This is a genomic window from Streptomyces sp. SCUT-3 (genome assembly GCF_014083985.1).
GTDB lineage: Bacteria > Actinomycetota > Actinomycetes > Streptomycetales > Streptomycetaceae > Streptomyces_H > Streptomyces_H thermolineatus.
Map to the genome: position 1 here is coordinate 1,357,533 of NZ_CP046907.1, position 115,343 is coordinate 1,472,875.

At 74.0% G+C, this 115,343-nt stretch carries 95 protein-coding genes and 2 pseudogenes (2 of these 97 cut by a window edge); 23 read left to right on the plus strand and 74 right to left on the minus strand.

Features of this window, described 5'->3' with window-relative positions; genetic code table 11:
* From dxs to GQS52_RS06015, 22 genes are all read right to left on the minus strand, one after another.
* Positions 1-310: the beginning of a 1-deoxy-D-xylulose-5-phosphate synthase gene (gene dxs / locus GQS52_RS05905; RefSeq protein ID WP_182312021.1), read on the minus strand. 1,643 nt of this gene lie to the left of the window's left edge; the window shows 310 of its 1,953 coding nt (coding positions 1-310); the start codon lies at positions 308-310; its stop codon lies beyond the left edge, outside the window.
* A 190-nt stretch (positions 311-500) separates the two neighbouring features.
* Complete coding sequence (locus GQS52_RS05910; RefSeq protein ID WP_259371049.1) at positions 501-1,760, minus strand: sugar ABC transporter permease; 1,260 nt, start codon at positions 1,758-1,760, stop codon at positions 501-503.
* A gap of 53 nt (positions 1,761-1,813) precedes the next feature.
* The gene (locus GQS52_RS05915) at positions 1,814-2,605 is read right to left on the minus strand and encodes an ATP-binding cassette domain-containing protein (RefSeq protein WP_182312023.1); all 792 of its coding nucleotides are present in this window, start codon (positions 2,603-2,605) and stop codon (positions 1,814-1,816) included.
* 248 nt (positions 2,606-2,853) lie between these two features.
* The gene (locus GQS52_RS05920; RefSeq protein WP_259370620.1) at positions 2,854-3,966 is read right to left on the minus strand and encodes a substrate-binding domain-containing protein; all 1,113 of its coding nucleotides are present in this window, start codon (positions 3,964-3,966) and stop codon (positions 2,854-2,856) included.
* Between the two features lie 123 nt (positions 3,967-4,089).
* A complete protein-coding gene (locus GQS52_RS05925) occupies positions 4,090-5,289 on the minus strand; it encodes an ROK family transcriptional regulator (protein ID WP_182316242.1) in 1,200 nt (399 codons plus the stop codon).
* Between the two features lie 298 nt (positions 5,290-5,587).
* Complete coding sequence (locus GQS52_RS05930; protein WP_182312025.1) at positions 5,588-6,550, minus strand: carbohydrate ABC transporter permease; 963 nt, start codon at positions 6,548-6,550, stop codon at positions 5,588-5,590.
* A 115-nt stretch (positions 6,551-6,665) separates the two neighbouring features.
* On the minus strand, positions 6,666-7,706 hold the full coding sequence (locus GQS52_RS05935) for a sugar ABC transporter permease (RefSeq protein ID WP_182312027.1): 1,041 nt from the start codon (positions 7,704-7,706) through the stop codon (positions 6,666-6,668).
* Between the two features lie 148 nt (positions 7,707-7,854).
* On the minus strand, positions 7,855-9,291 hold the full coding sequence (ngcE, locus tag GQS52_RS05940; protein ID WP_182312029.1) for an N-acetylglucosamine/diacetylchitobiose ABC transporter substrate-binding protein: 1,437 nt from the start codon (positions 9,289-9,291) through the stop codon (positions 7,855-7,857).
* Positions 9,292-9,690: 399 nt separating this feature from the next.
* Positions 9,691-12,483: an aconitate hydratase gene (locus GQS52_RS05945; RefSeq protein ID WP_275946454.1), complete on the minus strand. Its 2,793-nt coding sequence runs from the start codon at positions 12,481-12,483 to the stop codon at positions 9,691-9,693.
* 267 nt (positions 12,484-12,750) lie between these two features.
* On the minus strand, positions 12,751-14,187 hold the full coding sequence (locus tag GQS52_RS05950; RefSeq protein ID WP_182316243.1) for an amino acid permease: 1,437 nt from the start codon (positions 14,185-14,187) through the stop codon (positions 12,751-12,753).
* Between the two features lie 230 nt (positions 14,188-14,417).
* Complete coding sequence (gene argF, locus GQS52_RS05955) at positions 14,418-15,428, minus strand: ornithine carbamoyltransferase (protein ID WP_182312033.1); 1,011 nt, start codon at positions 15,426-15,428, stop codon at positions 14,418-14,420.
* A gap of 170 nt (positions 15,429-15,598) precedes the next feature.
* Entirely contained in the window at positions 15,599-16,828 is a 1,230-nt protein-coding gene (locus tag GQS52_RS05960; protein WP_182312036.1) for an arginine deiminase, read from the minus strand.
* Between the two features lie 87 nt (positions 16,829-16,915).
* The gene (locus GQS52_RS05965; protein ID WP_182312039.1) at positions 16,916-19,465 is read right to left on the minus strand and encodes a polynucleotide kinase-phosphatase; all 2,550 of its coding nucleotides are present in this window, start codon (positions 19,463-19,465) and stop codon (positions 16,916-16,918) included.
* Complete coding sequence (locus tag GQS52_RS05970) at positions 19,462-21,093, minus strand: 3' terminal RNA ribose 2'-O-methyltransferase Hen1 (RefSeq protein ID WP_182312042.1); 1,632 nt, start codon at positions 21,091-21,093, stop codon at positions 19,462-19,464. Before GQS52_RS05970 ends, GQS52_RS05965 begins: the two co-directional genes overlap by 4 nt.
* Positions 21,094-21,262: 169 nt before the next feature.
* Positions 21,263-22,186, minus strand: a complete 924-nt coding sequence (locus tag GQS52_RS05975) for an LLM class F420-dependent oxidoreductase (protein ID WP_182312045.1) — start codon at positions 22,184-22,186, stop codon at positions 21,263-21,265.
* Positions 22,187-22,217: 31 nt separating this feature from the next.
* A complete protein-coding gene (gene egtD / locus GQS52_RS05980; RefSeq protein WP_182312046.1) occupies positions 22,218-23,189 on the minus strand; it encodes an L-histidine N(alpha)-methyltransferase in 972 nt (323 codons plus the stop codon).
* Positions 23,186-23,938 carry an ergothioneine biosynthesis protein EgtC gene (gene egtC, locus GQS52_RS05985; protein ID WP_182312048.1) on the minus strand — a complete coding sequence of 251 codons (753 nt, stop codon included), beginning with the start codon at positions 23,936-23,938 and terminating at the stop codon, positions 23,186-23,188. Before egtC ends, egtD begins: the two co-directional genes overlap by 4 nt.
* Positions 23,938-25,236, minus strand: a complete 1,299-nt coding sequence (egtB, locus tag GQS52_RS05990; protein ID WP_182316244.1) for an ergothioneine biosynthesis protein EgtB — start codon at positions 25,234-25,236, stop codon at positions 23,938-23,940. Before egtB ends, egtC begins: the two co-directional genes overlap by 1 nt.
* Before the next feature lie 143 nt (positions 25,237-25,379).
* Positions 25,380-26,789: an ergothioneine biosynthesis glutamate--cysteine ligase EgtA gene (gene egtA, locus GQS52_RS06000; protein ID WP_182312050.1), complete on the minus strand. Its 1,410-nt coding sequence runs from the start codon at positions 26,787-26,789 to the stop codon at positions 25,380-25,382.
* A gap of 194 nt (positions 26,790-26,983) precedes the next feature.
* The gene (locus GQS52_RS06005) at positions 26,984-27,538 is read right to left on the minus strand and encodes a DUF4383 domain-containing protein (RefSeq protein WP_182312052.1); all 555 of its coding nucleotides are present in this window, start codon (positions 27,536-27,538) and stop codon (positions 26,984-26,986) included.
* 95 nt (positions 27,539-27,633) lie between these two features.
* Positions 27,634-28,098, minus strand: a complete 465-nt coding sequence (locus GQS52_RS06010) for a DUF6099 family protein (RefSeq protein WP_182312054.1) — start codon at positions 28,096-28,098, stop codon at positions 27,634-27,636.
* Between the two features lie 126 nt (positions 28,099-28,224).
* Positions 28,225-28,557, minus strand: coding sequence for a nucleotide pyrophosphohydrolase (locus GQS52_RS06015; protein WP_182312056.1), 333 nt, complete (start codon positions 28,555-28,557; stop codon positions 28,225-28,227).
* A gap of 227 nt (positions 28,558-28,784) precedes the next feature.
* Between GQS52_RS06015 and gltX the strand changes: the two genes are divergently transcribed.
* Positions 28,785-30,149 carry a glutamate--tRNA ligase gene (gene gltX / locus GQS52_RS06020; protein ID WP_259371050.1) on the plus strand — a complete coding sequence of 455 codons (1,365 nt, stop codon included), beginning with the start codon at positions 28,785-28,787 and terminating at the stop codon, positions 30,147-30,149.
* A gap of 78 nt (positions 30,150-30,227) precedes the next feature.
* Here gltX and GQS52_RS06025 read toward each other — a convergent pair whose 3' ends face one another.
* The 4 genes from GQS52_RS06025 to GQS52_RS06040 all read right to left on the minus strand — a co-directional run bounded on the left by GQS52_RS06025 (position 30,228) and on the right by GQS52_RS06040 (position 33,052).
* The gene (locus tag GQS52_RS06025) at positions 30,228-31,415 is read right to left on the minus strand and encodes an ATP-binding protein (RefSeq protein ID WP_182312060.1); all 1,188 of its coding nucleotides are present in this window, start codon (positions 31,413-31,415) and stop codon (positions 30,228-30,230) included.
* A gap of 231 nt (positions 31,416-31,646) precedes the next feature.
* On the minus strand, positions 31,647-32,183 hold the full coding sequence (locus GQS52_RS06030) for a winged helix-turn-helix domain-containing protein (RefSeq protein WP_259370621.1): 537 nt from the start codon (positions 32,181-32,183) through the stop codon (positions 31,647-31,649).
* A gap of 285 nt (positions 32,184-32,468) precedes the next feature.
* Positions 32,469-32,861, minus strand: a complete 393-nt coding sequence (locus GQS52_RS06035) for a type II toxin-antitoxin system death-on-curing family toxin (protein ID WP_182312062.1) — start codon at positions 32,859-32,861, stop codon at positions 32,469-32,471.
* Positions 32,858-33,052, minus strand: a complete 195-nt coding sequence (locus tag GQS52_RS06040) for a ribbon-helix-helix protein, CopG family (protein WP_182312065.1) — start codon at positions 33,050-33,052, stop codon at positions 32,858-32,860. The genes GQS52_RS06035 and GQS52_RS06040 overlap by 4 nt, the downstream gene beginning before the upstream one ends.
* Before the next feature lie 464 nt (positions 33,053-33,516).
* Here GQS52_RS06040 and GQS52_RS06045 point away from each other — a divergent pair, with 464 nt between their 5' ends.
* Positions 33,517-34,239 carry a GNAT family N-acetyltransferase gene (locus tag GQS52_RS06045; protein ID WP_182316246.1) on the plus strand — a complete coding sequence of 241 codons (723 nt, stop codon included), beginning with the start codon at positions 33,517-33,519 and terminating at the stop codon, positions 34,237-34,239.
* A 61-nt stretch (positions 34,240-34,300) separates the two neighbouring features.
* Here GQS52_RS06045 and GQS52_RS06050 read toward each other — a convergent pair whose 3' ends face one another.
* The 3 genes from GQS52_RS06050 to GQS52_RS06060 all read right to left on the minus strand — a co-directional run bounded on the left by GQS52_RS06050 (position 34,301) and on the right by GQS52_RS06060 (position 35,417).
* Positions 34,301-34,618, minus strand: a complete 318-nt coding sequence (locus tag GQS52_RS06050; protein ID WP_182312068.1) for a sulfurtransferase TusA family protein — start codon at positions 34,616-34,618, stop codon at positions 34,301-34,303.
* Positions 34,615-34,983, minus strand: coding sequence for a hypothetical protein (locus tag GQS52_RS28370; protein WP_182312071.1), 369 nt, complete (start codon positions 34,981-34,983; stop codon positions 34,615-34,617). The genes GQS52_RS06050 and GQS52_RS28370 overlap by 4 nt, the downstream gene beginning before the upstream one ends.
* A gap of 272 nt (positions 34,984-35,255) precedes the next feature.
* Entirely contained in the window at positions 35,256-35,417 is a 162-nt protein-coding gene (locus tag GQS52_RS06060; protein WP_182312074.1) for a hypothetical protein, read from the minus strand.
* A gap of 188 nt (positions 35,418-35,605) precedes the next feature.
* Between GQS52_RS06060 and GQS52_RS06065 the strand changes: the two genes are divergently transcribed.
* Positions 35,606-36,139 carry a DinB family protein gene (locus GQS52_RS06065; protein ID WP_182312077.1) on the plus strand — a complete coding sequence of 178 codons (534 nt, stop codon included), beginning with the start codon at positions 35,606-35,608 and terminating at the stop codon, positions 36,137-36,139.
* Positions 36,140-36,311: 172 nt separating this feature from the next.
* Here the strand turns inward: GQS52_RS06065 and GQS52_RS06070 are convergent, their stop codons facing one another.
* The 3 genes from GQS52_RS06070 to GQS52_RS06080 form a co-directional block, all read right to left on the minus strand.
* On the minus strand, positions 36,312-37,394 hold the full coding sequence (locus tag GQS52_RS06070) for an FAD-dependent oxidoreductase (protein WP_182312079.1): 1,083 nt from the start codon (positions 37,392-37,394) through the stop codon (positions 36,312-36,314).
* Between the two features lie 95 nt (positions 37,395-37,489).
* Positions 37,490-37,702: a hypothetical protein gene (locus GQS52_RS06075; protein ID WP_220472745.1), complete on the minus strand. Its 213-nt coding sequence runs from the start codon at positions 37,700-37,702 to the stop codon at positions 37,490-37,492.
* Between the two features lie 292 nt (positions 37,703-37,994).
* On the minus strand, positions 37,995-39,320 hold the full coding sequence (locus GQS52_RS06080; RefSeq protein ID WP_182312082.1) for a class I SAM-dependent RNA methyltransferase: 1,326 nt from the start codon (positions 39,318-39,320) through the stop codon (positions 37,995-37,997).
* A 232-nt stretch (positions 39,321-39,552) separates the two neighbouring features.
* Here GQS52_RS06080 and GQS52_RS06085 point away from each other — a divergent pair, with 232 nt between their 5' ends.
* Complete coding sequence (locus GQS52_RS06085) at positions 39,553-40,431, plus strand: hypothetical protein (protein ID WP_182312085.1); 879 nt, start codon at positions 39,553-39,555, stop codon at positions 40,429-40,431.
* Positions 40,432-40,549: 118 nt separating this feature from the next.
* Here GQS52_RS06085 and GQS52_RS06090 read toward each other — a convergent pair whose 3' ends face one another.
* Positions 40,550-42,586, minus strand: coding sequence for an APC family permease (locus GQS52_RS06090; protein WP_182312088.1), 2,037 nt, complete (start codon positions 42,584-42,586; stop codon positions 40,550-40,552).
* A gap of 487 nt (positions 42,587-43,073) precedes the next feature.
* Between GQS52_RS06090 and GQS52_RS06095 the strand changes: the two genes are divergently transcribed.
* Together GQS52_RS06095 and GQS52_RS06100 are read left to right on the plus strand one after the other, a co-directional pair.
* Positions 43,074-43,742 carry a TrkA family potassium uptake protein gene (locus tag GQS52_RS06095; RefSeq protein ID WP_182312090.1) on the plus strand — a complete coding sequence of 223 codons (669 nt, stop codon included), beginning with the start codon at positions 43,074-43,076 and terminating at the stop codon, positions 43,740-43,742.
* Positions 43,739-44,470 (plus strand): TrkA family potassium uptake protein, encoded by a 732-nt coding sequence (locus GQS52_RS06100; protein ID WP_182312092.1) that lies wholly within the window; start codon positions 43,739-43,741, stop codon positions 44,468-44,470. Before GQS52_RS06095 ends, GQS52_RS06100 begins: the two co-directional genes overlap by 4 nt.
* A gap of 86 nt (positions 44,471-44,556) precedes the next feature.
* Here the strand turns inward: GQS52_RS06100 and GQS52_RS06105 are convergent, their stop codons facing one another.
* The 7 genes from GQS52_RS06105 to GQS52_RS06135 all read right to left on the minus strand — a co-directional run bounded on the left by GQS52_RS06105 (position 44,557) and on the right by GQS52_RS06135 (position 51,163).
* Complete coding sequence (locus tag GQS52_RS06105; RefSeq protein ID WP_182312095.1) at positions 44,557-45,345, minus strand: DUF3159 domain-containing protein; 789 nt, start codon at positions 45,343-45,345, stop codon at positions 44,557-44,559.
* 4 nt (positions 45,346-45,349) lie between these two features.
* Positions 45,350-45,751 carry an OB-fold nucleic acid binding domain-containing protein gene (locus GQS52_RS06110; RefSeq protein ID WP_182312098.1) on the minus strand — a complete coding sequence of 134 codons (402 nt, stop codon included), beginning with the start codon at positions 45,749-45,751 and terminating at the stop codon, positions 45,350-45,352.
* 65 nt (positions 45,752-45,816) lie between these two features.
* Positions 45,817-46,503, minus strand: coding sequence for a response regulator (locus tag GQS52_RS06115; RefSeq protein WP_182312100.1), 687 nt, complete (start codon positions 46,501-46,503; stop codon positions 45,817-45,819).
* A 118-nt stretch (positions 46,504-46,621) separates the two neighbouring features.
* Positions 46,622-49,159 carry an ATP-binding protein gene (locus GQS52_RS06120; RefSeq protein ID WP_182312102.1) on the minus strand — a complete coding sequence of 846 codons (2,538 nt, stop codon included), beginning with the start codon at positions 49,157-49,159 and terminating at the stop codon, positions 46,622-46,624.
* A gap of 93 nt (positions 49,160-49,252) precedes the next feature.
* Positions 49,253-50,023 carry a DUF3710 domain-containing protein gene (locus tag GQS52_RS06125; RefSeq protein ID WP_182312105.1) on the minus strand — a complete coding sequence of 257 codons (771 nt, stop codon included), beginning with the start codon at positions 50,021-50,023 and terminating at the stop codon, positions 49,253-49,255.
* 1 nt (position 50,024) lies between these two features.
* On the minus strand, positions 50,025-50,561 hold the full coding sequence (dut, locus tag GQS52_RS06130; RefSeq protein WP_182312108.1) for a dUTP diphosphatase: 537 nt from the start codon (positions 50,559-50,561) through the stop codon (positions 50,025-50,027).
* Positions 50,558-51,163: a PaaI family thioesterase gene (locus GQS52_RS06135; protein ID WP_259370622.1), complete on the minus strand. Its 606-nt coding sequence runs from the start codon at positions 51,161-51,163 to the stop codon at positions 50,558-50,560. The genes dut and GQS52_RS06135 overlap by 4 nt, the downstream gene beginning before the upstream one ends.
* 130 nt (positions 51,164-51,293) lie before the next feature.
* On the opposite strand from GQS52_RS06135, the gene GQS52_RS06140 reads away from it, so the two are divergent.
* Positions 51,294-52,175, plus strand: coding sequence for an SDR family oxidoreductase (locus tag GQS52_RS06140; RefSeq protein ID WP_182312111.1), 882 nt, complete (start codon positions 51,294-51,296; stop codon positions 52,173-52,175).
* An 86-nt stretch (positions 52,176-52,261) separates the two neighbouring features.
* Positions 52,262-52,708, plus strand: a complete 447-nt coding sequence (locus GQS52_RS06145; RefSeq protein ID WP_182312114.1) for a DUF3093 domain-containing protein — start codon at positions 52,262-52,264, stop codon at positions 52,706-52,708.
* 366 nt (positions 52,709-53,074) lie between these two features.
* On the opposite strand, the gene GQS52_RS06150 is transcribed toward GQS52_RS06145, so the two are convergent.
* The 3 genes from GQS52_RS06150 to GQS52_RS06160 form a co-directional block, all read right to left on the minus strand.
* Positions 53,075-53,374 carry a DUF4193 domain-containing protein gene (locus GQS52_RS06150; protein WP_182312116.1) on the minus strand — a complete coding sequence of 100 codons (300 nt, stop codon included), beginning with the start codon at positions 53,372-53,374 and terminating at the stop codon, positions 53,075-53,077.
* A 347-nt stretch (positions 53,375-53,721) separates the two neighbouring features.
* Complete coding sequence (locus GQS52_RS06155) at positions 53,722-54,975, minus strand: HAMP domain-containing sensor histidine kinase (protein WP_182316248.1); 1,254 nt, start codon at positions 54,973-54,975, stop codon at positions 53,722-53,724.
* Complete coding sequence (locus GQS52_RS06160; RefSeq protein ID WP_182312119.1) at positions 54,975-55,631, minus strand: response regulator transcription factor; 657 nt, start codon at positions 55,629-55,631, stop codon at positions 54,975-54,977. Before GQS52_RS06160 ends, GQS52_RS06155 begins: the two co-directional genes overlap by 1 nt.
* A 316-nt stretch (positions 55,632-55,947) precedes the next feature.
* On the opposite strand from GQS52_RS06160, the gene GQS52_RS06165 reads away from it, so the two are divergent.
* On the plus strand, positions 55,948-56,121 hold the full coding sequence (locus tag GQS52_RS06165) for a hypothetical protein (RefSeq protein ID WP_182312122.1): 174 nt from the start codon (positions 55,948-55,950) through the stop codon (positions 56,119-56,121).
* A gap of 148 nt (positions 56,122-56,269) precedes the next feature.
* Here GQS52_RS06165 and GQS52_RS06170 read toward each other — a convergent pair whose 3' ends face one another.
* Entirely contained in the window at positions 56,270-57,073 is an 804-nt protein-coding gene (locus GQS52_RS06170; RefSeq protein ID WP_182312124.1) for an inositol monophosphatase family protein, read from the minus strand.
* 3 nt (positions 57,074-57,076) lie between these two features.
* A complete protein-coding gene (locus GQS52_RS06175) occupies positions 57,077-58,186 on the minus strand; it encodes a ferrochelatase (protein WP_182312127.1) in 1,110 nt (369 codons plus the stop codon).
* A 134-nt stretch (positions 58,187-58,320) separates the two neighbouring features.
* Between GQS52_RS06175 and GQS52_RS06180 the strand changes: the two genes are divergently transcribed.
* From GQS52_RS06180 to sepH, 3 genes and pseudogenes are all read left to right on the plus strand, one after another.
* Positions 58,321-59,607 carry an MFS transporter gene (locus GQS52_RS06180; RefSeq protein WP_182312130.1) on the plus strand — a complete coding sequence of 429 codons (1,287 nt, stop codon included), beginning with the start codon at positions 58,321-58,323 and terminating at the stop codon, positions 59,605-59,607.
* 25 nt (positions 59,608-59,632) lie between these two features.
* On the plus strand, positions 59,633-60,874 hold the full coding sequence (locus tag GQS52_RS06185; RefSeq protein WP_259371052.1) for a D-arabinono-1,4-lactone oxidase: 1,242 nt from the start codon (positions 59,633-59,635) through the stop codon (positions 60,872-60,874).
* A 392-nt stretch (positions 60,875-61,266) separates the two neighbouring features.
* Positions 61,267-62,261 (plus strand): annotated as a pseudogene (sepH, locus tag GQS52_RS06190) (septation protein SepH).
* Positions 62,262-62,351: 90 nt separating this feature from the next.
* Here the strand turns inward: sepH and GQS52_RS06195 are convergent.
* The gene (locus tag GQS52_RS06195) at positions 62,352-63,191 is read right to left on the minus strand and encodes a sulfurtransferase (RefSeq protein WP_182312136.1); all 840 of its coding nucleotides are present in this window, start codon (positions 63,189-63,191) and stop codon (positions 62,352-62,354) included.
* 199 nt (positions 63,192-63,390) lie between these two features.
* Between GQS52_RS06195 and GQS52_RS06200 the strand changes: the two genes are divergently transcribed.
* Positions 63,391-64,167 (plus strand): VOC family protein, encoded by a 777-nt coding sequence (locus GQS52_RS06200; RefSeq protein WP_182312137.1) that lies wholly within the window; start codon positions 63,391-63,393, stop codon positions 64,165-64,167.
* Positions 64,168-64,343: 176 nt separating this feature from the next.
* Here GQS52_RS06200 and GQS52_RS06205 read toward each other — a convergent pair whose 3' ends face one another.
* The 4 genes and pseudogenes from GQS52_RS06205 to GQS52_RS06220 all read right to left on the minus strand — a co-directional run bounded on the left by GQS52_RS06205 (position 64,344) and on the right by GQS52_RS06220 (position 69,805).
* Complete coding sequence (locus tag GQS52_RS06205) at positions 64,344-65,015, minus strand: thymidine kinase (RefSeq protein WP_182312140.1); 672 nt, start codon at positions 65,013-65,015, stop codon at positions 64,344-64,346.
* 67 nt (positions 65,016-65,082) lie between these two features.
* Entirely contained in the window at positions 65,083-66,279 is a 1,197-nt protein-coding gene (locus tag GQS52_RS06210) for a nucleotide pyrophosphatase/phosphodiesterase family protein (RefSeq protein WP_182312143.1), read from the minus strand.
* Complete coding sequence (locus GQS52_RS06215; protein WP_182312147.1) at positions 66,279-66,866, minus strand: DUF5998 family protein; 588 nt, start codon at positions 66,864-66,866, stop codon at positions 66,279-66,281. Before GQS52_RS06215 ends, GQS52_RS06210 begins: the two co-directional genes overlap by 1 nt.
* A 117-nt stretch (positions 66,867-66,983) precedes the next feature.
* Positions 66,984-69,805 (minus strand): annotated as a pseudogene (locus tag GQS52_RS06220) (GNAT family N-acetyltransferase).
* Positions 69,806-69,952: 147 nt separating this feature from the next.
* Here GQS52_RS06220 and GQS52_RS06225 point away from each other — a divergent pair.
* A complete protein-coding gene (locus GQS52_RS06225) occupies positions 69,953-70,246 on the plus strand; it encodes an HPr family phosphocarrier protein (RefSeq protein ID WP_182312150.1) in 294 nt (97 codons plus the stop codon).
* Between the two features lie 201 nt (positions 70,247-70,447).
* On the opposite strand, the gene GQS52_RS06230 is transcribed toward GQS52_RS06225, so the two are convergent.
* The 3 genes from GQS52_RS06230 to GQS52_RS06240 all read right to left on the minus strand — a co-directional run bounded on the left by GQS52_RS06230 (position 70,448) and on the right by GQS52_RS06240 (position 74,184).
* Entirely contained in the window at positions 70,448-71,113 is a 666-nt protein-coding gene (locus tag GQS52_RS06230; protein WP_182316249.1) for a GntR family transcriptional regulator, read from the minus strand.
* Between the two features lie 294 nt (positions 71,114-71,407).
* Positions 71,408-72,799: a pitrilysin family protein gene (locus GQS52_RS06235; protein ID WP_182312153.1), complete on the minus strand. Its 1,392-nt coding sequence runs from the start codon at positions 72,797-72,799 to the stop codon at positions 71,408-71,410.
* Positions 72,799-74,184, minus strand: coding sequence for a pitrilysin family protein (locus GQS52_RS06240; protein ID WP_182312155.1), 1,386 nt, complete (start codon positions 74,182-74,184; stop codon positions 72,799-72,801). The genes GQS52_RS06235 and GQS52_RS06240 overlap by 1 nt, the downstream gene beginning before the upstream one ends.
* A 214-nt stretch (positions 74,185-74,398) precedes the next feature.
* Here GQS52_RS06240 and GQS52_RS06245 point away from each other — a divergent pair, with 214 nt between their 5' ends.
* The gene (locus GQS52_RS06245) at positions 74,399-76,855 is read left to right on the plus strand and encodes a DNA topoisomerase IV subunit A (RefSeq protein WP_182312158.1); all 2,457 of its coding nucleotides are present in this window, start codon (positions 74,399-74,401) and stop codon (positions 76,853-76,855) included.
* Positions 76,856-76,968: 113 nt separating this feature from the next.
* Positions 76,969-77,880, plus strand: a complete 912-nt coding sequence (locus GQS52_RS06250; protein WP_182312161.1) for a sucrase/ferredoxin-like family protein — start codon at positions 76,969-76,971, stop codon at positions 77,878-77,880.
* Positions 77,881-77,917: 37 nt separating this feature from the next.
* On the opposite strand, the gene GQS52_RS06255 is transcribed toward GQS52_RS06250, so the two are convergent.
* Entirely contained in the window at positions 77,918-78,430 is a 513-nt protein-coding gene (locus GQS52_RS06255; RefSeq protein WP_182312164.1) for a DUF485 domain-containing protein, read from the minus strand.
* Between the two features lie 93 nt (positions 78,431-78,523).
* A complete protein-coding gene (locus GQS52_RS06260; RefSeq protein ID WP_182312168.1) occupies positions 78,524-80,647 on the minus strand; it encodes a DNA topoisomerase IV subunit B in 2,124 nt (707 codons plus the stop codon).
* 407 nt (positions 80,648-81,054) lie between these two features.
* On the opposite strand from GQS52_RS06260, the gene GQS52_RS06265 reads away from it, so the two are divergent.
* Positions 81,055-81,279: a hypothetical protein gene (locus GQS52_RS06265; RefSeq protein WP_182312171.1), complete on the plus strand. Its 225-nt coding sequence runs from the start codon at positions 81,055-81,057 to the stop codon at positions 81,277-81,279.
* A gap of 110 nt (positions 81,280-81,389) precedes the next feature.
* On the opposite strand, the gene GQS52_RS06270 is transcribed toward GQS52_RS06265, so the two are convergent.
* The 4 genes from GQS52_RS06270 to GQS52_RS06285 all read right to left on the minus strand — a co-directional run bounded on the left by GQS52_RS06270 (position 81,390) and on the right by GQS52_RS06285 (position 86,254).
* Positions 81,390-82,163 carry a serine protease gene (locus GQS52_RS06270; protein ID WP_259371053.1) on the minus strand — a complete coding sequence of 258 codons (774 nt, stop codon included), beginning with the start codon at positions 82,161-82,163 and terminating at the stop codon, positions 81,390-81,392.
* A gap of 217 nt (positions 82,164-82,380) precedes the next feature.
* Positions 82,381-83,973 carry an RNA polymerase sigma factor gene (locus tag GQS52_RS06275; protein ID WP_259370623.1) on the minus strand — a complete coding sequence of 531 codons (1,593 nt, stop codon included), beginning with the start codon at positions 83,971-83,973 and terminating at the stop codon, positions 82,381-82,383.
* A gap of 429 nt (positions 83,974-84,402) precedes the next feature.
* Complete coding sequence (locus GQS52_RS06280; RefSeq protein WP_275946455.1) at positions 84,403-85,347, minus strand: FCD domain-containing protein; 945 nt, start codon at positions 85,345-85,347, stop codon at positions 84,403-84,405.
* 157 nt (positions 85,348-85,504) lie between these two features.
* On the minus strand, positions 85,505-86,254 hold the full coding sequence (locus tag GQS52_RS06285; RefSeq protein ID WP_182312183.1) for an NUDIX domain-containing protein: 750 nt from the start codon (positions 86,252-86,254) through the stop codon (positions 85,505-85,507).
* A gap of 176 nt (positions 86,255-86,430) precedes the next feature.
* Here GQS52_RS06285 and GQS52_RS06290 point away from each other — a divergent pair, with 176 nt between their 5' ends.
* Positions 86,431-87,744, plus strand: a complete 1,314-nt coding sequence (locus GQS52_RS06290) for an alpha/beta fold hydrolase (RefSeq protein ID WP_182312185.1) — start codon at positions 86,431-86,433, stop codon at positions 87,742-87,744.
* Between the two features lie 92 nt (positions 87,745-87,836).
* Here the strand turns inward: GQS52_RS06290 and GQS52_RS06295 are convergent, their stop codons facing one another.
* Positions 87,837-88,937, minus strand: a complete 1,101-nt coding sequence (locus GQS52_RS06295; protein ID WP_182312188.1) for a DUF4192 domain-containing protein — start codon at positions 88,935-88,937, stop codon at positions 87,837-87,839.
* A gap of 263 nt (positions 88,938-89,200) precedes the next feature.
* Between GQS52_RS06295 and GQS52_RS06300 the strand changes: the two genes are divergently transcribed.
* Both GQS52_RS06300 and GQS52_RS06305 read left to right on the plus strand, forming a co-directional pair.
* Positions 89,201-91,372 (plus strand): DEAD/DEAH box helicase, encoded by a 2,172-nt coding sequence (locus GQS52_RS06300; RefSeq protein WP_182312191.1) that lies wholly within the window; start codon positions 89,201-89,203, stop codon positions 91,370-91,372.
* 237 nt (positions 91,373-91,609) lie between these two features.
* Positions 91,610-92,200, plus strand: coding sequence for a hypothetical protein (locus GQS52_RS06305; RefSeq protein ID WP_182312193.1), 591 nt, complete (start codon positions 91,610-91,612; stop codon positions 92,198-92,200).
* Positions 92,201-92,470: 270 nt separating this feature from the next.
* Here GQS52_RS06305 and GQS52_RS28375 read toward each other — a convergent pair whose 3' ends face one another.
* The 8 genes from GQS52_RS28375 to GQS52_RS06345 all read right to left on the minus strand — a co-directional run bounded on the left by GQS52_RS28375 (position 92,471) and on the right by GQS52_RS06345 (position 99,666).
* Positions 92,471-92,848: a hypothetical protein gene (locus GQS52_RS28375; RefSeq protein WP_346268226.1), complete on the minus strand. Its 378-nt coding sequence runs from the start codon at positions 92,846-92,848 to the stop codon at positions 92,471-92,473.
* Between the two features lie 317 nt (positions 92,849-93,165).
* Positions 93,166-93,864, minus strand: coding sequence for a ribonuclease HII (locus GQS52_RS06315; RefSeq protein WP_182312197.1), 699 nt, complete (start codon positions 93,862-93,864; stop codon positions 93,166-93,168).
* A 109-nt stretch (positions 93,865-93,973) separates the two neighbouring features.
* Complete coding sequence (locus GQS52_RS06320) at positions 93,974-95,755, minus strand: DUF4173 domain-containing protein (RefSeq protein WP_182312199.1); 1,782 nt, start codon at positions 95,753-95,755, stop codon at positions 93,974-93,976.
* Positions 95,756-95,979: 224 nt separating this feature from the next.
* Positions 95,980-96,888, minus strand: coding sequence for an ADP-ribosylglycohydrolase family protein (locus GQS52_RS06325; protein ID WP_182312201.1), 909 nt, complete (start codon positions 96,886-96,888; stop codon positions 95,980-95,982).
* Between the two features lie 115 nt (positions 96,889-97,003).
* A complete protein-coding gene (locus GQS52_RS06330; RefSeq protein WP_182312203.1) occupies positions 97,004-97,609 on the minus strand; it encodes a YdbC family protein in 606 nt (201 codons plus the stop codon).
* Positions 97,610-97,650: 41 nt separating this feature from the next.
* A complete protein-coding gene (locus GQS52_RS06335; protein WP_182312205.1) occupies positions 97,651-98,475 on the minus strand; it encodes an arylamine N-acetyltransferase in 825 nt (274 codons plus the stop codon).
* A 167-nt stretch (positions 98,476-98,642) separates the two neighbouring features.
* The gene (locus GQS52_RS28380; RefSeq protein ID WP_346268227.1) at positions 98,643-98,876 is read right to left on the minus strand and encodes a transposase; all 234 of its coding nucleotides are present in this window, start codon (positions 98,874-98,876) and stop codon (positions 98,643-98,645) included.
* A gap of 250 nt (positions 98,877-99,126) precedes the next feature.
* Positions 99,127-99,666, minus strand: coding sequence for a winged helix-turn-helix domain-containing protein (locus tag GQS52_RS06345; protein WP_182312207.1), 540 nt, complete (start codon positions 99,664-99,666; stop codon positions 99,127-99,129).
* A gap of 214 nt (positions 99,667-99,880) precedes the next feature.
* Here GQS52_RS06345 and GQS52_RS06350 point away from each other — a divergent pair, with 214 nt between their 5' ends.
* On the plus strand, positions 99,881-100,966 hold the full coding sequence (locus GQS52_RS06350) for a hypothetical protein (protein WP_182312209.1): 1,086 nt from the start codon (positions 99,881-99,883) through the stop codon (positions 100,964-100,966).
* A 228-nt stretch (positions 100,967-101,194) separates the two neighbouring features.
* Here GQS52_RS06350 and GQS52_RS06355 read toward each other — a convergent pair whose 3' ends face one another.
* Positions 101,195-104,080 carry a vitamin B12-dependent ribonucleotide reductase gene (locus GQS52_RS06355; protein ID WP_182312211.1) on the minus strand — a complete coding sequence of 962 codons (2,886 nt, stop codon included), beginning with the start codon at positions 104,078-104,080 and terminating at the stop codon, positions 101,195-101,197.
* Between the two features lie 122 nt (positions 104,081-104,202).
* Positions 104,203-104,712 carry a transcriptional regulator NrdR gene (nrdR, locus tag GQS52_RS06360; RefSeq protein WP_182312213.1) on the minus strand — a complete coding sequence of 170 codons (510 nt, stop codon included), beginning with the start codon at positions 104,710-104,712 and terminating at the stop codon, positions 104,203-104,205.
* Positions 104,713-105,200: 488 nt separating this feature from the next.
* Between nrdR and lexA the strand changes: the two genes are divergently transcribed.
* Complete coding sequence (gene lexA / locus GQS52_RS06365; protein WP_182316250.1) at positions 105,201-106,010, plus strand: transcriptional repressor LexA; 810 nt, start codon at positions 105,201-105,203, stop codon at positions 106,008-106,010.
* A gap of 129 nt (positions 106,011-106,139) precedes the next feature.
* Here lexA and GQS52_RS06370 read toward each other — a convergent pair whose 3' ends face one another.
* Together GQS52_RS06370 and GQS52_RS06375 are read right to left on the minus strand one after the other, a co-directional pair.
* A complete protein-coding gene (locus GQS52_RS06370) occupies positions 106,140-108,191 on the minus strand; it encodes an ATP-dependent DNA helicase (protein ID WP_182312215.1) in 2,052 nt (683 codons plus the stop codon).
* 46 nt (positions 108,192-108,237) lie between these two features.
* Positions 108,238-109,995, minus strand: coding sequence for an IucA/IucC family siderophore biosynthesis protein (locus GQS52_RS06375; RefSeq protein WP_259370624.1), 1,758 nt, complete (start codon positions 109,993-109,995; stop codon positions 108,238-108,240).
* Positions 109,996-110,269: 274 nt separating this feature from the next.
* Between GQS52_RS06375 and GQS52_RS06380 the strand changes: the two genes are divergently transcribed.
* A complete protein-coding gene (locus tag GQS52_RS06380) occupies positions 110,270-111,442 on the plus strand; it encodes a hypothetical protein (RefSeq protein WP_182312217.1) in 1,173 nt (390 codons plus the stop codon).
* A 120-nt stretch (positions 111,443-111,562) separates the two neighbouring features.
* Here GQS52_RS06380 and hflX read toward each other — a convergent pair whose 3' ends face one another.
* Together hflX and GQS52_RS06390 are read right to left on the minus strand one after the other, a co-directional pair.
* On the minus strand, positions 111,563-113,044 hold the full coding sequence (hflX, locus tag GQS52_RS06385; protein WP_182312219.1) for a GTPase HflX: 1,482 nt from the start codon (positions 113,042-113,044) through the stop codon (positions 111,563-111,565).
* Between the two features lie 193 nt (positions 113,045-113,237).
* Positions 113,238-115,343, minus strand: the 3' portion of a protein-coding gene (locus tag GQS52_RS06390) for an HD domain-containing protein (protein WP_182312221.1). Its footprint extends 18 nt past the window's final position; the window shows 2,106 of its 2,124 coding nt (coding positions 19-2,124); the start codon falls outside the window, past its right edge; the stop codon is at positions 113,238-113,240.

The window sequence follows — 115,343 nt, forward strand, 5'->3', positions numbered from 1 at the left end:
CGGCGCGCGAGGGGTAGCCGGACAGGCCGCCCTTGGCCCTGAGCCGGGAGAAGTCCTGGCGCCCCGTCAGGAGCTTGTGCACGTAGGACTGGTGTCCGGTGTCGAACAGGATGCGGTCGCGGGGCGACTCGAACACCCGGTGCAGCGCGAGGGTCAGCTCCACCACTCCGAGGTTGGGGCCGAGGTGCCCGCCGGTCTTGGACACGGCCTCGACCAGGAAGGCCCGGATCTCGCCCGCCAGCTCGACGAGCTGGTCGGGGCTGAGCCGGTCGAGATCGCGCGGTCCCTTGATGCGGGTCAGCAGGGCCACCCGTTCCTCCTTATTCGAGCTTCCGGTCCGATGAGTCTAATGTTCCACCGCGCCGGGGCACGAAGAGACCGGGGGATCCCGGCCGCGGAAGCGGTGGGGCCCCGCCGCCCGCCGGCGCGGGGGCCGGGCGGGCGGCGGGGCCCAGGGGGCTGCCGCGTCCTGGTGCGGGCACGGCCCGCCGGGCGGGCCCTCAGGCCCGGCCGGAGGCCTTCTGGGTCTTCCGGGAGACCGAGTCGATCACGACCGCGGCCAGCAGGACGCCGCCGGTGATCATGTACTGCACCGCGGCGGCGATGCCCATCAGGGCCAGGCCGGAGACGATGGACTGGATGACCAGCATGCCCAGCAGGGCCGACCAGGTCCGGCCGCGTCCGCCGAAGAGGCTGGTGCCGCCGATGACGGCCGCCGCGATGGCGTTCATCAGCAGGTTCCCGGCGCCGGCACCCTGGTTGGCGGAGGCGATCCGGGAGGCCAGGAACAGGCCGCCGACCGCGGCCATGGTGCCGGCGATCGCGAAGACCGAGATCCGGATCCGGGCCACGTTGATGCCGGCCCGGCTCGCCGCCTCGACGCTGCCGCCGAGCGCGAAGACCTTGCGCCCGTAGGCGGTCCGGCGCAGCAGGAAGTCCAGCGCGACGATCACGGCGAGGAAGACCACCAGGGCCAGCGGCAGGCCCTTGTACTGGTTGAGCACCCAGGCCGCGGCGAAGGCCAGGACCGCGAGCGCGCCGGCGCGCAGGGCGATCTCGGCGGTGGGCCGGAACGGCACCCCCGCGGCCCTGCGGCGGCGGGCGTCCAGCAGCGAGGCCGCGGTGAAGGCGGCGACCGCGACCGCGGCCAGGCCGTAGGCGGCCGCGATGTCGGTGAAGTAGTAGCTGGTCAGGGTGGCGACGAAGCCCTCGTCGTCGAGGTTGATCGTGCCGTTGGAGCCGAGCACCTGCAGCATCAGGCCGTTCCACGCCAGCAGGCCGGCCAGGGTGACGACGAACGCGGGCACGCCGATGCGGGCGAAGAAGAAGCCGTGCAGGGCGCCGATGGCCGTGCCGCACAGGACCGCCAGCGCGAAGGCGGGCACCTCGGGGACGCCGTGGCCGATGTTGAGGACGGCGAAGACCGCCCCGGCCAGGCCGCTGACCGAGCCGACCGACAGGTCGATCTCCCCCAGCAGCAGCACGAAGACGATGCCGACGGCGATCAGGCCGGTGCCGACGACGTCGACGGAGAGGTTGGAGAGGTTCTCCGGGGAGAGGAAGGCCGAGTCCATCGTCTGGAAGATCGTCCAGATGAGGAGCAGGCCGATCACGACCGGCAGCGAACCGAGCTCGCCGCTGCGCATCCTGCGCCCGAACTCGCCCAGGTAGCCCTTGAACCCCTCCTCGCGCACCAGCAGGCGCGGGTCGACGGCAGGGACGGCCCCGGGGGCCACCACGGGGCCGGTCTCCTTGCTCACCCCGGCCGCCCCGGCCGCCCCGGGCACCTTGCTCACCTTGTTCTCCTCGGTGCTCACTTGGCGACCTCCACGCCGCTGCGGGCCCTGCGGCGGGTCACGGCGTTGTCCGTGGCGCCGGTGATGGCCGCGATGATCTCCTCCTGCGAGGTGCTGCGCACCGCGAAAGTGCCGTTGTTGGCGCCCAGGCGCAGTACCGCGACCGTGTCGGCCACGGCCTTGACGTCGGCCATGTTGTGGCTGATCAGGATGACGCCCAGGCCGCGCTCGCGCAGCCGCTCGACGAGGTCGAGGACCTGCGCGGTCTGCTCGACGCCGAGGGCGGCGGTGGGCTCGTCCAGGATCACGATCCTCGGCTCGCCGAGCAGGGAGCGCGCGATGGCCACCGTCTGGCGCTGGCCGCCGGAGAGGGAGGCGACGGGGATCCGCACGCTGGGGATCCGGATCGACAGGGTCTGGAGCAGTTCGCGGGAGCGGCGCTCCATCTCGACCTCGTCCAGGACGCCGGCCCGGCGGATCTCGCGGCCCAGGAAGAGGTTGTTGACCACGTCGAGGTTGTCGCACAGCGCGAGGTCCTGGTAGACCGTCGCGATGCCCAGCTCCTGGGCGTCGTGGGGGCGCTCGACCCGGACCGGGCGGCCCTCCCACTCGACGACGCCCTCGTCGGCCGGTCCGACGCCGGCGATGACCTTGACCAGGGTGGACTTTCCGGCACCGTTGTCGCCCACCAGGGCGACGACCTCGCCGGCGTGGACCTCCAGCTCGACGTCGGTGAGCGCCTGCACGGCGCCGAACCGCTTGGAGATCCCGCGCAACGCCAGGACCGGCGTAGCGGACACGTGAACCATCTCCTTCACCGCCGTGTGCCGGCGGGGGGTGCCGCGCCGGCGGGATGGCGCGGGCGCGGAGAGGAAAGGGGGGCGCGGGGGTCGGTGCGCCCCGCGCGAGGACACAGGGCCGTCCGGCGCCCCGCCCTCAGCGGGGTGGAATGGGCGGGCGGGACGCCGGACAGGTCGGGGGCCGACCCCGCCGTGCGGCGGGGCCGTGCCGGAGGGCCCTGCCGGCCCGTGCGGGCCGTTGCGGGCCCTTGCGGGCCCTACTTCAGGCCGGCCTTCTCGCAGGCCTTGGCGTACTTGGCGGTGCAGATCTCGTCGACCGTGTAGAGGCCGTCCTTGACGACGGTGTCCTCGATGTTGTCGACGGTCAGGGCGACCGGGGTGATCAGCACGGACGGGACGCCCTCGGTGGTCGGGCTGTCGACCGAGTCCTTCGCGATCGCGTCGAGCTTCTCGCCGCGGGCCAGCGCGACGGCCATCTCGGCGGCGGCGTCGGCCTCGGGCCGGTACGCCTTGTAGACGCTCATGAACTGCTCACCGCTGACGATGCGCTGCACGCCCGCCAGTTCGGCGTCCTGGCCGGTGACCGGCGGGAGCTCGTCGAACCCGGCCGCCTTCAGGGCGGTGATGATGCCCGAGGCCATGCCGTCGTTGGCGGAGTAGACGCCGACGATCTCCTTCTTGCCGAGGGAGGAGATCGCGCCCTTCATGTTCTCGTTGGCGTTCTCGGGCTTCCACTTCTCGGTGTCGTACTCCTTGCCGATCTTCACCTTGCCGTCGAGGACGGAGTGGGCGCCCTTCTTGAACATGGCGGCGTTCGGGTCGGTCGGGGAGCCGTTCATCATGACGATCTTGCCCTTGCCGGCCTTGTCGCCCAGCTTCTCCAGCAGCGCCTCGCCCTGGACCTTGCCGACCTGCTCGTTGTCGAACGAGGTGTAGGCGCTGATGGGGCCCTCGGCCAGGCGGTCGTAGGCGACGACCGGGATGCCGGCCTGGTCGGCCTTCTTCACCGAGGACGCGATGGACTTGGAGTCCACCGCGTCCAGGATCAGCACGTCGACCTTCTTGGTGATCATCGAGTCGACCTGCTGCTGCTGGGTGGCCGCGTCCTGCTGGGCGTTGGCGTAGGTCACCGTGCAGGTGTCGCACAGCTCCTCGACCTTGGCCTCTATCAGGGGCTTGTCGAACTTCTCGTAGCGGGCGTTCTGGTTCTCCGGCAGGAGGAGGCCGATGGTCAGCTTCTCCTTGCCCTTGCCCTCCGCGGCCTTGCCGGCGTTGTCGCCGGCCTGGCCGGCGCTGCCGCAGGCGGCCAGGCCGGCTGCCATGGACACGGCCGCCGCGATCATGGCGGTACGACGCAGGTACGTGTTCACGAGTCCCATTCCTCCCCTGACATGGCCGCGTCGTTGCGACCGAGGTGAGGCGAGTCAACTCGCAGACTGCCATGCCGTCAAGAAGTAAATCCTTAACGACATGGCAACGGTGGCGCGCGTTATCTAAGTGAAGGATGGAGTCGCGGAGGGAGAGGATCCGTCCAGAAGCGTGGAATCGCCCATCTCGCTCAACACCAGCGCCAGCGCGCCCAGTACCTCGGCACGCGCCCCCAAGGCCCCGTGCACCACGGAGAGTTGACGGGCCGCGCTGGGAATCGCGTAGCGGGCCACGGACTCCCTGATGGGGGCCAGCACCAGCTCCCCGGCCTCCGCCAGGTCGCCGCCGAGGATCACCCGCTGCGGGTTGAGCACGTTGCACAGGTTGGCCACGCCCATGCCGACGTGCCGGCCCACGTCGGAGACGACCCGGCGGCAGCCGGGGTCCCCCTCCCGGGCCAGCCGCACCATCCCCGGCACCGTCAGGCCGGGGCCGTGGCTGCCGCCCAGCAGCCCCAGGACGTACCGGGCCGCGGTGAAGGTCTCCAGGCAGCCGCGGTTGCCGCAGCGGCACACCGGGCCCGACTCGTCCAGGGTGATGTGCCCGATCTCGCCCGCGGTGCCGCCCGGACCCCGGTAGATCCGGCCGTTGATCACCAGGCCGGCGCCCACGCCGCTGGCCACCTTGATGTAGGCCAGGTCCCTCAGGCCGCGACCCGCGCCCCAGACCACCTCGCCGAGCGCGCCCAGGTTGGCGTCGTTGTCCACGTACACCGGCATGCCCAGGCGCCCGGAGAGCTCCTCGCGGGGGTTGATGCCGCTCCACCCCGGCAGTATGGACGTCGACCCCAGCACCCCGGTCCCGACGTCGATGGGGCCGGGGACGCCCAGCCCGACGCCGATGACCTTCTCCCTGCCGATCCCGGTGGACTCCACCAGGCGGCCGACCAGCTCCTCCGCCCGGTCCAGGCCCTCGGCCGCGGAGACGTCCACGTCGATCGGCTCGGACTCCTCGGCCAGCACCTGGTGGGCCAGGTTGCCCACCGCCACCCTGAGGTGGCTGTGGCCGAAGTCCACCCCCACCACGATGCCCGCGTCCCCCGACAGCGAGACGCTGCGGGCCCGGCGCCCGCCCGAGGAGGTGGGCGTGACCTCCACCGCCCCGCCGTCGCGCAGCTCGCGGACGATGTTGGAGACCGTGGCGGCCGACAGCCCGGTGGTGCGGGCGATCTCCGCCTGCGTCAGCGAACCGGCCAGCCGGACGGCGCGCACCACCCGCTCGAGGTTGGCCCGGTGCAGCGACGACTGCGACCCCGGAGTCTCCACGCCCATCCACTCCCGCCTTCCGAACCGGACGGCGCGACCCGCCGCCCGTCCACGGCGGGAACCGCTGCGAGCGGCCCGCCGTTTCTCCAACACATGAACCCTAGGATGGGCCGCAGGGGTGATGTCCCGTCAAGGGGTTGAGTCTTGCACCACCGAAAAATGGCCATATGGTTCGCATATGTCCCATACGCTCCATCACCCGGATGGAGAGGTTCCGAGGGCGGACGCGCGGGCGGACGGACACGCGGGAGCGGGCGGGCGTGCGGGGGTGTGCGGGGGCGGGACGGCGGCCGGGCCGCTACTTCAGGGCGCCGGCGGTCAGGCCCGCCTGGACCTGCCGCTGGAAGACCACGTACACCACCAGGACCGGCAGCATCGCCAGGGTGAGGCCGGCGAACAGCCCGGCCCAGTCCCCGTCGTAGCCCTGGCTGACCGCGAGGGCGGCCAGGCCCTGGGTGAGCAGCTGCTCGTCCTCGTTCTCCACGTTGAGCGCCAGCGGCAGCAGGTACTGGTTCCACTGGCCCAGGAAGTTGAAGATCCCCACGCTGACCAGTCCCGGCTTGGCCATCGGCAGCATGACCTGGAAGAACGTCCTGGTGTGCGAGGCCCCGTCGATCATGGCCGCCTCGGCGACGGACTGCGGCAGGGTCCGGAAGAAGGAGGTCATGAAGAAGACGGTGAAGGGCAGCGAGTAGGCGATGTAGACCAGGACCAGGCCGTGCGCGGTGTTCAGCAGCGACAGGTTCTTCATCACGAAGAACAGCGGCACGATCGCCATGATCACCGGGAAGGACATGCCGCCGACGAACAGGAAGTACAGCAGGCGGTTGCCGGGGAAGGTGAAGCGGGCGAGGACGTAGGCCGCCATCGAGCCCAGCAGCATCGTGCCGGCCAGCGAACCGGCCACCACCACGGCCGAGTTCAGGAAGTACTGGCCCATGTCGGCCGTCTGCCACGCCCTGGACCAGTTCTCGAAGTGCAGGGCGTCCGGGAGCGACCAGGGGCTCTCCAGGATCTGCTCGGAGGTCTTGAACGAGGTCATGACGGCCCACAGCAGCGGCCCCGCGGCGAGGACCGCCCACAGGACCAGGAAGCCGTGCGAGAGGAGGTCCAGGGCCCCCTCGCCCGGCCCGCCGCCCCTCGGGCCCCGCCGCGCGGGCGCGGGGCCGCCCGGGGCCGCGGCCCGGCCCGGGGCGGCGCCGTCCCGCCGTGCGGCCTTCTCGGTGGCGGCCGGGAGGCCGGCCGGTTCGGCTGTGGTCATCGTGTGGTCGTCTCCCCGTTCCTGGCCGGCGTGCGCCGGTGCCCGGTTCCCGTCGGTGCAGTCGATGGCGTCGGTGCCGTCGGTGGCGTCGGTGGCGTCGGTGGCGTCGGTGGCGTCAGAACTCGATCCGGTCGCGGCGGCGGCCCAGCGCCATGGCGGCCACGGCGAAGACCATCGTGACGGCCAGCAGGGCCACGCCGACCGCGGTGGCGTAACCCGCCTGGCCGTCGCGGAAGGCCCTCTTGTACAGGTACACCGGCAGCACCAGCGTCGAGTTGTCCGGCCCGCCCTGGTTGGTCGTCATGATGTACACGTAGGCGAAGGCGTCCAGCGCCATGATCCCCATGTACACCCAGCCCGTCTGCACGGTGTCGCGGATCAGCGGGAGGGTGACGCGGAAGAAGGTGGTCGCCCGGCCCGCGCCGTCCAGCAGGGCCGCCTCGTAGATCTCCCTGGGCACGGAGGCCATGGCCGCGGAGAACAGCACCACGTAGAAGCCCACGTTGGCCCACACCATGACCGCCATGACGCAGGCCATCGCCAGGTCCGGGTCGCCGAGCCAGTTCTGCTCCAGCGACTCCAGGCCGACTCCGGAGAGCACGCCGTTGAGCAGCCCGTCGGTGGGGCTGTAGACGTACTGCCACAGCACCGCGACGATCGCCACCGACAGCACCTGCGGGAAGAAGTAGACGACCTTGTAGAACCGCGAGCCCCCCACTCCCCCGACCACCGCGCCGCCGCGCCGCCGGCCGCCGACGTTGAGCATGAAGGAGAAGAACAGGCCCAGGCCCAGGGTGACCAGCGGCAGCACCAGCAGCAGCACCACGTTGTGCCACAGCGCCGTCAGGAACAGCTCGTCCTCGAGCAGCCGGGCGTAGTTGGCCAGCCCCACCATCGAGAAGTCCGCGGTGTAGCCGGTCCAGTCGGTCAGCGAGTAGTAGAAGGTCTGGAGGAAGGGCGAGACCACCAGGACCGCGTACAGGGCCACCGGCGCCGCCAGGAACCCGGCGACGAACCGGTACTCGGCCAGTCTGCGGCGGCGCGCGGGGTTCCCCGCGCGCCGGCCCCCGCCTCCCTTCCCCACCGCGCCCGCCACCGGGACCGGCCCCTTCGCCGTGGCCGCGGGGCTCCCCGCCGTCGCGCTCTCGCCCGCCATGTCCGCCCGCCTCCGTGGTGCGCCGGTGCCGCCGTCCGGGTGCCCGCCGGGCTCCGTGTGCCGGGAACCCGCCGGGCACCGTGTGCCGTGTGCCTGCCGTGTGCCGTGTGCCTGCCGTGTGCCGTGTGCCGTGCGCCGTGCGTCCGCCTCAGACGGTGAACTCGTACTTCTTCACCGAGTCGTCCTTCGCCAGGGCGTCGGCGTCCTTCTGGATGCGGGCGATCGCCTCGGCGGGCCGGATCCGGCCCGCCATCAGCTCGGCGAGGGCGCCGCCGACCTGCTCGCGGTGGAACTCCTTGTACCACTCGTCGATGCGCGGGACGAGGACGTTGTCGCCGGCGGCGTTGAGGACGGCGTTGGCCGAGGCCAGGCCGCTGGGCAGGTCCATGCCGTCGACCGCCCCCTTGACCGAGGTCAGGGAGGAGACCAGCTTCGCGAAGTTCTGCGCGGACTTCCTGCTCAGCATGATCCGCAGCAGTTCCATGCCGCCCGCGGCGTTCCTCGCCTGCTCCGGCACGGTGAACGGCTCCCCGGGGGAGGCCCAGACGGTCTCGAACGGCATCGCGTCGGAGGAGCCGAGGGAGGGGGGCGGGGCCACCGTCATGGCGAAGTCGGCCGGGGTGGTCTTCTTCGCCTCGTTCTCCACCCAGGAGCCGTTGGGGATGAACAGCGCCTTGCCCTTGGTCCACTCGGTCTGCGACTGGATGTGGTCCAGGCCCGGGGTGCCCTTGAGGACGTAGCCCTTGGCGGCCAGCTCGTAATAAGCCTCGAAGGCGTCCTTGACCGCGTCGTGCTTCCAGGCGTTCGGCTCCAGGTTGGCGATGTCCGCGAACACCTGCATGCCGCCGGCCTTGGCGATGAAGGGGTAGAAGGCGAAGGGGATGTAGTACGGGTGCTTGCCGGCGTAGGTCCAGCCCGCGATGCCCTTCTTCTTCGCCTTCGCGCACAGGGACATCATGGCGTCCCAGGTCCTGGGGTACTCCCAGTCGTTGTCCTCCAGCAGCTTCTTCGAGTGCCACAGGCCGTAGACGGTGAAGGCGTAGTTGAGGGTGTAGACCTCCTCGCCGCCGAACTTCCCGACCTCGATCGTGCTGGGGACCAGGGTGTCGCGGACCTTCACCGACGGGTCGTCGTAGGAGGGCGCGTCCAGCAGGGTGTTGAGGTCGGCGAGCTGGCCCTTGGCGGCCAGGGAGGCCACGTCCATCAGCTTGGCGCCGGAGTTGTCGATCAGGTCCGGCGGATTGCCGGCGACGAACCGCGGCTGCAGCAGGGGCTGGATCTCCTGGGTGGCCTTGTGCTTGATCTCGGCGCCGGGGAAGGCGGCGGCGTAGATCTTCTCGGCGTCCTTGGCGTACTGGTCGCCGAACCCGCCGTCGAAGATCACCACGTCCAGGGGCGCCTTCTCGTTGACCGCCAGGGGGTTCTTCGCGCTCCTGGTGCCCTTCTCGGCCTTCTCCCCGTCGCTGCCCCCGGACGCGCAGGCGGACAGCAGTCCGGAGGCCGGCACGGCGGCGAGGCCGATCGCCGCCGCACGCCTGATCAGGTCCCGTCGGCCGAAACCGTTCGTCGCGCTGGTGGATCCCATGCTCAAGTCCTCGCCTTCTCCAGGACCCGTGCGGCTCGCCGGAGCCGACGGCCGCTGCGGACAGCTGTGCAGAGACAGTGCGTGGTGCCGGTTGTCCCCCGGCAGGCGGGGACGTGCCCTGCGGCCGCAGTCGCGACCGCCCCTCCCCGTTCCCGCCGGTCCGCTTCCCGCGGCCTTCGGACGCGACAGGTATAGTCCACTCCTCGCCCGAGGGCAAGATCGGGGCCGGATTCGCGGCGTGCCGTTCCGGTCCGGGACCCGGGGACGGCGCCCCTTCGCACCCGGTGCGGAAACGGCCGGGGGCCGCGCCCCGTTCACCGGGACGCGGCCCCTGCCGCTCTTCGTGTTCACTTCTTGACGGCCCGGCAGGTTCTTCCCGCCCGCCGGGCCGCCCGGGTGCTACTTGCGGATCAGGCTGCGCAGCACGTACTGCATGATGCCGCCGTTGCGGTAGTAGTCCGCCTCGCCGGGGGTGTCGATGCGCACCACGGCGTCGAACTCGACGTCGCCCGCCTTCACCTTGACGGTGGCGGGGATGCCGCCCTCGTTGAGCGCGGTGATGCCGGTGATGGAGAAGGTCTCCTCGCCGGTCAGGCCGAGGGACTCGGCCGACGCGCCCTCGGGGAACTGCAGCGGCAGGACGCCCATGCCGATCAGGTTCGAGCGGTGGATGCGCTCGTAGGACTCGGCGACGACCGCCTTGACGCCGAGCAGCGCGGTGCCCTTGGCCGCCCAGTCGCGGGAGGAGCCGGAGCCGTACTCCTTGCCCGCCAGGATGACCAGCGGGATGCCGGCCGCCTGGTAGTTCTGCGAGGCGTCGTAGATGAACGACACCGGCGCGCCCTCGACGGTGAAGTCGCGGGTGTAGCCGCCCTCGGTGCCCGGCGCGATCTGGTTGCGCAGGCGGATGTTGGCGAAGGTGCCGCGGATCATGACCTCGTGGTTGCCGCGGCGCGAGCCGTAGCTGTTGAAGTCGCGGCGCTCGACGCCGTGCTCGGTGAGGTACTTGCCGGCCGGGGTGTCGGCCTTGATCGCACCGGCCGGGGAGATGTGGTCGGTGGTGACCGAGTCGCCCAGCTTGGCCAGGACCCGCGCGCCGGTGATGTCCTCGACCGGGGTCGTCTCCATCGTCATGCCCTCGAAGTACGGGGGCTTGCGCACGTAGGTGGACTGCGGGTCCCACTCGAAGGTGTCGCCGGTCGGGATCGGCAGCGCCTGCCACTGGGCGTCGCCCGCGAAGACGTCCCGGTAGGAGGTGGCGAACATGTCCTCGCCGATGGCGGAGGCGACGACCTCGTTGACCTCCTGCTCGGAGGGCCAGATGTCCTTCAGGAAGACCGGGTTGCCGTCCTTGTCGGTGCCCAGCGCCTCCTTGGTGATGTCCACCTTCATGGAGCCCGCGATGGCGTACGCGACGACCAGCGGCGGGGAGGCCAGGTAGTTCATCTTGACGTCGGGGTTGATCCGGCCCTCGAAGTTGCGGTTGCCGGAGAGCACCGAGGTGACGGCCAGGTCGTTGTCGTTGACGGCCTTGGAGACCTCCTCCGGCAGCGGGCCGGAGTTTCCGATGCAGGTGGTGCAGCCGTAGCCGACGAGGTTGAAGCCCATCTTGTCGAGGTACGGCGTCAGGCCCGCGCGGTCGTAGTAGTCCATGACGACCTTGGAGCCCGGGGCGAGGGTGGTCTTGACCCACGGCTTGCTGGTCAGGCCCTTCTCGACCGCCTTCTTGGCCACCAGGGCGGCGGCGACCATGACGTACGGGTTCGAGGTGTTGGTGCAGGAGGTGATGGCCGCGACGGTCACCGCACCGTGGTCGATCTCGTAGGTGGAGCCGTCGGGGGCGGTCACGGTCACCGGGTTGGACGGGGCACCGGAGGCGGAGCCGCCCGCGTGCTGCGGGGCGCCCGCGCCGTTCTCCTGGTGGCCGTAGGCCGGGGCGTCCGAGGCCGGGAAGGACTCGTCGCTCGCCTCGTCGACCGGGGAGGCCGCGGTCTGCTCCTGGGCCGGGGCGTCGGCCACGTAGTTGCGCACGTCCCGCGCGAACTGCTCGGCGGCCTCGGCCAGGACGATGCGGTCCTGCGGGCGCTTCGGGCCGGCGATGGAGGGGACGACGGTGGAGAGGTCGAGCTCCAGCTTCTCGGAGAAGTCGGGCTCGGCGGCCGGGTCGAGCCAGAGGCCCTGCTCCTTGGCGTACGCCTCGACGAGCGCGACCTGCTGCTCGGAGCGGCCGGTCAGGCGCAGGTAGTTCAGGGTCTCGCCGTCGATCGGGAAGATCGCGGCGGTGGAGCCGAACTCCGGCGACATGTTGCCGATGGTGGCGCGGTTGGCCAGCGAGGTGGCGGCGACGCCCTCGCCGTAGAACTCGACGAACTTGCCGACCACGCCGTGCTTGCGCAGCATCTCGGTGATGGTCAGCACCAGGTCGGTGGCGGTGGTGCCGGTGGGCAGCTCGCCGGTCAGCTTGAAGCCGACGACGCGCGGGATGAGCATGGAGACCGGCTGGCCGAGCATCGCGGCCTCGGCCTCGATGCCGCCGACGCCCCAGCCCAGGACGCCCAGGCCGTTGACCATGGTGGTGTGCGAGTCGGTGCCCACCAGGGTGTCGGGGTACGCCTGGCCGTTGCGGACCATGACGGTGCGGGCCAGGTGCTCGATGTTGACCTGGTGCACGATGCCGGTGCCCGGCGGGACGACCTTGAACTCGTCGAAGGCGGTCTGGCCCCAGCGCAGGAACTGGTAGCGCTCCTTGTTGCGGCCGTACTCCAGCTCGACGTTCTGCGCGAACGCCTCCGGGGTGCCGAAGCGGTCGGCGATGACCGAGTGGTCGATGACCAGCTCGGCCGGTGCCAGCGGGTTGATGCGCGACGGGTCGCCGCCGAGCTCCTTGACGGCCTCGCGCATGGTGGCGAGGTCGACCACGCACGGCACGCCCGTGAAGTCCTGCATGATCACGCGGGCGGGCGTGAACTGGATCTCCTGGCTGGGCCGGGCGCTCGCGTCCCAGTTGCCCAGCGCGCGGATGTGGTCGGCGGTGATGTTCGCGCCGTCCTCGGTGCGCAGGAGGTTCTCCAGCAGCACCTTGAGGCTGTAGGGGAGGCGCGCGGAGCCCTCCACCTTGTCCAGCCGGAAGATCTCGTACGACTCGTCGCCCACGCGCAGCGTGCTGCGGGCGTCGAAGCTGTTCGCGGACACGACAGTCTCCTTCATCAAGTGCGCGTACCGGCCACAATCCTGCCGACACTTCCCGGAGGCCGTCGGGCAGGGTCGCCCCGGGTGGGGATGCCCCGCCCCGCTCCCGGGCCGTGGGGTACGCCTCGGCAGATATCTCGATGTCGAGATAACCCTAGTGCATCATCCCGCCACTGGCGACGCCGGGCCCGGGGGACGTCCGCCCCCGGGCTGCTACCCCCGGGGCGGGCGGTCTCACCGCCTCCCGCGAAACACACCGTCCCGGCCGCGTCAGCCGGCGCCCGGGGCGGGGGCGTCCCCGGCGCCCCCGGCGTCCAGGCGGGAGCGGCTGCGGCTGTAGGCGAAGTACACGGCCGCGCCCGCCGCCAGGTAGGCGGCGAACTGGAGCCAGGTCGCCGCGCCCAGGCCGTGCACCAGGTACAGGCAGAAGCCGAAGCCCAGGAGGGGGCTGAGGGGGTACAGCGGGACGGTGAACCCGCGCCGCAGGTCCGGGCGGGTACGGCGCAGCAGCGGCACGCACAGGTTGACCACGGCCATCAGGGCCAGGGTCCCGATGGTGGTGAGGTTGACCACCACGTCCAGGGGGAGGAACGCGGCGGGCAGGGCGAAGACCGCGGCCACGATCCAGGTGTTGGCGACCGGCGCGGCGGTGCGCGGCGAGACGCGCTCGAAGACGCGCGGCACCAGGCCGTCGCGGGACATCGACATCAGGATGCGGGTCTGCCCGTACATGACGGCGAGCACCACCGAGGCGATGGCCACCACCGCGCCGAAGGAGACGACGGCCGCGCCGGCGCCCGAGCCGGTGACCCGGTCGACGATGACGGCGAGCGCTGCGGGGGTGCCCGCGATCTCGTCGGCCGGCATGGCGCCCAGGGCGGCCACCGCGACCAGGCAGTACAGCGCGGTGACCACGCCGATGCAGATCAGGATGGCCAGGGGGATGTTGCGGCGCGGGTTGCGCACCTCCTCGCCGGCGGTGGAGATCGCGTCGAAGCCGATGTAGGAGAAGAAGGCCAGTGACGCCCCGGCCCCGATCCCGGCGAGGCCGTGCGGGGAGAACGGGACGAGGTTGCCGGCGTCGAAAGCGGTCAGGGCGACGGCGCAGAAGACGACGAGGACACCGATCTTGATCACGGCCATGACCGCGGTGGCCCGGGCGCTCTCGCGGACACCGCGCACCAGCAGGACCGCGGCCATGGCGATCACGGCGACGGCGGGCAGGTTGACCGCGCCGCCGTCCCCGGGGGCGCCCGAGAGGGAGGCGGGCAGCTGCACGCCGGTGACCGCGCCGAGGAGCTCGTTGAGGTACTGGCTCCAGCCGACCGCGACCGCGGAGACGGACACGCCGTACTCCAGCAGCAGGCACCAGCCGACGAGGAAGGCGACCAGCTCCCCCATGGTCGCGTAGGCGTAGGCGTAGGAGCTTCCGGAGACGGGGATCGCCGACCCCAGCTCGGCGAAGGAGAAGGCGGTGAACACGCAGGTGACCGCCGCCAGCACGAAGGAGACGATCACCGCGGGCCCCGCCTCGGGGACGGTGTCGGCGAGGACGACGAAGATGCCGGTGCCCACGATGGCGCCGATGCCGAAGCACAGGAGCTGGAAGAGCCCCATGGTGCGCTGGAGGCCGTGGCCCTCCAGGTCGGCGCCGGACTCGGCGACGAGCCGCTCCGGGGACTTGGTGCGGAAGGGCGAGTGCCGCATGGGGTGGTTCACTTCCTGGTGGTGCCGGTGGTGCCGGTGGTGCCAATGGTGCCGCGCGGGTACGGGTGGGCCGCGCGGGCGGAGGGGGCCGGGCCGGTCGGGCCCGGACCCCCGCGGTTGCCGTTTCGTGCCGACGGCTGCGGGTGGATCTGCAGGGCCGGCGGGGTGCACGAGGGGCCGCCGGCCGACGGGGCCGGCCGGCGGAGGGCCGGCCGGGGTGGCGGGACCGGTCAGGCGGCCGGGCCGGCCAGGGTGGCGACGAGGACGGCCTTGATGGTGTGCATGCGGTTCTCGGCCTCGTCGAAGACGACGGAGTGCCCGGACTCGAAGACCTCGTCGCTGACCTCGAGGTGGGTCAGGCCGTGCCGGGCGTGGATCTCGCGGCCGACGGCGGTGCCCAGGTCGTGGAAGGCCGGCAGGCAGTGCATGAACTTCACCTCCGCGTTGCCGGTGGCGCGCAGGACGTCCGTGGTGACGGCGTAGGGGCGCAGCGCCTCGATCCGCTCGTCCCAGACCTCCTTGGGCTCGCCCATGGAGACCCACACGTCGGTGGCGACGAAGTCGGCCCCGGCGACGCCGGCGGCGACGTCCTCGGTGAGGGTGATGCGCGCGCCGGTGGAGGCGGCGATCCTCTCGGCCTCGGCGACGACGGACGCCTCCGGCCGGTACGCGGCCGGGGCGACGATGCGCACGTCCCAGCCGAGGAGGGCGCCGGTGACCAGGTAGGAGTTGCCCATGTTGTAGCGGGCGTCGCCCAGGTAGGCGAAGGAGACCTCGTCGAGCGGCTTGGCGGTGTGCTCGGTGACGGTGAGGACGTCGGCGAGCATCTGGGTGGGGTGCCACTCGTCGGTCAGGCCGTTCCAGACGGGGACGCCGGCGTGGGCCGCCAGCTCCTCCACGATCTCCTGGCCGTGGCCGCGGTACTCGATGCCGTCGAACATCCGGCCGAGGACGCGCGCGGTGTCCCTGATGGACTCCTTGTGGCCGATCTGGGATCCGGCCGGGTCGAGGTAGGTGGTGGAGGCGCCCTGGTCGTGGGCGGCGACCTCGAAGGCGCAGCGGGTACGGGTGGAGGTCTTCTCGAAGACCAGGGCGATGTTGCGGCCCTCCAGGCGCCGGACCTCGGTGCCGGCGCGCTTGGCGGCCTTGAGGTCCGCGGCGAGCCGCACGAGACCGCGGAACTCCTCCGGGGTGAAGTCCAGCTCCTTGAGGAAGTGTCGGCCGGTGAGGTCGATCGCCATCGTCGGGGCTCCCTGGGTCGCGTCGCGGAAGGGTCGGGGAAGAAGAATTCCGGAAGTCTATACGATGGCCGGTATTCCTATGCATGGGTGGTCCGCCGCATCCGCACAGGCGGCCCGCCGCGCGCACCGCACGCCCCGGGCCCGCGCGGGATCCCCGCCCGGGCGGCGTGTCACCCGGGCACGGGGTCCCGTTCGACCGGGCAGCTCATGCACCGCGGGCCGCCGCGCCCCCGGCCCAGCTCGCTGCCCGGGATCGTGATCACCTCGATGCCCCGCTTGCGCAGGTACGTGTTGGTGGTGACGTTGCGCTCGTAGGCCACCACCACCCCCGGCTCCACCGCCAGCACGTTGCACCCGTCGTCCCACTGCTCGCGCTCGGCGGCGTGCACGTCCTGGGTGGCGGTGAGCACCCGGATGCCGTCCAGCCCCAGCGCCGCGGCGATCGCCCGGTGCATGTGCTCGGGCGGGTGGTCGGTGACCTTCAGGTCGTCCTCCTCCGCGCCCGGCTCGATCGTGTAGGAGCGCAGCATGCCCAGGCCCGCGTACTGGGTGAAGGTGTCCCCGTCGATCATCGTCATCACCGTGTCCAGGTGCATGAACGCCCTGGTCTTGGGCATGTCCAGCGCCACGATGGTGCGCGCCGACCCGGCCCGGAACAGGCCCCGCGCCAGCATCTCCACCGCCTGCGGGGTGGTGCGCTCGCTCATCCCCACCAGGACCGCGCCGTTGCCGATCACCAGCACGTCCCCGCCCTCTATGGTCGACGGGTACGCGGCCTGCCCCTCGGACCACACGTGGAAGCCGCCGCCCGCGAACAGCGGGTGGTACCGGTAGACCGCCTCGTAGTGCACGGTCTCGTGCCAACGGGCCGGCCAGCGCATCGCGTTGATGCTCACCCCGTCGTACACCCAGGCCGAGGCGTCCCGGGTGAACAGGTGGTTGGGCAGCGGGGCGAGCAGGAAGTCGTCCGGCTCCATGGCGTGGAAGCGCACCGAGGCCGGCTCGGAGTGGCCGGCGAGGAACTCCCGCTTGGTCATCCCTCCGATCAGGTGCTCCACCAGCTCCTCGGCCGGCAGCCCCTCGAACGCCTCGCGCAGGGGCCCGGTGGCCATCGGGCCGTACTCCTTCTCGTCGAGGACCCGGTCCAGGACCGACGCCCGCGCCTGGGGCACCTGCAGGGTCTCGCGCAGCAGGTCGCCGAGCAGGTGCACCTCCACCCCGCGGTCGCGCAGCACGTCCGCGAAGGCGTCGTGCTCGGCGCGGGCACGGCGCACCCACAGCACGTCGTCGAACAGCAGCGCGTCCTTGTTGGTGGGGGTGAGGCGCTTCAGCTCCAGGTCCGGGCGGTGCAGGACGACCCTGCGCAACCGCCCGGCCTCGGAATCGACGTGGAAGGTCATGGTTTCATCCTGGCCCGCGGCGCCGCCCCTCAACCAGCCGGACGGCCACCGGGCCGGAAGGGAACGGCGGAACGGCCGCGGCGGCGGTCACAGCCGGGGGTCCACCGGCTCGGACTCCAGGGCCAGCACCGCGAACACCGCCTCGTGCACCCGCCACAGCGGCTCGCCGGCCGCGAACCGCTCCAGCGCCTCCAGCCCGAGCGCGTACTCGCGCAGCGCCAGGGACCGCTTGTGCCCCAGGGAGCGGGAGCGCAGCCGGGCCAGGTTCTCCGGGCGCGTGTACTCCGGCCCGTAGACGATCCGCAGGTACTCGCGGCCCCGGCACTTGATCCCCGGCTGCACCCGCCCGCCCGGGACCGGGCGGAGCGGCTTGACGACCATGCCCTCGCCGCCCGCCTCCGTCAGCTCCGTCCACCACCGCACGCCCTCGGCCACCGACGCCTCGTCGCCGGTGTCGACCACCAGGCGCCGGGTCGGGGCCAGCAGGCCGGTGCGGTCGTGCTCGACCATGCGGTCGACCACGGCCAGCTGCTCGTCGTGGGGCAGCCCGGCCAGGCTGCGCCCCCGGGCGGCCAGGACCTGGAACGGCGCCAGCCGGGCCCCCTCCGTCCCGTCGGTCTCCCAGCAGTAGCGCCGGTAGGCGTCGGTGAACGCGCGGGCGTCCGCCGCCCGCCGGCGCTGCGCCTCCAGCAGGCCGCCGACGTCCGCCCCGCGGGCCTTCGCGGCCTCCAGCGCGGCCAGCGCGCCGGGGAAGGCCGCGCCGGAGGCGGCGCCGACCGCCGCGTACTGGGTGCGCAGCAGGCCGGACGCCTTGAGCGACCACGGCATCAGCTCGGCGTCCAGCAGCAGCCAGTCGGTGTCCAGCTCCTCCCACAGGCCCGCGCCGCCGACGGCCGCGCGCACCCGCTCCAGCAGCGCCTCGCAGGCTGCCGGGTCGTCGAAGAACGGGCGGCCGGTGCGGGTGTACACGGTGCCGGTCGTCCCCCCGGGGGCGTCGAAGGCGCCGCGGGCCGCCTTCTCGTCGCGGCACACCAGCACCACCGCGCGCGAACCCATGTGCTTCTCCTCGCACACCACCTGCCGCACGCCGTCGGCGAGGTGGGCGGCGAACACTTCGGCCGGGTGCTCCAGCCAGCCGTCCAGCCGCGAGGTGGGGCAGGGGGCCATCGTCGGCGGCAGGTAGGGCAGCATCCGCGGGTCGACCGCGAAGCGGCTCATCACCTCCAGCGCGGCCGCCGCGTTCTCCTCCCGCACCGCGATTCGCCCGGCGTACCGGGTCTCCACGGTCCTGCGGCCCACGACGTCGCGCAGGTCGAGCGGGCGGCCGTCCGTCCCGCCGGGGGCGTCGGGGACCAGCGGGCGCACCGGCTCGTACCAGACCCGCTCCGCCGCCACCTCGACGGTCTCGCGCTCCGGCCAGCGCAGCGCGGTCAGCTTCCCGCCGAAGACGCAGCCGGTGTCCAGGCAGATGGTGTTGTTCACCCAGGACGCGACCGGGGTGGGGGTGTGCCCGTAGACCACGGCCGCGCCGCCGCGGTACTCCTCCGCCCACGGGTAGCGCACCGGCAGGCCGTACTCGTCGGTCTCGCCGGTGGTGTCCCCGTAGAGCGCGAAGGAACGCACCCGGCCCGAGGTGCGGCCGTGGTACTTCTCCGGCAGGCCGGCGTGGCAGACCACCAGGGCGCCGCCGTCGAGCACGTAGTGGCTGACCAGTCCGTCGAGGAACGCGCGGACCCGCTCGGTGAACTCCCCGCTCTCGCGGCCGAACTGCTCGATCGTCTCGGCCAGGCCGTGGGTGGGCCGCACCGAGCGGCCCCTCAGGTGGCGGGCGAACTTGTTCTCGTGGTTGCCGGGCACGCACAGCGCCGTCCCCGCCTCGACCATGCCCATGACCAGCCGCAGCACGCCGGGGCTGTCCGGGCCCCGGTCGACCAGGTCGCCGACGAAGACGGCGGTACGGCCGGCCGGGTGGCGGGCGCCGACGGCCCGGCCGTCCCCGTCCCGCTCGACGGTGTAGCCGAGGCGGCCGAGCAGCGTCTCCAGCTCGGAGCGGCAGCCGTGGACGTCTCCGACGACGTCGAACGGGCCGGTCAGGTGCCGCAGGTCGTTGTAGCGCTTCTCGGTGGTGATCCGGGCCGCCTCCACCGCCTCCGTCCCGCGCAGCACGTGCACCTTGCGGAACCCCTCGCGCTCCAGGGAGCGCAGGGAACGGCGCAGTTCGCGCTGCTGGCGCGGGACCACGTGGGCGGGCATGCCGGCCCGGTCCGGGCGGGCCGCGTTGCGCCCGGCGCAGACGTCCTCCGGCACGTCGAGGACGATCGCCACCGGCAGCACGTCGTGCTCGCGGGCGATGCGGACCAGCGCCTTGCGGGACTCGGACCGGACGTTGGTGGCGTCGACGACGGTCAGCCGGCCGGCGGCCAGGCGCTTCGCGGTGATGTAGTGCAGGAGGTCGAAGGCGTCGCCGGAGGCGCTCTGGTCGTTCTCGTCGTCGCTGACCATGCCGCGGCAGGCGTCGGAGGAGACGACCTGGGTGGGCAGGAAGTGGCGGCGGGCGAAGGTGGACTTCCCCGAACCGCTGGAGCCGATCAGGACCACCAGGGACAGGTCGGGCACGGCCAGGGTGTTCGTCGTCATGCCGCGGCCTCCTCGTTCTTCTCGGTGCGGTCGGTGCGGTCGGTGCGCTCCGTGCGGTCGGTGCGCTCCGTGCGGTCGGTGCGCTCCGTGCGGTCGGTGGTGACGGCGGGTGCGGGGGCGCCGCGGGTGAAGGCGGCGAGCTGGGTGGGCGGGCCGACCTCCGGGTCGTCCGGGCCCACTGGGCCGAAGGCGACCGTGTAGCCGTACTGCGCGGCCGTGCGCTCCGCCCAGTCGCGGAACTCCCCCCGGGTCCACTCGAAGCGGTGGTCGTGGTGGCGGACGCGGCCGGCCGGCAGGGACTCCCAGCGCACGTTGTACTCGCGATTGGGCGTGGTCACCACGACCGTGTGCGGGCGGGCGGCGCCGAAGACGGAGTGCGCCAGGGCCGGGAGGCGGGGCGGGTCGACGTGCTCGACCACCTCGCTGAGCACGGCCGCGTCGTAGCCCGCCAGCCGCTCGTCGGTGTAGGCGAGCGAGCCCTGCAGCAGCCGCACCCTGGACGCCTGGCGCTCCGTCATCCGGTCCAGCCGCAGGTTCCGGGCCGCGTACGACAGCGCCCGCGCCGAGACGTCCATGCCGACGACCTCGGTGAACCGGGGGTCCTTCAGCAGCTCCGAGACCAGCCGCCCCTCGCCGCAGCCGAGGTCGAGGACCCGGCGGGCGCCGGCGGCGCGCAGGGCCTCCAGCACCGCGGCACGGCGCTGCTCGGCGAGCGTGGCGGGACGGCCGTCGGGCGCGGTGCCGTCGGAGGGGGCGTCGGCGTCGGGGGAGGTGCCGGCGTCGGGGGAGGTATCGGCGTCGGGGGCCGCGTTGTCGTCGGGGACCGCGTTGTCCAGCGTCTCCGGCTCGGTGTCGTCGGCCTCGGCGAGCCGTGCCAGCTCCAGCCGCTGGTGCGCCTGCCGGGTGAGGGCACGGCGGCGGGCCAGGTAGCGACGGGTGATCAGATCCCGTTCCGGGTGGGCCTCCAGCCAGCCGGAGCCGGAGCGCAGCAGTTTGTCGACCTCGTCGGGGGCGACCCAGTAGTGCTTGGCGTCGTCGAGGACGGGCAGCAGCACGTACAGGTGGCGCAGGGCGTCGGACAGCCGCTGCTCGCCGGTGAGCACCAGGCTCACGTAACGCGAGTCGCCCCACTGCGGGAACTGCTCGTCCAGGGCGACCGGTTCGGCCTCCACCTGCCAGCCCAGCGGTTCGAGGAGCGCGCGCACGAGGCCGGCGCCGCCGCGGGCGGACAGTGCCGGGATCTCGATGCGCAGCGGCAGCGGGGCGGCCGCCCGCTCCGGCATGGCGTTGCACCGGCCGTGCATGGCCGTGGAGAAGACAGCGGCGATCGCGACGGCGAACAGCGAGGACGCCGCGTAGGGGCGGTCGTTGACGTACTGGGCGAGCGCGGAGTCCGGCGCGCCGCCGCGTCCCCTGCCCTTGCCCCTGCGCACCAGCGCCACGGGGTCGACCTCCAGCAGCAGCGCCGCGGTGCAGCGTTCGGGGGTCGCCTCCGGGTAGAAGACGTGGGCCCGCCCGTGGGAGGTGGAGAACGCCTGGACCTTGTCCGGATGCTTGTGGAGCAGGAAGCCCAGGTCGGTCGCGGGCGCGCCCGCGTCGGTCGCGGTGGTGCTGATCGTCAGGAACACGAGTGCGAGTATCACGGCGGAGTGTCCGCGGATCCCACCGGTTTTCCCGGACGGGAAACGCCCCGCACCCCCGCTCCCGCACCCGCCACCGCCGCGCCAGGCCTGCGGCACGGGGCCGGCCGGCCCGGAGCGGGGGCGGGCGCGGAGGTCCGGGCGGGATCCGGGCGGTTCAGCCCAGCTGGGGCATGACCCGGGAGGAGACCAGCTCCAGGTGGTCCAGGTCCTGCAGGTCGAGGATCTGGAGGTAGACGCGGGAGGAACCGGCCTCGGCGAAGCGGCCGATGCGGTCCACGATCTCGTCCGGGGTGCCGGCCAGTCCGTTGGCGCGCAGTTCGTCGGGCTCGCGGCCGATGGCGGCGGCGCGGCGGGCGACCTCCGCCTCGTCCTTGCCCGCGCACACCACGAGGGCGTTGGAGTACACCAGCTCGCCGGGGTCGCGGCCCAGCTCCTGCGCCGCGGCGCGGACCCGGCCGAACTGCCGCTCGGTGTCCTCGACGGAGGCGAAGGGGATGTTGAACTCGTCGGCGTAGCGGGCGGCGAGCCTCGGGGTGCGGGTCGGGCCGTGGCCGCCGATCAGCACCGGGATCCTCTCCTGGACCGGCTTGGGCAGCGCGGGCGAGTCCTTGAGCGTGTAGTACTTCCCCTCGTGGTCGAACGTCTCGCCCACCGGCGTCCTCCACAGTCCGGTGATGACGGCGAGCTGCTCCTCCAGCCGGGCGAACTTGTCCTTGGGGAAGGGGATGCCGTAGGCGGTGTGCTCCGCCTCGAACCATCCCGCCCCCAGGCCGAACTCGACCCTGCCGCCCGACATCTGGTCGACCTGGGCGACCTGGATGGCCAGCGGGCCGGGGAGCCGGAAGGTGGCCGCGGTCATCAGGGTGCCGAGCCGGATGCGGCTGGTCTCGCGGGCCAGCCCCGCCAGGGTGATCCAGGCGTCCGTGGGGCCGGGCAGACCGTCGACGTCGCCCATCTTCAGGTAGTGGTCGGAGCGGTAGAAGGCGTCGAAGCCCAGGTCCTCGGCGGCCCTGGCGACCCGCAGGAGGGTGTCGTAGGTGGCGCCCTGCTGGGGCTCGGTGAAGATACGGAGATCCATGCCTCCATCCTGCAACGTCCGGGCCGGGCCGTCAGACCGGCTCGGACAGGGAGAGGCCGAAGCGGCCGGCGTCGTCGGTCCACCAGTGGCGCAGGGCCAGGCCCGCGGCGGCCAGTTCGCGTTCCACGCCCTCGCGGCGGAACTTGGCCGAGACCTCGGTGCGCATCTCCTCCCCCGCCTCGAAGGCGACGGCCAGGTCCAGGGCGGGGATCTTGGCGGTGAGGGCGGAGCGGGCGCGCAGCCGCATCTCGATCCACTCGTTCGCGGGGTCCCACACGGCGACGTGGTCGAAACCGCCGGGGTCGAAGTCCGCGCCGAGCTCCCGGTTGATCACGTGCAGCACGTTCTTGTCGAACTCGGCGGTCACACCGGCGGCGTCGTCGTAGGCGGCCACCAGGACGGCCGGGTCCTTGACCAGGTCGGTGCCCATCAGCAGCGCGTCCCCGGGGGCGAGGCCGGCGCGCACCGAGCTCAGGAAGGCGGCCCGTTCCGCGGGCAGCAGGTTGCCGACCGTGCCGCCCAGGAAGGCCACCAGGCGCGGCCCGGGCGTGCCGGGGAGGCCCAGGTCGCCCTGGAAGTCGGCCACCAGGGCGTGCACGGCCAGGTCGGGGTAGTCGGCGAGGAGGGCCCCGGCGGCCTGCTCCAGGGCCGACTCGCTGACGTCCACCGGCGTGTAGGCGCGCAGCGTGCCGGCGCCGCGCAGCGCGTCGATGAGCAGGCGGGTCTTCTCCGACGAGCCGGAGCCCAGTTCGACGAGGGTGCGGGCCCCGGTGGCGGCGGCGACCGCGGGGGCGCGGGCGGCGAGGATCTCGCGCTCGGCGCGGGTGGGGTAGTACTCGGGCAGCCGGGTGATCCGCTCGAACAGCTCGCTGCCTCGGGCGTCGTAGAACCACTTGGGCGGCAGCTGCTTGGGGTCGGAGGTCAGGCCCGCGAGCACGTCGTGGCGCAGGGCGGCGGCGGTGGCGTCGGCGGGCAGGCGTCGGGTGAGGGTGAACTCGCTCACGGCTGCGGCTCCTTCAGGGGGGTGAGCTGGAGGTCGTCGGGGCCGGCGACGAGCAGGGTGCGGTCCGGGACGGCCGTCCAGTCGTCCGCGTCGTCGTGGGGCTCGGAGGCGACGGTGATGCCGCCGCCGGGGTCCCTGCGGTGGTAGAGGGTGTCGCCCCAGGTGGTGGCGGTGATCGAGACGCCGTCGGTGAGCAGCAGGTTCAGCCTGCCCCCGCAGTGCGCGGCCAGGTCGGCCACCGTCCCGGCCAGTGCGTCGCCCGGCGGCGCGCCGCGGCGCAGCCGGTGCAGCACCATCGCCCACACCAGGGCGGAGTCGGTGCGCGAGTCGACGGCGAGGAGTTCGGCCACCGGGAGGGCGGCCGCCGCGGCCGCCACCGACTCCGGCCATCCGGGCAGGGTCCCGTTGTGGCTGAACAGCCAGGGGCCGGCCGCGAACGGGGCCGCGGCGCTCTCCCCCGGCGCGGTGCCGTCGGTGGCGGAGCGGACGGCGGCCAGCACGCAGCGGCTGCGCACCACCCGGGCCAGGTCGGGCAGGGCGGCGTCGGCCCAGGCGGGGCCCGTCCTGCGGTAGCGGGCGGGCACGGGGTCGCCGTCGGCGTACCAGCCGACGCCGAAGCCGTCGGCGTTGACCGTGCCGTGGCGCTGCCGGCGCGGCGCCCAGGACTGCCGCAGCAGGCTGTGCGGGGGGTCGGTGACGACCTCGCGCAGGGCGACGGCGGGCCCCAGGTAGGCCAGGTGACGGCACATCAGTCGTTCTCCGCGTCACGGGCGGTCCGGAAGCCGGAGAAGATCTGCCGGCGCACCGGGTGGTCCCAGTTGCGGAAGGTGCCGCGCACGGCGACCGGGTCGGCGGCGAACGACCCGCCGCGCAGGACCTTGTAGTCGCCGCCGAGGAAGACCGCGCTGTACTCGTCGTACGGCCACGCCGCGAAACCCGGGTAGGGGTCGAAGCCGCTGGAGGTCCACTCCCACACGTCGCCGATCAACTGGCGCACCCCCAGGGGGGAGGCGCCGGCCGGGTAGCTGCCGGCCGGCGCGGGCCGCAGGTGCCGCTGGCCGAGGTTGGCGTGCTCGGGACCGGGGTCGGCGTCGCCCCACGGATGGCGCCGGGAGCGGCCGGTGGCCGGGTCGTGGCGGGCCGCCTTCTCCCACTCGGCCTCGGTGGGCAGCCGCCGCCCGGCCCAGCGGGCGTAGGCGTCGGCCTCGAACCAGCTGACGTGCAGCACAGGCTCGTCACCGGGCACGGGCTCGGTGACGCCGAAGCGGCGGCGCAGCCACGTCCCGCCGTCACGCCGCCAGAACAGCGGGGCGGACAGGCCGGCCTGCTGCCGGTGCTCCCAGCCGCGCGGGGTCCACCAGCGCGGGTCGTCGTAGCCGCCGTCGTCGATGAACTCCCGGTAGGCGGCGTTGGTGACCGGGACGGTGTCGATGAGGAAGGCGTCGAGGTGCACGGCGTGGGCCGGGCGCTCGTTGTCCAGGGCCCACGGCTCGGTGGAGGTGCCCATGGTGAACGGACCGGCGGGGACGAGGACCTCGGCGGGCAAGGACGCCGCGTCGGCCGGGGCGGGGGGCGGGGGCGGCGCGTCCAGGACCGCGGGTCCGCGGCGCAGCTGGTGGGTGATCAGCATCGTCTCGTCGTGCTGCTGCTCGTGCTGGGCGACCATGCCGAACACGAAGGCGCCGTCGAGGAGGCGGCTGCCCTCCAGGGGGACCCGTTCCAGCAGGTCCATGACACGGCCGCGCACCTCGCCGGAGTAGGCGCGGGCCCGGTCGGGGGGCAGCAGCGGCAGGGAGGGGCGTTCGGCCCGGGGGTGCTCGAAGGCGTCGTAGAGGGAGTCGACCTCGGGCGGGAAGACGGGGTCGTGGCCGGCGACGGACCGCAGCAGCCACTGCTCCTCCTGGTTGCCGACGTGGGCCAGGTCCCACACCAGGGGCGACATCAGCGGGGAGTGCTGGGCGGTCAGCTCGCGGGCGTCGACGCAGTCGGTCAGGGCGCGGGTGCGGTCCCGGGCGGCGGCGAACACCTCGGCCACGCGCTGCCGCAGGGCGTCGCCGTACGGCCCGTCCGCGGGAGCAGGAGCGGGGGCGGGAGTGGGAGAAGGTGCGGGGGCGGCGTGCGGAGAAGTGGGAGCGGCTGCGGGCGGAGGGGCGGAGGGGTCGGCGGGGGCGGGGCGGGGGTCGGCCACGGTCAGCTCTCCTTCCCGGTGGGGGACGGCGGGGCGGCCGGGCCGGCCGGCCGCGCGGGCACGGGGCGGCCCTCACGGCCGGTGACGGCGTCGAGCAGGTCGTCGGCGGGGCACCGGCCGCGGGCGACGTGGCGTTCGGCGAACGCGGCCACCAGGGCGCGGATCCGTGGCGGGGCGCCGAGGCGGGGCAGCGCCCCGCCCACCGCCTCGAAGCACTCCTGGGCGGCACGGCGCAGGGCGGGGTCGGTGAGGCCGTTCCGGGCGGCCCGCAGCCACAGGCCGTCCCGGGGGCCGCCGGGGTCGGCAGCACCGGTGGGGGCTGCGGGACGGGCAGGGCCGTCCTCGGCGAGCTCCCCCACCGCGCGGGCGGCCGCCGCGTTGGCGAGGGGGTCGTCGAAGAGGGCCGCGACCACCGCGACCGGCACGATCCACCCGTCGTCCCCGGGCTGGGCGTCGATCATGCGCAGTTCCAGGTGGCCCTGCGGCCGTACCGGGGGGAAGAGGGTGGTCAGGTGGTAGCGCAGGTCGTCCAGGGTGGGCAGCCTTCCGGCGGGGCTGCGGGCGCCGTCGGCGATCCAGCGGCGGAAGGTCAGCCCCGCCGGGACGGTCCACGGGCGGTGCGCGCCGCCGCGCACGCACATCACCGGCGCGTCGAGTGCGTACCGGGCCCACGCCCCGCGGGGGTCGCGGAGCGGGCGGGGGGCCAGGGTGCGGTCGGGGTCGATCCGGGACCACACCGCCTGGCGGGTGGAGCGCCAGCCGGTGGGGCGGCCCTCCCGCAGCGGCGAGTTGGCGAACGCGGCGACCAGTACGGGGCCGAGCCGGTGGGCGAGCCGCCAGCGGGCGGCGAAACCGGTGGGACCGCCGTCCGCGGTGCCCGCGTCCAGGCATACCTGCACGGAGGCGGTGCTGCACATCATCGCCCGGCCGGCCGGGCCGAAGCGGTCGAAGTAGGACTCCATCGCCGCGTAGCGGGGGAGGTCGAGGACCCGTCGGGGCGGGCGCCAGGGGTCGTGGCCGTGGCCGTGGACGCGAAGGCCGCGGTCCTGCAGCAGGCCGCGGACGGCGGCCAGGTCGGCGGCGGTGTCGGCGACCAGGTCGGCGAGGGAGGGGGCGGGACGGGAGCTGAGCTCGATCTGCCCGCCCGGCTCGCGGCTGAACGCGGCTGCGAGGGGGAGCCGGGAGAGGTCGTCGGCGGCCGCGGCGAGCGCGGCGGGGCCGAGCGGGCGGGCCGGGTCGTCGGCCCCGTGCAGGAACCACTCCAGTTCGGTGCCGATGCGCGTGGGCGGTCCGGTCTTGAAGCAGATGCCGTGCACGTACTCCTCCGCCTGCGCCTCGGTGAGGACGCCCTCGGTTCCGGGCGTCGGCGCGGCGGGCGGCGGGTCCTCCGTACGGGGTCTGGTGACGCTCATGCGGCGGTGCCTCCCGTCGTCTGGGTCTGCCCCTCCAATGCACCACGGGAGCCCCCGGGGCGCACACGATCGTTCTGCTCTGTTGGGTTTTGTGGATCCGGGTCGGGGACCGTCCCCCGGCGGACGGCGTTCCGCCGCCCGCACGTCTTCCCTGCGTGCGGGCGGCGAAACGGGGCCGGACCGGTCCTGCGGGGTCAGCGTCCACGCCCCTCCGGCAGGGCGGAGACCGGACGGCGGGACCGGCCCACCGCCGCGCGCGCCGCACGGACCTCGTCCTCGCGGGCGGCCTGCTCGGGGTGGCGGCTCCTCCAGTAGGGGTTGTCGTGCGGCAGTCCGCCGCTGACCCGGCCGTACATCCCGAAGGTGAGGATCAGCAGGCCCATGACGAAGCTGAAGATCACATTCGGCATGCGGAAGGCGAGGACGTTGAACGAGGTCTCCATCAGGGCCAGGTTCACGAAACCGCTCAGGATGAACGCCGAGCCCACCGCCATGTTGAGGGTGGAGGCGACGTTGCCCCCGACGACGGCGCCCGCGACCAGCAGCAGGCCGACGACCACCGAGACGAGGCTGAGCAGTCCGTTGCTGGACAGCCCGGCGACCGTCTGCCCGTCGGTGTCGAAGAAGGCCAGCCGGTCGGCGAAGCCGAGGGTTCCGAAGACCAGGAGGACGACGCCGCAGAAACCTGCGCCGAACCGGTAGACGGTGGCCAGCGGGTGGTCCTTGGGAAGTCCGTGCTCGGGGTTCATCTCTGCCTCCGCGGAGGTTTGCCGGATTCATCACCTTTGCCCCCAGCATGGGCGGCGCGGGCACCCCCGACAAGTCGCACAGTTTGTGCGTCGTTTCACCCCGCGCGCCCCAGGACGGGACGGCCGCAGCGCCCGAGGAGGCGCGCCACCTCCTCGCGGGACTCGGACACGGCGTCCACCGCGTCGACGCACCCGGCATGGGCCTGCTCGTCCTCCAGGGCGCAGGCCACCGCCAGCAGGGCCGCCCCGGCCTCGGCCAGCAGGGCGTCCAGGGCGCGGAGCGCGCCGGCCGGGTCGCGCATCCGCGACAGCCTCGCCGCACGCACCGGGCAGCCGCGCGCCCCGGCGTGGCGCCGGTGCAGCCCGGCGCAGGCGCGGCCGGCGGTCTCGCCCAGCGAGAGCGCGGCGTCCTTCAGCTCCGCGGGCCCGTACAGGGACAGGTGGCCGCCCACCGCCTCCGCCAGGGCCTGCGCCTGCCACGCCTCCTCGGCCACGTCGCCCGCTCCCCGGGCGTGGGCCAGCGCGTGCCGGGCCGCCTCCACCAGTGCCGTCGCGTCCATCGCGCACTCCCCGTTCCCGTTCCGGGCGGCTCCGCGCCGCCCGGAACCACTGTCGGGCCCGGCGGGCGGCCCGTCACCCCCCGCCTGCGCCGCGGTGGACGACCACCCCGCCTGTGGACAAACCGCTCACCCCTGCGGGTGAGGGCGGGGGAAGCGCTGCTCGTTCCGCCCGATCTTGGCGGCCAGCGCCCGCAGCGGGTCCACCCCCAGGGCCCCGCAGAACTGCAGCAGGTAGGCGAGCACGTCGGCGACCTCGTCCTCCACCCGCCCGGCCAGGTCCGCGTCCTCCATGACCCGGGCCGACTCCTCCGGGGTGAGCCACTGGAAGACCTCCAGCAGCTCCGACGCCTCCACGCTCAGCGCGGCGGCGAGGTTCTTGGGCGTGTGGTAGGGCTGCCAGTCGCGGGCCGCCGCGAACTCCGCGAGGCGGCGCTGCAGCGCGTACAGATCGTCGGTCACGGTCCAGGTCTACCGCACCCGCGGCCCGCGCCCGGAGCGCCCCGGCGGCGAGCACACCCGCCGGGGCCGGGCACGGACCGGACGGACGGCCCCCCGGGCGGCGGGGCGGCCGGCGCCCGGGCCCCCGGCCGGCCGGGCGGGGGCCCGGGCGGGCGCCCGGCATCGGTACGCTTGCGAACATGTCTACCGCTCCTGTTCGTGTTCGTTTCGCCCCCTCCCCCACCGGGATGTTCCATGTCGGCGGCGCCCGCTCCGCCCTCTACAACTGGGCCGTCGCCCGGCAGTCGGGCGGGAAGTTCGTCCTGCGGATCGAGGACACCGACGCGGCCCGCAACAAGCCGGAGTGGATCGACGGCATCATCAGCGCGCTCGCGTCGATCGGGATCTCCGACGCCGACCCGGCCTTCGAGGGCCCGTTCTTCCAGTCCCACAACGCGGACCGGCACCGCGAGGCCGCCCTCCGCCTCCACAGCGAGGGGCGCGCCTACTACTGCGACTGCACCCGCGAGCAGCTGCAGGAGCGGACCGGGTCCCAGCAGCTCGGCTACGACGGCTTCTGCCGGGAGCGCGGACTGGAGCAGGCGGAGGGCCGGGCACTGCGCTTCCGCACCCCCGACGAGGGCGCGACGACGGTCGTGGACCTGATCCGCGGGGAGCCGTCCTTCCCGAACTCCGCAATCGAGGACTTCGTCGTCGCGCGCGGCGACGGCTCCCCCGTCTTCCTGCTCGCCAACGTGGTCGACGACATCGACGAGGGCATCACCGAGGTGATCCGGGGCGAGGAGCACCTGTCGAACACCCCCAAGCAGCAGCTGCTGTGGGAGGCGCTCGGCGCCACGCCCCCGGTGTGGGCGCACCTGCCGGTCATCGTGAACGAGAAGCGGCAGAAGCTCTCCAAGCGCCGGGACAAGGTCGCGCTGGAGGACTACCTGTCCGAGGGCTACCTGCCCGGGGCGATGGTCAACTACCTGATGCTGCTCGGCTGGGGCCCCGGCGACGACGTCGAGATCCGCCCGTACGAGGAGCTGGAGCGGATGTTCCGGGTCGAGGACGTGAACACCTCCCCGGCCTTCTTCGACGTGAAGAAGCTGACGGCCTTCAACGGCGAGTACATCCGCGCGATGCCGCCGGAGGAGTTCGCCGAGGCGTGCCGGCCGTGGCTGCGCGAGCCGTACGCCACCTGGCGTCCGGAGGCGTACGACGAGTCCGTCTTCGCGAAGCTGGCGCCGCTGGCGCAGACCCGGCTGTCCGTGCTGGGGGAGATCACCCGGTACGTGGACTGGGCCTTCCTCGACGAGGCGCCCGAGGACGAGGCGTCGTGGGCGAAGGCCATGAAGCCGGGTGCCGGGGCGATCCTCAAGGACACCCGCGAGCGCTGCGTCACGGCGGACTGGGACGCCGACTCCCTCAAGGCCGTGCTGGAGGAGGTGGCCGCCGCCCACGGACTGAAGCTGGGCAAGGCCCAGGCGCCGGTGCGCGTCGCCGTGACGGGCCGCACGGTCGGCCTGCCCCTGTTCGAGTCGCTGGAGATCCTGGGCCGCGAGCGGGTCCTGGCCCGGCTGGACGCCGCGTCGGCGAAGCTCGGGGAGTGACCCCGGCCGGCCTGCCCCGCACCCCGCGGGGCGGGCCGGCCCCGGGACCGGCCGGTCCGGGCCGGTCCGGGCCGGTCCCTACCGCACCCTGCGCGGCACCGGGACCCGGGCCCCGGCCGCGTCCAGGCGGACGACCGCCGCGCCGGGCACGTCCTCCAGGCAGCCGGCCCACTCCGCGTCGCGGACCGTGCCCAGCAGCCGGATGTGGCCCCGCTCGCACATCCGGGCGGCCAGGGCGAGCAGCTCGTCGCACTGCCGCCGGCCCAGGGAGCGGTCCAGGTCGTCGCCGGCCACGGTCAGCAGCTGCAGTGCGGGCAGGAGCTCGGAGACCTGGTCGACCTGGAGGATCCCCGGGCCGGTGAGCAGGACCAGCGCGAAGGCCAGGAAGCGCAGCTCGCCGCCGCCCAGGAGCGAGACGGGCACCGTGCCGGACGGGCCGCCCCGGTCCACCGCGGCCAGGAACCCTCCGGGGCCTGTGCCGTCCCGGTGCCGCGAGGTCAGCGCGGCCACGGGCCGCGGGGAGACCGCGCGCAGGGCGTTCACGAGGTGGCCGTAGCGCACCGGGCACTCCTCCTCGGCCCGGGCCAGCACCGCCGACAGGTTCCCGCCGTCCCCGCGCAGCAGGGCCCGCTCCACGTCGCGGGCCCGCGCGGGCCTGCGCATGGCCCGCGGGTCGGGGTCCATCGGGAAGACGCCCCGCAGGGCGACGAGCACCTGCTCGGCGGCGGCCAGCACCGTCCGCTGCCCCTCGGTCGTGCCGGCCACCCGCAGCGGCACCAGGGCGGTGGCCAGCCGGTCGCCCGGCAGCGGGGCCCGGGTGACCGGGGCGTGCCCCGCGGTGTGCCAGGCCGCCTGGACGGTCGGCAGGCCGGGGTCGACCAGGGCGGTGCTCAGCAGCGTGCGGCCCCCGGCGGACAGCCGCTCGCCGGCGACGCGCAGTTCGGGCCCCGTCTGCACGGCCAGGTCGAGGCTGACCGGGCCGACGGGGCCGTCGACCGTGCAGCCGACGCGGAATCCGCGGCGGCCGTCGGCGTCCGGCCCGGCCTCCAGGGGAGTGCAGGCCGCGGAGGCCCCGGCCTCGGCGAGGACCGCGCCGTCGGCCAGCCGGCCGAGCAGGGCCAGGGCCCGCAGCACGGCGGACTTGCCCGCCCCGCTCTCCCCCGCGAACACCGTCAGCGGACTCAGGGGGAACACTGCTCCCCGGTGCGGGCCGAAGGCCGACAGGCGCAGCTCGACCGCCGCGGGCCGCTTGCAGGTTCCGTTCATGATCGGAAACGCTAGTCCCGGCAGGTCCGGGCGAAACCGTTCGCCTGGGCGGACTTACCCCGAACGGGCGGGACCGGTGGACACGTTGACCTGCTCAGGAACCCGAGGCGCCGTCCCGCGGGAGGTCGGCCGTCACTCCCCCGCGCATCGCTCCTTGCGGTGCGTGCGGTGCGGGCCTGCGAGTTCGGCGTCGCCGCCCCGACGGGCCCCGCGCGGCAGAGGGGCCGTGCGTCAGTCTTCGTCCCGTTCGGCGCCGGCCAGGTGTTCGGCGAGGGCGTGGAGGACGAAGGAGTTCGGGGTCCCGGACGCCACGGGTCCCAGCACCTGCCACCGCCCGGCGGAGCGGACCGCGACGGAACCGTCCGGCACCTCGTCCCGCCGGACCTGCGGCCACCGCAGGGACGTCTCCCGGAAACCGATCCCGTCCCCGGTGATCCGCACGGGGCCGAAGGCGAGCCGCGCCCCCTCGGCCGCACCGCGGGCCAGTCCGTAGCCGTACCGGCCGCGCCCGAGCACCGGGTCCGGGCACTCCCCGAGGCGCAGGATCTTGCGCCGCCGGTACACGTACACCGGCACGACGTTCGCGCCCGGCGACTCCGTCCCCCACACGCCGTCCAGCAGTTCCTGCCGGCTGACCGACCGGTCCGGGCTCAGGGCCAGAGCCGCCGGCACGGCCTGCCGGCGGACCGGGCCGACGTCCACGGGCTGCCCGGCGAGCCACACCCGCAACGGGCCGAGCACGGAGACCCGGAGCCGCGGGCCGGGCACGGGCCCCGTCCGTTGCCGGACAGCGGTCCCCGGCGCCGCCGGGCCGAGCAGGCCCTCATCAGTGTGGTCGCCATCCCCGAGGACGGCGCCGGATGGCTGGCCTTCCCCAGGTCCCTGGTCGCCCGCGGGCCGGGCGGGTCCACTGCCCCGTCTCGTGAAGGCATGGACATCAATCCGTTGAACGAACAGATCCCAAAAGAAAGAGATCAGCCCGCCCGACGGAGTGCATGGAGCCGGCGCCGCTTTCGGAACCTCATTTCGTCCTCCAACGCCCGACGTCGTGCGTCAGGAAACGGGGAACCACTCCGACAGGCGCTTGGCGATGGCCGGTACGTCGATGTTGTCCTGCGCGACTTCCTCGGCGAACGGGCCGGCTACGGAGACGGGTGGCGGAGCGACACCTGCGCTGACGCCGTTGAACCTCAGAAAGACGCGCATGGCCAGCCAGGCGGTGCGCTTGTTGCCGTCGATCAGCGCGTGGTTCCGGGCGACGGAGTGCAGCAGTGCCGCCGCCTTCTCGTGCAGCGTGGGGTACAGCTCGACTCCGAAGACGTTGGCTCGGGGCCGTTCGACCGCGGACACCAGAAGCCCCATGTCGCGCACGCTGTGCTCGGTACCGTTGACCTTGCGGGCAATGGCCAGGATCTCGTCGATCCGGACGTAGCGCACTTCGGTCACTTCAGGTAGTCCAGGATCTCCGCATCGCTGTCCATCAGCTCGGCCAGGACGTCGTCGACCTTCAGCTCGGCCCGTTCCTGGGCCTCACGGATGGCCTCGATGGCGAGTTCCTGCTTGCTGCGGCGCTCACGGCGAGCACGCTCGGTGAGCTTAGCGTCAAGGTCCTCGGGAAGTCGGAGTGTCATCGCCATACGGCGATGATACCGGACTGGTATCAGCGAGGCGCGGCCGGACAGCCGCTCGCGCCGCCGGGAACGGTGCAACGGCAGTCGGCCCGGCCCGGGCGGCACCGGTCGTCCGCTTCGTCCGAAGACCGCGGGCAAGCCCGCGCACCACGGCGCCTGTCACGGATGTGAGACTGGGCAGATGCTCGTACAGTCCTTGGCCGCGACCGGTGTCCCGGCTGTGTTGACCACGGCGTCCGGGCCGCGCACGGCCGTCATGGCCGAGCGGGCCGACACCACCCGGCCCTGATCCTCACGGTACGGAACGCGCGTCCGGCCACGGACCCCGCGCCTGACGTCACGGTCGACGACACCGGTTCGTTCCGCCCACGCGAGTGCGCCGGGGCACCGCGTCAAAAGCGCCGACGGTGTCGCCGAGGACCGCTCGACCACCGCTCCCACCCCGCTCCCACCAGGAAAGGATCAGCATGATGTTGAACGACGACGGCCCGGTGCTCGACGACCCGGTGGGACGGTCGCTCGGCGGCCGGCACGCGCATCTCGCCCGGCGGCTCGGCCGGGCCGCCACCTACCTCACCGAAGTGGCGACCTTCTCCTCCGTGTCCGCCGACCCGGACCCGGAGGACTGGAGCGACCTGGCCCGGCTGCTCGGTCCGGGCGCCTTCGCCGACATGTTCAACTGCCCGGCCGTTCCACCGCCGAGCTGGGAGCCGGTCTTCAGCATGGAGGGCCGTCAGATGATCCGGCCCGGTGACGGCCGCCCCGGCCGGACGGGCTCAGGGTCCGGGTTCGGCTCCGGGTCCGACACCGATGTGGTCGAGCTGGGCGCGGACAGCGTGCCCGAGATGCTGGATCTCGTCGCGCGGACCGAGCCGGGGCCGTTCCGGCCACGTACCCGCGAACTCGGCACCTACCTGGGTGTCCGGGTCGACGGCACCCTGGTGGCGATGGCCGGGGAGCGCCTGCGTCCTCCGGGCTGGACCGAGATCAGCGCCGTGTGCACCGCTCCCGAGGCACGCGGGCAAGGCCATGCCGCCCGCCTCATCAACGCCCTCACCGACCGCATCGTGGCGCGTGGCGATCGTCCCTTCCTGCATGTGGCCGAGGCGAACACCGGCGCGATCGCCCTGTACGAACGGCTCGGCTTCAAGACCCGCAGGCCGGTCACCTTCCGAGGTTTCCGGACCCCGTGACGTTCCGCGCCGGCGGCCCGCCCGGAACGACCGGCCGGCGGTTCGCCGGCCGTGCGACACGTCACCGGTCCCGAGGCTGCTCCTGCCGCCGGAGCGGGTGCCAAGGCGCGTCCGGGCGGGTGGCGCGCGCACCGGCGGCGAGCCTCAGGGCGTACACCGGCCGTTCGCCGGGGACGGGGCCGAGGTAGGTGTGGCCGGTCAGGTGACACCAGGCCGGCAGGTCGAGCGGTGCTGCGGGGTCGGTGGCGATGACGTGGACGACTGTGCCCGGCGGCGCGGCGTCGATCCGTTCGCGCAGGCGGAGCAGGAGGGTGACGCAGAGCAGGCCGGTGCCGTCGACGGTCAGGTCGGGCCCGGCGGGCGGGGAGGTGTGCGTCACCGGTCGGCGGGGGTCGATGCGGTCGCGGGCGCCGTGGCCCCGTCCGGCGGCAGGTCCAGGCCCCGGGAGGCGACTGTCCGCACACTGCCCTCGGCCAGGCGGTGGGTCAGGTCGGCGACCGCGGCGCGTCCGGGGACGACCCGGTCGGCCAGTCCCTTGTCGAAGACGATCTCGGCGGCCGGCCGGGAGTCGGAACGTCCGAACACCACGGCGTACGGGTGCTGGGCGGCCGCCGTGTCGGCGCGGCGGACGGCGTCCTGGTTGGGGTGGCGGGGTACGCCGGCGGCGAAACGCAGGTTTCCGGTGGTGAGCGGGTCGAAGGCTTCGAGTGGGGTGGCGGGGGTTCTCGAGGGCACGTCACTCATGGGCCGCAGGTTACGTCCGCAGCCGACTCGTCACGGTACCGGGGGTGTACTGGACGTGGCCGGGCCGATCGCGTTCACGCGCGGGAAGCAGGCGGCACCCCGTCACGCGAGGGCCGCTCGGGCAGGGGCCGTGGGTGGACGGCGTGTTTCATCACGACGGCCGAGAGTGTCTTAGTTCCCGACCCCCGGCCGCGTGCGGAACCGGCCCGCCGACACGACCGCAACATGTTCCCGCTGGTCAACGTGCTCGGCATGGTGGCCGCCGAGGCCGCCTACGCGCACGGTGAGCTCTGACCGGAGGAGATGCCCACCCGCCTGCGCGGCAACCACGCCCACTTCGCGCGGTCGGCCGACTCCGCCACCTCGAAGGTGCGGGTGCTGCCGGCCGACTCCCCGTACCCGGCGTGGGCCGTACAGAGCAGTGATGAGGGCATTCGGCTTCCTCTCCTACCGGCTCGTGATGCGGCTCTCTACAGTGGCGGCGGTGCGCCGCGACCGGCCGCGCCGTCCGAGGCGTGCGGAGTCGTCTGCCGGCAGCGTTCTGCCGCGGCGGCCCCGTCCCTGCTCTCGTGACCTCGCCCCACACCGGACCGGACCGGACCGGACGCCCTAAGGAGAGACCGTGCACGAACTGCAGGCGCTGTTGCGCGAGTACGACCGTGCCCGCGGTTACACCGACGAACTGTGGCGGGACCTCACGCCGGACGAGGTGGTCTGGCGCCCGCACGAGGACTTCAGCCCCATCGGCTGGCACCTCGGGCACCAGGCCCACGTCGCCCACTTCATGATCCGCAACCTCACGGCCGCCGAGCCCAGCCCGGACCCGGAACTGGACGGACTCATGGACTCGGCCAACCCGGAGAAGTTCCGCGGCGCCCTCCCGACGGTGGGGCGGCTCACGGCCTTCCGGGAGACCGTCGCCGAGCGGGTGCACGCCCGTATCGGTGACATCGCGGCCGGGAAGGTCGGTGCCCCGACCCAGATGACCATCGTCGCGACGCATCTGCTGACCGCTCTCATCAACCACGAGTACCAGCACGACCAGTGGATCGGCGAGGTCCGCGCCGAGCACCTCGGGCACGCCCTGCCCGCCGACCCGGACTCCGACCATGTGCGCCGTATCGACGGCTACCTGTGCCTGCAGCCCTACGTGTGACATGCGCGGTGCGCCGGGCCCGGCCCTCCGCCGGACGTGACGGTCCGGGCCCGGGGCGGTCCGGGCCCGGGACGGTCCGGGCCCGGGGCGAGAGGTCGGTGTCCCGGTGTCCCACAAGCGACGCGGCCGGGCGGAGTTCGAGCGCCGACCGCGGTACGGCCGGCTGCCCGCCTCAGCCGGTGACGGCGCCGGGGTCGTACGTCGCCGAGAGCAGGACTGCGCGTGCCGCGCGTTCTCCGGAGAGCAGGGCCCCCTCGATGTGACCGGCGTGGCCGGTGGCCGTCTCGGTCGAGGCCCAGTGCAGTCGGCCGTCGAGTGCGGGCCGCTGGTAGAGGGGGTGGCCGAAGAGGGAGTGGTCGGTGAGGGCGTGCACGGAACGCGGGGCCGTCCAGGGCTCTCGGCTCCAGTCCTGCACGTACAGGGCCTCGGGCGACGCGGCGGCGGGCCCGAAGCACGCACCGAGCTGCGCGGCCACCGCCTCTTCGAAGCCCGGCCGGACGACGCGGGCACGGGCGAAGCCGAACAGTGCCGCGGGGCGGCCGCCGGGGCCGGACATGTCGTGGATCTCCTGAAGCGGTCCCGTCCTGCTGAAGGCCGCGCCGGCGAGCCCGTCCTCCCGCCAGAAGGGGGAGGAGTAGCGGGCGACGACCTTGGCGACGGCACCCATCCACACGGGCGTGGAGCGGGCCAGACGGACGAGGCCGTCGGGAAGCGCGTCACCGAAGTCGATGCGCTCCAGAGCCAGCGCCGGCGGGACGGCCACGACGACGTGAGCGGCCCGGAACGTCCGCCGCGGGGTGTGCACCTCCACCGTGTCACCACCGGCCGGACGGACCGCGGTGACGGGCGTGTCCAGCAGTACGGCGTCCGCGGGCAGGCCCGCCGCGAGCGCCGAGGCCGGACGCTGTGCCCCGCCGGCGAATCGGTGGGACGGAACGTCGATCATGTTGCCCGGGAGACGGCGGGCCCCCGTTCCGTCCTGGAGGACGGTGTCCCCGGCCAGGTACTGGTCGAAGATCCCGGCCCCGCTCCGGACAGTCAGCGCGGCGACGCGCTCCTCCCCCGGCCAGAACCAGGTGGCGCCCAGATCGAGGGCACCGCCGTCGACGGGCACGCTCAGCAGACGGCCGCCGACCCGCGTCCGGGCCTCCAGGCAGAGGACACGCTGTCCGGCCTCGTGCAGCGCGGTGGCGGCGGTCAGTCCGGCGGCGCCGGCGCCGATCACGATGACGTCATGGCTGCTGCTGCGGGGCATGGGGGCTTTCCTTCGAGACGGTGGACACGGACGCCACGGGGCCGCACGGCGGGAGCCCGCGGTACGGCGGCGCAGCGGAATCGGTCCGGTGCCGGTCACAGCACCTGGGCGGTGTGCAGAACGATACGGAACCGGGGGGCCTCGGACCGCAGGCGTGAGACGGCCTCGCCGGCTTCCCCCAGCGGCATCCGCTCGATCATGGGGCGCACGCCGTTGGTGACGGCGAAGGCCATGGCCTCCTCCGTTTCGCGGGCGCTGGTGCAGATCTTCTTCGAGGCCGTGTGGAACCCCGATTCTGCGCTGCGCACGGACCCCACCCTCCTGGCACAGGCGGTCGACGCATCCCGTTGAGGCGCACAGAACGCCAATGCCCTGGTTCAGCGGTCGCCCCTACCGGCCCGACCACCCGCCCGGTGGCCGGGCGCATCACACCTGCGAGGCGCTTGCCCGGAGACCACCGCCCGCGCGGCCCGGAGCGGACGGCAGCCCCCGCGCCCCGCTCCCCGACGGCCGACGAGGACGAGCGTCAGCCGAGCGTCCAGACGGTCGGCTTCCCCTTGCGCACGGAGAGGGAAGCTCGGCCCACTGCCCGTACACGGTTCAGACGCCCTTTGCGGCGGGCTCCAGAACAGCCACGCACTCCATGTGGTGGGTCATCGGGAACAGGTCGAAGGCCCGGAGGGAGACCGGGCGGTAGCCGGACTCGCCGAAGTACTTCAGGTCCCGGGCCAGGGCGGCCGGGTCGCAGGCGACGTAGGCGATCCGGCGGGCGCCGAGGGCGGTCAGCCGCTGCACGGTCTGCCGTCCGGCACCGGCCCGCGGCGGGTCCAGGACGACGAGGTCGGCCTCGGTGATGCCGGTGCGCGGCAGCACCGCCTCGACCTTGCCGTGCTCGATCCGCACCCGCTCCAGGTCGGCCAGGTTGTGCCGGGCGTCCTCGGCGGCCCGCTTGCCCGACTCGATGCCGAGCACCGCGCCGCGCTCGCCGACCCGCTCGGCCAGGGCGCCGGCGAACAGGCCGACACCGCAGTACAGGTCCAGGGCGGTCTCCCCCTCGCGGGGGTCCAGTCCGTCGAGCACGGCGTCGACCAGGAGGTCGGCCGCCTTGGGGTGGACCTGCCAGAAGCCTCCGGCGCCCACCCGCCAGGTGCGCCCGGCCGCGCGCTCGCGGACGAAGCCGCGCCCGTGCACGCGGTGGATGCCGCCGTTGTCGTCGACGCGGGCCAGGGAGACCGGCCGGTCCAGCTCGACCAGCGGCAGCCGGCCGCCCGGCGCCGGGGTGATGATCACCTGGCGGTCGGACGAGCCGGAGGCGGCGATCGCCTCGACGGCGGCGGTCTGCGGCCAGGTCCGCTTCTCGATGCCCAGCTCGGAGACGCCGGGGGCGGCGATCAGGCAGTGGTCGACCGGCTCGACGTCGTGCGAGCGGTGCCGGCGCAGGCCGGCCCGGCCCTGCGCGTCGACGGCGTACTGGACGCGGGTGCGCCAGGCCGGGACCTCGCCGCGGGGCACCTTGTCGCCGGGGGCCGGCTCCACCGTGCCGTCCCAGCCCGCCTCCTGGGGGGCCAGGCCGGCCAGTCGCTCCAGCTGCTCGGTGAGCACCTCGACCTTCAGCCGCCGCTGGGCGCCGGGGGCCGCGTGCTGCCAGTCGCAGCCCCCGCACCGGCCGGGTCCGGAGAACGGGCAGGGGGCCGGGACGCGGTCGGGGGACGCCTGCAGCACCTCGACGGCGTCGGCCCGCAGGAACCGCGAACCCTCGTCCCCCTCGGTGACCTCGGCGACGACCCGCTCCCCGGGGAGGGTGTGCCGCACGAACAGCACCCGTCCCTCGTGGCGGGCGATGCAGTGCCCGCCGTGGGCGACGGGGCCGACCTCGACCTCGTAGCGCTCGCCGACCAGCGACGCCTTCGTCGAATCGTTCTTCACGGGAGAGGTACTCCTGGGATCGCGGTGGGGGCACCGTGCGGTGGGAGGGCAGCCGCCCAGTCTACGCCCGCCCGCGCCCGGCCCCGACCCGCCGATCCCGGCCCACGGCAGGGCCGTGCCGTGCGGTCTTTCCGGCTGTTCCTGGCGGTTCGCGGGGAATGGGTGCCGGCGGGACCCCGGGCGGGGTGCTGCTGTACAGTCCGCGCCCCGCCGTGACACAAGGAAGAGGTCCATGCGAACCCGTCTCGGATGCGCTGCACTGGTTCTCCTGCTCTCGCTCTCGTCGGCCGCCTGCGGCGCGGAGGACGGGCCGGTGGAACCGGCCGGTGCAGGGGTTCCGGCCGATGCGGCCCCGGAGTCCGCGAAGCCCACGAGGTCCCCGAAGCCCCCGAAGTCCCCGGAGGACTTCCTCGACCTCGCCGAGAAGGCGATGGCGGCGGAGGAGGCCTGGACGTTCTCCGTGGAGGGGCGGGAGGGCCTGACCTTCCAGGGGCGGAGGAGCGGCGCCGACTACCGGGCCACGGTGCGGCGGGCCATGGAGCCGGAGGCGCTGCACTCGAAGGGCGTCAGCACCAGCAGCAAGGGGTCCGTGAAGAACGAGGAGCTCTACGTGCTCGACGGCACGGCGTACCTCAAGGAGGGCGGCGCGGGCTGGAAGAGCGCACCCGCCTCCGACCCCGGGATGCGGAACAAGGCCGAGGACCTCGTCGCGGCCGTCGAGGAGTTCCGGGCGTACGCGCGGGCCGCCGGTGACGACGTCACACTGACCGCCGCGGACGGCACCGTCCGGCTGCGCGTCGGCAGCGGCAGGCAGGCGCTGAGCGCCGTGCGGGACCGGCCGTGGGTGAAGAAGGCGGTGCGCGAGTTCGAACCCACCGCCCGGCAGTTGCGGGACGCGGGCATCCCGGCGGACGACGCCCGGCTGACCCTGTCCGGCCTGGAGGAGGTGCTGGTCCTGGACGCGAGGACGTACCGCGTCGAGAGCCACCGCTTCGAGTTCGGCCTCCTCCTCCCCCACGGCGGCCGGGACATCGTGTACGAGCTGGACGTGCGGCAGGAGAACCGGGGCGTCTTCGACGGGACGGTCGAGCTCCCCGCCGGAGTGCGCTGACAGGGGCGCGCCCGGACCGCCGGGCCGGACCGGACCGGGCCGCGCAGGACCATCCGGACCGCCCCCGCCCGGACCGCCCCCGCCGGGGGAGGCGGCGCCGGGGGGCGGCGGTGCGGGCTCACCGTCCGGAGGTGCGGTTCTCCTCGCGCGGGGGGCCGACCGGGCCGCGCCGGACCGAGCCCGGCGGGTTCCAGCGGGTCGGGTGCCTGCGCCGTTCGGAGGACTCCAGCTGCCAGGGCACCGAGGTGACCATCACCCCGGGGGTGAACAGCAGGCGTCCCTTGAGCCGCAGTGCGCTCTGGTTGTGCAGCAGCTGCTCGTACCAGTGGCCGACCACGTACTCGGGGATGTAGACGGTGACGACGTCGCGCGGGCTGGTGCGGCGCAGGCTCTTGACGTACTCGATGACCGGGCTCGTGACCTCCCGGTAGGGCGAGTCCAGCACCTTCAACGGCACGTCGATGCCCCGCTCGGCCCATTCCCGCTGCAGTTCCTGGGTCTCGAGGGGGTCGACGTTGACCGAGACCGCCTCCAGGGTGTCGGAGCGGACGAGCCTGGCGTAGGCGAGGGCGCGCAGCGTCGGCTTGTGGACCTTGGAGACCAGCACGATGGAGTGCACCCGCGACGGCAGGACGTGCTCCTCCCGGGCCTCGACCCGGCTGAGCTCGTCGGCGACCCGGTCGTAGTGGCGGCGGATGACGGTCATCAGCGCGTAGAACCCGACCATGCCCAGCAGGGCGACCCAGGCGCCGTGGCTGAACTTGGTGACCAGCACGACCACCAGCACCGTGCCGGTGAAGAAGGCGCCGAAGGCGTTGATCGCACGGGCCCGGAGCATCCTCCCCCGGGCGGTCCGGTCGTGCTCGGCGGCCAGGTGGCGGTTCCAGTGCCGGACCATGCCGATCTGGCTGAGGGTGAAGGAGACGAAGACCCCCACGATGTACAGCTGGATCAGCCGGGTGGAGTCCGCGTCGTAGATCTCCACCAGCAGCGCGGCCAGGCCGGCCAGCAGCACGATGCCGTTGCTGAAGGCGAGCCGGTCGCCGCGGGTGTGCAGCTGGCGCGGCAGGTAGCGGTCCTGGGCGAGGATCGAGCCGAGCACGGGGAAGCCGTTGTAGGCGGTGTTGGCCGCGAGGAAGAGCACCAGCGCGGTGACGACGGCCAGGAGGACGAAGGGCAGCGAGCCGTCGCCGAAGACCGCCGCGGAGACCTGGGAGATCACCGGGTCCTGGTGGTAGCCCGCGCCGGCCGGTTCGCCGCCGATGAGGATGTCGTGCGCGGGCCGCTCGGCCATCTTCACGCCGGTGGTCATGGCCAGCGCGATGATGCCGCAGAACATGACGACCGCCAGGCCGCCCATCAGGGCCAGGGTGGTGGCCGCGTTGCGGCTCTTGGGCTTGCGGAAGGCCGGCACGCCGTTGCTGATGGCCTCCACGCCGGTCAGGGCGGCGCAGCCGGAGGAGAAGGCGCGCAGCAGCAGGAAGACCAGGGCGAACCCGGCCAGGCCGGTCTGCTCGGGGACGACCTCGTAGCCGGCGGTCGGCGCCCGCATCTCGTCGCCGAGCACGAGGCCGCGGAAGGCGCCCCAGGCGACCATGGCGAGCACGCCGGCGACGAAGGCGTAGGTGGGGACGGCGAAGATCTTGCCGGACTCGCGCACCCCGCGCAGGTTCATCAGCATCAGCAGCGCGATGATCCCGACGGCGCACAGCGTCTTGTTCTCGGCGACCCACGGGACCGCCGAGCCGAGGTTCTCCACGCCGGAGGCGACCGACACGGCCACGGTGAGCACGTAGTCCACCAGCAGCGCGCTGGCCACCGTCAGACCGGCCCGGCGGCCGAGGTTGACGGTGGCGACCTCGTAGTCGCCGCCGCCGCTGGGGTAGGCGCGCACGTTCTGCCGGTAGGAGGCCACGACCGTGAACATCAGCACGACGACGGCCGCGGTGATCCACGGGCTGAACCGGTACGCCGACGCGCCGGCGATCGACAGGACGATCAGCACCTCGCCGGGCGCGTAGGCCACGGAGGAGAGCGGGTCGGAGGCGAACACGGGGAGGGCGATGCGCTTGGGCAGCAGGGTCTCGCCCAGGCGGTCGCTGCGCAGCGCCCGGCCGATGAGGATGCGTTTCGGCAGGTCGGTCAGTCTGGACACGTCAGGATCGTATGCCGTCGGCGGGTGCGGGGGGCGCCGCCGGGGCGGCCGCCGGGACCGCGCCGGGACGGGTCCCGCCCCGTCGACGGATGTCCGGTTGGTCCCTTTGCTGCGTGTCGCGGCGCAGGGCAGCGGCGGTGCCGGACCGGTGTGCGGCCGCCGGGGCCGGGGCTCCGGGGCGCCGGCGGGCCGGTGGCGCCGGGGGAAACCTTGACGGATTCCTAACGCGCCGCCCGGCGCGACGGGCCCGGTGCGCCCCGGGTCCGTGACACGGCTGCGCGTCACCCGGACGGACGTGGGCGTCCGCCGGGGGAACGGCCGCTACGGTTGTCTCTGCGCTGCGTACGGGCGACACTCCGGTGTTGTCACACAGCGTCACAGCCCGGGTGTGCCGACCCCCGGTGTTGCCCCGCGAGCCAGTGAGGATGTTGAAGCAGGATGTTGGTGCAGGCCGAAGCGCCGGCGAGGAGTGCGGGGTAGGAGCGCGATGCACATCGTCATCATGGGCTGCGGCAGAGTGGGCGCCACTCTCGCGCAGGCCCTGGAACATCAAGGACACACCGTCGCCGTGATCGATCAGGACCCCACCGCGTTCCGGCGCCTGGGGTCCGGGTTCGGCGGCCGCCGGGTCACCGGCGTCGGCTTCGACCAGGACACCCTGCGCGAGGCCGGCATCGAGGAGGCGGGAGCCTTCGCGGCGGTCAGCAGCGGGGACAACTCCAACGTCATCGCGGCCCGCGTGGCGCGCGAGATGTTCGGCGTGGAGAACGTCGCCGCCCGGATCTACGACCCCCGGCGCGCCGAGGTCTACCAGCGGCTGGGCATCCCCACCGTGGCCACGGTGCGGTGGACCGCCGACCAGATGCTGCGGCGGCTGCTGCCCTCCGGCGCCGAGCCGCTGTGGCGCGACCCCAGCGGGGGCGTGCAGCTGGCCGAGGTGCACACCTCCGTGGCCTGGGTGGGGCACCGCATCAGCAAGCTGCAGGAGGAGACGGGCGTGCGGGTGGCCTTCCTCACCCGTCTGGGTGAGGCCGTGCTGCCGACGGCCGACACGGTCCTGCAGGAGGGCGACCTGGTGCACGTGATGATGCGCACCGACGAGATCGCCGAGGTCGAGGCGGCGTTCGCCAAGGGGCCCGAGGAGGCGCACCGATGAGAGTCGCCATCGCCGGGGCCGGCGCGGTCGGCCGTTCGATCGCGGCCGAGCTGCTGGAGAACGGGCACGAGGTCCTGCTGGTCGACAAGTCGCCCGGGGCCATCTCGGTGGAGCGGGTCCCGCAGGCGGAGTGGCTGCTGGCCGACGCCTGCGAGATCACCTCCCTCGACGAGGCCGCCCTGCAGCGCTGCCACGTGGTGATCGCCGCCACCGGCGACGACAAGGTCAACCTCGTCGTCTCGCTGCTGGCCAAGACCGAGTACGGGGTGCCGCGGGTGGTGGCCCGGGTGAACAACCCGAAGAACGAGTGGCTGTTCACCGAGGCGTGGGGCGTGGACGTCGCGGTCTCCACCCCGCGCCTGATGTCCGCGCTGGTCGAGGAGGCGGTGAGCGTCGGCGACCTGGTGCGCCTGATGCGCTTCAGCCAGGGCGACGCCAACCTGGTGGAGCTGACGCTGCCCCCGGAGGCCGCGCTGGTCGGCACCCGGGTCGGTGACGTGCAGTGGCCGCAGGACACCTCGCTGGTCACCGTCATCCGCGGCTCCCGGGTGCTCACCCCGAGCGCGGACGACGTGCTGGAGGCCGGTGACGAGCTGCTGTTCGTCGCCGCGCCCTCCCGCGAGGAGCCGCTGGAGGAGCTGCTGTCGCTCCGGCGCGAGGAAGGCCCGGCCCCGGGCGCCCGGGACGCGGACGGCGAGGAGCCGGACGGCGTCGACACGGAGCAGTGACGCGGGAGTGACGGGGGCGGGGTGCGCCGCCGGGGCCGAGGTCCCGGCGGCGCACCCCGCCCCGTCGTGCTGCGGTCGTGCCGCGGTCAGCGCGGCGGCTCGGCCGCCGCGGCGGCGGCCCGTTCCTCCTCGGCGCGCTCCTCGGCCTCCATCTCGGCGATCACGTCGATCGGCGGCGGTGCCTTGGCCAGGAAGATCCACGTCAGGTAGACGGCGAGCAGGAACGGCGGCACCCCGAGGGCGACCTTGACCCAGCCCAGCTCGGTGACGTCCCCCCACAGGTACAGCGGGAAGAGGATCGCCGACTTCACCAGCAGGATGATCCCCCAGGCCCAGGTGGCCTTGGTGTAGGCGCGGAAGCGGCCCGGGTTGCGGGTGCGCCAGGAGAGGTTCTCCCGCAGGACCGGGCCCAGCATGAGGCCGATCAGCGGGTACCGCGCGATCGCCGAGACGACGTAGGCCGCGGCCAGGCCGAGGGTGTAGAGCATCCCCGGCAGGTAGAAGTCCTTGGCGTTGCCCGACATCATCGCGAAGAACGCGCCGAAGGCGACGCCGAAGACGCCGCCGAAGGCGTGCTTGAGGGTCTGCCGGCGGGCCAGCCGCACCAGCGCCAGGACCAGGCTGACGGCCAGGGCGGCGACCGCCGAGACCTTCAGGTCCCGGTCGACGGTGTAGCTGACCACGAAGACCAGTCCGGGGACGGTCGTCTCGACCATCCCCCAGAAGCCGCCGAAGGCCTCCAGGAGCGCGGTCCTGGCAGCGTCCCTGCCGCCCTCCTCCCGGTCCTCCCGGTCCTCCCGGTCCTCCTGCGTCTTCGGTCCGGGCCGCGCTCCGGCGGCCGCGGCGTGCTTGCCCGTTGGGCCCGTGTCCGTCACGCGGCTACTCCTGTCCGACGGGGCGCAGTTCGTACTTGGGGTTGAACAGCAGCGGACGGCCGCGGTTGAGGGCCACCCGGCCCGACGCGATGATCTTCCGTCCCGGCTCTATGCCGGCTATCGCACGCCGTCCCAGCCACACCACGTCCAGGGCGCCGGTGCCGTCGAAGATCTCCGCCTCGAGGGCGGGGACCCCGGCCCGGGGGCGCTGGGTGACGGCACGCAGGGTTCCGGCCACCGTGATCACCTCCCGGTCGGCGCACGAGGCTATGGGCCTGCAGCCGCGCAGCCCCCGGGTCTCCTGCTGCAGCTCCTCGGCCTGGATCTCCTCCTGCGAGGAGGCGAGCCTGCCGAGCATGCGGCGCAGCCGGCCCTGCTGCCGGTCGGATCGGGTGGCACCACTCATGCGGGCAGCGTACCCGGCCCGGGCCCGTGACCGGGACCTCCCCGGACGGGCGGGTTCCGCCCGCCTCACCTCTCGAAGCGGTACCCCATCCCCGGTTCGGTGATCAGGTGGCGGGGGCGGGTGGGGTCCGCCTCCAGCTTGCGGCGCAGCTGGGCCATGTAGACCCGCAGGTAGTTGGTCTCGGTGCCGTAGGCGGGCCCCCAGACCTCCTTCAGCAGCTGCGTGCGGCCGACCAGGCGGCCGGCGTTGCGGACCAGTACCTCCAGCAGGTGCCACTCGGTGGGGGTCAGGCGCACGTCCCTGCCGTCCCGGGCGACCTTCTTGGCGGCCAGGTCGATGGTGAAGGTGTCCGTCTCGACCAGCAGGGGGCCGGAGTCCTCCTCCCCCGCCGGGGCGGCCCGGCGGACGGCCGCGCGCAGCCGGGCGAGGAGTTCGTCCATGCCGAACGGCTTGGTGACGTAGTCGTCGGCGCCCGCGTCCAGCGCCTGGACCTTCTCGCCGGAGGCGTGGCGGGCGGAGAGGACGATGACCGGGACCCGGCTGCGCTCCCGCAGCCGCCGGATCACCTCGACGCCGTCCGTGTCCGGCAGGCCGAGGTCCAGGAGGACGACGTCGGGCCGGCGGGCGGCGGCGAGCCGCAGTGCCTCGGCCCCGTCGGGGGCCGCGTCGGTCTCGTAGCCACGGGCCCGGAGGTTGATCACCAGGGCCCGCACGATCTGCGGCTCGTCGTCGACGACGAGCACCCGGGTCATGGGCGTCCGCCTTTCGCGGGGGCCGCCTCCCCGGGCGCACCGGGGGGCGGGACGGGTACGGCAGGGAGAGGGCGGCAAGGCGTCGCGGGACGGCGGGGCGTCACGGGGCGGCGGGGCGTCACGGGGCGGCCTGCGCGGGCGGGCGGGGACGGGCGGGCGGCGGCCCGTGGACGGCCTGCAGGGTCAGCACCATGGTGAGCCCTCCGCCGGGGGTGTCCTCGGCGCGCAGCGACCCGCCCATCGCCTCGGTGAAGCCGCGGGCGACGGCCAGGCCGAGGCCGACGCCGCTGCCCCGCGGCGCGTCGCCGAGCCGCTGGAAGGGCTCGAAGACCGACTCCTTGGCGCTGTCCGGCACGCCGGGGCCCCGGTCGACGACCCGCAGCTCGACGCGCCCGCCCAGCGCGCTGGCCGCGACCAGCACCCGCCGTCCGGCGGGGCTGTGGGCGACCGCGTTCTCGACGACGTTGGCGACCGCCCGCTCCAGCAGGCCCGGGTCGGCGAGGACCATGGGCAGGGCCTCGGGGACGTCCAGGACGACCGAGCCGGCCGGGACCCCGCCGAGGGCGACGGGGACCACCTCGTCCACGTCGATCTCCTGCATCAGCGGGGTGACGCTGCCGGTGTGCAGGCGGCTCATGTCGAGGAGGTTGCCCACCAGGTGGTCGAGCCGGTCGGCGCCCGCCTCGATCCCCGCCAGCAGTTCGGCCTCGTCCTCCGGCGAGAAGGCCACGTCGTGCGAGCGCAGCGAGCTGACCGCGGCCTTGATGCCGGCCAGCGGGGTGCGCAGGTCGTGGCTGACCGCGGCGAGCAGGGCGGTGCGGATGCGGTTGCCCTCGGCCAGCCGGCGGGCCTCGGCGGCCTCCCCGACCAGCCGGTCGCGGTCCCGGGCGACGGCGGCCTGGGCGGCGAAGGCCGACAGCAGCCGGCTGTCCTCGGCGGGGAGCGCGCGGCCGGCCAGGGCCAGGCAGGTGTTCGCGTCGACGGGCACCTCCACGTCGGCGTCCTCGGGGCGGGTGCACGGGCGCGGGCCGGCGTAGCGGACGCAGGACCAGGCCGCGTACCCCTCCCGGCGCTCCAGCAGGGCCACCGAGTCCATCCCGAAGGTCTCCCGCACCCCCTGCAGCAGCGCGTCGAGCGCGTTCTCGCCCCGCAGGACGCTGCCGGCCAGGAAGGAGAGCGCCTGCGCCTCGGCGTGCAGCCGGGCCGCCCGGTGGGCGCGGCGGGCCGCCAGGTCGACGGAGGACGCCACCGCGACGGCGACGCCGACGAAGACGGCCAGCGCCAGCAGGTCGTCGCGGTCGGACACGGCGAGGGTGCGGGTGGGCGGGGTGAACCAGTAGTTCAGGAGCAGGGAGGCGGCGAGCGCGGAGGCCACCGCGGGCAGCATGCCGCCCAGCAGCGCCGCGGCCACCGTGCAGGCCAGCAGGAGCAGCATGGCGGTGGCCGGTCCCGGGCCGGCTCCGGCGGCCACCAGCAGCGCGGTCAGCGCCAGGGGCGCGGCCAGGCCGGTGAGCCAGGCGGCGGTCCGGGCGCGGCCGGGACGGGCGGCACGGGCGCCGGGCGGGCGCAGGCCGCCGGCCGCCGCCTCGTGGGTGACGATGTGCACGTCGATGTCGCCGGCCCCGCGGGCCACGGTGGCGCCGACGCCGGGCCCCAGGAGGTACTGCCAGGGCTTGCGGCGGCTGGTGCCCAGGACGATCTGGGTGGCGTCGACGCCACGGGCGAAGTCCAGCAGGGCGGCGGGGACGTCCCGGCCCAGGACGGAGTGGAAGGAGCCGCCCAGGCCCTCCACCAGGGAGCGCTGGCGGTCGAGCTCCTCGGTCGGGGCGGCGGCGCGGTCGTCGCTGCGGGCGATGTGGACGGCCAGGATCTCGCCCCCGGAGCCCCGGGCCGCCATGCGGGCGGCCCGGCGCAGCAGGGTGCGGCCCTCGGGGCCGCCGGTGAGGCCGACCACGATGCGCTCGCGGGCCTGCCAGGCGGAGGAGATGCGGTGGTCGGCGCGGTAGCGGCGCAGGTACTCGTCCGCCCGGTCGGCGACCCACAGCAGGGCGAGTTCGCGCAGGGCGGTGAGGTTGCCGGGGCGGAAGTAGTCGGCCAGGGCCGCGTCGACCCGGTCGGGGGCGTAGATGTTGCCGTGCGCCATGCGGCGGCGGAGCGCCTCGGGGTCCATGTCCACCAGCTCCAGCTGGTCGGCGCGGCGCACCACCTCGTCGGGCACGGTCTCGCGCTGCCGGACCCCGGTGACGGACTCGACCACGTCGCCGAGCGACTCCAGGTGCTGGATGTTGACCGTGGTGACGACGTCGATGCCGGCGGCGAGGACCTCCTCCACGTCCTGCCAGCGCGCCGCGTTGCGGCTGCCGGGGGCGTTGGCGCGGGCCAGCTCGTCGACGAGGACGACGGCTGGGCGGCGGCGCAGCACCGCCTCCACGTCCAGCCCGGCGGGCCCCCCGCCCCCGGGGGCCGGGGCGCGGCGCGGCAGGACCTCCAGGCCGTCCAGCAGCTCCCGGGTGCGGGGGCGGCCGTGGTCCTCGACGAGGCCGGCCACCACGTCGGTGCCGCGCGCGGCGCGGCGCCGGCCCTCGGAGAGCATGGCGTAGGTCTTGCCGACCCCGGGGGCAGCCCCGAGGTAGATCCGTAGCGTTCCGCGGGCCATGGGTCACGAATCCTCCGCCGCCCGGGCGCCGGGGCCCCGCGCTGGGGAGGCCCCGGCGGGGCCTCCCCGGTGCGGGGCGTTCCGCGGCGCCGGTCAGCGCACCTCGGTGATCTCCGGGCCGCGGCGCATCGGGTCGATCCCGTCGGCGAACCTCGACTGCTCGCCGGCCTGCTCGCGGGCGACGCCCTCGGGCACCATCTGCGCGTCGTTCGGCAGCTTCAGGACGATCGGGTCGCGCGGCGCCATCGGGCTGTCCCCGCGCACGACCACGCACTCGCGGAAGACCTGCTCGAGCACCCCGGCGGTCTGCGGCTGGGCCGCGCCCTGCCCGGAGACGACCCCGCGCAGGAACCAGCGCGGACCGTCGCAGCCGACGAAGCGCACCATCTGCACGCCGTTGGTGCCGTCCGGCAGCTGCACCGGGACCTGCGCCCGCAGCTCCCAGCCGAGCGGGCCCTCGACCTCGTCGACGACGCCGCCCTGCTTGGTGATGCCGGCGGCGATCTCGTCGCGTACCTCGCCCCAGATGCCCTCGGACTTCGGGGCGGCGAACGCCTGCAGCTGGACGGCGCTGTCGCGCAGCACCACCGTGGCGGCCACGATGGAGTCCCCGGCGACCTCGACCCGCAGCTCCATGCCCTCAACGCCGGGCACGTACAGGCCGCCGAGGTCGACGCGGCCCTCGCCGGGATCGGTCACCTCGCTGACGTCCCACGGTCCGTCCGGCCTCGGGGCCGGCGGCAGGCTGTAGCGGCGGGGCTCGTCGGAGGCGGCCCCGCCGGTGTCCTCGGACACCTCGTCCGCGACCGCGCTCTCCACGGGCTCGTCGGCAGTGGTGCCGCGCTTCTTGCGACGACCGAACACGTCATTGTCCTTCCCGGTCTGCAACGACCGAAGAGTATCCGTCACCGGTTCCGGGCGCTCCGGCCCCGGCGCGGCCCCCGGCGGTCCGGAAGCCCCCGGTGGACCCGAAGCCCCCCTCCGCCCTGGCCGATCCGGGAAGCTCCGCGACCTCGTGGAAGCGCACCTTCTCGACCTGCTGGACGACCAGCTGGGCGATCCGGTCGCCGCGCTCGAGGACCACGGCTTGGCGCGGGTCCAGGTTGACCACGATCACCTTGATCTCCCCACGGTACCCGGCGTCAACCGTTCCGGGGGCATTCACCAGGGAGACACCGCAGCGGGCCGCGAGGCCGGAACGCGGGTGGACGAAGGCGGCGTACCCGTCGGGCAGCGCGATCGCGATCCCGGTGGGCAGCACCGCCCGCTCGCCGGGGGCGAGCTCCGCCCCGGCCGCGGCCACCAGGTCCACGCCCGCGTCGCCCGGGTGGGCGGGGGCAGGCAGCGGCAGGTCCGGGTCGAGGCGGCGCACGAGGACGTCCACCGGGGGGCGGGGGGTCACGGGTTGACCTCGAAGGCGCGGGTGGCCTTGACGGTGTCCGGGTCGGACATCGCCGCGTTGATCTCCTCCTCCCGGCCGTTGGCCGTGAAGTGGTCGACCTTCACCTCGATGAACAGGGCCCGGGCGCGCAGCGCCACCGGCCCGTCGGGGCCGTCCAGGCGCCCCTCGGCGACGCTGTAGTACTTGCGGCCGTGCACGGCCTCGCAGCGGGCGGACAGGTGCAGCACGGTGCCGACCGGCACCGGCAGCAGGTAGTCGGTCTCCAGCCGGCCGGTGACGGTGATCGCCCGGAACAGCCAGGACAGGGCGCCGAAGGTCTCGTCCAGGGCCGAGGCCAGCAGCCCGCCGTGGGCGAGGCCGGGGGCGCCCTGGTGCTCGGGGCGCACGGTGAACTCGGCGGTGACGGCGACGCCCTCGTCCGCCCGGGCGGACAGGTGCAGGCCGTGCGGCTGGTTGCCGCCGCAGCCGAAGCAGTTCTCGTAGTGCGAGCCGATCGGCTCGCCCGGGGCGGGGGCGTCGGGGTGGCGCACCGGCGCCACGGCGTCCGCGGGCGGGGCCAGGGGCGCCTTGGCGCCGGTTTCGGAGGCAGTTGGTCCACTCACGTGTGCTGACACTACCGTCGGCGGACACCCCACGGGTTACCGGCGGTCCCACCGCCGGACCGGATCTTTTGCCCGCCCGCGACCGTTGGCCACGGCGGGGGCCGTCCACCGTCACCATCCCGGAGCAGCCATGACCAAGACCGTCGTCGTCACCGGAGCCAACCGCGGCATCGGGCTGGCCACAGCACTGGAGCTGGCCCGTGCCGGCTTCGACGTGATCGGCACGGCGCGCAGCGAGGAGGGGTCGCGGGAGCTGCACGCCGGTGCGGAGCGGGCCGGCACCCGGGTGCGCACGGTGCTGCTGGACGTCGCCGACGCCACCTCCACGGTGCGTGCCTTCACCGAGATCGCCCAGATGACCGGCGGCGGCCCGTGGGCGGTGGTCAACAACGCCGGCCACGCCCAGCCGGGCGCGGTGGAGGACGTGGACGACGAGCAGGTGCGGGCGCAGCTGGAGGTGAACCTGGTGGCGCCGGCCCGGATCGCCCGGCTGGTGCTGCCGGAGATGCGCAGGCGCCGCTCGGGCCGGATCGTCAACGTCTCCTCGATCGCCGGGCGGGTGTCGATGCCGATGCTCGGCTGGTACTGCGCCAGCAAGCAGGCCCTGGAGACGGTGAGCGACGCCCTGCGGATGGAGGTCGCCCCGTTCGGGGTGCAGGTGGTGCTGATCGAGCCGGGCTCCTACGGGACCGGGATCTGGGAGCGCGGCATCGCCTCGCTGCCGGCCCGGGAGCACTCCGCCTACCGGAAGCAGTACGCGGCGGCCGACGAGGTGCTGCGCGGCGCCGGGGACCTGCCCGGCCCCCGCCCGGTGGCGAGGGCGGTGCTGAGGGCGCTGACGGCCCGCCGTCCGCAGCCGCGCTGCCTGGTGGGTTCCGGCGCCCGCTCCACGGCCCTCCTGGACGCGCTGGCGCCCACGGCGGTCGCCGACTGGGCCAAGTCGACGGCGGTCGGCCTGCGCAGCGGACCGCCCCGGGCGGTGCGCGCCCTGGAGCGGCTGCGGCGCAGGTAGAGGGCGCGGGCGGGGCGGCCGGACGGGGCGGGCGGGGCGGCCGGACAGGCGGCCCGGGCCGTCCGGGGCCCGGGTACTTTGGGGGCATGCAGCCATACGACGAGCGCCTGACCGCGCCACGGTCCTGGTGGGGCCTGAGTGTTCTGGCCGGCCTGACGACGGGCCTGATCCTGCTTCCCCTGGGCACCCTGCCCGCGCTGGCGGGCGCGGCCGCGGGAGCGGCCCTGGCGGCGGCGGGGATCAGCACGTACGGATCCGCGCGCATCCGGGTGGTGGCCGGTTCACTGGTCGCGGGCAGCGCCAGGCTGCCGGCCTCGGCGCTGGGCGCGGTCGAGGTGCTGGACGAGGAGGAGGCGCTGGCCTGGCGCCGTCACCGGGCCGACCCGAGGGCCTTCATGCTGCTGCGCGGCTACATCCCCACCGCGGTGCGCGTGGAGGTGGACGACCCGGACGACCCGACGCCGTACCTGTACCTGTCCACCCGCGACCCGCAGCGGCTGGCGGCGGCGGTGGAGTCGCTCAAGGTCGGGTAGCGCCCGGCCGGCGTCCGGGCCGGCCCCGGGCGCCCCGGAGGTCCCCGGCGCCCGGGGCGGCGTGCGGGAGGGGGTGCGGCCGGCGGCGCGGTGGTACCGGCCGGCCCGGCCCGGGCTCTTCCGGGCGCCCCGGCCCGGTCCCGCGGCCGGCCCACGGGCGAGCGAGGCCGTCCGACCCCGCTCGCTTCGCTGCTCCGCCGGAGGGGCCCCGCCGTGCGGCCCGGCCGCTTCCCGGGCGGGGCTGCAGGGTCGGCGGGGCTGCCGGGTGGGCGGGTGGGGCGTCGCCGTCGTCCGCCGGGCGTGCCGGGCCCGGGCGGTGCTTCCCGAACGGTCCGACGCCGGTCACGGCCGCCGGTGCCCGGCCGGTCAGGCCGCGCAGTCGCGGCAGATCGGGTGGCCGTTCTTCTCCGCGGCCAGCTGGCTGCGGTGGTGCACGAGGAAGCAGCTCATGCAGGTGAACTCGTCGGCCTGCCGCGGGAGGACCCGCACCGACAGCTCTTCGTTGGAAAGGTCCGCTCCGGGAAGCTCGAGTCCCTCGGCCTGGTCGAACTCGTCGACGTCGACCGAGGAGGTCGACTTGTCGTTCCGCCGGGCCTTCAGTTCCTCAATGCTGTCCTCGTTGAGCTCGTCGTCGGTCTTGCGTGGGGTGTCGTAGTCCGTGGCCATATCGCTCTCCCCCTCCGGGTGTCTGTGGTGTCTCCAGCGCACGTAACGCATGAGAGGCCGGACTTGTGCCCGACCCGAAGCGGAGATTTTGCCTTACATCAAGGCCTGTTACTCAATCGACACCCAACCGCACCTTCCAACAGGTGACCGGCCGGGACGGCGTTCGGGTTCCAGGCTGCGGAAACGGCGCGTCCCGCTCACGTTCGCACGTGTACTTCCCGTGATTCACCCCCGGGGAAACGTCCCTTTTTCCTGAGCCTTGTCACCCCGGGAGGAATCACGGAGAGTAGCACCTTTTCGGACGGGACCACGAAGCGGGACGTGGCCGAAAATGCGTGTGCGATGCATCACAGGGGAATGGCCACCCGGACCACCAGTCCCCCGCCCTCGCGCGGCTCGGCCGCGATCGCCCCGCCGTGCGCCCGGGTGACCGACCTCACGATGGAAAGTCCCAGGCCGACGCCCTTGTCGCTCTGGGTCCGGTCCGCCCCGCGCAGCCGCCGGAACGGCTCGAAGATGCTGTCGACCTCGTAGGCCGGGACCGTCGGGCCGGTGTTGGAGACGGTCAGCTCCGCCCGGCCGGGCAGCACCTCGGTGCGCACCTGCACCCAGCCGCCGGCGGTGTTGTAGCGCACGGCGTTCTGCAGCAGGTTCAGGGCGATCCGCTCCAGCAGCACCCCGTTGCCCTGCACCACCGCCGGCGCCAGCTCGCTGCGCAGCTCCACCCCCTTGGCCCCGGCCTCCTCCCGCACCTGGTCCAGCGCGCGCCCGCACGCCTCGGCCAGGTCGACCGGTTTGCGGTCGGTCAGCTCGTTCTCGCTGCGGGCGAGCAGCAGCAGGCCCTCCACCAGCTGCTCGCTGCGCTCGTTGGTCGCCAGCAGGGTGCGGCCCAGCTGCTGCAGGTCGGGGGAGGTGTTCGGGTCGGCCAGCTGGACCTCCAGCAGGGTGCGGTTGATCGCCAGCGGCGTGCGCAGCTCGTGCGAGGCGTTGGCGACGAAGCGCCGCTGGGAGTCGAAGGCCCGGTCCAGCCGGTCGAGCATGTCGTCGAAGGTGTCGGCGAGCTCCTTGAGCTCGTCGTCCGGGCCGTCCAGCTCGATCCGGCGGTGCAGGTCGGAGCCGGCCACGCCGCGCGCGGTGCGGGTGATCCGCCCCAGCGGCCGCAGCACCCGCCCGGCCATCACGTAGCCGAAGGCGAAGGCGACGGCCGTGAGGACCACCAGGACCAGCAGGGAGCGCTTGAGCAGGTCGTTGAGGGCCTGGCTGATCTGGAAGTCCATGTACTGGGCGACGCAGCGGTTGAAGTCGTCCAGGTCGGTCAGCGAACTGCAGACCCGGAACGGGGTCTCCACGACCACGTTGCCGGTGACCACCTGGATCGGCAGCTTGAGGTTCTCCTGCAGGCTGTCGGCGACCAGCAGGTACACCACGGCCAGCAGGACGACGCCGGCCATCATGAACATGCCGCCGTACAGGACGGTCAGCCGGAACCGGATGGTGGGGCGCAGCCAGGGGCGCTGCGGCACCTGGGGGCGCGGGTCCCACAGGGGCTTGGGCGGCGCCGAGGGGGGCGGCGGGGCGGCGGGGGCGGGTTCGGCGGGCATCATCGGATCCGGTATCCGGACCCGGGGACCGTGATGATCACCGGGGGCTCCCCGAGCTTGCGCCGCAGTGTCATCACGGTCACCCGGACCACGTTGGTGAACGGGTCGGTGTTCTCGTCCCACGCCTTCTCCAGCAGCTGCTCGGCCGAGACCACGGAGCCCTCGCTGCGCAGCAGCACCTCCAGGACCGCGAACTCCTTGGGGGCCAGGTGGACCTCCCGGCCGTCCCGGAAGACCTCGCGCCGGTTGGGGTCCAGTCTGATGCCGGCCCGCTCCAGGACCGGCGGCAGCGCCGTGGTGGTGCGCCGGCCCAGGGCCCGCACCCGGGCGACCAGCTCGGTGAAGGCGAAGGGCTTGGGCAGGTAGTCGTCCGCCCCCAGCTCCAGCCCCTCGACCCGGTCGCTGACGTCGCCGGCCGCGGTGAGCATCAGCACCCGGGCCGGCAGCCCGCGGGCCACGGCCTGCCGGCACACCTCGTCGCCGTGGACGACCGGCAGGTCGCGGTCCAGAACCACGACGTCGTAGTCGTTGACCCCGATGCGCTCCAGGGCCGCGCCGCCGTCGTAGACGACGTCCACGGCCATGGCCTCCCGCCGCAACCCGGTGGCGACGGCATCGGCGAGCAGTTGCTCGTCCTCCACGACCAGTACGCGCAACGCGGTGTCCCTCCTCGGTGAATTTCCTGCGTGCTCCGAACGGCGCCCCGGTGTCGCGGAACGGCCGTCGGTGGTTCCATCCTGCACCGGACGGGCATAAGCCAGCGGTAAGCCGATTTTCCTGCGCCGGTCGAGGTTTCTCCCGTGACGCGCCTGGGGAAAACGTCTGCACACCCGAGATCACGCTGTGCGCGCCGCGCGTAACACCGCGCGGCCACCGGTGCCTGTGCCAGCCGCAGGAGGGCACCGGGAACCGTGATCACACCACCGCACACCGGCACTTCCGTGTCACCGACCCACGACGAGGGGGCGCACCATGGACGCGTTCACCGCAGGCATCCTGCACCGCATACGCACCACCGAGACCGACCTCACTCGCGCCGTCGAGACGGGCGACGAGTTCCTCGCCGACGTCGAGCGCGCGGAGCTGGAGGACCTCCGCCGGCTCGCCAGGGAGCACGGCGTGGACGTGCTCCCCATGTCCGCCTGAGACGAGCCGCAGCCACGGGGGGCTCGCCCCGGACGCCCGAGGGGCGCCGGGGCGTTCGCACGTCCGGCGGCCGGGCACCACGGTGCCCGGCCGCCGTTCCGTTCCGGGTCGCGCCGGGCCGGGTCGCGCCGTTCCGGGTCGGGCGCCGTCAGTCGTGCCAGGCGCCGAGGTCCTCCAGGAGCTGCTGGAGGGGCTCGAACAGGCCCGGGGAGGCGGCCACGGTCAGCCCGCCGTCCGCGGGGGCCCCCGGGCGGCCACCGGTCAGGGCCCCCGCCTCGCGGGCGAACAGCTCGCCGGCCGCCCAGTCCCACGGCTGCAGGCCGCGCTCGTAGTAGGCGTCCAGCCGGCCGCAGCCGACGTCGCACAGGTCGATCGCCGCACTGCCGCCCCGGCGGACGTCGCGCACCCTGGGCAGGAGCCTGCCGACCACCGCGGCCTGCGCGGCCCGCCTCTCGGCCAGGTACCCGAAGCCGGTGGCGACCAGCGCCCGGGAGAACTCGGGCGCGGGGCGGCAGCGCGCCGGGGCTCCGTTGACCATGGAGCCGCCGCCGAGCACCGCCTGGTACGTCTCGCCGCGCAGGGGCGCCTCGACCACGCCGACCACGGTGCGCCCGTCGACCTGCGCCGCGATGCTGACCGCCCAGGAGGGCAGCCCGTACAGGTAGTTGACGGTCCCGTCGAGCGGGTCGACGATCCAGCGCACCCCACTGGAGCCCTCGGTGGTGCCGCCCTCCTCGCCCAGCACGGCGTCGTCCGGGCGGCGCCCGGTGATCACCTCGCGGATCAGCTTCTCGGCCGCGAGGTCCATCTCGGTGACCACGTCGACCGCGCTGGTCTTGGTGGCCGCCACCCCCAGGTCCGCGGGGCGGCCGGTGCGCAGCAGCTCACCGGCGCGCCGGGCGGCCTCCAGGGCGGTCTCCAGCAGTTCCCCGAACGGGGCGTCGGTGCTCATCGCTCAGTCCTGTCCGGCGGCGGCGGGGCGGGGGCCGCGCGGGTTGGGGCAGCACCCGGCGGGGCAGACGTCGTGGCTGGGGCCGAGCGCGCCCAGGGCGCAGCGGCGCGGGCTGCCGCCGCGTTCGGCCTCGGCCCGTTCCAGGACCATCTCGCGCACCGCGGCGGCGAACCTCGGGTCGGCGCCGACGGTGGCCGCGCGGGCGACCGGCAGCCCGAGTTCGGCGGCCTTGGCCGCGGCCTCGGTGTCGAGGTCGTACTTGACCTCCATGTGGTCCGAGACGAACCCGATCGGCACCATCACCGCCGCCGGCGCCCCGGCCTCGCACAGGTGCTGGAGGTGGTCGCAGATGTCCGGTTCCAGCCACGGCACGTGCGGGGCGCCGCTGCGGGACTGGTAGACCAGCCGCCAGCGCCGGTCCGCCCCGGTCGCCTCGCGCACCGCCTCGGCGACCGCCTCGGCGACGTCCAGGTGCTGGGCCACGTAGGCGCCGCCGGCCGGGCCCGAGCTCTCGGCGGCCGCGGTGGGGATGGAGTGCGTGGTGAACGCCAGGTGGGCGCCGTCGCGGACGTCCTCGGGCAGCTCCTGCAAGGCGGCCAGCACCGCGTCGACCATCGGCCGCACGAAGCCGGGGTGGTTGAAGTAGTGGCGCAGCTTGTCCACCCGCGGCACCGGCAGGCCCTCCTCGGCCAGCGTCCGCAGCGCGTCGGCGAGGTTCTCCCGGTACTGGCGGCAGCCGGAGTAGGAGGCGTAGGCGCTGGTGGCCAGCGTCAGGACGCGGCGGCGGCCGTCGCGGACCATCTCGCGCAGGGTGTCGGTCAGGTAGGGCGCCCAGTTGCGGTTGCCCCAGTAGACCGGCAGGTCCAGGCCGTTGGCGGCGAAGTCCTCGCGCAGCGCCGCCAGCAGCTCGCGGTTCTGGGCGTTGATGGGGCTGACACCGCCGAAGAGGAAGTAGTGCTGCCCGACCTCGGCCAGCCGCTCCCGCGGGATGCCTCGGCCGCGCGTGACGTTCTCGAGGAAGGGGACGACGTCCTCGGGTCCTTCCGGGCCGCCGAAGGACAGCAGCAGGAGGGCGTCGTAGGGGTCGGTGACGGGGTCTGTTCGGTCGGACATGGAACCGATCCTGCCACTCCCGGGGGCGGGGGACCCACGGGACCGGCGGGCCGGGCGGCGGGAAACCCGCTTGCCGTGCCGCGTAATCTGTAAAGGCTGATTTCATTCCTTACGGACATTCCGCGGAGCGCCCTGTGCCCAGTCCCTACCGTGCGATCTTCGCCGTCCCCGGCACCCGTGCGTTCTCCGCGGCGGGCCTCGTCGGCCGCATGCCGCTGTCGATGCTGAGCATCGGCATCGTCACCATGGTCTCGCAGGTCACCGGCAGGTACGGCCTCGCGGGCGCGCTGGCGGCCACCACCGCCGTGTCGGGTGCGGTGCTGGCCCCGCAGGTGTCGCGGCTGGTGGACCGCTTCGGGCAGCGCCGGGTGCTGCGGCCGGCCGCGGCGGTGGCGGTGGCGGCGGTGGCCGGGATGCTGCTGTGCGTACGCCTGGGAGCACCGCAGTGGACTCTGTTCGCCTTCGCCGCGGCGGCCGGCTGCACGCCCAGCGTGGGCGCGATGGTCCGCGCCAGGTGGGCGGCGCTGTACCGGGGCACCCCGCGCCTGCACGCCGCGTACTCCTTCGAGTCCGTGGTCGACGAGATCTGCTTCATCGTCGGGCCCGTCCTGTCCATCGGGCTGTGCACCGTCTGGTTCCCCGAGGCGGGCCCCCTGCTCGCGGCGGTCTTCCTGGCCGTCGGGGTGGCGCTGCTGACCGCGCAGCGCTCCACCGAGCCCCCGCCGCACCCGGTGGCGCACCACCGCGGGCCGTCCCCGCTGCGCTCGGGGGGACTGCGGGTGCTGGTCGCCGTCTTCGCCGCCACCGGCGCGGTCTTCGGTGCCGTCGACGTGGCGACGGTGGCCTGGGCCGAGGCGGCCGGCCACAAGACCGCGGCCGGCCCCGTGCTGGCCGTCTACGCCCTGGGCTCGTGCCTGTCGGGAGTGGTCTTCGGACTGCTGAGCCCCCGCGGCCACGCGTCCCGCCGCTTCCTGATCGGGGTGGCCGCGATGTCCGTGAGTATGATCCCCCTCCTACTGGTCGGGAACCTGCCGTCGCTGGCGGTGGCGCTCTTCGTCGCGGGCATGTCCGTCTCCCCGACGATGGTCACCACCATGGCGCTGGTCGAGGAGCTCGTGCCGCGCACCCGTCTCACCGAGGGGATGACCTGGACCGGCACCGGTCTGGCGGTCGGCGTGGCGATCGGCTCCTCGGCCGCCGGACGGGCCGTGGACGCGGTCGGGGCGCACGCCGCCTTCGGGGTGGCCGTGGCCGCCGGTGCGCTCGCCTCGGTGGTGGCGTTCCCCGGGTACCGCCGGCTGCGGCCGGCGCCGGAGGAGGGGAAGGCCCGTGCGAACGAGCACCAGCACCACCAGGACCACCACGAGGACCGCGGGGACGGGGCGGGGCGGAACGGCACCGTGGCGCAACTGGGCGGGTAACGTCACCGTCCGGCCGCGGCGGACTGTGGCCCCCGCCTCCGCCGAGGAGGTCGCCGACGCGGTGCGGCGGGCGGCCGGGGAGGGGCTGCGGGTCAAGGCGGCCGGCACCGGCCACTCCTTCACCCCGGCGGCGGCCACCGACGGCGTCCTGCTCCTGCCGCACCGGCTCGACGCGGTGCACCGGGTCGACCTGGAGGCGATGACCGTCACCGTCGGGTCCGGCATGCCGCTGAAGCGGCTCAACGCCGGGCTCGCCTCGCTGGGACTGGCCCTGACCAACATGGGCGACATCATGGAGCAGACGGTCGCCGGGGCCACCTCGACGGGCACCCACGGCACCGGGCGCGACTCCGCCTCGGTCAGCGCGCAGATCGAGGCGCTGGAGATGGTCACCGCGGACGGCTCGGTGGTGCGCTGCTCCGCCGCCGAGCGCCCCGACCTGTTCGCCGCCGCCCGGATCGGGCTGGGCGCGCTGGGCGTGGTCACCGCGGTCACCTTCCGGGTGGAGCCGGCGTTCCTGCTGCACGCCCGGGAGGAGCCGATGACGTTCGACGAGGTGACGGACGGCTTCGACCGGCTCGTCGCGGAGAACGAGCACTTCGAGTTCTACTGGTTCCCGCACACCGAGAACTGCACCACCAAGCGGAACAACCGCAGCCCGGGCCCGGCCGCCCCGCTGCCCCGGCTGCGCGGCTGGGTGGACGACGAGCTGCTGTCCAACGGCGCCTTCCGCGCCGCCTGCGCCCTGGGCCGGGCGGCCCCCTCCAGCGTCCCGGCGGTGGCCGGCCTGGCCGGCCGGGCGCTGTCGGCCCGCAGCTACACCGACACCTCCTACAAGGTCTTCACCAGTCCCCGGCGGGTGCGCTTCGTGGAGATGGAGTACGCGCTCCCCCGGGAGGCCGCGGTCCCGGCCCTGCGCGAGCTCAAGGGGATGATCGACCGCTCGGGGCACCTGGTGAGCTTCCCCGTCGAGGTCCGCACCGCCCCGGCCGACGACATCTGCCTGTCCACCGCGTCCGGCCGCGACTCGGTCTACATCGCGGTGCACATGTACCGGGGCACTCCCCACCAGGAGTACTTCGGCGACGTCGAGGACATCATGACCACGCACCTGGGCCGCCCGCACTGGGGCAAGCTGCACAGCCGCGACGCCGCGCAACTGGAGGCGGTGTACCCGCGCTTCGGCGAGTTCACCGCGCTGCGGGACCGGCTGGACCCGCAGCGGGTGTTCGGCAACGACTACCTGTGGCGCGTGCTCGGCGGGTGACGGACCGCGGTTCCGCCGGCCCGGTCGGACCGCCGGGTCCGGCGGAACGGCCGGGCCCGGCGGAACGGCACGCTCCGTTCGGGGAGATTTCGTGAACATCGCCGTGCCGTCGCGGCGCGCCGGTGAAGTTCCGCGCGCGGTGCTGCTCCCCCGGGGGCGGATGCAGTAGTGTGACGAACCCGGCCCCCTCCGGACATGTACTTCCCGAACGACGCAACCGACTACGGGGAGTCATCGACAGGTAACGGTTGCTGCGGCGGCAGCTCGCGTCGGGCGAGCGACACGCCGGGCGAATCTGCAAGGTTGTGGCTGGCTGTACCCGGGCAGGTCACACTCGTTCATCGGGAGCAGCGACGCACGTGACGTCGGCAGGCACCATCCGGGAGGTACCCATGCCCGATCTGCGTGTCGTGGCCGTCAGCAACGACGGCACACGATTGGTGCTCAAGGCTGCCGACAACACGGAATACACGCTTCCGATCGACGAGCGCCTCAGAGCCGCCGTACGCAACGACCGCGCCCGGCTCGGCCAGATCGAGATCGAGGTCGAGAGCCACATGCGGCCCCGGGACATCCAGGCCCGGATAAGGGCGGGAGCCACCGCCGAGGAGGTCGCCCAGCTCGCCGGCATCCCGGTCGAGCGGGTGCGCCGCTTCGAGGGCCCCGTGCTCGCCGAGCGGGCGTTCATGGCCGAGCGGGCCCGCAAGACCCCCGTCCGCCGGCAGGGCGAGAGCACCGGCCCGCCGCTCGGCGAGGCGGTCAGGGAGCGGCTGCTGCTGCGCGGCGCCGAGAAGGACAGCGACCTGTGGGACTCCTGGCGCCGCGACGACGGCGTCTGGGAGGTCCTGCTGGTCTACCGGGTCGCCGGCGAGCCGCACTCCGCCAGCTGGACGTACGACCCGCCCCGGCGGCTGGTCCAGGCCGTGGACGACGAGGCCCGCGCGCTGATCGGCGAGAGCTTCGACCAGCCCGAGCCGACCTTCCCCTTCGTGCCGCGCATCGCCCGGCTGCCCCGCGACCGCACGCAGCCCCGCGACGACGGCCACGACGCCGCCCCGGCGGCGGAGGAGCGCGACTCGCTGACCAGCCTGCTGGAGGCCGTGCCGAGCTTCCGCGGCGACATGGTGGTGCCCGAGGCCCCGGCGGCGTCCGCCCCGGAGCCGGAGGAGGACGAGGCCGCCGAGGCCGCTCCGCCCGCCCCGCGGCGAGCGCCGGAGCGGCCTACGCCGACATCCTGATGCCGCGTTCGGTGGCGGGCCACCGCGACCGCCTGGTGGGCAGCACCGACCGCCAGGCGGAGGCGGACGGCGTCCGCCCGGGGCGCCGGGCGACCGTGCCCAGCTGGGACGAGATCGTCTTCGGCAGCCGCCGCAAGAAGCAGGACTAGCCGGGGCGCGCACGCGCGCGCACCGTCCGGGCCCCGGCCCGCCGTTCGCGGCGGCCCGGGGCCCGCGGGCGTCGGGGCGGCCGGGAGGGCTCAGCCCGGGGCGGGGCCGGTGGCCACCTCCCTGGCCGGGTCGGCGCACCACTCGCTCCAGCTGCCGGGGTAGAGGGCGGCCGCGATCCCCGCCCGCTCCAGGGCGAGCACCTGCTGCGCCGCCGACACCCCCGAGCCGCAGTAGACGCCGACCGCGGTGCCGGGCCGCACGCCGAGCGCGGCGAAGCGGTCGGCCAGCTCCTGCGGTGTGCGCCACCGGCCATCGGGCGTGAGGTTCTCCCCCGTCGGGGCGCTCAGCGCCCCGGGGATGTGGCCGGCCGCCGGGTCGACCGGCTCGGTCTCGCCCCGGTACCGTTCCGCGGCGCGGGCGTCCAGCAGTACGCCCGTGCGCGCCAGCGCCGCGGCGCCGTCGGCGGTGAGCACGGGCACGGCACCCGGCCGGGCGGTGAAGTCGCCCTCCGCCGGCGCCGGGGTGGCGGTCTGCAGCGGCAGCCCCTCCTCCCGCCAGGCGGCCAGGCCGCCGTCGAGGACGCGCACCCGCTCGTGGCCCGCCCAGCGCAGCAGCCACCAGGCGCGGGCGGCGGCCCACCCGGTGCCGCCGTCGTAGGCGACCACCTCGCTGCCGGTGCACACCCCGGCCCGGCGCATGGCGGCGGCGAACGCCTCGGGCTCGGGGAGCGGGTGGCGGCCGGCCCGGCCGGGCGGGCCGGCGAGTTCGGTGTCCAGGTCCACGTACACGGCGCCGGGCACGTGGCCGCGTTCGTACTCCTGGCGTCCGGGTGGTCCGCCGAGTTCCCAGCGGACGTCGAGCACGACGGGCGCGGCGCCGGACGCCCTCTGCGCACGGGCCAGTTCGGCTGCGGTGATCACGGTGTCCATGCGCCCATTGTGGTCCCGGGCGCCGCCGCCCCGCCCGGGGCGCCGGCCCTCCCGGAGGGGCGAAACGGCCGTAACCGGACGGACGGGGCGGCGGGCGGCCAAGTGCCGCCGCGACACCGGCGCGGCCGGGGCGCACCGCGCGCCCAGGAGTGACAGCATCGGATACGGCACGGCAACCACACCCACAAGGAGTGCGTCGATGACCGAGGCAGCGGCCTCCCGCCCGCAGGGGTCACCCTGCTGGGTCAGTCTGCTCACCCCCGACCTGCGTGCGACGCAGGAGTTCTACAACGCCCTGTTCGGCTGGGAGTTCCGGAAGGTCGAGCTGTCCTTCGGGCCCTACGCGGGGGCCGTGCTGGGGGAGTACCAGGTGGCCGGGATCGGCGAGATCCCCCCGGGCCGCCGGAACCTGCCGGTGATGTGGACGGTCTACCTGCTGAGCGAGGACATCGACCAGACCGCCGAGGCAGTCAGGGAGTGCGGGGGGACGGTGGCGGTCGGCCCCCTGCACGCGGACGAGGCGGGGCGGATGGTGATCGCCTCCGACCCCGCGGGCGCGGTGTTCGGGGTGTGGCAGCCCGAACTCCTCCAGGGCGCGGACACCCCCGGCACGCCGGGCACCCTGGTGTGGAACGAGCTGGTGACCCGTGAGACGGCCTCGGTGGAGAAGTTCTACACCTGCGCCTTCGGCGTGGAGGCGGAAGCGGCCGGCTCCCCCGGGTACGACTACGCCGTGCTCAGGTCGGCGGGGGTGCCCGTCGCCGGGATCCGCGGCATCGGCACGCCGATGCCGCGCGGCCGGGGCCCGCGGTGGGTCCCCCACTTCGCCGTCGAGGACGCGGACGCGACGGCCCGGCGGGCCGTCGAGCTGGGCGGCGACGTGGTCCGCGAACCCCACGACACCCCGCACGGACGGCAGGCGGAGCTGACGGACCAGGCGGGGGCCGCGTTCGTCGTGGTCGCCGCAGGACGGTAGGCCCGGCACCCGTACCGGTCTCCCCCGCACCGGCGCCCCCGCATCGGCGCCCCGCAGGAGGGCACACGGCCCCGCAGGGCGCCGGGATGCACGGGCACGCGGACACCGGGCACGCGGAGCACCGTGCACACGGAGTACCGTGCACGCGGGGCACCGGCGGGTGCTCCCCTGGGTGTTCAGCCCCGCGCGTCCGCCGGCAGTGCCTGCCGGTGGACGGCGGCCGCACGCGCGGTCGCGGCCGTGGCCCGGAGCCGGTGGTGCCGGCGGCACAGCACCTCGTAGCCGACGACCGCCCCGGCCGCGCCGTCCGCCTCGGGCCGGCCGACGTCGCCGACCACGACCTGCGCGCCCTCCACGACCATCCGGCCCCCGACGGTACGGGCGTTGTGGGTCGCCCGCGCCCCGCACCAGCACAGCGCCTCGACCTGGAGCACCTCGACCCGGTCGGCGAGTTCGACCAGCCGCTGGGAGCCGGGGAAGAGCTTGCTGCGGAAGTCGGTGGTGATGCCGAAGGCGAAGACGTCGACGCCCAGGTCGTCGACAATCCCGGCCAGCTGGTCCACCTGCTCCGGGGTGAAGAACTGGGCCTCGTCGGCTATGACGTAGTCGGTGCGGCCGCCGGCGGCCAGGTGGGCGACGACGTGTGCGTGGAAGTCGAAGGCGTCGTCGGCCTCGATCGCCGGGGTGGACAGGCCCAGGCGGCTGGAGAGCACGCCCTGTCCGGCCCGGTCGTGCCGGGTGAAGATCATTCCCCGTCGGCCGCGCGCGGAGTGGTTGTGGTCCATCTGCAGGGCCAGCGTGCTCTTTCCGCAGTCCATCGTCCCTGAGAAGAAGACGAGTTCGGGCATGCGTGCGGGGACCTTTCGGTGCGGTGGCCGTCTCGGGCCGGTCGGGGCGGGCGCCGGCGGGCGCGGGTCAGGTGCGGAGCTCGAGGAGCGGGACGAGCTGCTCGACCGGGGTCATCGAGCCGTGCAGACCGATCATCGAAGACTCCCCCGGCTCGGCGCGGCTCGCGACGACCGCGACGTCGTCGCAGGCGGCGGCGACCACGTCCCCGATCCGGCCGCGGACGCGCTCGTCGACGACGGGGCCGAACCAGCCCGCGTCGATCGCCTCGTCGCGGGTGGCCACCCACATCCGGTCGCCGAGCACCTCGCTCCACACCGCGTGCACGTCCCCGGCGGCTCCCGGGACCGCGTAGACGTGGCGGGCCCGGCCCTCGCCCCCGAGCAGGGCGACGCCGGCGCTCAGTTCCCAGTCCTCGTCGAAGTCGATCCGGTCCTCGGGGGCGATGTCGATCATCCCGTGGTCGGCGGTGACGTACAGCGCGGCGCGGGGCGGCAGCTGCTCGGCGAGGCGCCGGGCGAGCCGGTCGACCGTCATCAACTGCCCCCGCCAGGCGTCGGAGTCCACGCCGTAGCGGTGGCCCGCGGCGTCCAGGTCGCTGTAGTAGGTGTAGACCAGGGTGCGGTCGGCGGCGGCCAGCCGCTCGGCCGCCAGGTCCATGCGCTCCTCACCGGACATCAGGCCGAAGAACGTGCCGCCGGAGAGCGCGACCTTCGTCAGCGGGGTCGTGGCGAACAGCGGCGAGGAGACCTGGCAGGTCTCCACCCCGGCGGCGTGCGCGCGGGCGAAGACCGTGGGGTGGGGCTGCCAGGCGTGCGGGTCGGTCCACGGCTCCCAGCGCAGCTGGTTCATCAGCTGCCCGGTGCCGGGGACGGCGACCTTGTAGCCCGCCAGTCCGTGCTGCCCCGGCGGCAGGCCGGTGCCGACCGAGGCCAGCGAGGTGGCGGTGGTCGAGGGGAACCCGGCGGTCAGCGGGGTGCCGGTGCCGCCGGTGGAGGTGTGCAGCAGCGAGGTGAGGAACGGTGCCTCGTCGGGGTGGGCGCGCAGCAGTTCCCAGCCGAGGCCGTCGACGAGGAAGACGCAGACCCGGTCGGCCGGGGCCAGCTCCAGGCCGGAGGCGGCACCGGGCACTTCGAGGCCGGCGGCGAGGGCGGGCAGCAGGTCCGCCAGCGAGGCGCTGCCGTAGCGGGGGACGGGGGCCGAGCGGTGGTCCAGGATCTCGGGGTCCTCCCAGCCGTAGGGGGAGGACCGCACCGGGTGTGCCATCAGCGGGCGGCCGCGGCGGTGGCCTCGGAGAGCGCCTGCGCGAAGGCGAGGGTCTGCCGCACCGTCTCGGGGCCGTCGCCCGCCTCGCTGACCCGCAGCGACAGGTCGTCGGCGGTCGAGGAGCCGGTGTAGCCGTGGTCGGCCTCGCAGTTGGGGTCGGCGCAGCCGGCCGGCTCGAGGTCGATGCGGTTGACCGCGCCCCAGCCGATGGTCAGGACGACCTCGCGCGGCAGGGTCCGCGGCGTGTACGCCTCGGGGTTGGCGACGACCCGGCTGAGGACCACCGAGGAGATCCGGTCGATCCGCACCGACTCGGTGGAGGTCGTCGCGTGCGGGGTCGGGGAGTTCTCGTCGACCGCCTGCTCGTCGGTGTGGCTGACGATGAAGCGGTGCGGGGTGAGGACGAGCACGGTGACGTGCCGGCGGACCTCGTTGGCGTCGAAGGTGGTCTCCTGGTGGACCAGGTAGGACACCACGGGGTCGCCGCCGACCGCGGTCTCCACGGCCTCTGCCACAAGAGCCGGGTAGTAGCCGCTGCGCTCGATGGCCGCGCGCAGCCCCTGGGTCGTCGTACCGGTCTTCGCCATGGGCTCCATCCTAAGCCGTGGCGGGGGCCGGGTCGTGACGGCCGCGGCGGCTCCCCTCCCCGCAGCGGCCCCGGCACCGGTCCCGGCGCCGGGGCCCGTCCCGGCACCGCATGCGGCCTACTCGGCGGTGGACCACGGCGCCAGGGCCCTGGGGCCGAGATCGGTGCGCGCCGGCGGGCGCGCGATGCGCACCGAGGCGCCGAGCACGGACAGGCCCTGCGGGGCCACGACCACCGGTTCCAGGTCGACCCCGACGACCTCGGGGATGTCGTCGAGCAGGACCGCGACCCGCAGGAGCAGTTCCTCCAGCGCCGCGGTGTCGACGGGCTGGGCTCCCCGGTACCCGAAGAGCATCGGGGCGGCCCGGATGGAGCGGACCAGTTCGGCGACGTCGCGGTCGGTGGCGGGCAGCAGGCGGTGGGCGAGGTCGCCGAGCAGTTCGGAGGGGGCGCCGGCCAGGCCGAAGCCCAGGACCGCGCCCAGCCTCGGGTCGACGGTGGCGCGGACCACGGTGTCCACCCCGCGGGGCGCGAGCCGCTGGACGACCGGGCGGATCTCGTCCGGCTTGCCCAGGCGCGACGTCAGTTCGCCGTAGGCGCGGCGCAGTTCGGCGGGGCCGGCGAGGTCGAGGTGGACCCCGCCGAGGTCGGCGCGGTGGCGCAGGTGGGGTGCGGTGGCCTTGAGCGCGACGGGGTAGCCGAGGCGTTCGGCGGCGGCCAGGGCGGCTTCGGCCCCGGGCGCGGGCAGGGCGGGGTGGACGGTGATGCCGTAGTGGGCCAGCAGCCGGGCTGCGGTGTCCTCGGCCAGGGGCACGCCGGGGCCGTCGGGGGCCGCGGCGCCGGGGCGCTCGGCGTCGGCCGCGTCCAGCCAGGCGGCCACGTCCCTGGCCGCCTCGGCGGGCCGGATGTCCTCGAACTGCGGGACGCGGCCGGGGGTGGCGGCCCGGCGGCGCCAGTCGGCGTAGTGGACCGCCTCGGTCAGGGCCCGCACCGCCCGCTCGGCCGAGGGGTAGGCGGGGATGCGGGTGGCGGGACCGGCGAGCCTGCCGGGCAGCTGGTCGAAGGCGAAGTGGACGACGAGGACGGGCTTGTCGCTGCCGAGGGCCGCCTCGCGCAGCGCGTCGGCGAGCTCGCGGTCGCCCCGGCCGTCCGGGTCCTGGGCGGTGTCGACCCGGGGGATGGCGGTGACGACGACGGCGTCGCATCCGGGGTCGGCCACGGCCGCGGCCAGCGCGCGCCGGAAGTCCTCGGGGACGGCCTCGGTGGTCAGGTCCAGCGGGTGGCGCGGGCTCAGCCGGCGGTCAGGCAGGCGTCGTAGGTGAGCAGCCCGAGGGACTCGGAGTTGCCCAGGACCGCGACGCGGGGCCCGGCGGGCAGGGGCTGGAAGGCGAGCAGCAGGCCGGTGTCGAGCATGTCGGTGACGGTCTGGGCCCGGATGACGCCGGCCTGGCGGAAGAGCGCGTCGACGGTGGAGTCGGGTATGCGGGTGTGCGGGACGCTGTGCCCGGCCGGGACGGCGCCGGGGTGCCGCCCGCTCTTGACGACGACCAGCGGCTTGGCGGCGGCGGTACGGCGGGCCAGGCGGGTGAACTTGCGCGGGTTGCCGAAGGACTCCAGGTACATCAGGACGACGTCGGTGGCCGGGTCGTCGTGCCAGTACTGGATCAGGTCGTTGCCGGAGACGTCGGCGCGGTCCCCGGCGGAGACGAAGGAGGACAGGCCGCCGCCGCGGTGGTGCACCTCGTCGAGCAGGGCGAGGCCGATGGCGCCGGACTGGGTGAACAGTCCGATCCGGCCCGCGGCGGGTGCGTGCGGGACCAGGGAGGCGTTGAGCCGGACCTCCTCGGCGAGGTTGATCACACCGAGGGCGTTGGGGCCGATGATCCGCATCCCGTAGGAGCGGGCCCGGCGCACCAGGGAGCGCTGCCACTCGCGGCTGTCGACGGCCGCGGCGGGGGCGTGCGCCGGTGCGGGGGCGCCGGGGGCGCCCGCGCCGGGGAGGGCCGGCGGGTGGGGGTGGCCCGAGGTGAGCACGACCAGCCCCTGCACCCCGTGGGCGCCGCAGTCGTCGATCACGGGGACGACCTGGTCGGCGGGGACGGCCACGACGGCGAGGTCGACAGGCTGCTCGATCTCGGAGACGCTGCGGTGGGCCGGGATCCCCTCGGGCTCCAGGACGTGCTGGTCCGCGGGGTAGGAGCGGTTGACCGCGTGGACGCGGCCGGTGAACCCCGCCTCCAGCAGGTGCCCGACGACGCTGCGGCCCACCGAGCCGGGCGAGCGCCCCGCGCCGATCACCGCGACCGAGCGCGGGGTGAGCAGCCGCTGCACGGAACGTGCCTCGGCGCGCTGCTCGCGGGCCCGCATGACCTCCACGGACGCCTCGGTGGGCTCGAGGTCGAACTCCAGGTGGACCACGCCGTCGGCGAAGCTGCGCCGCTGGGTGTAGCCGGCGTCCGTGAAGACCTTGATCATCTTGCGGTTGGCGGGCAGGACCTCGGCGACGAAGCGCCGGATGCCGCGTTCGCGGGCCACCGCGGCGATGTGCTCCAGCAGCGCCGAGGCCACGCCGCGCCCCTGGTGGGCGTCCTGCACGAGGAAGGCCACCTCGGCCTGCGCCCCGTCCGAGGCCGAGCGGCCGGCGCCGTCGGTGCGGTCGTAGCGGACGGTGGCGATGAACTCGCCGTTCACCAGGGCCGCCAGGCCGACCCGGTCCACGTAGTCGTGGTGGGTGAAGCGGTGCACGTCGCGGTCGGACAGCCTCGGGTACGGGGCGAAGAAGCGGTAGTACTTCGACTCGTCGGAGACCTCCGAGTAGAAGTGGACGAGCCGCTCGGCGTCGTCGGGGGTGATGGGGCGGACGTGCGCGGTGCCGCCGTCCCGCAGCACGACGTCCGCTTCCCAGTGGACCGGGTAGGCACGCTCCTGCGAGGTCTGCATGGGCACAGGGTATGCGTACAGGGCCGTTTCCGGGGCGTCCCCCGGTTCGCGGCGGCGCACCGCACCGGGCACCGTGGGAGGGACCGCGCGCGGCCCGCGTCCGCGCCGGGACGCCCGCGACCGCCAACCGTTCGGAGGACTTCCGCCATGGTCGAACGCCGCGTCACCGTCGGCTGGCCCGAGGGCCTGCACGCCCGCCCCGCCTCGATCCTCGTGCGCGCGGCCGCCTCCTGCGGCGTCCCCGTGACGATCGCCAGGGCCGGCGGCGGCGCCGGCACCGGTCCGGTCAACGCCGCCAGCATCCTCGCCGTGCTCGGCCTGGGCGCCGAGGGCGGCGACGAGGTGGTCCTGGCCTCCGGCGCCGAGGGCGCCGAGGCCGCTCTGGACCGGCTGGCCGAGCTGGTCTCCGAGGGGCTGGACGAGCTTCCCGGGACCGCCTGAAGGCCCCCGGGGAATTCCTCCCCGGCGCGGTGGACGCCGATTCACGCCGACGGGAGAATCCCGGGACGTCCGCCCCGGGGAGAGCCGCCCGGGAAATCCCGTGCCGGACGCCGGGGGAATTCCTCGGAATCCCCCCGGCTTTTCTACGTCATTGTTGTCAAGCACGGGTACCGGGAATGTTTACGGCAGGTTTCGGCACGCTCACCGGGCGCCGGCGCCCCGCGGCGCGGCCGTGCGCGGCGGGTGCCGCAGCCGGTGGGCGCCCGCGGTCCGCTCCACGTGCCCGGCCGCCGCCCGGCGCGCCCGCTCGGCGTCCCGGCGGGCCACCGCGTCGACGATCGCCCCGTACTCCTCCCAGGAGTGCGCGGCGGCCGCCTGCCCGTCCACCGTGAACACCCAGGCGATCTTCCGGCGCAGGCCGGTCAGGACCCGGGCCAGGCTCGGACTGCCCGACGCCCGCGCCAGGGTGTCGTGGAACCACTCCTCCGGCGGGGCCGCCCCGGGGACGCCGTCCCGGGCGGTCGTCCGCTCCCGGCCCAGGGCGACCAGCCCGCGCAGCACCCTCAGATGGGCCTCGGTGCGCCGCCGGGCGGCCCGCTCGGCGGCCAGCGGCTCCAGCAGGGCGCGCATCTCCAGCAGGTCGGCCGCCTCGTGCTCGGAGGGCTCGGCCACGGAGGCGCCCGCGTGCCGCCGCACGGTCACGAAGCCCTCGGACTCCAGGGTGCGCAGGGCCTCGCGCACCGGCACCCGGGAGACCCCGTGGCGGCGGGCCAGCGACTCCTCGGTGAGCCTACTGCCCGGCGGGTGGAACCCGGCGACGATGTCGTCTCTGATCGCCCGGCACACCGACCGGACGGGGACGCGCACGTCCCCGTCGCCCTTCCCGTTCACAACCGATTCCGCATCGCCGGTCCCCTGCCCCGAATTCCCGCAGCACCGCGGAAGACTGACATCCTTCCGCGACTCTATTCCAGGGGAGCGGATTCTCCGACCGCGCCGGGAAATCCATGGTGATTTCCCGGCCGGAGTCCCCGGACGCGGATTCCGGGCCCGGACGCGGCGCCGCCCCGGCCCCGACGCGCGGGTGCGCGTCGGGGCCGGGGCGGCGGGCGGCGGGCGGGGCCGCCGGTCCGGGCGGGCCGGGCGGGCCGGGCGGGCGGCTCAGCCGCGGACCACCCGGACCGGGCCCAGGCCCAGGGCGGTCACCGGCTCCTCGATCCGCGCGGCGTCGCCCACCAGGACCACGACCAGCCGGTCGGTGGGGAAGGCGTTCACCACGGCCGCGGTCGCCTCCACCGTGCCGGTGGACGCCATGCGGGCGTACAGCCGGGCCTGGAAGTCGTCCGGCAGGTGCTGCTCGACCTGGTCGGCCAGGGTGTCGGCGACGGCGGCCGCCGTCTCGTACTTCAGCGGGGCCACGCCGACCAGGTTCTGCACCGCGACGTCGCGCTCGTCGTCGGTCAGCCCCTCCTCGGCGAGCGTGCGCAGCACCTGCCAGGCGTCCTCCAGCGCCGGCGCGGTCACCTCGGTGGCCACCGAGCCGCTGATCGCCAGCATCGACGCCCCGCCGGCCCCGTCCGGGCCCGAGCGCAGCACCTGCCCGAAGGCCCGCACCCCGTAGGTGTAGCCCTTCTCCTCGCGCAGCACCCGGTCCAGCCGGGAGGTCAGCGTGCCGCCCAGGCAGTAGGTGCCGAGCACCTGCGCCGGCCAGACCGCATCGTGCCGGTCGGGCCCGGTACGGCCGATCAGCAGCTGGGTCTGGACCGCGCCGGGGCGGTCGACGATCACCACGCGGCCGGCGTCGTCGGAGGTGATCGCCGGCACCGGGCGCGGCTGCGCCGCACCGCCGCTCCACTCCCCCACGGTCCGCTCCAGCAGCGCCACCGGGTCGGTGCCGGTGAGGTCGCCGACCAGGACCAGGGTCGAGGTGGACGGGCGGGCGTGCGCGGTGTAGAAGGCCCGCGCCGCGTCCGCGTCGATGCGCGCGACGCTCTCCGCGGTGCCCTGCCGCGGCCGGGAGATGCGGGAACCGGCCGGGAACAGCTCCTTGTACAGGGCCATCGCGGCGCGGCGGGCCGGGTTGGCCAGCTCGTGCGGGATCTCGTCCAGCCGGTTGCCGACCAGCCGCTCGATCTCGGCCCGGTCGAACGCCGGGGTGCGCAGGGCGTCCGCCAGCAGGCCCAGCGCCCGCTCCAGGCGCGAGGCCGGCACCTCCAGGGAGACGCGCATCCCGGGGTGGTCGGCGTGCGCGTCCATGGTGGCGCCGCAGCGCTCGAGCTCGGCGGCGAACTCCTCCGCGGAGTGCCGGGCGGTGCCCTCGTTCAGGGCCCGGGCCGCGATCGTGGCGACGCCGTCCAGGCCCTCGGGCTCGGCGTCCAGCGGCGCGTCCAGCAGCACCTCCACCGCAACGACCTGCTGGCCGGGGCGGTGGCAGTGCAGCACGGTCAGGCCGTTGCCGAGGACGGCCCGCTCGGGGGCGGGGAAGTCCCACGGCCTGGGCGGGCCGCCCTGCGGCTGCGGGTGGAACGTCATGGTGGCTGCGGTGTCCGTCATCAGGCGTCCTCGCCCTTCGCCTCGTTCTCCTCGCCGGCCTCGCCGCCGGCCGCCTCGTCGCCGGCCTCGCCGGCCGGGCCCTCCGCCGGGGCGGTCGGCTCGTAGACGAGCACCGCCCGGTTGTCGGGACGCAGCCGGGCCGCGGCCTGCGCGCGCACCTCGTCCGCGGTCACCTCCAGCACCCGCCCCACGGCGGTGAACGCCAGCTGGGGGTCGCCGAAGAGCACCGCGTAGCGGCACAGTTCGTCGGCCCGGCCGGCCACCGTGCCCAGCCGGTCCAGCCACTCGCGCTCGATCTGCGCCTGGGCCCGCTCCATCTCCTCCGGGGTCGGCCCCTCCTGCGCGAAGCGGGCGAGCTCCTCGTCGACGGCCGCCTCGATCACGGGGACCTCCACGCCGCCGGACGCCTTCACGTCCAGCCAGCCCAGCGACGGCGCGCCGGCCAGGCGCAGCATCCCGAAGCCCGCCGCCACCGCCGAACGGTCCCGGCGCACCAGCCGGTTGTACAGGCGCGAGGACTCGCCCCCGCCCAGCACGGTCAGGGCCAGGTCGGCGGCGTCCGCCTCGCGGGTGCCGTCGTGCGGCAGCCGGAAGACCGACATCAGGGCGCGCGAGGGGACCTCCTCCTCGACGACCTCCCGCAGCTGCCCGCCGATCACCTCGGGCAGGGAGCCGTCGCGCGGGGCGGGCTTGCCGTCGTGGCCGGGGATCGAGCCGAAGTACTTCTCCACCCAGGCCAGGGTCTGCTCCGGGTCGATGTCGCCGACCACCGACAGCACCGCGTTGTTGGGCGCGTAGTAGGTGCGGAAGAAGGCCCGGGCGTCCTCCAGGGAGGCCGCGTCCAGGTCGGCCATCGACCCGATCGGGGTGTGGTGGTAGGGGTGCCCGTCCGGGTACGCCATGGCCACCAGGCGCTCGAACGCCGTGCCGTAGGGGACGTTGTCGTAGCGCTGGCGGCGCTCGTTCTTGACGACGTCGCGCTGGTTCTCCAGGCTCTCCTCGTCGAGCGCGGTCAGCAGGCTGCCCATCCGGTCCGCCTCGAGCCACAGCGCCAGCTCCAACTGGTGCGCCGGCATGGTCTCGAAGTAGTTCGTCCGCTCGAAGCTGGTGGTGCCGTTGAGCGACCCGCCCGCGCCCTGCACCAGCTCGAAGTGGCCGTTGCCGTGCACGTTGGCCGAGCCCTGGAACATCAGGTGCTCGAAGAGGTGGGCGAGCCCGGTGCGCCCCTTCACCTCGTGCCGCGAGCCGACGTCGTACCACAGGCAGACCGCGGCCACCGGGGTCAGGTGGTCCTCGGAGAGCACGACGCGCAGGCCGTTGGCCAGGCGGTGCTCGGTCGCTTTCAGGCCGCCCGATCGCGCCTGGGGTGTGGCCGTGTGGCCCATGAGCATGATGTCCTTCCGGTCGCGTGACGTCCTTGGCAGCACTCTATGGAAGCGTGCCCGCGTACCGCGAAGTTCCCGCGCCGGGAGCGCTGCGGACCGGGGCACGGTCACGGTTGTCGGCGGCGAGGTCCACAATGGTGCGCGTCAGCCATGTCCAGGCCCCAGGCACCGCAACGGCACGAACACCGAAACGCCACGAAGGAGCAGCCGCCCGATGGCCCGCCGCAGCACGAAGACCCCGCCGGGAGACGACTACGAGGAGCGCATCCTCGACATCGACGTCGTCGACGAGATGCAGGGCTCCTTCCTCGAGTACGCGTACTCGGTCATCTACTCGCGCGCGCTCCCCGACGCCCGCGACGGGCTCAAGCCCGTGCACCGGCGGATCGTCTACCAGATGAACGAGATGGGGCTGCGCCCCGAGCGCGGGTACGTCAAGTCCGCCCGCGTCGTCGGCGAGGTGATGGGCAAGCTCCACCCGCACGGCGACGCCTCCATCTACGACGCGCTGGTGCGCATGGCCCAGCCGTTCTCCATGCGCCTGCCGCTGGTCGACGGCCACGGCAACTTCGGTTCCCTGGGCAACGACGACCCGCCCGCCGCCATGCGCTACACCGAGGCGCGGATGGCCGGCGCCGCCTCGTTGATGGTGGAGTCCATCGACGAGGACACCGTCGACTTCGCCCCCAACTACGACGGCCAGGAGTCCGAGCCCGTCGCCCTGCCGGCCGCCTTCCCCAACCTGCTGGTCAACGGCGCCTCCGGCATCGCGGTCGGCATGGCCACCAACATGCCCCCGCACAACCTGGGCGAGGTCGTCGCCGCCGCGCGGCACCTGATCCGGTACCCGAACGCCGACCTCGACGCCCTGATGCGGTTCGTCCCCGGCCCCGACCTGCCCACCGGCGGCCGGATCGTCGGGCTGAACGGCATCCGCGACGCCTACGAGAAGGGCCGCGGCACCTTCAAGATCCGCGCCACCGTCTCGATCGAGAACGTCACCCCCCGCCGCAAGGGCCTGGTCGTCACCGAACTGCCCTTCACCGTGGGCCCGGAGAAGGTCGTCGCCAAGATCAAGGACCTGGTCAACGCCAAGAAGCTCCAGGGCATCGCGGACGTGAAGGACCTCACCGACCGCGAGCACGGGCTGCGCCTGGTCATCGAGATCAAGAACGGCTTCGTCCCCGAGGCCGTGCTCGAGCAGCTGTACAAGCTCACGCCGATGGAGGACTCCTTCGGCATCAACAACGTCGCCCTGGTCGACGGCCAGCCGCTGACGCTGGGGCTCAAGGAGCTCCTGCAGGTCTACATCGACCACCGCTTCGAGGTCGTGCGCCGGCGCAGCGAGTTCCGGCGCGGCAAGCGGCGCGACCGCCTCCACCTCGTCGAGGGCCTGCTCACCGCCCTGGTCGACATCGACGAGGTCATCCGCATCATCCGCTCCTGCGACAACGCCGCCCAGGCCAAGGAGAGCCTGAAGGAGCGCTTCTCGCTGACGGACGTGCAGACCCAGTACATCCTCGACACCCCGCTGCGCCGCCTCACCCGGTTCGACCGCATCGAGCTGGAGGGCGAGCGCGACGACCTGCGGGCCGAGATCGAGAAGCTGACCCGGATCCTGGACTCCGACGCGGAGCTGCGCAAACTGGTCTCGGGCGAACTCGCCGCGGTCGCGAAGAAGTTCGGCACCGAGCGGCGCACCGTCCTGCTGGAGTCCGCGGCGGCGCCGGCCGCCTCGGTGCCGCTGCAGGTCGCCGACGACCCCTGCCGCGTCCTGCTCTCCTCCACCGGGCTGCTGGCCCGCACCCCCGGCGGCGACCCGTTCGAGGCGCCGGAGGAGGACGCCCGCCGCACCCGGCACGACGTGATCGTCTCCGCCGTGCCCGCCACCGTCCGCGGCGAGGTGGGCGCCGTCACCAGCACCGGCCGCCTGCTGCGCCTGCCGGTCGTGGACCTGCCCGCGCTGCCGCCCGGCACGACCGCGCCCAACCTGGCCGGGGGGGCCGCCGTCTCCGAGTTCCTCGCCCTGGGCGAGGACGAGCGGGTGCTGTGCCTGACCACCTTCGACGAGTCCTCCCCCGGCCTGGCGCTCGGCACCGAGCAGGGTGTCGTCAAGCGCGTGGTGCCCGACTACCCGGCCAACAAGGAGGAGCTGGAGGTCGTCTCGCTGCGCGAGGGCGACCGGATCGTCGGCGCGGTGGAGCTGCGCACCGGCGAGGAGGACCTGGTCTTCATCACCTCCGAGGCGCAGCTGCTGCGCTACCCGGCGTCCCAGGTCCGCCCGCAGGGACGGGCGGCCGGCGGCATGGCCGGGATCAAGCTCGGCGAGGGCGCGAGGGTGCTCTCCTTCACCGCCGTCGACCCGGCCTCCGACGCGGTCGTCCTGACCGTCGCCAACGCCGCCGACACCCTCGACGGCTCCGAGCAGGGCAGCGCGAAGCTGACCCCCTTCGAGCAGTACCCGCGCAAGGGCCGGGCCACCGGCGGCGTGCGCTGCCAGCGGTTCGTCAAGGGCGAGAACCGGCTGGTGTTCGCGTGGGCCGGGCAGGCGCCCGCCCTCGCGGCACAGGCGGACGGCCGGCCGGCCGAGCTGCCCGAGCGCGACCCGCGCCGCGACGGCTCGGGCATGCCGCTGGCCGGCCCGGTCGCCGCGGTCGCCGGGCCCGTGTGACCGGCCCCGTGTGACCGGGCCGGCGCGCCCGGGTGGGAGCAGCCTGCTCCCACCCGGGCGCGCCCGGGGATCCGACCGCGCCCGGGGATCCGGCACGGGTTAGGCTGCCCTGAGTGATCACCTGTGCGACCGCTTCCCGCGAACTGGACGAGCCGCTCACCGCGACCGCGGCGACGGCCCGCACCTGGCTGCTGGTGGAGCAGCCCGGCCCCTGGGGCGCCAAGGCCCTCACCTCCGGCCACCTCGACCCCGCGCTCGGCCGGGAACTGGAGGCGTCGGCGGAGGGCACGGGCACCCGGATCGCGCTCGTCCGCCGCCCGGGCCGCCACGCCGACCGCCACGGGCCCGCGCGTCACCACGTCTTCCTCGCCCACACCGCCCCCGGCAACTCCTGGATCCGCCACGCCGTCCTCGACGACCCGGCCGGGCTCCGCGGCCTGGACCCGGCCGCGGCCGGGCACGGCGACCACGGCGGCTGGGGCGAGCCGTGGACCGGCGACCCGCTGGTGTGCGTGTGCACCAACGGCAAGCGCGACCGCTGCTGCGCGCTGCTGGGACGCCCCCTGGCCGGCGACCTGGCGCACCTGGACGGCGCCGAGGTCTGGGAGATCACCCACATCGGCGGCCACCGCTTCGCCCCCACCGTCCTGGTCCTGCCCCACGGCTACGCCTACGGCCGCGTGGACGCCCGGCACGTCAAGGAGGTCGTCGAGGGGGTGCGGGAGGGGCGGGTCGTCACCGGGCTGTGCCGGGGGCGCTCCACCTGGGACCGCCCCGGCCAGGCCGCCGAGCTGGCGGTGCGCGCCCTCACCGGCGAGGACCGCGCCGACGCGCTGACGGCGGAGCCGGCCGCGGGGGCCGCCCCGCACCGGACCGTCCTGGTGCGCCACACCGACGGGCGGCGGTGGCGGGTCGCGGTCGAGCAGGGCTCCTCCGTACCGCCGAGGCCCGAGAGCTGCGGCGCGGAACCGGCCTCCCCCGCCCGCTTCACCGCCCGCGACGTGCACCCGCTGCCTCCCGCGTGACCCCGCCCGCGCCGGGCCGGGGCCTTCGGCGCGCCGGTCACCGGAGCCTGTCCCGGACCTCCCAGCGCAGGTCCAGCGCCGCCCGGTCGCGCCGCAGCCGGGCGTGCCGCGCGTACGCCCCGGCCAGCAGGAACGTCGAGGCGAGCTGCCCCAGCCCGGCGACCGCGGCCACGTTCAGCGGGCCGGCCACCCGGAGCGCCATCAGTCCGGGCGCGGTCACGGCGGCCACGACGTAGGCCAGGTACCACAGCAGGGCGAACGCGGCCGCGGGGAACGCGAACCGCCGGTACCGGCCGCGCAGCTCGCGGAACGCCTCGCCGCGCTGCACCTCCAGGTGGACCGCCGCGCGGTCCGCCCCCCGGTCCGCGGACCGTGCGGGGCGGTGGTCCGGGCCGCGGGCCGCGTCACGGACCCCCGGCCGGGTCCCCGTCCGCCCGTGCCGGGCGCCGGGGGCCCCGAGCACTCCCGGGCGGCTGCGGTCCTGCTCTCCCACCGGTGCCTCCTCGCTTCTCCCACGGGCCCCGGGCCCGGGGCCCGTGGGAGACAGCATGGGGCGGTTCGCGGCCGGCCCGCGCGGGCCGGCCGCGACGTTCACACCATCCGGTGACGGGCGAAGGCCCTCCGCCAGCGGTTCCGGGACCGGTCACACGTCGATGCGGGAGCGGTCCAGGGTCGCGGCGGAGTTGGTGATGAAGTCCTTGCGGGGGGCGACGTCGTTGCCCATCAGCAGGTCGAAGGCTGCCTCGGCGGCCTCGATGTCGCCGATGTTGATCCGGCGCAGGGTGCGGTGGCGCGGGTCCATCGTGGTCTCGGCCAGCTGGTCCGCGTCCATCTCGCCCAGGCCCTTGTAGCGCTGGATCGAGTCCTTGTAGCGGACGCCCTTGCGCTCGAACTCCATCAGCTTGTTGCGCAGCTCGTTGTCGGAGTACGTGTACACGTACTTGTCCTGGCCGCGCTTGGGCTGGACCAGTTCGATGCGGTGCAGCGGGGGGACGGCCGCGAAGACCCGTCCGGCCTCGACCATGGGCCGCATGTACCGCTGGAAGAGGGTGAGGAGCAGGCAGCGGATGTGGCTGCCGTCGACGTCGGCGTCCGTCATCATGACGATCTTGCCGTAGCGGGCCTGGTCGATGTCGAAGGTGCGGCCCGAGCCCGCCCCTATGACCTGGATGATCGCCCCGCACTCGGCGTTCTTGAGCATGTCCGAGACCGAGGACTTCTGGACGTTGAGGATCTTGCCGCGGATGGGCAGCAGCGCCTGGAACTCGGAGTTGCGGGCGACCTTGGCGGTGCCGAGCGCCGAGTCGCCCTCGACGATGAACAGCTCGCTGCGGTCGACGTCGTCGCTGCGGCAGTCGGCGAGCTTGGCCGGCAGCGAGGAGGTCTCCAGGGCCGTCTTGCGGCGCTGGGCCTCCTTGTGCTGGCGGGCGGCGATGCGGGTGCGGGCCGCGGCGACGACCTTGTCCAGCACGGCGCGCGCCTGCTGCTTGTCGTCGCGCCTGGTGGAGGTCAGGAACGCCTTGAGCTCCTTGGAGACGACGGCGGCCACGATGCGCGAGGCCGCGGAGGTGCCGAGCACCTCCTTGGTCTGGCCCTCGAACTGCGGCTCGGCCAGGCGGACGGTGACCACCGCGGTCATGCCCTCCATGGCGTCGTCCTTGACCACGTCGTCCTCGGCGACGCGCAGCAGCTTCGCCGAGCGCAGCACCTCGTTGACGGTGCGGGTCACGGCCCGCTCGAAGCCGGCGACGTGGGTGCCGCCCTTGGGGGTGGCGATGATGTTGACGAAGGAGCGCACCGTGGTGTCGTAGCCGGTGCCCCAGCGCAGCGCGATGTCGACGCCCAGGGTCCGGGTGACCTCGGTGGGCGTCATGTGGCCGCGGTCGTCCAGGACCGGGACGGTCTCCTTGAAGGTGCCCTCGCCGGTCAGGCGCAGGGTGTCGCAGACAGCCCTGTCCTGGGCGAGGTACTCGCAGAACTCGCTGATGCCGCCGTCGTAGTGGAAGGTCTCCGCCGCGGGCGGGGCGCCGTCGACGCCGCGCTCGTCGCGGACGACGATGGTCAGGCCCGGGACCAGGAAGGCCGTCTGGCGGGCGCGGGCGTGCAGGGTCTCCAGGTCGAGCCGGGCGTCCTTGAGGAAGATCTGGCGGTCGGCCCAGTAGCGCACGCGGGTACCGGTGCGGGCCTTGGCGATCTTCTTCGTCCTGCGCAGGCCGCCGGTCGCCTCGAAGGGCGCGTCGGCGCCGGAGGCGGCGAAGGCGCCGGGCACGCCCCGGCGGAAGCTGACGGCGTGGGTGTGGCCCCCGCGGTCCACCTCGACGTCGAGGCGGGCGGAGAGGGCGTTGACGACCGAGGCGCCGACGCCGTGCAGGCCGCCGGAGGCGGCGTAGGAGCCGCCGCCGAACTTGCCGCCCGCGTGCAGCTTGGTCATGACGACCTCGACGCCGGACAGGCCCGTCTTGGGTTCGACGTCGACGGGGATGCCGCGGCCGTTGTCGCGGACCTCGACCGACCCGTCGCCGTGCAGGAGGACCTCGATGTGGTCGCAGTACCCGCCGAGGGCCTCGTCCACGGCGTTGTCGATGATCTCCCACAGGCAGTGCATCAGGCCGCGGCTGTCCGTGGAGCCGATGTACATGCCGGGGCGCTTGCGCACCGCTTCGAGGCCTTCGAGGACGAGCAGGTGCCGCGCGGTGTAGTTGGAGCCGTCGCGGTCCGCCCCGGTCAGCAGAGCGGTGGACGACGGCACGGTCGTTTCGGCGGTCACGCGGGCAGCTCCTCGAGAAGGTACGGATGGGTCGCCGGTGAGCAGGGTACCCAGGGCCGCACCGGGCGGGTGCGCCGCGACCCGGTAAGGGCCTATGCTAGTACCTGATCGAGCATGCGTTCGATGGCTCCCCCGGCTGATACGGATATCACGTTCCCCTCGGAGGCATGAACCGTCTAGGCTCCGGGCACGTCCTCCTCAACGACGGTGACAGGACCACCGGCGCGACAGGACCGACACGAAGAAGCCAAGACGACAAATCGGACTAAGGCCCCATTCGCCGCCAACCGGCATCATCCAACCTCCTCGGGAACGAATTTCGAGGAAAAGCCACGAGCGGGAACGTTTTCGGCCTGGTTGGATGTTGACCCTGGTACGACAGCTCGTCGAGCTAGAGAAGAGGCGACGTGACTACAGTTCTCACCCCCGCGAGCCCGCTGACCGCAGCCGACCGTTGCGACCGCTGCGGCGCCCAGGCCTACCTGCGCGTCGTCCTGGTCAGTGGCGGCGAACTGCTCTTCTGCGCCCACCACGGGCGCAAGTTCGAGCCCGAACTGAAGAAGATCGCAGCGGAAATACAGGACGAGACCGGCCGGCTGCACGCCACCTCGGCGTCTGCCGGGGACGACTGACACGACCACATCGCATCCGACGACGAGCTCGGACCGGTTACCAGGGCCGGAGATTCCAGGAGGGCGGCCACCCCGGCAAGGGGTGGCCGCCCTCCTCGTCGTCCCGCTCCTCACAGTTGCGGGTCCAGCACCCTGCGCATCCCGGCGATGCGCGTGTAGACCCCCGGGTGGTCGGGGTCCGCGCAGCCGGCACCCCAGGAGACCAGCCCCACCAGGCGCCCCCCGGCGATCAGCGGCCCCCCGCTGTCCCCCTGGCAGGCGTCGCGCCCGCCCTGCGGATCACCCGCGCACAGCATGCTCGCGGGCGAGTAGGCGCTGCCCGCGCCGCTCGGATAGGCCTGCTCGCACACCGGGTCGTCCAGCACCCTGACCCGGGCCGCCCGCAGCACCTCGGAGTAGGTCCCGCGCCCCGTGGTGTCCCCCCAGCCGTAGACCGCGGCGGGCGTCCCCGGCGCCTGGGCCGCGTCCCCCGGCCGCGCCATCGGCAGCGTCCAGCCGGCCGGCAGCGCCTCGTCGAGGGTCAGGACGGCGACGTCGCCCCGGTGGTTCCAGGTGTTGTAGTCGGGGTTGACCCACAGCCGGCGGACCCCGACCTCCCTGCCCCCGTCCGTGCTCAGCCGGGTGCGGCCCGCGACCACCGTCAACTCCCCCGCACCGATGCTGGTGGGACCCATGATCCCGCCCTCGAAGCAGTGTGCGGCGGTGACGACCTTGTCCGGGGCGACGAGGGCCCCTCCGCAGAACTGTCCCGACCGGGCCGTACCGAACCGCGAACGGCTCGAGAGCGCCACCACCCAGGGATGGTCGGCGGTGCTGACGCTCTCACCGCCCACGATCACCGGGCGGCCCTCGGCCGGGGTGGCGAGCACGAGGGGAGCGGCCACCGAAGCCGCGGCGGTGACCGCACCGATCGCCCTGCGGAACACGGAACCCAAGACAGCCTCCTGACGGTGCGGAACCAAGCGGACACCCAGAGTATCGGGACCGGCGCCGCGACGCGCCCGGCACACTGCGGCACCGCACGGCTCGGGCCCGGAACCCCGCCTGGGTTCCGGGCCCGAGCCGTGACGGCGTGCGGTGCTCGCGCGAATGCCCGAAGGCCTAGTCCAGGTAGTCGCGCAGGACCTGCGAGCGGGACGGGTGGCGCAGCTTGGACATGGTCTTGGACTCGATCTGGCGGATGCGCTCACGGGTGACCCCGTAGACCTTGCCGATCTCGTCCAGCGTCTTGGGCTGCCCGTCGGTGAGGCCGAAGCGCATGGACACCACGCCCGCCTCGCGCTCGGAGAGCGTGTCCAGGACGGAGTGCAACTGCTCCTGGAGCAGGGTGAAGCTCACCGCGTCGGCCGGAACGACGGCCTCGGAGTCCTCGATGAGGTCTCCGAACTCGCTGTCGCCGTCCTCGCCGAGCGGGGTGTGCAGCGAGATGGGCTCGCGGCCGTACTTCTGGACCTCGATGACCTTCTCCGGGGTCATGTCGAGTTCCTTGGCCAGCTCCTCCGGGGTGGGCTCGCGGCCCAGGTCCTGGAGCATCTGGCGCTGCACGCGGGCGAGCTTGTTGATGACCTCGACCATGTGCACCGGGATGCGGATGGTGCGGGCCTGGTCGGCCATGGCGCGGGTGATCGCCTGCCGGATCCACCAGGTGGCATAGGTGGAGAACTTGTAGCCCTTGGTGTAGTCGAACTTCTCCACCGCGCGGATCAGGCCGAGGTTGCCCTCCTGGATGAGGTCCAGGAAGAGCATGCCGCGGCCGGTGTAGCGCTTGGCCAAGGAGACCACCAGGCGGAGGTTGGCCTCCAGCAGGTGGTTCTTGGCGCGGCGGCCGTCCTCGGCGATGATCTCCAGCTCGCGCTTGAGCTTGGGGGCGAGTTTGTCGGAGTTGGCGAGCTTGTCCTCGGCGAACAGGCCGGCCTCGATGCGCTTGGCGAGCTCGACCTCCTGCTCCGCGTTGAGCAGGGGCACCTTGCCGATCTGCTTGAGGTAGTCCTTGACCGGGTCCGCCGTGGCACCGGCCGCGGCGACCTGCTGGGCCGGGGCGTCGTCCTCGTCGTCGTCGGAGAGGACGAAGCCCTCGGACTCGGGCTTGTCGGAGGCGCCCGCCCCCTCGCCGGGCTTGCCGGCCAGCGCGGCGTCGTCGAGCAGCTCCTCGCCCTCGAGCAGCTCGTCGGCGTCCTTCTTGGCGGTCTTGCGGGCGGTGGTCTTCTTGGCCGCCGTCTTCTTCGCCGTCGTCGTCTTCTTCGCGGTGGTCTTCCTGGCCGCCGTCTTCTTGGCAGGCACTGCGGACACCTCCTCCTCCGCCACGGCCTCGGCCGCGTCCTCGACGCCGACGGCGGTGGTACGGGGAGCGACCGTCCTGGCGGGAGCGGTGGTCCTCTTCACCGCCGCGGTCTTCGTCGCCGTGGTCTTGGTGGCGGCGCGTTTGGCCGGGCTCTTCGCTGCGACGCTCTTCCGGGTGCGCTTGGGCGCCTCTGCGGCGCTGACCATCAGCGTCACGCCCTCCTCGTCGAGGACCTGGTTGAGGCTGCGCAGAACGTTCTTCCACTGGGTTGGCGGAATCTGGTCGGCCTCGAAGGCCCGACGCACGTCATCGCCGGCGATCTGCCCCTGAGCCTTGCCCCGCTCGATCAGCGCCGTCAAAGACTCGGACTCGGCGATCTCCGGCGGAAGGGTACGGGATGTGCTGGCCGACACGAACAACCTCTCGGAACGTTGGGAACGACTCCCGACCCCTGGTGCTGCCCGCGCTGACATCAGCGGTCGTCGCGTCCGGGACGGGTCGGTCTTGGACTGGTCTCCGGCCTAGTAGGCCGGTGGCACGGGCGGAGCCGCGTAGCAACACAGCATTGTGACACTTCACCTGTATTCCTCGATCGGCTACCACCTCTTAGGTCATCGCGCCTGCCCTTCAAGTGTTACGCAGGTCTTCAGTGGTCCGAGTCACACCGCACATCCGGGCGAAAGCCGCCCTTCTCCTCTTACCCGCACACTCCAGACGCAGCGGCCGCGGGCGGGGGCGCGGCCGCGGACACGGCCACGGCCATCCGCACGTGCGACCGCCGCCGGACCCGGGGAGGTCCGACGGCGGTCGCACGTGCGGATGGGCGCGGGAGGAGCCGGCGGTCAGTGCTCGCGGGGGGCGGGGACCACGTGGTCGACCTCGGGGTGGACGGTGAGCAGTGCGCGCATCGCGGTCTCGGCGGCACCCGCGTCGCCCGCGGCGAGGGCGTCGACCAGGCGGAGGTGGCCCGCGACGCAGGTCTCGGTGACGCGGTCGCAGCCGAGGGCCGGGGCGCCGGAGACCTGAAGGGCGGAGGAAACGATGCCCGAGAGGTGGTCCAGCATCCGGTTGCCGGCCGCCTGCAGGAGCACTCCGTGGAACTCGGCGTCGGCCCGGGAGAAGGTGACGGCGTCGCCCTGTCCGACGGCGTGCCCCATGATCTCCACCATGTCGGCGAGGCGCTGGCGGCCCTCGGCGCGGCCGTGGCCCGCGGCGAGCCGGGCCGCGAGGGGCTCGATGGCCGCGCGGAGCTCGAAGAGTTCCCGGCGCTGGTCCTCGCGCTGGGGGCCGAACGCGCGCCACTCGATGATGTCGGGGTCGAGGAGGTTCCAGTCGCTGACCGGCCGGACCCGGGTGCCGACGTTGGGGCGCGCGCTGACGAGCCCCTTGGCCTCCAGGACCCGCAAGGACTCGCGGACGACGGTGCGGGAGACCTCGAAGCGCTGGCCGATCTCCTCGGGCACCAGCGGACGGTCCGCCCCCAGGTCCCCGGAGACGATCATCTGGCCGAGCTGCTGGACGAGCTGGCCGTGCAGTCCGCGTCCGCGGCCGGCACCGGTTCGGCGGCCGATGCCGCCCATCCCGCGGTCCGGGGCCTCCCAGGAGGCGGAGCCCGGCCGCTCCGGCCCGGGGGCGCCTTCGGGCCGGGGGCGCCGGTCGGTGCCGGCCGAAGCGGGGAGGCCGGCGTCGGCGGAGCGGCCCGCGTTCATCATGGTCTGCGCAAGGGTGTTCACGCATCCTTTGTCGGCGATGCCTCCGAATGCCTTGAGGGCTTTGCTGAAAAGCACACGAAAGGGTGATCGCTCCCCCACCCACAATTGACGACTTATCGTGTCAAAGCGGACGCAAATGCTCTTCAGGGGGCGGGACAGGCCCGGACGCCTCCCGGGCCGGGCGGCCACCCGGCCGGGCCCCGGAGGGGCGCCGGAGGAACACCGGGGCCCGTCAGACCTCGGGCCGCAGCATCGGCGGATTCAGGACGGTGGCACCGCCGGCCCGGAACAGCTGGGCGGGACGTCCGCCCTGGCGGGTGGTGGTGCCGCCCGCGGGGACGAGGAAACCGGGCGTGCCGGTCACCTTGCGGTGGAAGTTGCGCGGGTCCAGGGCGACCCCCCACACCGCCTCGTACACCCGGCGCAGCTCGCCGACGGTGAACTCCTCGGGGCAGAAGGCCGTCGCCAGCGACGAGTACTCGATCTTGGAGCGGGCCCGCTCGACCCCGTCGGCCAGGATCTGCGCGTGGTCGAAGGCCAGCGGCACGGCCTGCTGCCCCGCGTGGCCCAGCAACTCCTCAACCGGCGCCCAGCGGACACTGCGTGCGTCCCCTCCCGCGCGGGGCGCAGGCAGGTCGGGGGCGAGGACCAGGTGCGCGACGCTGACCACCCGCATCCTCGGATCCCGGTCGGGGTGGCCGTAGGTGGCGAGCTGCTCCAGGTGCGCCTCCTTCCCCGCCGCTCCCGCATCGCCGGGCTGCTGGGCGCGCAGCCCGGTCTCCTCCGCGAGCTCGCGGGCTGCGGCCTCGGCCAGGTCCTCCTCGGGCCGCACGAAGCCGCCGGGCAGGGCCCAGCAGCCCTGGAAGGGCGGCTCGCCGCGGCGTACCGCCAGTGCGCACAGGGCGTGCTCGCGCACGGTGAGCACGACCAGGTCGACGGTCACGGCGAAGGGCGCAAAAGCCGACGGGTCGTAGGGAGGCATGGCGTGATCATAGTCGTCCTCCTGACGATAAAAAGGGGGTTCCACGCCGCTCCCCGGCGATTCCGCGCCGACCGCTCCACCCGCCCCGGGAGCCCGCGGGCCCGGCGGCGGCGGGGCCCGGTGCGGCGGATACCGTCGCGGACGGGCCGAGTGCCGCCGTGACCGAGGAGGAGACCTTGTCCGTGTTCCGTCGACCGGGGGTCGTACTGACCGACCACACCTTCAACGTGCCCCTGGACCACCGCGATCCCGCCGGAGAGCGGATCGAGGTGTACGCCCGCGAGGTGGTGGCCGCGGGACGCGAGGAGGAGCAGCTGCCGTGGCTGCTCTTCCTGCAGGGAGGCCCCGGGGGCAGGTCCCCCCGGCCGTCGGCCCGGGAGGGCTGGCCCGCCCGGGCCCTGGACGACTACCGGGTGCTGCTGCTGGACCAGCGCGGCACCGGCCGCTCGACGCCCGCGAACCGGCAGACGGTGCCGCTGCGGGGAGGCCCCGAGCAGCAGGCCGCCTACCTGGCGCACTTCCGGGCCGACTCGATCGTCCGGGACGCCGAGCTGATCCGGCGCGCCCTGCTGGGCGAGGACGGCAGGTGGAGCCTGCTGGGGCAGAGCTTCGGCGGCTTCTGCGCGCTGACCTACCTGTCGCTGGCCCCCGAGGGGCTGCGGGAGGTCATGATCACCGGCGGCCTGGCCGGCCTGGGGCGCGACGCGCACGAGGTCTACCGGGCGGCGTACCCGCGGGTGGAGCGCAAGAACGAGAGGTACTACCGGGACTTCCCCCAGGACGTGGCGGCGGTGCGGCGGATCGCCGCGCACCTGCTGCGGGCGCAGAAGGCCGGGGAGCCGGTGCGGCTGCCGGACGGCGGACTGCTGACCGTGGAGGCGTTCCAGTCGCTGGGGATGCTGCTGGGCACCGCCTCCGGCCCGGCCGTCCTGCACTACCTGCTGGAGGACGCCTGGGTGCCCGGCGCGGACGGCCCGGAGCTGTCGGACACGTTCCTGGCAGGGGTGCAGGCACAGCTGTCCTTCGCCTCCAACCCGCTGTACGCGGTGCTGCACGAGTCCATCTACGGCCAGGGCGCGTCGACGGGATGGGCGGCGCAGCAGGTGCGGGGGGAGTTCCCGCGCTTCGACGCGGCACGGGCGCTGGAGGGGGACGCTCCGGTGTTCTTCACCGGCGAGATGATCTACCCGTGGATGTTCGGGGCCGACCCCGCCCTCGGCCCCCTGGAGGAGGCGGCGCACCTGCTGGCCTCGCGCGAGGACTGGCCGCCGCTGTACGACGCGGGCCGGCTCGCGGAGAACACGGTGCCGGTGGCCGCGGCGGTCTACCACGACGACATGTACGTCGACACCGCGCACTCGCTGGAGACCGCCGCGGCGGTGCGGGGACTGCGGACCTGGGTCACCGACGAGTTCGAGCACGACGGCCTGCGGGCCGACGGGGACCGGGTGCTGGGCCGACTGATCGCGATGGTGCGCGGGCAGGTCTGAGAGGGCCCGCGCGGCCGGCGCGGCGGGGCGGGCCGGGGCGGCGGGGCAGGCCGGCGCGGCGGGGCGGGCCGGGGCGGCAGGGCGGGCCGGGCTCACCCCCGCTCCCGCGTCTCGCGCCGCTGCCGCTCCTCGCGCAGGCAGCGGCGCAGCGGCTCGGGGTCCAGGCCGCTGTTGCACGCCTGGTGCAGCAGCCTGGCGAAGGTGTACTCGGGGTCGGCCTCCAGGGCCCGGACGAAGGCGACCCGGGCCGCCGGCTCGTCGCCGCAGGCCCAGCAGACCCAGCCGGCCAGGGTCAGCGGGGCCGCGGCGTGGCCGGAGTAGGCGCCCGTGCAGCGCCGGGCCAGGGCGCGCCACAGGCGCAGCGCCGCACCGGCGTCGGGTTGCTCCACCCACTCCGCGGCCCGGTCCCGCGCCACGCGGTCCTGCAGTCCGAGGACCAGGCGGGCCGCCTGTGCGGGGGTGAGGAGGGCGTCGTCGTGGCGGTCGGCCTCGTCGTCGGTGCAGGAGGGCGGCGGCGGGCCTGCCCGGAAGCGGTCGAGCACCGCGGCGAGAGCCGCCACGGTCTCCTCCACGAGTCCCCCCGGCCCGCCGTCCCCGCCCCCGTTCCCCTCCCCCTCTCCGTCTCCGTCCCCGGACAGGAGGCGGGGGAGGAGGACGGCGCAGGCGCGGTCCAGGGCTGTCTCCTGGATCCGGTCGTGCGGGGGCGGCAGCGGCTCGAAGCGGGCGGCCATCTGCTTGAGGGAGCCCTGCACCCGGATCCCGGCGAAGGCCGCGGCCGCGGCCATCACGGAGGTGCCGCCGGATCCGAGCTCGGTGCCCTCGGCGGGGCAGCACCCGGTGTCCGGGCAGACGTAGGACCACCACCGCCCGCCGCTGACGCACAGGGCCTCGGGAACGGGCACGTCCAGGGCCCCGCAGGCGGTGCGCAGGGCCTGGGCGAGTGGCCTCAACCGCTCCGCCGTCCGCGCCGGCGGGGTGCCCGGCGGCGGGTCCTGGCACAGGAAGACCAGGATCCCGTCGGGCTGCCGGCCGCGCGCCCGCGCCCCCTCGACGAAGCAGGTGGTGAGCTGCCGGGCGGCCTCGGGCCACTCGCCGGCGTCCTCGGGGATCGCCAGCCGCAGCCGCCCGCCGAAGCGGCTCCGGTCGCCGTGCAGGGCGACCAGGACGATCGAGTCGTCCGGGTGGAAGCCCATCAGGTACGGGAGGGCCTCGGCGAGCTCTCCGGGGCTGCGCAGGGTGACGCGGGGGCCTTCGGCGTGCGGGGGGAGGGGTGTGCTGTGTCATGCCCCGACGGTGCCGTTGCGGGGCGGCCCGTGGGGGCCCGCGGCACGGATCTGTGGACGCGGCGGCGACCGCCCACGACCCCTTCCCCCGATAGTGGTACTTCGGGGCGCGGGGTTGACGTCGGTCCACAGGGCTTTGGCCGTTGTCGGTGCGGGGCGGTTGGATGGAGGGCATGAACGACGCACTCCGCTCCGCCGCCGACGCCGTGCTGTGCCGGCTGGTCGGCTCCACCGACGGCACCGCCCGGCTGCGCGAGGACCAGTGGCGGGCGATCGAGGCACTGGTGGACCAGGGGCGGCGGGCCCTGGTGGTGCAGCGCACGGGCTGGGGCAAATCGGCGGTGTACTTCGTGGCCACCGCCCTGCTGCGCGAGCGCGGCAGCGGGCCGACGGTGATCGTCTCACCGCTGCTGGCCCTGATGCGCAACCAGATCGAGGCCGCCGAGCGGGCCGGCATCCGGGCCCGGACCATCAACTCCGCCAACACCGAGGAGTGGGAGGCGGTGCAGGCCGAGGTGCTTGCCGGCCGGGTCGACGTCCTGCTGGTCAGCCCGGAGCGGCTGAACAACCCCGACTTCCGCGACCAGGTGCTGCCCGCGCTCGCCGCCTCCACCGGGCTGCTGGTGGTCGACGAGGCGCACTGCATCTCCGACTGGGGCCACGACTTCCGCCCCGACTACCGGCGCCTGCGCACCATGCTCTCCGAACTGCGGCCGGGGGTACCGGTGCTGGCCACCACGGCCACCGCGAACGCACGGGTCACCGCCGACGTCGCCGAGCAACTGGGCACCGGCACCGGGCAGGACGGGGACGGCTCCGCCCTGGTGCTGCGCGGCTCCCTGGAGCGGGACAGCCTCGGCCTGGGAGTCCTGGCCCTGCCCGACGCGCCCCGGCGGCTGGCCTGGCTGGCCGACCACCTCGACGAGCTGCCGGGCTCGGGCATCGTCTACACCCTGACCGTGGCCGCGGCCGAGGAGGTCACCGCCTTCCTGCGGCAGTGCGGGCACACCGTGGCCTCCTACTCCGGCCGCACCGAGGACGCCGACCGGCGCGCCGCCGAGGCGGACCTGCTGGCAAACCGGGTCAAGGCCCTGGTGGCCACCTCCGCGCTCGGCATGGGATTCGACAAGCCCGACCTCGGGTTCGTGGTCCACCTGGGCTCCCCCGCCTCCCCCATCGCCTACTACCAGCAGGTCGGACGGGCCGGGCGCGGCGTCGACCGGGCGGACGTGCTGCTGCTGCCCGGCAAGGAGGACGAGGCGATCTGGCAGTACTTCGCCTCCCTCGCCTTCCCCGCGGAGGAGCAGGTGCGGCGCACCCTCGACGTGCTGGCCGCGTCCGACCGGCCGGTGTCCACCGCCGCGCTGGAGGCCAGGGTCGACCTGCGCCGCTCCCGCCTGGAGACGATGCTCAAGGTGCTGGACGTCGACGGGGCGGTCCGCCGCGTCAAGGGCGGCTGGACGTACACCGGGCAGCCGTGGTCCTACGACGCGGAACGGTACGCCCGGGTGGCCCGGCAGCGCGAGACGGAGCAGCAGGCGATGCGCGAGTACGCGCGCACCACCGGGTGCCGGATGGAGTTCCTGCGGCGCCAGTTGGACGACGAGCAGGCCGCGCCGTGCGGCCGGTGCGACAACTGCGCGGGCGCGCGGTTCTCCACCGAGGTCTCCCCCCGGACCCTGGACGCGGCCCGGTCCGCGCTGGGCCGGCCCGGGACGGAGGTCGAGCCTCGCCGGATGTGGCCCACCGGACTGCCCGCGATCGGCGTGGAGTTGAAGGGCAGGATCCCCGCGGACGAGCAGGCGCTCCCGGGGCGGGCGCTGGGCCGGCTGTCCGACATCGGCTGGGGCAACCGGCTGCGGCCGCTGCTCGCCGAGGGCGCCGCGGACGCGCCGGTGGCGCCGGACGTGGTCGACGCGGTGGTGCGGGTACTGGCCGACTGGGCCAAGGGGCCCGGTGGTTGGGCGAGCGGCGAGCCCGGCGCGGTGCAGCGCCCGGCCGGCGTGGTCACCGTCGCGTCCGTGTCCAGGCCGCAGTTGGTCGGTTCGCTGGGCCGGCGGATCGCCGAGGTGGGCCGGATGCCGCTGCTGGGCGAGGTGGAACTCACGGAGGAGGCCGCGGGGAGGAGACTGCCGCGCAGCAACAGCGCGCAGCGGGTGAGGGCGCTGCACGAGGCGTTCGCCGTTCCCCCCGGCCTGGCCGCGGCCCTGGAGGAGGCCCGGGGGCCGGTGCTGCTGGTGGACGACTTCGCCGACACCGGGTGGACCCTGGCGGTGGCCGCCCGGCTGCTGCGCCGGGCCGGGGCCGCCGGAGTACTGCCGCTGGTGCTCGCCGTCCAGGGATGAGGCGGTGAACGGCCGTTGAACCTCCGGCCACCGTCCGGAGAACGGGACGGCGGCGCGAAACCGGGGGAATCTATGCGGCGGACCGCCCCATACCGGTCGGCCGCAGTCAATTGCGCATTGCCGCTGCGGGATGCGACGGCAAGAATTGCCGTGTATCCGCAGCCGGCCCCCTCGCGGGGTCCCGGCACCGGCGTGCGCCGGTGCCGGCCCGACGGATGCGCCCACGAAGGGAGGACCGTGTCTTTCGGCTTCGCTCCGGATTCCTCCGGCTCGGCCTCCGGCCAGCTGCGGGCCATCGAGCCCGCCGAGTGGAACAGCGCGGGCATCCCCCTGCTGCGCGATCCGCGCGAAGTGGTCAAGGACCTGCACGCCCGGCACCTCCCCTCCCCCTCGACCGCGGTCGTGGCCGTCTACGACGCCACGGGCCGGCTGGTGGCCAGTGCCTCGTTCGCCGAGCGCTTCGGCGGCACGGACGGCTGGGAGCACCGCAACATGCTGCTGGCGCACCTGCGCCGGGTCGTCCCGCACGACCTGCGGCGGCCGCACCCGGTGCGCACGGCGGTGCTGCTGGTGTGCCGCGAGGGCGAGTCGTCCTGGACCGAGGCCGACGGCGCGTGGATGTGGGGGCTGCGGGACGCCTGCTCCCTGCACGGACTGCGCTGCGGGGCGTACATCACGCTGACTCCCGGGGGCTGGCAGGTGCTCGGGGAGGGTCGGAGCGGACGGAACCCCAACTCCGACACCTGGGCGGAACTGACCGGCAGGTCGCTGGAGATCGGCCCCGCCGAGGGAGCCCCACAGGCGGTCCGCCGGGCCGTCGCCCGCTGACCCGGGCCGGGCTCCTGCCGGGGCGTCGCCGGGGCCGCAGGGCCGGACGCCGACAGGGACACAGGGCCGTGCGCAGGCCTTTCGGACCGGATCAGGAGCGCACGTCGGCTGCGGCACCGGCCGCGGGCGGTGCGGGCCCTCCGGACGAAGGCCGCCCGGGACGAAGACCGCCCGGGCAGGGAAGGAGCCGGCGGCCGCGCAGGGCGGGCCGCCGGCTCCTTCCGACAGGATCAGGCCGGTTCAGGCAGGTTCGGACAGGGGCGGGCCGGTTCAGGCCGGGGCGGGAACCTCGCCCGCCAGGGCCCGCAGGCGCTGCGGATCGCCGCACACGTGCAGCTCCTCGGCCGCTCGGGCCATGGCCGCCGGGAGCGCCGCGGCGGCCTGCTCGTCGGTGCCGCCGTTGACGGCCAGCACCACCACGGCCCGCCGGGCGGCCCGCTCTGCGGTGGCGTGGGCGTAGAAGACGTCACCGCCCTCGTCGAGCTGCTTCCAGTAGGCGTCCTCGCCGAAGGACAGCTCGTGCAGCGCCCAGGGGTGCTGCTCGGCGGTGGTCAGCACCAGGATGTCGCCCGGCGCGCGGCCGGAGTCCAGGAGCCGGTCGACCGTCTCGTCGGCGGTTTCCACCGCGGTGGAGTCGGTGGTCGGCACCAGCTGGACGCGGGCGCCGGCACCGGCGCCCGGGACGGGCGGAGGGGGCGTGGCGGCGGGGGCCGGCGGGCGCGGCGCGCCGGGGCGGCCGGGGCCGGGCCTGGTGCGCGCCGCGGGGCCGCCGCCGGGGGGCGCCGGGCGCGGCGGAGCGGGTCGGGGGCCAGGAGCCGGGACGGGACGGGGCGTCTGCGGGTTACGGGTGCTCCCCGCAGAGCTGCGGGGGCCCGGGACACTCTCGTGGATCTGGGGCTCCTCGGGGGTGAGAGGCATGGGGTGTTGTCTATCAAACGTGGTTCGACCGCGCACCGGCGGGGCTGTCAGAATTCGAACCCCAGCTGTCCGGCCTGCTCGAGGGGCGGGGGCACGGGGGTGCGCTCCTTCTTTAGGTGGCGCCACCGCTCCAGCCCGTCGAGGTAGGACCACGAGAGCCGGTGGTGCGGTGTGGGGCCCAGCTCCTCCAGCGCGGCACGGTGTACCGGTGAGGGGTACCCGGCGTTGTCGCCGAAGGCGAACGATACGTGTTCCAGGCCCAGTTCGGCCATCATTGCGTCACGCCGGACCTTGGCCAGAACTGAGGCGGCGGCGACGCACACGCAACTGCGGTCGCCCTTGACCACCGTACGCACCCGCCAGGGGTCGCCGAGGTAGTCGTGCTTGCCGTCGAGGACGACGGCGTCCGGGCGGACCGGTAGGGCCTCGAGCGCGCGGACCGCGGCGAGCCGCAGGGCCGCGGTCATGCCCATCTCGTCGATCTCCTGCGGCGACGCGTGCCCGAGGGCGTGCGCGTCGACCCAGTCCTCCAGTTCCGCCGCGAGCTCGACGCGGCGGCGGGGGGTGAGCAGCTTGGAGTCCGTGAGCCCGGCGGGCGGCCTGCGCAGGCCGGTGACGGCCGCGCAGACGGTGACCGGTCCGGCCCACGCCCCGCGGCCCACCTCGTCGACACCGGCGACGACCTTGGCGCCGCAGGTGGCCCGGAGGGAGCGCTCGACGCTGTGGGTGGGAGGTTCGAAGGGCATGACAGGGCCAAGATTACGCCCCGGAGCGGGGCCCGGCCGCACCGGTCCCCGCTCCGGAACCCGGCCCCTGCCCCAGGGCCCCGGAGGTGCGGGACCGGGGGCGCGGGGCCTACCTCATTACGGCTCGCGGCAGTCCGGCCCGCCAGCACGGGTCCCCGCCCTCCAGGGGGCGCTCCCGAAGGATCCCCAGGGCGGTGTGCTCGGCCAGGCTGATCGCGTACCAGGGGGTCCGTGCGTCGGGCAGCTCCCGGGCGATCTCCTCCAGCGCGCACGAACGCTGGGGCTCGGGCAGCGAGTCCAGGGCCGGTACGGCGTCCGCGGACAGGTTCTGCAGGTAGGCCAGGTCGAGCCTGCCGGGCTCCCCGGCGTGGCGGGCGATGTTCTGCCGTGCCACCAGGTCGTCCGGGGAGGCCAGGCCGAACGCCAGGACACCGGCCGCGGCACTGGCCACGACGGCCCGCGGCAGCCACCGGGCGCCCCACACCCCGGCGGCCGTCACCAGCACCAGGACCAGGCCCAGCCACAGTTCGGCGCCCATCACCGACACCCTCAGCCGGGTGAGCCCGTACGCCTCCACGTACAGGTCCATGCGGCGCAGCGCGGAGGCCACGACGACCAGCGCCAGCAGGCACAGAAGCCCCAGGGTGCCGCGCACCAGCAGTCGGTCCCCCCGGCCGCCGCGCGGGGCCCAGCGCGCGGCCAGGGCGATCACCACCAGGGTCAGCACGGTGGCCCACAGCAGCTGCCAGAACCCCTGGCGCGCGTACTGCGCGTAGGTAAGTCCGGTCGAGGCCAGCACCTTGTCGTAGCCGCCGAACAGCACCGCCAGCTGCACCGCGTTGAAGGCGGCGAACAGGACGTCGAGGAGCACCAGCGGAAGCGCCCACTCCAGTCGGCCGCGGGCCTTCCCCGGCTTCGCTGCCGCGCGGTCGAAGCGCAGCGGGGCCGCGGCGGCCCGGGCGGCCGCCAGCGCGCCCAGCGCACCGAGCGCCAGCAGGAACAGGCGCAGCGGGACGTCCCCCGCCCCGGTGTCGGGGGCCAGGGAGCCCAGCAGGTCCGCGAAGGCGGCGTCCGCCCCGGCGAACAGCGCGCCGAAGACGCCCAGCAGCCCGGCCGCCACCAGGACCGCGCGCACCGCGGGCCACCAGCGGTCCTTGGAGGAGCGGCCCCGCTCCCGCAGTCCGGCCCAGGCCCAGCGCCCTCCCGGGACGACCGAGGCGAGCAGGCCGACCGGCCCGAGGAGGACGCCGGCCCAGGTGCGCCCCCCGTGCAGGGCCAGCGACCCGGCCCCCAGGGCCGCGGTCACCGCGAGGAAGGTCGGCCATCCCGCGTCGCGCAGTGCGGGCACCACGAGCAGCGCCAGGCCGACGGCCGCCCACAGCAGCGTCCAGGGGCGCGGGCGGCGGCGGGCCGCGACGGCCGCGAACCCGGCCGCGACCGCGGCCGGGAGTGCCGCGACCAGCAGGCCCACGCCCAGTCCGTCGCCCAGCAGCAGGGCGGACAGCAGGCCGGTGGCCAGTGCCGACCACAGCACCGCGGTGCGCACCGGTCCCGGGTCCGCGGACCGCACCGCCCGCACCCAGGCGGGCGGCTCGGACGGCGGCGCCTGCCACTGCTGCACCGACCACTGCTGGTACTGCTGCGGAGGGGGCCCGCCCGGGCCACGCTGCCGCCCCGAGTCCGGACCGGGGCCGGGGTCCTGGCCCCGGTCCGGGTCCTGGCTCGGGCCGGGGTCCTGGCTCGGGCCGGGGTCCTGGCTCGGGCCGGGGTCCTGGCCGCGGTCCTGGTGCGGGACGTGGCCGGCCGGGCGGGGCTCCGCGTCCTCGTGGGCGGGCTCCTGCGGGTGCTCCCCGTGGTGTTCCCGCGACCGGTCCGGGCCCGGCTCGGGCATGGTTCCTGACGGCGTGTCGGGCAAGGCGTCCCCCCCTGGGCGTCGGCCGGCGCGGCCGGGAACCGTTCCCCGGCGGCGCGGCAGTCACCGTAGCCCCGCCGGCGGCCGGTTCCCCCGCTGTGGCAGTCCTGCCCCCCAGCGGTGACAGGGCCGTGACAAAGGCCCCCGGGCAGGGCACCCGGGGCACCCGGGGCGGTCCCCGTCCCGGGCCGGCTCCGCCCGGTTCAGCCGGTCCTCTCCGCGGGCACCGCCGGCAGCCAGGCCGGCAGTTCCTCGGTTCGCCCGGCCCACGTCGCGGGGACCGGGACCCCGGGTCCGCAGGCGACGATTCCGCCGACGATGGCGCAGGTGGTGTCCACGTCCCCGCCCGCCTGCGCGGTGGCCCACAGCGCCTGCTCGTAGTCGCCCAGGTGCCGGGCGGCCGCCCACAGGGTGAACGGCACCGTGTCGTGGGCGCTGGTGCGACGGCCGCTGCCCAGGACCGCGGCGACGGTGGCCACGTCCCCGTAGTCGAGCATGTCCCGCGCCCTGCCGACCCCCGCGTGCACGGCGCTGCGCGGCAGCAACTCCAGGACCCCGGTGAGCAGTTCCTCGGGGCCGGGCGGCGGGCCGGAGGCGTCCGCGACCAGGCAGGCCGCGACGGCCACCGCCGTCGCCCCCGCCACGGCCTCGCGGTGCCGGTGGGTGGTGAGCGCCGAACGCTCCGCCTCGTGCGCCGCCCGTTCGGGCTCGCCGGCGAACCATGCGCCCAGCGGCGCGACGCGCATCGCGGCCCCGTTGCCCCAGGAGCCCTGGCCGTCGAAGAGGCCGGCCGCCAGGGCCCGCCAGTCACCGCCCTCGCGGACCAGCCGCAGCATGCGGTTGACCGCGGGCCCGTAGCCGCGGTCGAAGTCGTGGCGTTCGGCGAAGGAGGCGGCCAGCGCGTCCTGGTCGATGTGCCCGTGCCCGGCGAGGACGGCCAGCACGGAGCACGCCATCTCGGTGTCGTCCGTCCACTGCCACACCCCGGGCGGCAGCTCCCGGCCGCGCAGGGCCGGAAGGTTGGAGGGCACGAAGAACTGCGATCCCAGGGCGTCCCCGACGGCCAGCCCGCGCAGGCTGGCCAGGGCACGGTCGAAACGGTCGGTGGTCATCGCCAGGAACTCTGGCACCGCGCCCCGACGGGGTCAATCGCCCGCAGTCTCCTTTGTGCCCAGAATCACCACGGATGCCCCCGGAGCACCGTGTCCACCGGTCCCTCCCGGCTGCTCAGACCGTCCAGGCCTGCTCCACGGCCACGATGTCGCCCGCCACCGACAGCACGTCGTCCTCCGTTCCCGCGCGTTCCCGCAGGCGCTCCACCCCGGCCGGACGGTACTTGGCCCGCTCGTTGGCCGAGTCCCACAGCGACAGCACGAGGAACTCGCTCCCCGCCCCCTCCGCGAACACGCCGCGCAGCATTCCCGGGGACCCGGCCATCGCCGGGTTCCACACCTTCTGCTGCATCAGCACGAAGTGCTCCACCCGTTCGCGGCGCACCCGCGAGTGCGCCACCCGCAGCACGTCCGCGTCCTCGAAACGCGCCCGGAAGCCGACCTTCACGTCCGTCCGGTGCTCGAACAGCCGGACGTCCGGGGGGCGGTGGGTGTCCGCCCCGGGCCCGGCGAACCGGTCGTGCGAGTGCGCCATGAAGTCCTCGTACGCCTCCCGGCTCTCCCAAAAGGCGAAGACGTGCGCGACGCCGGCGGTCCCCCGGCTCCAGCCTCCGCCCTGTCCCAGGAATCCCGGCTCCCCGCGAAGCCCCGCCCACTGCCGCTGCCCACGGTCGAACCCGTCCCGGTCCTGGACCGTGCAGCGAATCCACTTCACCAGCACCGGCCCATGGTAGGGCCACCGGCATGTGCCGCACCGCCGCGTCAGGCGTGCACCCGGCGCAGTGCGGCCCGGTCGTCCGCCTCCAGCTCGATCCCGAAGAACTCCTCGAGCACGTCGGGCAGTTCGCCGTCGGCGATCTCCCGCCGGCGGTGCGAGCCGTCCGGCCGGGAGGTCACCATCACGGAGCCGACCAGGGAGCGGCGCACGTCGTCCTCGGTGCGCTGCGCCATCGGCCGGGTGGTGAACGGGGAGCGGGGGTGGGTGGAGATGTAGTGGTTCATCACCTCGTAGTCCTCCGGGTACCGCGCGTCCTCGGTGAACGCGTGCAGGTCGAACCAGCCGTCGGGGTGCAGCGAGCGCAGCACCCGCACCCCTTCGGCCTCGGCGGCCACCGTGAACGTCCACCCGCCCTGGCGGACCTCGGCGCCCTCCTCCAGGGGGACGGGCTCGAGGAGGCCCTCCCCGCCGAACCCGACGTCGGCCAGCCACGGCCGCCCCTCGACGTCCACCCTCAGCAGGGCGTGGGTGGCCGCCCGCCTCTTCTCGCCGCTGCCCATCCGCACGCGGGCGCCCAGCCCCGTCACCGCGAAGCCGAGCCGCTCCAGCACCGCCGCGAACAGCAGCGTGTGCTCGAAGCAGTAGCCGCCGCGCCGCTGCCGGACCAGCTTCGCCTGCAGGCTCTCCAGGTCCAGCGGCACCGGCCGGCCCAGCACGATCTCCAGGTTCTCGAACGGGACGGCCGTCACGTGCGCCCGGTGCAGTTCCCGCAGTGTCCGTGCGGTCGGCTCCAACGCGCCGGTGAAACCGACGCGTTGGAGGTAGGCGTCCAGGTCTGTCCGTTCCCCGCCCCACAGTTGGTGGCCCATGGCCTGCCCCTTCGACGTCGCCCGGCGGTCCTCGTCCGTCAGCCTGCCACAGACCGATCGGGGAGTACCCGCCTCAGCTTGGCGTTCACTGAGTTTGTCGGTGTGATGTCGTCAGGGTGGTCGGCCTGTTTTGAGGTGGAGCCCGGTGGCGGCGAGGCATCCGTCGATCAGGTCGCTGAGGTACTGGATCGCGCGGAGGCCGTGGCGCAGGGCCCGCACAGGTGGTCGGGGTCGGTGAAGGCGGTGCTGGCCTGGCTGGAGCGCCCGAGCACGGACCAGACGCCCTCGACGGGGTTGAGGTCGGGCGCGTAGGGCGGCAGGAAGAAGGCGGTGATCCAGTCGTGGGTGTCGATGAAGTCCCGCAGCCGGGCGTCCCGGTGCACGTTCAGGTTGTCCCACAAGGAGCACGAGAGGGCCGCCCAACTGGTGGGGGGGCTGCGGTCAGCAGGTCTCGGCAGTCGGCCCAGGTGAAGCTGCGCCGGCCGCCGCGTTCGTGGTCGAGGTGCCGTCTGGGCCGGTAGATCAGGCGGGACCGCGTCCCGTGCCGGTAGCAGGCCGGGGCGGCGATGGAGAAGCGCCACTGGGAGCGGCCGCGCACCTGGACCGTCGGCGTGTGTCCACGCCGGGCCCACGTTCGGTGAGCGGGCGGCGTCATCGAGAATCCGGCCTCGTCCTCGAAGACGAGCCAGGCCCCGCACGCCGCCGCGGCGTTTTTGCCTGCGGCCGGACCTCCTTCACCCAGCCGGAGACGGCCTGCTCGTCGCGCTCGAGTGCGTGCCGGGCCGGCACCTGGTGGCTCCATCCGTGCCGGTGCAGCATTTGCGCGATCTTGAAGGGGGTGAGACTGGTGTGGAACCGGCGTCCGATCAGCATCTCGATCCGCGCCAGGGTCCAAGTCTGGTCCGGCCGGCCGTGCGCCACCGGCCCCTTGCCCAGCTCCTGCTCCAGCACCGCGAACAGGGCCTCGCTCAGCCGGGGCCGGGAGGCCGGTCCCTTCGAGTGCAGGGCCTGCGGGCCGCCGTCCTGCCAGGAACGGCGCCACCGCTGCACCGAACGCACACTGACCCGCAGCTGCCTGGCGACCACCGCGTTGTCCTGTCCTGCGGCGAACATCCCGGCCGCCTCCATACGGAGGCGTTCGCGAAACGCCCGCCGCTCGGCGGTCAGCCCGCCACCTTGCGGATACCTCACAACTCAGGCATACCGCGACGGCCGCCACCTGTCAGACCCACAACATCGCGCCGACAAACTCAGCAGACCGATGCCGATCGGCCCGTGCCGGGATGAATCAAGCCAAGTTCAGGAAGTCGCATACGTACGCCTACCACCCGGCCACACTACGCAGTGCAATTAACCGACTACACAGTTCAGGTGGAGGGCTTCCTTGCTGCGCAGGGGCGACATCGTGTCGATCGTGATCGACACGAAGAACGAGATGAAGAGATCGATCGACGGCCTGGGAGCCAGGGTCAATGATCTGGAGCGGGACCTTCGGGCCGCGTTCACCGCCGAGTTCGCAGGGCTGCGCGAGACCGCCCTCGCCGACTTGAAATCGTCGCAGCACGAGACGCGGACCAGCGCCTACAACGCGGGCAAGCGGGCCGGCGAAGCCGTTGCTGCGGTGGCCGACCTGCGCCGGGACGTGGACCGGCTGCACCACGGGCTCGAAGGCTTGCGTGAGGACATCGGCAAGATCCTGGAGGCTCTGCAGGCAGTGACACGGGTACCGGCGACCGTCGGTTCGGCGGAAGACCCGTACCCGGGCCAGGCCGGAACCAGCACTGGGAGCGAGCCGGATTCTGCCGTCCTGCCCGAGCAGAGGCAGGCACCGGGCCAGGAGTCGGCGCCGCAGGCGGAACCTGCTGACTCGAGGCTCTCTGCGGACGCCTCGCCCGAAGATGACGAGCCGGGAGTCCCTACGGACCTCAATGCCCCCACAGCCGGTGAGGAGGAAGCCGGTCAGTCCGCATCTGGAGCTGAGCAGTCCGCGCCGGGATCCGACGGCCGCGAAGAAGGAGCCTCCGACGTTCCCCGCGCGGCGCTGGAGGCCAGCGAGCAAGGCCCCAGCGATTCGGTGGAGGAGCCGTCTCCGCTCACCTGGGAGGGCAGGATCTGGGCGGTCATGAGGGCGGGGAGGGTCGCGTCGGCCACGCTGGTCTGCCACCGGGACACCTGGGAATTCGTGGCGGCACAGGTGGGCAGCCACCCGCACTTTCGGACCCCGTCCCTCGAGGAGCGGGAGAACGGCCTTGTGGCCGCGGTCCTCTCCGGCCGGTCGCTGGTCGCCGTGCTCCTGGCCCTCTACCGCGTGGCGAACGTCTCCATGCACAGGCCGGACGGCGAGGACACCGAGGAGCTGGTCGCCTATGCCGACTGGGCCATGGCCTCCCAGGTCTACTACGCGACCGCCCGGGTCCTCAGCCGGGCCCACTACGAAGAAGGCGATCCCGTCGTGGTGACGATCGACAGCCGGGTGCCTGCCCGGGCATGACGGTGCCGGGCGGGCGCCCGTGAAGGGTCAAGACGGAAGTCTCGCCCTTCCTGACAGCCTCGGCAGCCGTACCTGCACCGCACATGCCCTGCCGTCTCCAGAGCAGTGTGTCCTCTCGGAGCGGGTGCTCCGAGAGGACACACTGGTTGGTCATATTGCCCTCAGTCGGCGTTTCGCCTGGTGCTCACTCCAACGGACGACAAGAGGACACGGCATGGATGGTCACATTCAGCTGCAGCCGCTGGTGGAGCCGCAGCCCTCGCACAGGTAGCAGCTGCCCGCGCGGCGCATCTTGGTGCCGCAGGAGAAGCACAGCGGTGCGTCGGCGTTCAGGCCCAACTGGATCTCGGCCAGTTCGACCGAGGTGTGCGCCTCGCGGGAGGCCGGCGCCTGTGCCGCCTCCTTCTGCGGGGCTTCCGCGGCGGCCTGCTTCGGGGCCTCGGCCTGGCGCGGGGCGGACTGGGCGAGGCCCTCGACGTCCACCTCCTCGTCCTCGGCCGGCTCGTAGGAGCCGGTCTCCAGGTGGCGGCGGCGCTCATCGGCGGAGTGGATGCCGAGCGCCGAGCGGGTCTCGAACGGCAGGAAGTCCAGCGCGAGGCGGCGGAAGATGTAGTCGACGATCGACTGCGCCATGCGCACGTCCGGGTCGTCGGTCATGCCGGCCGGCTCGAAGCGCATGTTGGTGAACTTCGAGACGTAGGTCTCCAGCGGGACGCCGTACTGCAGGCCCACGGAGACGGCGATGGAGAAGGCGTCCATCATGCCCGCGAGGGTGGAGCCCTGCTTGGACATCTTCAGGAAGACCTCGCCCAGGCCGTCGTCGGGGTAGGAGTTGGCGGTCATGTAGCCCTCGGCGCCGCCGACGGTGAAGGAGGTGGTGATCCCCGGGCGGCCCTTCGGCAGGCGCTTGCGGACCGGGCGGTACTCGACGACCTTCTCCGCCGGGGCGGCCGCGGTCTCCTCCTTCGCCGCCGTCTCCTTCTTCTTCGCGGAGAGCGGCTGGCCGACCTTGCAGTTGTCGCGGTAGATGGCGAGGGCCTTCAGGCCGAGCTTCCAGCCCTCGAAGTAGATCTCCTCGATCTCCTCGACGGTGGCCGACTCCGGCATGTTGACGGTCTTGGAGATCGCGCCGGACAGGAACGGCTGGGCCGCGGCCATCATCCGCACGTGGCCCATCGGCGAGATGGCGCGCTCGCCCATGGCGCAGTCGAAGACCTCGTAGTGCTCCGGCTTCAGGGCCGGGGCGTCGACGACGTTGCCGTGCTCGGCGATGTGGGCGACGATCGCCTCGACCTGCTCGGGCTGGTAGCCCAGGCGCTTGAGCGCCTTCGGCACGGTGTTGTTGACGATCTGCATGGAGCCGCCGCCGACGAGCTTCTTGAACTTCACCAGCGCCAGGTCCGGCTCCACGCCGGTGGTGTCGCAGTCCATCATCAGGCCGATGGTGCCGGTGGGGGCGAGCACCGAGGCCTGGGCGTTGCGGAAGCCGTTCTTCCCGCCGAGCTCGAGCACGCCCTGCCAGGCGCGGGTGGCCGCGTCCCAGACGGGGGTGTCCAGGTCGTCCATGCGCCGGGCGGCGGCGTTGGCGTCCGCGTGCTGCTTCATGACCCGGTTGTGGGCCTCGGCGTTGCGGGCGTAGCCGTCGTACGGGCCGACGACCGCGGCCAGTTCGGCGGAGCGGCGGTAGGAGGTGCCGGTCATCAGCGAGGTGATGGCGCCGGCCAGGGCGCGGCCGCCGTCGCTGTCGTAGGCGTGGCCGGTGGCCATCAGCAGGGCGCCGAGGTTGGCGTAGCCGATGCCCAGCTGGCGGAAGGCGCGGGTGGTCTCGCCGATCTTCTCGGTGGGGAAGTCGGCGAAGCAGATGGAGATGTCCATCGCGGTGATGACCAGCTCGACGACCTTCGCGAAGCGCTCGGCGTCGAACGACTGGTTGCCCTGGTCGTCGTCGCTCAGGAACTTCATGAGGTTGAGCGAGGCGAGGTTGCAGGACGAGTTGTCCAGGTGCATGTACTCGCTGCACGGGTTGGAGGCGGTGATGCGGCCCGTCTCCGGCGAGGTGTGCCAGTGGTTGATGGTGTCGTCGTACTGGATGCCCGGGTCGGCGCAGGCCCAGGCGGCCTCGGCCATCTTGCGGAACAGGCGCTTGGCGTCGACCGTCTCGATGACCTCGCCGGTGAGGCGGGCGCGCAGGCCGAACTCGCCGCCGGTCTCGACGGCCTTCATGAACTCGTCGTTGACGCGGACCGAGTTGTTGGCGTTCTGGTACTGGACGGAGGTGATGTCGTCGCCGCCCAGGTCCATGTCGAAGCCCGCGTCGCGCAGGGCGCGGATCTTCTCCTCCTCCTTCACCTTGGTCTCGATGAAGGCCTCGACGTCGGGGTGGTCGACGTCGAGCACGACCATCTTGGCCGCGCGGCGGGTGGCGCCGCCCGACTTGATCGTCCCCGCGGAGGCGTCGGCGCCGCGCATGAAGGAGACGGGGCCGGAGGCGTTGCCGCCGGAGGAGAGGAGTTCCTTGGAGGAGCGGATGCGGGAGAGGTTGAGGCCGGCGCCGGAGCCGCCCTTGAAGATCAGGCCCTCTTCCTTGTACCAGTCCAGGATCGAGTCCATGGAGTCGTCCACGGACAGGATGAAGCAGGCGCTGACCTGCTGCGGCTGGGCGGTGCCGACGTTGAACCACACGGGCGAGTTGAAGCTGAAGACCTGGTGCAGCAGGGCCCAGGCGAGCTCGTGCTCGAAGATCTCGGCGTCGGCCGGGGAGGCGAAGTAGCCGTGGTCCTCGCCGCCCTTGCGGTAGGTCTTGACCACTCGGTCGATGAGCTGGCGCAGGCTGCTCTCGCGCTGCGGGGAGCCGACGGCGCCCCGGAAGTACTTGCTGGTGACGATGTTGACCGCGTTGACCGACCAGAAGTCGGGGAACTCGACGCCGCGCTGCTCGAAGTTGACCGAGCCGTCGCGCCAGTTGGTCATGACGACGTCGCGGCGTTCCCAGACCACCTCGTCGTAGGGGTGCACCCCGGGGGTGGTGTGGATGCGCTCGATGCGCAGCCCCTTGCCCGCCTTGGACCCCTTGCCGCGTGATCCGCGTGCCGGGCCGCTCGTCGTCTCGGTCATGTTTCCGCCTCCATGTGGAAAACGCCCTGCTGCGGCGCGGTTCTTCCCCCGCGTCGCGTTGTTCCTTGATGCCGGCCACGGCGGCGCGAGGGCGCGCCGGCCGGCGGTCCGCGGTGTACCGCTCAGTCGGCGGTGACGACGGGAGCCGGGGCCGCGGGCCCCTGGTCTCCGTGGGATTCGGGTCCGGCGTGCTGCTCGCGCAGCTCCCGGATGGCGGCCTCGAAGTCCTCGAGCGAGTCGAACGCCCGGTAGACGGAGGCGAACCGCAGGTAGGCGACGAGGTCGAGTTCCTGCAGGGGGCCGAGTATGGCCAGGCCGACGTCGTGGGTGGTCAGCTCGGCGCTGCCGGTGGCGCGCACCGCCTCCTCCACCTGCTGCCCCAGCTTGGCGAGGGCGTCCTCGGTGACGGGGCGGCCCTGGCACGCCTTGCGCACGCCGGCGATGACCTTGGTGCGGCTGAAGGGCTCGGTGACCCCGCTGCGCTTGATCACCATCAGTGACGCGGTCTCCACGGTGGTGAAGCGGCGGCCGCAGTCGGGGCACTGGCGGCGACGGCGGATCGACGTCCCGTCGTCGGTGGTGCGGCTGTCGACCACGCGGCTGTCGGGGTGCCGGCAGAAGGGGCAGTGCATCGTCCTCTTCCCTCTCCGTCCGTCGTCGTCAGCGCGGTTGTCGCCGCTCGCGGCGGCCGTGGGGGCGCCTGCGGAGCAGCCACAAGCATAGGGGATCCGGTGGAGTGCTCTCGCCCTCGAACCACAACCTATGGGCCATCAGCCCCATGTGACCACAATATCTAGGGGAGTGGGGGCCGGTGCGCCGGTGGCGTGTCCCAGGGGCGGCGCGGCCCCACGAGCCTAAGGGAAGCAGCCGCGTGCACCTCGCACGGGGGGCCGCGGTGCCACACTGGGCGAACTGCGCCTGCCCGCCCCCGGGGCCGCGAATCCCGCAATTCATCGAATCTTTTTTCGATCAATACACCGGGAATGACATCTGCGCCATGCACTTCAGGAAATTTCACTCGAACGTGTGTTTGGCGCAACCTTTCGAAAGCAACTACCGTTGGCTAACCAGGGAGAACATCTCGAGAGGGGCCGCCGTGACCACAGCAGAGAGCGCCACCATGACCGCGCAGGACCGATCCCACGACCCTCGTGGCCGCATTCACGAACACGGCCGCGAACGGCGTCAGGAGCGTTTCCCCGACCGCCCCGCCTCCCTGGCGGACACGGCCTCCGCGGACGACGGGCAGCCCAGGCCCGCACGGGCGCTCCCCGGAAGGCCTCCCGGGATCCGCGCGGACAGCAACGGGCTGACCGACCGCCAGCGGCGGGTCATCGAGGTGATCCGCGACTCCGTGCAGAGGCGCGGGTACCCCCCGTCGATGCGGGAGATCGGCCAGGCGGTCGGGCTGTCCAGCACCTCCTCGGTGGCCCACCAGCTGATGGCCCTGGAGCGCAAGGGCTTCCTGCGCCGCGACCCGCACCGGCCCCGCGCCTACGAGGTCCGCGGCTCGGACGCGCCCCACACCCAGCCGGCCGACACCGCGGGCAAGCCGTCCGCCTCCTACGTGCCGCTGGTGGGGCGGATCGCCGCGGGCGGCCCGATCCTCGCCGAGGAGTCGGTCGAGGACGTCTTCCCCCTCCCCCGGCAGCTCGTCGGCGACGGCGACCTGTTCCTCCTGAAGGTCGTCGGCGACTCCATGGTCGAAGCCGCCATCTGCGACGGCGACTGGGTGACCGTGCGGCGCCAGCCCGTCGCCGAGAACGGCGACATCGTGGCGGCCATGATCGACGGCGAGGCCACCGTGAAGCGGTTCCGGCGCGAGGACGGCCACGTGTGGCTGCTCCCCCACAACGCCGCCTACCAGCCGATCCCCGGCGACGACGCCACCATCCTCGGCAAGGTGGTCGCCGTACTGCGGCGGGTCTGACCGGCCCCCGCCCCGACCGGGCCCTGGAACCACTGCGCCGGTTCCAGGGCCCTGCCCGTGCCCGGAGTCCCTCGGCCCCGGCCGCGCCGGTTCAGGACGGCCGCGCCGGTTCAGGACGGGCGCGCGGGTTCAGGACGGGCGCGGGGCCACCGGCCTGGGCTCGGGAGCCGAGGCGTCGATCGCGGCCAGGGACCTGCGCACCTGCTCGCGGTCCTGGGTGTACCAGAATCCGGGCAGGGAGGCGCGCAGGAAGCCGCCGTAGCGCGCGGTGGCCAGCCTCGGGTCCAGGACCGCCACCACCCCCCGGTCGTCCGAGGCCCGCACCAGGCGGCCGGCGCCCTGCGCCATCAGCAGCGCGGCGTGCGTGGCCGCCACCGCCATGAAGCCGTTCCCGCCGGCCTCCTCCACCGCCTTCTGCCGGGCGCTCATCAGCGGGTCGTCGGGGCGCGGGAAGGGGACGCGGTCCATCACCACCAGCTGGCACGCCGACCCGGGGACGTCCACCCCCTGCCACAGCGACAGGGTGCCGAACAGGCAGGTGCGGGCGTCGGAGGCGAAGGTGCGGATCAGCTCGCCGAGGGTCTCCTCGCCCTGGAGCAGGACCGGGACGTCCAGGCGCCCCCGCATCTCCTCGGCCGCGGCCTTCGCGGCCCTCATCGAGGAGAACAGGCCCAGGGTCCGCCCCCCGGCGGCCTCGATCAGCTCGGCCAGCTCGTCGAGCATGTCGGACCGGCTGCCGTCCCGCCCCGGCTGGGCAAGGTGCCTGGCGACGTAGAGGATGCCCTGCCGGCCGTAGTCGAAGGGCGAGCCGACGTCCAGGCCGGTCCAGGCGGGCAGGTCGTCCTCCCCGCCGCCCTCCTCCGGGCCGAGCCCGACGGACAGGGCGACCTGCCGGAAGTCGCCGCCGAGCTTGAGCGTGGCGGAGGTGAGGACCACCGAGCGGTCCTCGAACAGCTTCTCCCGCAGCAGCCCGGAGACGTTCAGCGGCGCGACCCGCAGCGAGGCGCCGTAGCGGTCGTGGCGCTCGCACCAGACGACGTCGTACTCGGAGCACTGCAGGATCCGCTCGGCCGTGGCGTGGACGTTCTCCACGAAGGCCATGGCCTGCTTGCGCACCGCGTCCTCGTCGGTCACCGAGCGGTCGCGCACCTCCCCCAGGGAAACGATCACCTGGCGGCAGGCGTCGCGCAGCGCGGCGAGGGCGAAGCCCAGGTCCTCCGGGAGCTCCTCCAGCCGCCCGGGCAGGGCGAGTTCCATCAGGCGCTCGAAGTCCTCGGAGGCGCTCAGCAGGGCGTCCGCGGCCTTCTCGTTCGCCAGCTTCGCCGCGCGCTTGACCGCGCGGTTGACGCCGCCGGGGGTGAGTTCGCCGGTGGCCACCCCGGTGACCCGGGAGACCAGCTCGTGCGCCTCGTCGACGATCAGCACCTCGTGGCTCGGCAGCACCGGCGCGCCCTCGATGGCGTCGATGGCGAGGAGGGCGTGGTTGGTGACGACCACGTCGGCGAGCTTGGCGCGCTCGCGGGCGGCCTCGGCGAAGCACTCGGCGCCGTAGGCGCACTTGGTGGCGCCCAGGCACTCCCGGGAGGTGACCGACACCTGCGACCAGGCGCGGTCGGAGACGCCGGGGGCCAGGTCGTCGCGGTCGCCGGTCTCCGTCTCGTCGGCCCAGTCGCGCAGCCGCAGCAGGTCCTTGCCGAGCTTGCTGGTGGGCCCGCCCGCGCTCTCCAGCGGGTCGAACAGGCCGTCCTCCTCGTCCCCGGGCACGCCCTCGTGGAGGCGGTGCAGGCACAGGTAGTTGGAGCGGCCCTTGAGCATGGCGAACTCCGGGCGGCGCCGCAGCAGCGGGTGCAGGGCGTCGACGGTGCGCGGCAGGTCGCGCTCCACCAGCTGGCGCTGGAGGGCGAGGGTGGCGGTGGCCACCACCACCCGCTCGCCGTGGGCCAGGGCCGGCACCAGGTAGGCCAGGGACTTGCCGGTGCCGGTGCCCGCCTGGACCAGCAGGTGGTCCCCCGCGTCGACGGCGTCGGCGACGGCCTGCGCCATCGCGACCTGGCCGGGGCGCTCCGTGCCGCCGACGGCGGTGACGGCGGCGTGGAGGAGGTCGGTGAGGGCGGGGGCGGAGCCGGAGGTGCGCGGGGCGGGCCGCTGCGGTGCCGGTTCTTCGGTGGGCGCAGTCGTCATAACCGGACCACTGTATGCCCTGCCCCCGACACCGGGGAGCGGTCCGTCACGGAGCGTGCAGGGGGTTGGGCACGGTGCCGTGGACCGCCGCGTGCGGGCGGTCGGGGCGGTCGCGGTAGCCGTCGAGGTGGAGGCGGTTGCGGTTGAGGCACAGCCGCTCGATCCTCGGGGTGAGCAGGTCGAACAGGGCGAACCGCTCCTTGAGCCCGGGGAAGCGCTCCTGGTGGCGCAGCACCTCCTCGCGGACCATGCGCCAGAACTCCCCCTCGGGCACGCCGAGCTGCTCCTCGCACAGGGGGGCGAGGTAGCGGAAGACGCCGACGAACAGCCCCGAATGGATGAACTGGCACAGGAACTCCGGCGGCTCCCGCAGCAGGACGGCGGAGACCTCGGCGGGCATGTCCTCCAGTTCCGGCAGGGGCGCGGCGCTGACGTTGACGTCGTCGACGAAGTCCTTGACCGCGAGCCGCACGGGGACGTCGTGGTCGTCGAAGACCACGACGGCGTTCTCGCCGTGGGGCGAGAAGACGGTGCCGTAGCGGTAGAGGAAGTGCAGCAGCGGCGGCAGCAGGGCGGCGAAGAGCCTGCGCAGCCAGGCGGCGGGGGCCAGGCCGGAGCGGGCGACGAGTTCGGCGGTGAGCGCGCGGCCGGCCGGGTCGACGGACAGGAGGGCGGCGAGGGTGCGGGGGCGCTCGCCGGGGTCGAGGTACCGGTGGAGGGGTTCGCGCCAGATGGCGCCGAGGAGTTCGCGGTACTGGTAGGGGACGTCGGGCAGGCCGTCGTAGACGGGGTGGGGGACGGCCACCGAGGCGACCTCGCCGAGGAGGACGACGCGGGTCCCGTCGCGCAGGAAGGGGTCGTTGTCGCGCAGGGAGTGGACCCAGGCGGTCACGGCGGGGGCGGCGAGGGTCCGTTCGGTGGGCAGGCCGCGCCAGACCAGGGTGTTGAGCACCGACAGCGGCAGTTTGACGGTGTGCCGGTCCGGGCGGTCGGTGTTGAGGAAGGTGCGGATCGACTGCTGGGGCAGGCGCAGGTCGCCGTCGGTGGGCAGGGGGACGATCGTGCCGTCGGCGATGTGCTCGGCGAACAGCGGCACGATCGTCTCGTCCCACTGCCAGGGGTGGACGGGCAGCCACAGGTAGTCGTCCGGGTCGGCGCCGCGGGCGGCGACGGTGCGGCGGTAGAGGTCCCTGGTGCCTTCGTCGAGTTCGCGGGAGTAGAGGGCGGCCGGGTCGGCCAGGGCGGCGGTGCCCCGGTAGGCGGCGAGGTCGCGGTGGACGGCGATCCAGGGCAGGGCCGCGGGGGTGCGGGCCTCGGGAGCCCAGCGTTCGGCGTCGCCGGCGGAGAACCCCATGCGGCCCTTGTTGACGACGATCCAGGGGTGTCCGCTCTGGTGGCCCTCGAGTTCGGCGTGGCCGAGGTCGGCGAGTTCGGCGGCGGTCGCCGCGCTCCCGTCCAGGCGGACGTCCGCGGCCAGGGTGGCGAGGGTTTCGCGGACGAGGTGGCCGAGGGTTCCGCCGTCCAGCCCGAGGGGGGTGTCGCGGGCCCGGACGAGGAAGCGGACCGGGTCGGTGTCCGGGGTGATGCTGCCGGGGTCGACCCGCCAGTGGCCGTAGGCCCCGCGTTCGGCGCGGAAGCGGTACTCGGTGCCTTCTCCGGTGGGCAGCAGGTAGGTGCCCGGGGCGTCCGGGCAGGGACGGGGCTCGGTCATCCCCTCGTAGGCGAACTCGGCGAGCATCTTGGCCAGGAGACGCTGCGAGGCGCGGCGCCACGGTCCGGGGTGCGGCTGGGACGGTCGGTGCACGGTGGCGCTCCTGTCGGTTCGAGGTCGGATGCCGGTGGCGCTGGGCGAACGGTCCGCGGGCCCCGTCGACCCGTCAGTGAGGCAAGGCTTACCTTATCGATGTGACATGGTGCAACCCCTTTGGGACGTAAGGTAGTTGGGTCACCGACCGTTCGGGGGGTCTCCGGCGGAACCGCCGACCCGGTTGGGCCGGTCCTCCCCCGGAACGGCATAGTGGGACCTCGCCTCCGCGCGCGAGGCCATGACAAGTTCACAACAGGGGGATCCACAACCCATGCGATCGATACGCCGCCCGGCGGCGCTGGCGGTGGCTGCAGTCGCGCTCGTCGCGTTCACCGGCACCGCCTGCGGACCCGAGGACGACAACGGCGACCCGAACGCCGCCGCGACCGCCGACGACCAGATCAAGCTCCCGTCGGGCTTTCCCACCAGCCTGCCCTCCGACCTCCCCAGCGGCCTGCCCACCACGGCCGAGGAGCTGGAGAAGTGGAAGAAGGGCGGCTGGAAGGACTGGGAGAACTGGGCCCGCGAGGCCGCCCACTTCATCAACCCCATCATCGAGGACCTGTGGGACCAGGAGCGGGCCGAGGGGGCGGAGGGGAACGACAAGCCGGTCGAGGAGGACATCGCCGCCGACCAGGGGGCCACCGACCCCGACCCGGAGCCGGTCCGGGCCGCGAAGGTGGCCACGCCCTACACCAGGACCGCGCCCGCGGCGGGCAAGCTCTTCTTCGACACCCCCGAGGGCCAGGGCGTCTGCTCCGCGACCGTGGTCGAGGACCCGGCGCACCCCGGCAAGAGCAACCTGGTGTGGACCGCGGGCCACTGCGTCCACACCGGCTCCAAGGGCGGCTGGCTCCGCAACCTGATGTTCGCCCCCGCCTACAACAACGGGGCCCTCCCCAGGGGCAGCACCGCGACCGAGGAGCAGATCTTCCCGCACGGCCAGTGGTGGGTGGAGGACGCCAAGACCTCCGACGAGTGGATCGCGCAGGGCACGGAGACCGGTGCCAACGGGGCGCCGTACGACTTCGCCGTGCTGAAGGTGAAGAACCCCGCGGGCAACGGCAAGTCCCTCGAGGAGACCGTCGGCGCCGCCCTGCCGATCTGGTTCGACGCGCCCTTCGGCTCGGAGATCGGGCAGATCGGCAACTGGGGCTACCCGGCCGCTCCCCCCTACGACGGCGTGCTGATGTTCGGCTGCGAGGACACCCCCGGCCGGCTGTCCCTGTTCCAGGGCCAGCCGACGATGCACCGCATCGGCTGCACCATGACCGGCGGCTCCAGCGGCGGCGGCTGGTACGCCACCGGGCCGGACGGAAAGCCGGCGCTGGTCAGCAACACCTCCATCGGCCCGACGGAGAACACCTGGCTGGCGGGTCCGCGCCTGGGCGAGGAGGCCGAGGCGCTCTACAAGAAGATGAGCAAGGAGCACGCCGGCGACTGAGCCGGCGCACCACGGACAAGGGCCGGGGCCCGTCCCCTCCCCGCTGGGGGAGGGCACGGGCCCCGGCCCTTGTTCCGGTCGTGCACGGCCTCCCGCAACGGGGCGGGCGGCCCGGGGCGGTCAGTCCCGGACGGCCGGCACGAACGGTTCCAGCTCGGCGGCGAGCACGCTGTCCACCCGGACCTTCAGGAGGGTGCCGTGCTCGGTGTGCTCCTCGGACTCGACCTCGCCGTCCCGGTGCGCACGGGAGACCAGGTCGCCGCGGGTGTACGGGACCAGCACCTCCAGCCGCACCTCGGGGCGGGGCAGCTCCTCGTCGATCAGGGCGAGCAGCTCGTCGATGCCCTGGCCGGTGCGCGCCGACACGCACACCGCGTGCTTCTCCCGGCGCAGCATCGAGGCGAGCACCAGCGGGTCCGCGGCGTCCGACTTGTTGATCACGACGATCTCGGGGACGTTCCCCGCCCCGACCTCGCGGAACACCTCGCGCACGGCGGCCAGCTGGGCCTCGGGCTCGGGGTGGGAGCCGTCCACGACGTGCAGGACGAGGTCCGCGTCGGCGACCTCCTCCATCGTGGAGCGGAACGCCTCGACGAGCTGGTGCGGCAGGTGCCGCACGAACCCGACGGTGTCGGCGAGGGTGTAGAGCCGGCCGCTGGGCGTCTCGGCCCGCCGGACGGTCGGGTCCAGGGTGGCGAACAGCGCGTTCTCCACCAGGACGCCCGCGCCGGTGAGCCGGTTGAGCAGCGAGGACTTGCCCGCGTTGGTGTACCCGGCGATCGCCACCGAGGGCACCTTGTTGCGGCGCCGCTCCTGGCGCTTGAGGTCGCGGCCGGTCTTCATCTCCGCGATCTCCCGGCGCATCTTCGCCATCTTCTCGCGGATCCGCCGCCGGTCCGTCTCGATCTTGGTCTCACCGGGACCGCGGGTGGCCATGCCCCCGCCCCCGCTGCTGCCGCCGCCGCCCATCTGCCGGGACAGCGACTGGCCCCAGCCGCGCAGCCTGGGAAGCATGTACTGCATCTGGGCCAGCGAGACCTGCGCCTTGCCCTCCCGGGACTTGGCGTGCTGGGCGAAGATGTCCAGGATCAGCGCCGTGCGGTCCACGACCTTGACCTTGACGACGTCCTCGAGGTGGATGAGCTGGCCGGGGGTCAGCTCACCGTCGCACACCACGGTGTCGGCGCCGCTGGAGAGCACGATGTCGCGCAGCTCGGCGGCCTTGCCGGAACCGATGTAGGTGGCCGGGTCCGGCTTGTCGCGGCGCTGGATCACGCCGTCGAGGACGAGCGCGCCGGCGGTCTCGGACAGGGCGGCCAGCTCCGCCATGGAGTTCTCGGCCTCCTGCAGGGAGCCGGAGGTCCACACACCGACGAGTACCACCCGCTCCAGGCGCAGCTGGCGGTACTCGACCTCGGTGACGTCCTCGAGCTCGGTGGACAGGCCGGCCACCCGGCGCAGCGCGGCGCGGTCGGCGCGGTCGAACTGGTCGCCGTCCCGCTCGTCGTCGATCCACCGGTCCACCGCGGCGTCCTCGTCCATCAGGGCTTCGGCCCGCAGGTCCCGGGAAGTGCTTCGGTGGTTCTCGCGAATAGAGGTCATCGTGTCCTTCGGCTGAGAGGGGACGGGGCGTGCGGCTCTGCTCGCCCGCACCGGGATCAACACCGGGTGGTCCGCGAAGATTCCCCGGCCGGGCCGGGGCCGCGCATCGATGGTCGCACGCCCCCCGTGCGGCGTCACGCGATATTCGGCGCGGCGCGGCGCGGCCCCGCGGCCCCGCGGGGCCGGTCGGGGGTCAGTCGGGGGTGTCCGTCTGCGCGTCCCGCCGGGCCCGGTAGACGTCGTAGACGCCGGGGACGCGGCGCACGGCGCGCAGCAGCCCGGCCAGGGCGTCCGCGCCGGGCAGCTCGACGGTGTAGGTGTGCCGCACCAGCTGGTCCTGCGGGGGCTCCACGGTGGCGGAGACGATGGCGATGCCCTCGCCCGCGATCGCCGCGGTGACGTCCGCCAGCAGCCGGGGCCGCACGAGGGCCTCGGCGTGCAGGGTGGCCCGGTAGCCGGCGTCCGCGCCGCGCAGCCAGTCGACCCCTACGGCGCTGCGGCCGTCCCCCGTCATCCGCTCCGCGGCGGAGCACCCGGTCCGGTGCACGGCCACGACGCCGCCGCGGGTGAGGAAGCCGGTGATCTCGTCCGGCGGCACCGGGGTGCAGCAGCGGGCCAGGCGCACGGGGGCGTCGGGGTGGCCGCTGAGGACGGCGGTGCCCGCGGCCGGCTCCCCGCGCGGGGGCACCGGGCCGCGCAGGGCGGGGCGGCGGCCGGCGCCCTTCTCCGCCTGCCGGTCCTCGGGCGGGTGGTTCTGGAGCCAGCGGGTGATCGCGATCCGCGCGGCGGGGGTGGTGGCGTGCTCCAGCCACTCCGGGGCGGGGCCGTTGTCCCCGTCCTCCCCGGCCAGGAGCAGGTGGACGGTGTCGCCGTCGGTGAGGACGGTGGCCATCGCGGTCAGGCGGCCGTTGACCCGGGCCCCGACGCAGCGGTGGCCCTCCTCCTCCCCCAGCGCGTAGGCGGCGTCGACGCAGGTGGCGCCGCGGGGCAGCCCCAGGGTTCCGCCGTCGGCGCGGAAGACGGTGATCTCGCCCTCCTCGGCGAGGTCGGCCCGCAGGGCCCGCCAGAAGGAGTCGGCGTCCGGCACCTCCTTCTGCCAGGCCAGCAGCCGGGAGAGCCAGCCGGGCCGGGTCGGGTCGCTCCGCTCGCCCTCGGCCTCCGCCGCCTCGGGCTCCTCGGCGGCGCGGTAGGGGTTGCCGAGCGCGACGACGCCGGCCTCGGCCACGCGGTGCATACGGTGGGTGCGCACCAGGACCTCGGCGACGTGGCCGCCGTCGGTGGCCACGGCGGTGTGCAGGGACTGGTAGAGGTTGAACTTCGGGGCGGCGATGAAGTCCTTGAACTCGGCGATCACCGGGGTGAAGCAGGTGTGCAGCTCGCCCAGGACCGCGTAGCAGTCGGCGTCCTCCTCGACGACGACCAGCAGGCGGGAGAAGTCGTAGCCGCCCGGCTCGCTGCCGCGTTTCGCGCGCACCCGGTGCACGGAGACGCAGTGCCGGGGGCGGACCGACACGCCCGCCTCGATGCCCGCGTCCCGCAGCACCGCGCGCACCTGCACGGCCAGTGCCTCCAGGGGATCGGTCAGGGCCTCGTGGGCGGCCAGGACCTCCTGGGTCGCGGCGTACTCCTCCGGATGGAGGATCGCGAACACCAGGTCCTCCAGCTCGGTCTTGACCGCCTGGACGCCCAGCCGCTCGGCCAGCGGGATGAGGACGTCGCGGGTGACCTTGGCGATGCGTTCCTGCTTCTCCCTGCGCATCACGCCCAGGGTGCGCATGTTGTGCAGGCGGTCGGCGAGCTTGATGGACATCACCCGCACGTCGTCGCCGGTGGCCACCAGCATCTTGCGGAACGTCTCGGGCTCGGCGGCCGCACCGTAGTCGACCTTCTCCAGCTTGGTCACGCCGTCGACGAGGTACGCCACCTCCTCGCCGAACTCCTCGCGCACCTGCTCCAGGGTCACCTCGGTGTCCTCGACCGTGTCGTGGAGCAGGGAGGCGACCAGGGTGGTGGTCTCGGCGCCGAGCTGGGCGAGGATCAGGGTCACCGCGAGCGGGTGGGTGATGTACGGCTCGCCGCTCTTGCGCATCTGCCCGCGGTGCGACGCCTCGGCCAGGACGTAGGCGCGGCGGAGGGCCGACAGGTCGGCCGCGCCGGCACGGGGGTGGTGCGCCCGGTGCGCCTGGACGACGTGCTCGAGGGCGTCGGGGGTGCCGGCCCTGGAGCCGCCGCGCAGGGCGGCCCGGCCCAGCCTGCGCAGATCGGCCTTGCCCAGGCCCAGCCTGCGGTGGGCGGAATG

Bases quoted from the DNA above. Each gene is read 5' to 3' on its own strand.
- GQS52_RS05915 (WP_182312023.1), bottom strand. From the start codon at position 2,605: ATGGTTCACGTGTCCGCTACGCCGGTCCTGGCGTTGCGCGGGATCTCC.
- GQS52_RS05930 (WP_182312025.1), bottom strand. From the start codon at position 6,550: ATGACCACAGCCGAACCGGCCGGCCTCCCGGCCGCCACCGAGAAGGCC.
- GQS52_RS05935 (WP_182312027.1), bottom strand. From the start codon at position 7,706: ATGGCGGGCGAGAGCGCGACGGCGGGGAGCCCCGCGGCCACGGCGAAG.
- ngcE (WP_182312029.1), bottom strand. From the start codon at position 9,291: ATGGGATCCACCAGCGCGACGAACGGTTTCGGCCGACGGGACCTGATC.
- GQS52_RS05950 (WP_182316243.1), bottom strand. From the start codon at position 14,187: ATGCGGCACTCGCCCTTCCGCACCAAGTCCCCGGAGCGGCTCGTCGCC.
- argF (WP_182312033.1), bottom strand. From the start codon at position 15,428: ATGGCGATCGACCTCACCGGCCGACACTTCCTCAAGGAGCTGGACTTC.
- GQS52_RS05960 (WP_182312036.1), bottom strand. From the start codon at position 16,828: ATGACCTTCCACGTCGATTCCGAGGCCGGGCGGTTGCGCAGGGTCGTC.
- GQS52_RS05965 (WP_182312039.1), bottom strand. From the start codon at position 19,465: ATGACGACGAACACCCTGGCCGTGCCCGACCTGTCCCTGGTGGTCCTG.
- GQS52_RS05975 (WP_182312045.1), bottom strand. From the start codon at position 22,186: ATGGATCTCCGTATCTTCACCGAGCCCCAGCAGGGCGCCACCTACGAC.
- egtC (WP_182312048.1), bottom strand. From the start codon at position 23,938: ATGTGCCGTCACCTGGCCTACCTGGGGCCCGCCGTCGCCCTGCGCGAG.
- egtA (WP_182312050.1), bottom strand. From the start codon at position 26,789: ATGAGCGTCACCAGACCCCGTACGGAGGACCCGCCGCCCGCCGCGCCG.
- GQS52_RS06005 (WP_182312052.1), bottom strand. From the start codon at position 27,538: ATGAACCCCGAGCACGGACTTCCCAAGGACCACCCGCTGGCCACCGTC.
- GQS52_RS06010 (WP_182312054.1), bottom strand. From the start codon at position 28,098: ATGGACGCGACGGCACTGGTGGAGGCGGCCCGGCACGCGCTGGCCCAC.
- gltX (WP_259371050.1), top strand. From the start codon at position 28,785: ATGTTCCATGTCGGCGGCGCCCGCTCCGCCCTCTACAACTGGGCCGTC.
- GQS52_RS06025 (WP_182312060.1), bottom strand. From the start codon at position 31,415: ATGAACGGAACCTGCAAGCGGCCCGCGGCGGTCGAGCTGCGCCTGTCG.
- GQS52_RS06040 (WP_182312065.1), bottom strand. From the start codon at position 33,052: ATGGCGATGACACTCCGACTTCCCGAGGACCTTGACGCTAAGCTCACC.
- GQS52_RS06045 (WP_182316246.1), top strand. From the start codon at position 33,517: ATGTTGAACGACGACGGCCCGGTGCTCGACGACCCGGTGGGACGGTCG.
- GQS52_RS28370 (WP_182312071.1), bottom strand. From the start codon at position 34,983: ATGAGTGACGTGCCCTCGAGAACCCCCGCCACCCCACTCGAAGCCTTC.
- GQS52_RS06060 (WP_182312074.1), bottom strand. From the start codon at position 35,417: ATGCCCTCATCACTGCTCTGTACGGCCCACGCCGGGTACGGGGAGTCG.
- GQS52_RS06070 (WP_182312079.1), bottom strand. From the start codon at position 37,394: ATGCCCCGCAGCAGCAGCCATGACGTCATCGTGATCGGCGCCGGCGCC.
- GQS52_RS06085 (WP_182312085.1), top strand. From the start codon at position 39,553: ATGCGAACCCGTCTCGGATGCGCTGCACTGGTTCTCCTGCTCTCGCTC.
- GQS52_RS06095 (WP_182312090.1), top strand. From the start codon at position 43,074: ATGCACATCGTCATCATGGGCTGCGGCAGAGTGGGCGCCACTCTCGCG.
- GQS52_RS06100 (WP_182312092.1), top strand. From the start codon at position 43,739: ATGAGAGTCGCCATCGCCGGGGCCGGCGCGGTCGGCCGTTCGATCGCG.
- GQS52_RS06110 (WP_182312098.1), bottom strand. From the start codon at position 45,751: ATGAGTGGTGCCACCCGATCCGACCGGCAGCAGGGCCGGCTGCGCCGC.
- GQS52_RS06115 (WP_182312100.1), bottom strand. From the start codon at position 46,503: ATGACCCGGGTGCTCGTCGTCGACGACGAGCCGCAGATCGTGCGGGCC.
- GQS52_RS06120 (WP_182312102.1), bottom strand. From the start codon at position 49,159: ATGGCCCGCGGAACGCTACGGATCTACCTCGGGGCTGCCCCCGGGGTC.
- GQS52_RS06140 (WP_182312111.1), top strand. From the start codon at position 51,294: ATGACCAAGACCGTCGTCGTCACCGGAGCCAACCGCGGCATCGGGCTG.
- GQS52_RS06145 (WP_182312114.1), top strand. From the start codon at position 52,262: ATGCAGCCATACGACGAGCGCCTGACCGCGCCACGGTCCTGGTGGGGC.
- GQS52_RS06150 (WP_182312116.1), bottom strand. From the start codon at position 53,374: ATGGCCACGGACTACGACACCCCACGCAAGACCGACGACGAGCTCAAC.
- GQS52_RS06155 (WP_182316248.1), bottom strand. From the start codon at position 54,975: ATGCCCGCCGAACCCGCCCCCGCCGCCCCGCCGCCCCCCTCGGCGCCG.
- GQS52_RS06165 (WP_182312122.1), top strand. From the start codon at position 55,948: ATGGACGCGTTCACCGCAGGCATCCTGCACCGCATACGCACCACCGAG.
- GQS52_RS06170 (WP_182312124.1), bottom strand. From the start codon at position 57,073: ATGAGCACCGACGCCCCGTTCGGGGAACTGCTGGAGACCGCCCTGGAG.
- GQS52_RS06175 (WP_182312127.1), bottom strand. From the start codon at position 58,186: ATGTCCGACCGAACAGACCCCGTCACCGACCCCTACGACGCCCTCCTG.
- GQS52_RS06195 (WP_182312136.1), bottom strand. From the start codon at position 63,191: ATGGACACCGTGATCACCGCAGCCGAACTGGCCCGTGCGCAGAGGGCG.
- GQS52_RS06200 (WP_182312137.1), top strand. From the start codon at position 63,391: ATGACCGAGGCAGCGGCCTCCCGCCCGCAGGGGTCACCCTGCTGGGTC.
- GQS52_RS06205 (WP_182312140.1), bottom strand. From the start codon at position 65,015: ATGCCCGAACTCGTCTTCTTCTCAGGGACGATGGACTGCGGAAAGAGC.
- GQS52_RS06210 (WP_182312143.1), bottom strand. From the start codon at position 66,279: ATGGCACACCCGGTGCGGTCCTCCCCCTACGGCTGGGAGGACCCCGAG.
- GQS52_RS06215 (WP_182312147.1), bottom strand. From the start codon at position 66,866: ATGGCGAAGACCGGTACGACGACCCAGGGGCTGCGCGCGGCCATCGAG.
- GQS52_RS06225 (WP_182312150.1), top strand. From the start codon at position 69,953: ATGGTCGAACGCCGCGTCACCGTCGGCTGGCCCGAGGGCCTGCACGCC.
- GQS52_RS06235 (WP_182312153.1), bottom strand. From the start codon at position 72,799: ATGACGGACACCGCAGCCACCATGACGTTCCACCCGCAGCCGCAGGGC.
- GQS52_RS06240 (WP_182312155.1), bottom strand. From the start codon at position 74,184: ATGGGCCACACGGCCACACCCCAGGCGCGATCGGGCGGCCTGAAAGCG.
- GQS52_RS06245 (WP_182312158.1), top strand. From the start codon at position 74,399: ATGGCCCGCCGCAGCACGAAGACCCCGCCGGGAGACGACTACGAGGAG.
- GQS52_RS06255 (WP_182312164.1), bottom strand. From the start codon at position 78,430: ATGCTGTCTCCCACGGGCCCCGGGCCCGGGGCCCGTGGGAGAAGCGAG.
- GQS52_RS06285 (WP_182312183.1), bottom strand. From the start codon at position 86,254: ATGCCTCCCTACGACCCGTCGGCTTTTGCGCCCTTCGCCGTGACCGTC.
- GQS52_RS06295 (WP_182312188.1), bottom strand. From the start codon at position 88,937: ATGGGCTTCCACCCGGACGACTCGATCGTCCTGGTCGCCCTGCACGGC.
- GQS52_RS06300 (WP_182312191.1), top strand. From the start codon at position 89,201: ATGAACGACGCACTCCGCTCCGCCGCCGACGCCGTGCTGTGCCGGCTG.
- GQS52_RS06315 (WP_182312197.1), bottom strand. From the start codon at position 93,864: ATGCCCTTCGAACCTCCCACCCACAGCGTCGAGCGCTCCCTCCGGGCC.
- GQS52_RS06320 (WP_182312199.1), bottom strand. From the start codon at position 95,755: ATGCCCGAGCCGGGCCCGGACCGGTCGCGGGAACACCACGGGGAGCAC.
- GQS52_RS06325 (WP_182312201.1), bottom strand. From the start codon at position 96,888: ATGACCACCGACCGTTTCGACCGTGCCCTGGCCAGCCTGCGCGGGCTG.
- GQS52_RS06335 (WP_182312205.1), bottom strand. From the start codon at position 98,475: ATGGGCCACCAACTGTGGGGCGGGGAACGGACAGACCTGGACGCCTAC.
- GQS52_RS06355 (WP_182312211.1), bottom strand. From the start codon at position 104,080: ATGACCGAGACGACGAGCGGCCCGGCACGCGGATCACGCGGCAAGGGG.
- nrdR (WP_182312213.1), bottom strand. From the start codon at position 104,712: ATGCACTGCCCCTTCTGCCGGCACCCCGACAGCCGCGTGGTCGACAGC.
- lexA (WP_182316250.1), top strand. From the start codon at position 105,201: ATGACCGCGCAGGACCGATCCCACGACCCTCGTGGCCGCATTCACGAA.
- GQS52_RS06370 (WP_182312215.1), bottom strand. From the start codon at position 108,191: ATGACGACTGCGCCCACCGAAGAACCGGCACCGCAGCGGCCCGCCCCG.
- GQS52_RS06380 (WP_182312217.1), top strand. From the start codon at position 110,270: ATGCGATCGATACGCCGCCCGGCGGCGCTGGCGGTGGCTGCAGTCGCG.
- hflX (WP_182312219.1), bottom strand. From the start codon at position 113,044: ATGACCTCTATTCGCGAGAACCACCGAAGCACTTCCCGGGACCTGCGG.